Below are 112,889 nucleotides of genomic sequence, written 5' to 3' on the forward strand. Positions count from 1 at the left end.
CATCCGACTTGGCGGGCGCGACCGTGTTCCTCGCCTCGTCGGCGTCGGACTACGTCTCGGGCATCACCCTGCCCGTCGACGGCGGGTGGCTCGGACGATGACCGGCATCCCTCCCGCGATCGCGGAGATCGAGCGGATCGGCATCGTGCCGGTCGTCGTCCTCGACGACGCCGCGCGCGGCCGGGACCTCGCCGAGGCACTGCGGGACGGCGGCATCGCGTGCGCCGAGTTCGCGCTGCGCACTCCCGCAGCGCTCGGCGCGCTCGAGGCGGCCGCGGGGGTCGACGGGTTCCTCGCCGGCGCCGGGACCGTGCTCACGGATGAGCAGGCGGATGCCGCGGCCTCGGCCGGTGCCGCCTTCGCGGTGACGCCCGGCTACGACGCCGACGTCGCCGCCCGACTCGCGGCGAACGGGGTGCCGCTGATCCCCGGGATCGCGACGCCCACCGAAGCGATGCGGGCTCTCGCCGACGGGTTCGCCCACGTCAAGGTCTTCCCTGCGGGCCACCTCGGCGGTCCCGCGTACCTCGACGCCCTCCACGGACCCCTCCCCGGCCTGCGCTTCCTGCCGAGCGGCGGCGTCGACCGCGCGACGCTGGCCGACTACCTCGCCCGGCCGCACGTGTTCGCGGCGAGTGGCAGCTGGATGGTCCCGCGCGACCTCATCGCACGCGGCGAGTTCGCCGCGATCGCCGACGCCGCGCGCGAGTGCGCGCGCGTGCGCGATGCGGTGCGGAGCCGGCCGTGAGCCGCGTCGTCACGCTCGGCGAGAGCATGGGGCTCATCCGCGGCGACGGCATCGGCGGCTGGGAGCACCTGGCCTCCGGGCGCATCGACACCGGCGGCGCGGAGGGCAACACCGCGATCGGCCTGGCTCGCCTCGGCACGCCCGTCACCTGGCTCGGACGCGTTGGCGACGACGCCCTCGGCCGTCGCGTCGCCGGCGACCTCCGCTCTGAAGGCGTGCAGGTGGAGGCGGTCGTGGATCCTCAGGCGCCGACCGGCGTGATGCTGAAGTCGGCCCCGCGCGCCGGCTCGACCGTCGTGGACTACTACCGGCGCGGCAGCGCGGGCAGCCGCCTGGATCCCCGCGACCTCGACCGTCTGGACTTCGCCGGGTGCGGCATCCTGCACGTGACGGGTGTCACCCTCGCGCTGTCGGAGTCCGCGCGCGCGACCGTGCACGACGCCGTCAGCCGTGCGAAGGCCGCGGGTGCGCTCATATCGTTCGCGGTCAACCACCGCGCGAAGCTCTGGCCCGCCGACGAGGCGCGCGCCTCGTACGAGCGCGTGATCGCCACCGCCGACATCGTCTTCGCGAGCGACGAGGAGGCACGGATGCTGCGCCCCGGCGCCGATGCCGAGTCGCTGGCCGCCGCGCTCGCCGACGCGGGTCCGGGCGAGGTCGTCGTGACCCTCGGCGCCGACGGCGCCGTCGCGTCGATCGACGGGGAGATCCATCGCGTGATGGCGGAGCCGATCACGCCCGTGGACACCGTCGGCGCCGGCGACGCCTTCGCGGCCGGCTACCTCGCCGAGCGTCTCGCCGGCGAAACCCCCGTCCGCCGCCTGCGCACGGCCGCCCTGGCCGGAGCCTTCGCCTGCCTGCATCCGGGCGACTGGCAGGGCGCCCCCCGCCGCGCCGAGCTCGACCGACGACCATCGGGCGACCCGGTCGCCCGATGACCCACGACCCCATCGAAGGAGAACCCATGACATTCGGACGCCTCGGCGCCTCCGGCAGCGAGATCCCCATCGTCCGCCGGGATGGGCGCACGTATGACCTGCGACCCCTCACCGCCGACATCGACGGCGCCTTCCTCGCAGCGGACGGCCTCGCCCGCGCCTTTGCCGCGATCGACGAGGGCCGCCTCGACGAGCTGGAACGCACGGATGAGCTCCGTGTGGGCCCGCCCATCGCGACGCCCGGCAAGATCGTGTGCATCGGCCTGAACTACCACGACCACGCGGCCGAGACCGGCGCCGCGGTGCCGTCGGAACCCGTCGTGTTCATGAAGGACCCGTCGACGATCGTCGGACCGTTCGATGACGTGCTCATCCCGCGGCGTTCGGTGAAGACCGACTGGGAGGTCGAGCTCGGCGTCGTGATCGGCACCGAGGCGCGCTACCTGGACTCGCCGGACGACGCGCTCGCGCACGTCGCCGGCTACGTCCTCTCGCACGACGTGTCCGAACGCGAGTTCCAGCTGGAGCGCGGCGGGCAGTGGGACAAGGGCAAGAGCTGTGAGACGTTCAACCCCCTCGGGCCCGACCTGGTTCCGGCATCCGCGGTGAGCGACCCCCAGGCGCTCGGCCTTCGCCTGTGGGTGAACGGCGAGTTGCGCCAGGACGGGTCTACCGGGTCGCAGATCTTCCCCGTCGCGCACGTGATCTGGTACCTGTCGCAGTTCATGGTGCTGCGCCCCGGCGACCTCATCAACACCGGCACTCCCGCGGGGGTCGCGCTCGGCATCCCGGGCAAGCCCTACCTGCGGGAGGGCGACGTCGTGGAGCTCGAGATCGACGGCCTCGGCCGCGCCCGCCAGCGCATGGTGCAGGCATGAGCGCCGCGGAGTTCGACGGCCTCGTCGTCGTCGTCACAGGCGGGGCGTCGGGCATCGGCCTCGCCACCGCGCAGACGTTCGCCGGCCGCGGCGCGACCGTCGCGGTGCTCGACATCTCCGTCGACGGCCTCGAGGACGGCCTCTCCGGCTTCCGCGCCGACGTCACCGACCGCACGTCGGTGGATGCCGCGACCGCGGCCGTCGCGCAGGCGTTCGGTGGCATCGACATCGTGATCAACAGCGCGGGCGTCAGCTCGGTGGGCACCGTCGAGGAGGCCACCGAGGAGGACTGGGAGCGGGTGCTCGACATCAACGTGCGGGGCACGGCGCGCGTGTGCGCGTCCGCCCTCCCCTATCTGCGCGCGTCAGAGCACGCGGCGATCGTCAACGTCTGCTCGATCGCGGCCCTCAACGGCCTCCCGCAGCGCGCGGTGTACTCGGCGTCGAAGGGCGCGATCCTCGCCCTCACGTTCGCGATGGCCACCGACCACGTGGCCGAGGGCGTGCGCGTCAACTGCGTGAGCCCCGGCACCGTCTCCACCCCGTTCGTGGACCGGATGCTGCAGGGCTTCGCGGATCCGGTCAAGGAGCGGGCAGCGCTGGACGCCCGTCAGGCCACGGGCCGCATGGTGACCCCCGAGGAGGTCGCCGGCGCGATCGCGTACCTCGCGAGCCCGGACTCCGGCTCGACGACCGGCATCTCGCTCGACGTCGACGGCGGCGTCACGCACCTCCGGGTGCGCCCGCGCGCCTGATCTCGGCGGTCCCGTGACCCTCCGGGGGTTCCGTGACCCTCCGCGGGTTCCGTGACCCTCCGGGGGTTCCGTTTGTGTGGGCGAATGCGCGCGCCACGATCTCGTCAGGCGCGTCTTCGCCCGCACAAACGGAAGGATGACCGAGGCCCGTGGGCCGGCCGCTGGGAGTCGCCTAGAAGCCGCCCCGCAGGTCGCTCGGCGGCTGCGGGACGAACCGGATGTCGTCGAAGACCGCTCGGCAGCTCTCTCCCGTCGGCGCCTGCGCGAGGAAGCCCGCGTGAACCGGACCGTCCCACTCCAGGCGGAAGAGCCGCACGAAGTCCCAGCGGGTCCCTTCCCCCGACGAATGGAAGGCCCACGTCCGCCGATCCAGCCGCGACAGGCGAAGATGCACGGACGGGCCCTCAACGACGGTCGAGTTGCAGTCGTCGGACCACCCGTTGGTCACGACCGACACCACCATCGACTCGCCGAGCGGCGACCGCTCGAAGCAGAGCTTCGCCCAGTGGTCCGCATCACCCCAGATCGCGAGGACTCCGGCGTCGAAGGTCGTGCGCGGCTCCTCGACGAGGACCCGCGCCGAGAGCGCGAACGCCTCCGGCGCGACGAAGCCGAGCGCCGCCCGATGCTGCTGCGCGCCGCCCATGGCGTCGTTCGTCCAGTCCGTCCCCGAGGCGGCCGTGATCTGCAGCCGACCTCCGGGGAGCACCTCCGTCGCGTCGCCGTTCACGATCCACTCGAGGTCTGGAAGGCCTTCCACCTGGATCATCGCACTGCTTCCTGTCGTGGGCGGTGCGCGTGCCAGGCGCTGCGGACCATCTCATCGAGGCTGTGGCGGTTCGCCCAGTCGAGATCCCTGGCCGCGAGCGCGCCCGTCGCCACGATCCGGTCGGGATCCCCCGCGCGCCGGGGCCCGATCTCGGGCGTGAAGTCGATGCCGGTCAGCCGCGCGATGGCCTGCATGATCTCCCGGACGGAGGCGCCGTTGTGCGCGCCCAGGTTGTAGCGCGCCTCGATCGGCTCGCCCGAGGACAGCCGGTGCGCAGCGGCGACGTGGGCCGCAGCGACATCCGAGACGTGGACGTAGTCACGCACGTTCGTGCCGTCGGGAGTCGCGTAGTCGTCGCCGTTGATGCGGGGCACCTCGCCCGCCTGCAGCGCGGCGAAGACCGTGGGGAACAGGTTGTGCGGACTCGTGTCCGGCACCTCGGGATCCCCGGATCCGACGACGTTGAAGTAGCGCAGCGACGTGTGCCGCAGCGGGAACGGCCCGCCGGCCGTCGCAGCGGCCTGGTCGCGGATGAGCCACTCGCCGACGAGCTTCGACTCGCCGTAGGGGGAGGTCGGGCGGGTCGGGAGCTCCTCGGTGACGAGTTCGACATCGGGTGCGCCGTACACGGCGGCCGACGACGAGAACACCAGCTTGTCGACCTCCGCCGATTCCATCGCCTCCAGCAGCACCCGCGTGGCCTCGACGTTCTGCTGGTACGTGTGCAGCGGCCGCCTCACCGAGACGCCCGCGTACTTGAAGCCGGCGACGTGGATGACTCCGGCGACGCGATGTCCGCGCAGGGTCGCCTCCACGAGGTGGCCGTCGAGCAGGGTTCCCCGCACGAGCGGCACGCCGTCCGGCACGAACGAGGCGTACCCGCTGGACAGGTCGTCGAGGACGACCGCCCCGATCCCCTCGCCCTGGAGGGCACGCACGATGTGCGCCCCGATGTATCCGGCTCCGCCGGTCACCAGCCACGTCACGCTCACTCCTCCGTCGGGCCCAGCTCTGGTCCGGCGACGAATCGCGCTGCCGGTGTCGAGATATCCTCCAGCTCCACCACCACGATCCGGTTCTCGCCGACGCGCGTCACGGGCGCCGGCACATACATCGTCCGCTGCGGACCGTTGGCCCAATAGCGGCCGAGGAAGAATCCGTTGACGTAGGCGAAGCCCTTGCCCCACCCGCGCGTATCGAGGAAGAGATCGGTCTGCGCCTCCAGTGCGAACTCGCCGCGCAGGGCCACCGGCCCGGCGTGCCGACCGCCGGCCGATCCGTCGGCCGTCGCCTTGAGCTCGGCGCACGCCGCCGCGCGGGCGACGGCGCCGAGATCGACGGGGCGCGCGGTCCAGTCCGGGATTGGCAGGCCCCCGATCGTCGGGCTCCCGATGAGCCCTTTCAGCTCGCCGATGTGCCCGTCGTAGTTGACCCGGCCCTGCTCCTCGACCAGGATGCGGACCCTGCCGCCCCGCGGGATGGCGAGCGCGTGCTGATGGTGGGAGCGCGAGAGGGTGCCCACCCGGCGGCCGTCGACGCTGACCCAGGCCCGGTCGCGCACTTCGCCGACCTCCAGCACCTGCGGCTCGCCGTCCGCGAACGCGTCGGCCGGGAGCTCGGCCTCGTAGATGACGAGCGCCCCGTCGTGGCTGATCTCCTCGAAGCTCGGCGGCTGGGCGAACACGCGCCCGTCACCCTGCGCGCTCCACTGCCAGTCACCGGTGCCCACGAGCGGGACATCGAACTGAGGAGCAGCGGATGCCTCGGCGGGTGCCTCGTCGGGAAGGTCGACGTACTTCGCGATCACGTCCCGCATCGCCCAGTACTTCTCGGTCGGATTGCCGGCCTCGTCGAGGGGCGCGTCGTAGTCGTACGAGGTCACGATGGGGAGGTATCTCCCCTTGTGGTTCGCGCCGTTGGTGAGCCCGTAGTTCGTCCCCCCGTGGAACATGTAGATGTTCACCGAGGCACCCGCGGCGAGCAGGGCGTCCAGCTCGCGCGCGGTCGTGTGCGGATCGGTCGTGTGGTGCGAGCCGCCCCACCAGTCGAACCACCCGTCCCAGAACTCCGCGCACATGAGCGGGCCCGTGGGCTGGTGACTGCGCAGGGTCTCGAGACGCTCGCCCGCGCGCGAGCCGAAGGACCCGGTGGCGTGCACTCCCGGGGTCATCCCGTTCTCGAGATAGTCGTGCACCGGCTGATCGACAGTGGTCAGCGGGACGGTGATCCCCGCGTCGCGGGTGAGTTCGACGAGCTCACGCAGGTAGGCGGCATCCGATCCGTACGCGCCGTACTCGTTCTCGATCTGCGCCAGGACGACGTTTCCGCCGCGGTCGATCTGGCGCGGCGCCACGATCTCGTAGACCCGCTCGAGGTAGCGCGTGACCTCGGCCATGTAGACCGGGTCGGACGTGCGCAGGCGGATGCCGCGGATGCTCGTGAGCCACACCGGGAAGCCGCCGTTGTGCCATTCCGCGCAGATGTAGGGCCCCGGGCGGACGATCGCGTGCATGCCTTCCGCCGCCACCGCGTCGAGGAACCGGCCCAGGTCGTTCCACCCCGTCGCATCCCACTCGCCACGTCGCGGCTCGTGAGCGTTCCACGCCACATAGGTCTCGATGGTGTTCAAACCCATCAATCGCGCCTTGCGGATCCGGTCCGCCCACTGGTCGGGGTGCACACGGAAGTAGTGGATCGCGCCGGAGATCACGCGGTGCGGTCGGCCATCGAGAAGGAAATCCTTCTCACCGATCGAGAAGACTGCCACGGAGGATGCTGCTTTCTGGTCAGGGAGGGGTGGCCGACGGGGGCATCGGCCACCCCTCCCGATCACGGGGGGACTTACTTGTTGACAGCGAAGCCCTGCGAGTTGCCGTACTCGACGAGGGAGTCCTGCCACGCGATCAGACCGTCGTTGAGGTCGGTCTTGTTCTCGTAGGACTGGCCGACGGTGTCACCGAAGATGCTGTTTCCGTAGACCTGGAACGGCAGGTACTGCCAGTCGGGCACGACCGAGTCGGCAGCGGCAGCGAGGACCTCGTTGATCTTCTGACCGCCGAAGTACTCGGGCTCGGCTCCGAGGAACTCGGGGGAGCTCAGCTGTGCCGTCGTCGAGGGGAACCCGCCGCCGGCCAGGAAGGTGTCGATGGACTCCTCGCTGTTGTTGAGCCACCACAGGAAGCCGGCTGCGAGCTCCGGGTTCTCGCTCTGCTCGGTCACGGCCTGGCCGCCGCCGCCGTTCTCGGCGGATGCGGGCTGGCCGTCGTAGGACGGCATGGGCGCGACGCGCCAGTCGCCGGCCGCGTCGGGCGCTCCCGACTCGAGGTTGCCGGGCATCCAGGCGCCGATCACCAGCGTCGCCAGGCTGCCGTTGCCGAGGGCCTGGAACCACTCGTCGCTCCAGCTGCCGTACGGGGCGACGAGTTCGTTCTCGACGAGCTGGTTCCACGTGTCGGCCCACTTCTGCGAGCCCTCGTCCTGGAGGTCGATCGTGACGTCCGTGCCGCTGGACTGGAACGGCTGACCACCGGCCTGCCAGATCATGCTCGTGGTGAAGCCGGCGTCGCCGATGTCGTTCGTGATGTACTTCGTCGGGTCGGCGGCGTGGAGGGCCTCGGCCGCGGCGATGTACTCGTCCCACGTGGTCGGGATGTCGATCCCGAACTCGTCGAAGACCGCCTTGTTGTAGAACAGCGCCATCGGGCCGGAGTCCTGCGGGAGGCCGTAAATGGCGTCGTCGACGGTGACCGAGCCCCACGTGGAGGCGGTGTAGTCGTCCTCGAGGTCGCTGAAGCCGTAGGGCGCCAGGTCGAGGAGCGACTCGGTGAGGGCGAACTGCGGGAACGCGTAGTACTCGATCTGCACGACGTCGGGCGCGCCGGAGCCGGCCTTGATGGCGTTCTGCAGCTTGGTGTACTGGTCGTTGCCGGTGCCGGCGTTGACCAGGTTGACGGTGACGTTCGGGTAGGCCTCTTCGAACGCCGCCACCTGGGCCTCGGCCTGGGGAGTCCAGGTCCAGTAGGTGATCTCGCCACCCTCTTCGAGTGCGGCCTCGACGGCAGCGAATCCGTCGGTCGCGGCGTCGCTGGGCGAACCGCTGCCTGCGGATCCGGCGCACCCCGCGAGCGTGAGGGCGGCGACCGCGCTCAGACCCGCAGCCGCGACAAGCCGGCGACGGGCTCCTGACATGTGCTTCATTGCTGTGTCCTTTCGGGTATTCCCGGTTCGCTCGTGCGAACCGGCCGGGTGGGTCCGTGTCAGATGCAGTTCCCGGTCACTGCTTGACGCTTCCGGCGCTCAGCCCCGACTGCCAGAACCGCTGCAGCAGGAGGAAGGCGACGATGATGGGGATGATCGTGAGGAGCGAGCCCATGATCACGAGGTTGTAGATCGGCTCGGAGCCCGCGCCGATCGACTGCGCGCTCCACTGGTTGAGCCCGACCGTCAGCGGGTACCACGCGGGGTCGCTGAGCATGATGAGGGGAAGGAAGTAGTTGTTCCAGGTGGCGACCACCGTGAACAGCAGGACGGTCACGATGCCGGGGATCAGGAGGCGCATCGAGATCGTGAAGAAGGTGCGGAACTCGCCCGCGCCGTCCATGCGCGCCGCTTCGAGCAGCTCGGTGGGCACCGCGTCGGAGGCGTAGACCCAGATCAGGTAGAGGCCGAACGGGCTCACCAGCGACGGGATGATCACCGCCCACGGAGTGTTGGTGAGACCGAGCTCGCTGAACAGCAGGAACGTCGGAACCGCCAGAGCCGTGCCGGGGACCGCAACGGCGCCGAGGACGATCGCGAAGACCGCGCGGCGGCCGGGGAACCCGTACTTCGCCATGCCGTAGCCGGCGAGGGTGGCGAGGAAGGTCGCGCCTCCCGCGCCCAGCGCGACGTAGAGGAGGGTGTTGCCCAGCCAGCGCAGGAAGATGCCGTCCTGGTAGGTGAGCGTCGCGACCAGATTGTCGACGAACGCGAAGTCCCCCGCGAACCAGAGTCCGAAGCTCGAGAACAGTCCCGCCTGGGTCTTGGTCGAGTTGATCAGCAGCCACGCGAGCGGAACCAGCGTGTAGATGCCGTACAGCACCATCACCAGCAGGAGGACTTTGGAATTGCGCGGTCGCATGGGATCGCGCCGGAGGAGAGCCGGAGCGGCCATCAGCGCACCTCCGCTCTCGAGCCGCGGAGTTGGACGACGTAGGCGATGACCGCCGTGATGAGGCCCATGATGATCGCGACGGTGGCCGCGTAGTTGAACTGCTGCCCCGCGAAGGAGAGGTTGTACGCGTACATGTTCGGCGTGTAGTAGGTCGTGATCACGTTCGGGGCGAGCGGTCGCAGGATGTTGGGCTCGTTGAAGAGCTGGAAGCTTCCGATGATCGAGAAGATCGTCGCGATGACGATCGCGCCGCGAAGGGCCGGGATCTTGATCGAGAAGACCGTCCGCCACGGTCCCGCGCCGTCGAGCGCGGCGGCCTCGTAGAGATCACCGGGGATCGTCTTGAGCGCCGAGTAGAAGATCAGCATGTTGTAGCCGACGAACTCCCACGTCACGATGTTGCCGATGGCGATCAGCATCCATTCGCGGGCGAACGGGGTGAGGAACTCGAAGCCGAGCCAGCCGTTGATGTCGGCCGTGAGCCCGAACTGATCGCCGTAGATGAACCCCCACATGAGCACCGCGACCACCGCCGGCACCGCGTAGGGAAGGAACAGCGTGATGCGGAAGAAGGAGGACCCGCGCAGCCGCGCGCTGTCGATGGCGAGCGCGGCGCCGAGCGCGAGGGTGAGCATGATCGGCACCTGCACGATCAGGAACACGAACACGCGCCCGAACGCCTCCCAGAACTGCGGGTCGGTCAACGCCCGCCCGTAATTCTCGAGACCGACGAACACCGAGCCGCCGACCATCTGGTCGCGGAAGAGGCTCAGGTAGAGCGCGTAGGCCAGAGGAGCGAGGAACACGACGGCGAAGACGACCATGAACGGTCCGACGAAGCCCCAGCCGCGCCAATCGCGGCGATCGCGCCGGGTCGGCGCGGCAGGGACGGAAGTGGTCGACATTGACGGACTCTCTTGGATCGAATGTGAAACTGTTTACGCAAACACTAACTCGGGTCGGCGTAGAATGTCAACGCAAACATTGGAGATGGATCCATGCCTGACGAGTTGATGACGACGACGCCGCGACGCGATCCGTCCATGGCCGACGTCGCCCTCGCGGCAGGGGTGTCCGCGCAGACCGTGTCACGCGTCGCGACAGGCAAGGGCGTGGTCAAGGAGTCCACCCGGCAGCGTGTGGTCGATGCGATGCAGGAACTCGGCTACCGCCCCAACGGCGCTGCGCGGGCCTTGAAGTTCGGGCGTTACCGCAGCATCGGCGTCATCATGTTCTCGCTCTCGTCGTACGGCAATATGCGCACGCTCGACGCCATCGCCAGCGAAGCCTCGCACGCCGGGTACTCCCTCAACCTCATCCCCCTTCGCACGGCGACCCGGTCCAGCGTCTCCGGGGCGTTCGCGCATCTGAATGAGGAAGCCGTCGACGGCATCATCATCGTCATCGAGGCGCATCGCCTCACCGACTCCGACATCGACCTGCCGCCGGGGCTTCCCATTGTGGTGATCGACTCCGACGACCGCTACCACTACCCGGTCGTCGACACGGATCAGGCCCAGGGGGCGCGCCTGGCCACCGAGCACCTCCTGCAGCTCGGACACCAGACCGTCTGGCACATCGCCGGGCCCGAGGAGTCGTACTCCGCCCACCGACGCCGCCTCTCGTGGGAGGAGACGCTCCGCGACCACGGCGCAGAAGTGCCGATCGTGCTCAGTGGCGACTGGAGCGCCCGATCCGGTCACCGGGCCGGCATGCGGCTCGCGGCGATGCCCGACGTGACGGCGATCTTCGCGGCGAACGACCAGATGGCTCTCGGCGCCCTCAACGCGCTGCACTCGATGGGCCGGCGCGTGCCGGAGGACGTGAGCGTCGTCGGGTTCGACGACACCGCGGAGTCGGCCGAGTACTGGCCTCCGCTCACGACGATCCGTCAGCACTTCGACGAGGTCGGCGCCCTCGCGCTGAAGTCGCTGGTGGCGACGATCGAGCGCCGGCAGCCGCTGCAGACCGACCTGGTGTCGACCGAACTCATCGTCCGGGCGAGCACCGCCGCGCCAAGCCGCTGACCCTCCGGGGGTTCCGTGACCCTCCGGGGCTTCCGTGACCCTCCGGGGGTTCCGTTTGTGCGGGCGAATACGCGCGTCGCGGTCTCGTCAGGCGCGTATTCGCCCGCACAAACGGATGGATGGCTGAGGCCGGCGGGCTGTCGCGCCCCCGCACACCCACCCAACCGTCGAGTCGCCAAGACACGCCGACCCCGCGCGTGCGAGCCGGCGTGTCTTGGCGACTCGGGCTCGCGTACGTCAGGGGGCGGCGAGGACGAGGATGCCGTCGACCCGGCGCGGGATGCCGCGATACGCGTCGCGCAGCTCCTCGGGCAGCACGTGCGACGGCGCGTCCTGGAAGGCCACCGGCCGCAGGAACCGGCGGATCGCGGTCACTCCCACGGAGGTGTGCAGCGTGTTCGTGGCCGGCCAGGGTCCGCCGTGGTGCTGCGCCCAGGCCACCCGCACGCCGGTCGGGTAGCCGTTGTAGACGACGCGTCCCACGCGCGGCAGCAGTTCCCGGGTGAGCTCCTGAGTGAGCGACTCCTCGGACGCCTCGGAGTGGATCGTCGCCGTGAGCGAGTCGGGCACCGCCGCGAGCGCCCGGACGATGTCGGCCGTGTCGCGGTAGCGGGCCACCACGATCAGCGGCCCGAACGCCTCCTCGGCCACCTCGGCGGTGACGTCGCCGGCATCGAGCTCGAGCACCGTGGGCATCGCGCGGAATCCGGGGTCCGCGGCATCCGACCCCCCACCGGCGATGCGGGCGCGGCCGGCATCCACCAGCCTGGCGCGGATCTCGCCGAACGACTCGGCGATGCGCTGGTTGAGCAGCACACCGGCCGGGGCGGCTTCGGCGCGCGTGACCAGCTCGGCGACGAGCGCGTCACCGTCCTCGCCCGCGGGGACGAAGGCGAAACCCGGCTTCGTGCAGAACTGGCCGGAGCCCAGGGTGAACGAGCCGAACAGTCCCTCGGCGATCGCGTCGCCGCGCGCCGCGACGGCGGCCGGGGTCACGACGAGCGGATTGAGACTGCTGAGCTCGCCGTAGAACGGGATCGGCTCGTCGCGCTCCTCGATGATGCGCAGGAGGGCACGGCCGCCGCCGAGCGAGCCCGTGAATCCGACGGCGCGCAGCTCGGGTGCCGCGACGAGGGCACGACCGGCGCCGGTGCCGAACACGATGCCGAGCGTGCCGTCGGGCGCGCCGTGCCTGCGGGCGGCCCCGGCGAGCGCGGCGAACGTCGCAGCCGACGTCTCGGGGTGCGAGCCGTGCGCCTTGACGACTACCGGATTGCCCGCGGCGAGCGCCGAGGCGACGTCTCCGCCGGCGACCGAGAACGCGAACGGGAAGTTGCTCGAGCCGAACACCCCGACGGGGCCGATCGGCACGAGGATGCGGCGGATGTCGGGGCCCGGCCCGATCGGCGTCTCGCCGGCGTGGTCGATGGCCGCCTCGAGATAGCCGCCCTCGCGCACGGCCTCGGCGAAGAGCCGCAGCTGGAAAGCACTGCGGCCGACCTCGCCGGTGAGCCGCACAGCGCCGAGCCCGGTCTCGCGGTCGGCGAGCGCGACCAGCGCCTCTCGCTCGGCCTCGAGCGCGCCGGCCAGCGCGTCGAGCAGGTCCGCGCGCCACGCGCGGTCCGTCGCGGCGAAGGCGGGGAACGCGGATGCCGCGGCCCGGACGATCTCGGCGACGGCGGCGTCGTCGGTCGCGGCGATGCCGGTGTCGCGGGATTCCCCCGTGCGCGGGTCGGTGGTGGTCAGAACGGTCATGACAGCGATCCTCGTCGAGAGAGATTCTCCAGGAGCGCGCCGATGCCGAAGGTCCAGGGCTCGACCCGGTCGGTGGCGCGCACGCGGTTGGTCAGGGCGCCGAGCCGGGGTTCGGCGATGCGGACGACGTCGTCGTCGTGGTGCGTGAAGCCACGACCCGGCGCGCCGCGATCCTCCACCGGCGCGAACAGCGTGCCGAGGTAGAGCACGAAGCCGTCCGGATACTGATGGTGGTCCCCGACGACTTGCGCGACCAGGTCGAGCGGGTCGCGGGAGATGGCCGAGAGCGGGCTCGCTGCGGCGAGCGCGAAGCCGTCGGCGCCGTCGACCGTGAGCGTGACGACCGCGGTTCGCACGTCGTCGATGCCGTACGTCGCGTCGAACAGGCGCACGAACGGGCCCACGGCTGCCGAGGCGTTGTTGTCCTTGGCCTTGCCCAGCAGCAGCGCCGAGCGACCCTCCACATCGCGGAGGTTGACGTCGTTGCCGAGGGTCGCGCCGACGACCTCGCCGCGCGAGGACACCACGAGCACGAGCTCCGGCTCGGGGTTGTTCCACTCCGATCCCGGGTGGACTCCGACGTCGACGCCGGTGCCGACCGTCGCGAGCACGGGAGCCTTGGTGAACACCTCGGCGTCGGGCCCGATGCCCACCTCGAGGTACTGGCTCCACAGCCCCCGCTCGATGAGAGCCGCCTTGAGCCGCATCGCCTCGGGCGACCCGGGCACGAGGGTGTCGAGCTCGCCGCCGAGGACCGCCGTGATCTGGCTGCGGATGTCGAGCGCGGCATCCTTCTCCCCGCGGGCGCGCTCCTCGATGATCCGCTCGAGCATCGACACCGGGAACGTCACGCCCGCGGCCTTGACGACGTGCAGATCGATCGGCGACAGCAGCCACGGACGGGCTGGGTCGCGGACGTCGGGGTCGCTGTTGGCGAGCAGCTCCTCGATCGAGCCGAGCACCGGGCCGGTCGCGGCCGCGACGGCACCGGCGGGGTCGGCGTGCTCGGTGAGCGCACGCATGGTCGGGAAGCGGGCGCTCAGATCGACGACGCCGTCGGCGCGGACGGCGACGACGCTCGGGCCTGCGACGGCCGGATCCCAGACGCGGCCGACGAGCGTGCCGGCGGTGCCGTCGTCGGGAAGGACGGCGCGGACGTCGGTGAGGGTGGCGGTCATGCGGTCCTTCGTTCGGCGGTGTCGGTCAGCGGCGGCGGAAGACGCCGGCGCGCTTCTCGGCGAACGCCGCGCGGCCCTCGTCGGCATCTTCCGTCGCGAAGGTCACCGTCTGCAAGTCGCGCTCGTAGCGGATCGCGGCATCCTGGGGCATGTTCGCCGCCGCCTGCAGGTTGGCCTTGGCGGTCTCGGCGGCGATCGGCGGGCGCGACGCGATGATCTCGGCGAGCTCGCGCGCCCGCGGCAGCAGCTGCTCCGGCGGCACGACCTCGCTCACCAGCCCCCACCGCAGCGCGGTGTCGGCGTCCACGGGCTGCCCGGTCATGATCATGACGGCGGTGTTGCTCGGACCGATCGATGCGCGCAGGAACGCCGTCATCCCGCCTCCGCCGATCCATCCCAGCGTGATCTCCGGGGCGGCGAAGCTGGCCGTCGCCGAGGCGATGCGGATGTCGCAGCTCAGCGCCGTCTCGAGCCCGCCGCCGAACGCATAGCCGTTCACGGCGGCGATGACGGGCTTGCGGCACGCGCGGATGGCGTCGCAGTAGTCGGTGCGATTGCGGAAGTCCCACGGCGTCGCGTACTTCTCGAGCGTTCGGATGTCGCTTCCCGCGCTGAACGCCCGCGCGCCGGCGCCGGTCAGCACGACCACGCGCACGACCGGATCGTCGTTCAGGGTCTCGATCACCTCGACGAGGAGGTCGGACATCTCCTGCGTCACGGCGTTGAGCTTCGCCGGCCGATCGATGGTCACGACGGCCACGGCCCCGTCGACCTCGCAGCCGATCCCCCCGTCGGTCATCGCACCGTCTCCTCGAGGGCGGCCGCCGCGCCCGTGGACACCATCGCGTCGACGGCGGCCTCGTCGTAGCCCACCTCGGCGAGCACCTCGCGCGTGTGCTCCCCGACGCGGGGTGCCCCGCGCTCCACGCGCGCCGGCGTGCGGCTGAAGCGGTACGGGAAGCCCGGCGTCTTCACGCGCCCCTCGGTGGGATGGTCGTACTCGATGAACGTGCCGTTGTGCACGATCTGCGGGTCGCGCACGAGCTCCTCGTAGCCGTAGACGGGCCCGACCCACATGCCGGCGCCGCCAAGGACCTCCAGCCAGTGCTCCGTCGTGTGCTCGAGGAGCCGCGCCTGCAGCAGGGATGCGAGCTCGTCGCGGCGCGTCCAGCCCTCGACCTCGCCCGTCCACCCTTCGAACGCGGGCTCGCCGATCAGCAGGCCGAGCTGCGCGGGATCGGCGAAGGCGAGCGCGAGGAACCCGTCCGACGTGCGGAAGACGCCGTACGGCGCGCGGATGTACACGTGCGCGTGCGGCTCGTCGCTGCGCTGCTGCGCCTTGCGCCCGACCGTGAAGACCGACAGTTCCTGCATCTGCAGTGTCGTGACGGCGTCGAGCATGTTGACGGTGACGAGCTGCCCTTCGCCCGTGCGCTCACGGTGGAGCAGGGCGGCCAGGACACCCTCGAAGGCCGTCGACGCGGTGACCGCGTCGGCCAGGTACTGGCCCGCCGGAGCAGGCGCATCGCCCGCGCGACCCGCCGAGAGCATCGCGCCCGACATCGCCTGCACGAGCAGGTCCTGTCCGGGCCGGTCCCGGTACGGGCCATCCTCGCCGTAGCCCGAGATCGACACGTAGACGATCGACGGGTTCACCGCGCGCAGTGACTCGTAGTCGACGCCCAGTCGCGCGGCCACGCCGGGTCGGTAGTTCTGCAGGAACACATCCGCCGTGCGCACGAGGTCCAGCAGCGCCGCCCGGCCATCGGCGCTCTTGAGGTCGAGGGCCACGGAGCGCTTGTTGCGGTTCAGCGACAGGAACGAGACGTTGATCTCGTTGCCCGTCGCGCCGCCCGCTGCGGCGAAGCGCTGCCATTCACCCGCGGTGGGCTCGACCTTGATCACGTCGGCGCCCAGATCGCCGAGGCGCTGGGTGGCGAAGGGCCCTGCCATCGCGATCGAGCAATCGATCACGCGATAGCCGGACAGGACCGCGGGGGTGTCGCTCACGGGGTTCCTTCCGAGAGGGAGCGGATGTCGATGGTGGCGCCGTTCGCGGCGCTCGATCGCAGCAGCCCGTCGATGAGTTCGACGGAGCGGGCGGCGACGCGGGCGTCGGAGTTGTTCTCGGTGCTCGTGCCCGCGACGAGGTCGATGAAGCGGTTCGGGGGCACGATGCACTCGTAGGCACCCGAGCCCGCCGGGATCTCGAGCTCCTCGCGTGCGCCGTCGTAGCGGTGCACCCACATGCGCTCGCGCTCGGTGTCGAGCATCAGCACGCCCTCGGAGCCGAACAGGCGGATGTCGACCTGATACGGCTCGTCGTCGGGCAGCGTCGCCGCGCCGGAGAGGGCGGCGATGGCGCCGCCCTCGAAGGTGATGACGCCCGCGTCGAACAGATCCACGGCCGCGCCCGCGCGCGAGATGCGGCCGGCGACGGTCGCGGCGCGCAGGCCCGTCAGCCAGAACAGCAGCGCGCTCGAATGGGTGATCTGACCGTGGGCGTAGCCGCCGCCTCGCGCGGGCGACTGCCAGGTCGAGGCATCCGGTCCGCCCGTCTCGGAGTCCCACAGCTGCAGGATGTCGGAGGGATCGCCGGCGAACAGGCCGCGCGTCGGCGACGCCATGTGGCACAGCACGTGCTGGACGTCCCCGATCCGGCCGTCGGCGAGGATGCCGCGCGCGGCCACCGTGAAGGGCTTGTAGTTCCAGCCGTAGGGCACGACGAAGTGCACGCCGGCCCGCTCCACGCGGTCGACGAGGTCCCACGCCGCGTGGGCATCGAGTGTGGTCGGCTTCTCGACGAGCACGTGGAGGCCGCGGTCGATCGCGGCGACCGCGTTGGCGTAGTGCAGGTCGTGCGGGGTGGTGATGACGACGGCGTCGAGGTCCTGCCCGAGCAGCTCGTCGTAATCCTCGGTCGCCATGCCGAAGCCGAACTGATCGCGCACGGTCCCGAGCTCGGGCCCCTTTCCGCAGACCCCGACGAGCTCGACGTCGTCGCGGCCCGCGAAGATCGGGAAGTGGTTGCTCGTCGCCCACCATCCCGCGCCCACGGCGCCCAGTCTGACCCGGCTCATGCCGTGGACGTCCATCGACGCCGGCCCGCGGCATCCGTCGCACTGCGCACGACTCCCTGCTGCTCGAGCCGCTCCAGGTTGCCCGTGACGGGGAAGACCGCGTAGTCCAGCGCGTCCGGGCCCCACGGGCCCAGGGCGGAGCCGGCCGCGCGCACCAGTTCGAGCGTCGTGCGGGGTGCGGTCGCCTCGGCGAGGACGTCGGTGATGACCTCATCGATGCGACGCGTGTAGGCCTCGCTCTCGTCGAGGAAGGCGGCCGCGGCCGCGCCCTCGTAGACCGGGTAGTGCGCGGTGAGCACCAGCTCGGGCGACAGCGAGCGGAACAGCGCGATGGAGTCGACGTACGGTCCGACGTCGCGATAGGTCGGCGGGAAGGCGGCGCGTCCGTCGGCGAACGGCACGGTGGTGCCCAGCGTCGCGTCACCGATGGCGAGCGCGCGGTTCGACGGATCGTGCACGGCGACGTGGCCCGGTGAGTGGCCGGGCACGTGCAGGACCCGTACCGACCGCCCGCCGAGGTCGAACTCCTCGCCGCCGGCGAGGACGCGGTCCACCGGCACGAGGTCTGTCACCGAGCGCAGGTACGCCGTCGTCTCGGGCGGATCGTCGAAGCCGTCGGTGTCGCGGAACTCGCCGTAGCGCTCGTCGATGAGGCGCTGCACGTCCTCGGTGAGGCCCTGATCGAGGCGGTGCGCGAGGATCTGCACGCCCGGCAGCGCGCTCTTGAGTGCGCCGTTGCCGCCGGTGTGGTCGAAGTCGCAGTGCGTGTTGACGGCCCAGCGCACGATCGCAGGGTCGATCCCGGCGCGGGAGAGATACGGCAGGAACGTCTCCGTGATCGACTCGCGGATGCCGGTGTCGACCAGCAGCGCGGAGTGGTCGCCGACGAAGAGGTGCAGCGCCACGAAGCGCTCCCCCAGCGGTGCGACGATCCGGTGGAGGCCGGGGCGGATCTCCATCAGCGCTCCACACCGTCCAGCACGACGCGCAGGCCGGCGCGCTGCGGCCGGTGGTGCGGGCCGGCGGGATTGCGCCATCCGTCGCCCGTCGAGGCGCGCTCGATCGCGGACTCGTCGATGCGGATGCCTCCGCCGGGCTCGTCCCCGAGGACGATGCCGCCGTCGGCGAACTCGTGGTCCACGACCACGCCGGGCGCGAACTCGAGCGCCTGCACCTCGGTGGTGAGGTGATTGGGCACGGCGGTCATGACCGCGGCGACGGCCGGGTTGGCGTTGTACCCGACCGGGCTGATCGGCAGGTCGCGGGCGGCGGCGACGTGCGCGAGGCGCAGCACGTGCGTCACGCCCCAGATCGCACCCGCCTGCACGATGTCGGGCGCCCCCGCGTCGAACAGGGGCCGGAACTGCTCCACGCCGGTGAGGTTCTCGCCGGTGGCGATCGCCGAGCGGACGCCGGCGCTCAGACGCGCATGCCCCACGGCATCCCACCGTCGCAGCGGCTCCTCGACCCACAGCAGGTCGACGTGCTCTTCGAGGGCGGAGACGTACCGCACGGCCTGCTTCACCTGCCACGACTCGTTCGCGTCGAGCATGAGTCCGGGTCGCGTGGTGTTGCGGGCGAGCACCTCCTCGATCACCCGCAGGCGGCGGAGATCGGCATCCGGATCGAGTCCGCCCTTGAGCTTCGCCGCGACGTAGCCGCGGTCGGCGAACTCGCCGTAGAAGCCCGCGATCTCGTCGTCGCTCAGCGCGATGTCCAGGCCCGACGCGTAGCCGGGGACGAAGCGGTCGCGCCCGCCCAGCAGGCGCCACAGGGGTTCGCCCGCGAGCTTCGCCTTGAGGTCCCAGAGCGCGGCGTCGATGGTCGCGAGGCCCCCGTAGGTCGCGCCCGAGTGACTCGACTTGAACACCGCCGCGAGCATGCGGTCGAACAGCGCCGAGACGGCGCGCGGATCCTCGCCGAGGACAGCGGTGAAGAGCCGGTCGAGGTCGGCGTGCGAGCCGATTCCGACGCCCTCGATGCCCTCGTCGGTCTCGATGATGAGGATGGGCACGTCGGTGACGGCATCCTCGATGTGCCCGTTGACGTCGCCGACCGCGCGGCGCCAGTGGTGCCGCGACGAGAGGGTGCGATAGCCGGTGATCTTCATTCCTTCGTGCCTCCGGCGGTCATGCCCTCCACCAGGAAGCGCTGGGCGAACAGGAAGATCAGCAGGATCGGCGCGACCGAGAGCAGCGTCGCCAGCGCCAGGGTCGGCAGCTGGATCACGATGCTCGAGGCGGTCGTCGGGTTGAATGCGGGCACATTCGAGAGCAGGTTCGCCAGACCCACCTGCACGGGGATCTTGGTCCCGCCGACGACGAGGAACGGGAGGAAGTAGTTGTTCCAGTTCCCGACGAAGCTGAAGAACCCGACGAGCGCGATGACGGGAGTCGCCAGCGGCATCGCCACGCTCGTAAACACCCGCACCTCGCCGGCCCCGTCGATGCGCGCCGCGTTGAGCAGGTCCTTCGAGACGGCCGTCGAGAAGTAGATGTACGTGAGGTACACGCCGAAGGGGAAGAAGGAGAAGGGCAGGATGACCGCGAGCGGGTTCCCGATGAGGCGCAGGGCGCTCAGCTCGAGGAAGATCGGCAGGACGAGCGCCGTGTTCGGGATCAGCATCACGACGAGGGTCGTGATGAGCAGCACCCGGCGACCGCGGAACTGGATCAGCGCCAGCGCATAGCCTGCGGGGATGCTGATGATCAGCGTGAGCGCCAGGGCCGCGAACGAGTAGAACGTCGAGTTGCCGAGCCACGTCGTGAAGATGCCGTCGCCGAAGGCGAACAGCTCGTTCCAGTTGGCGCCGAGCTGGTCGAGGGAGCCGAACGAGAACGGTCCGTCGAGGAGGAGCTGGGTGTTCGACTTCGTCGGGGCGAGCACCAGCCAGACGATCGGCAGGATGAAGAACGCCGCGAAGAACAGCAGCAGGATCGTGACGAGCGCGCGGCTGAGCCACTGACCCGGCGACGCCGAGCGCGCGCGGCGGGGGCGCATCGTGTCAGTCATTCTCGAACAGCCTTCCGCGGAAGATGAAGATCGTGGACAGGCCGAGCGCGACGACCAGGAGCATCAGCGAGATCGCCGCCGAGCCGGAGAAGTCGTTCTGCCGGAACGCGTAGAGGTACGCCAGCTGGTTCAGCGAGTAGTCCTCGGGGACGACGTTCTTCGTCGCCTGCGCGAGGACCTTCGGCTCGACGAACAGCTGCGTGCCGGCGGCCAGCGACATGATCGCCATGTAGCTGATCCACTTCGCGAGCATGGGCAGCTGGATGTACCACGCGGTCTTGATGCCGTTCGCACCGTCGATGCGGGCGGCTTCCATGACCTCGGTGGGGACGTTGTTGAGCGCGCCGAACATGATGACGATCCATCCGCCGGCGCCCGCCCAGAAGGCGATGACCGTGAAGACGATCGGCAGGTTGTCGACGGCGACGACGTTGACGAGCTTCTCGAAGCCCATCGCGTGCAGGAGTCCGGAGACGGGGCTCACGGTCGGGTCGAGCACGAACAGCCACAGCAGGACGCTGGATGCTCCGGCGATGGCGCCGGGGATGTAGTAGAGGAAGCGCGCGCTGCCGCTGATCCACCGGACCTTGACGGCATGCACCACCAGGGCCAGCAGCACCACGAAGATGAGGAGGCTGATGAGCCAGAAGAACACGTACAGCGCCACGTGCCACACCGCGGGGGCGAAGCGGTAGTCGCCGATGACCTTCGCGAAGTTGTCGAAGCCGGCGAACTGGCCGTTCTTGGTGAACGCCAGGAACACCGCGTAGAGCGTCGGGATGATGCCGAAGGCGAGCAGGAAGAGCGTGTACGCCCCGACGAAGATGTAGCCGAATCGCGCCTGGTGGCGGCCGGCCGCTCTGCGGGGGGCCGCCCCGGCGCGCCGGCGCCGACCACTGGGGTCGGCGCCGGCGGCCGTGACGATGGTGACCGTGTCGGACACTATTCGACCGTGTACCCGTTCACGGTCGCTTCGTTCTCGAGCTCGGTCTGCCACGCGGGCAGCAGCGAGACGACGCTCTCGCCGGACGCGATGCCCGGGATGACGACCTTCGCCCACGCGGTCTCCGGGCTCCAGCTGGTGACATTCCAGCCGTCCCACACCGAGGCAGCGGCATCCGTCATGACCTGCTCGAAGTCCTCGTTCACGAAGTAGCCGGTGTCGGCGAGCTTCGCGAGCCAGCCCTCGGCGGCGGACGCGTAGGCGGGGTAGCCGCTGGAGAGCTCGACCTGGAACTCGTCGGAGCTGGTGACGAACTCGAGGAACGTCTTGACGGCCTCGAGGTTCTCGGAATGGCTCGACGCGTACCAGACACCGCCGCCGACGTTGCCCGCTGCGGGCTCGCCGCCGTCCCACGCGAGGGGGGCGCTCACGCCGATCTCACCGGCGGGAACGGCCAGGCCGCCCTGGAAGATGGCACCGGTGTACCACACCGGGCCGGGAACGCCGACGAGCTTGTCGGCGTACTTCTCGGCGAACTCCGCGCTGAAGAAGCTGTCCTGCACCAGCGTGCCGTTGGCGAGCATCCCGTCGATGATCTCGGAGATCTTCTGCGAGTTCTCGGCCTCGGTGTCGGAGTGGAACACTCCGGCGGACGGCGACTGGAAGACCGGCGACTCGGAGCCGCCGTAGTAGACGTACGTCATGAACGAGTCGCCCATGCTGCCGAGGATGTAGCCGGGGTGCTCGGCCGCGAGCGAGTCGCCGAGCTCGGCGTACTCCTCCCACGTGGTGGGCACGTCGTAGCCGAACTCCTCGAGGAGCGTCTCGTTGTAGTAGAAGACCGTCTGCGCCAGGTCATTGCGCAGACCGTACTGGACGTCGTCGATCGTGGTGATGTCGTTCGCGCCGGGCACGAATCCATCGAGGAAGTCCTGGTCGAGCAGTCCCTTGTTCAGCGGGGCGGCGAAGCCCTGCGTGCCACCGGCTGCCGGCTTGGACGCCCAGATGGCATCGTTCTGCTGGGTGGAGAACACCACGTCCGGCCAGCCGTCGCCCGCCTGGTCCATGAGGGTGATCTTGCTCTGGAACGAGCCGCTGCCGCCGGCATTGCCGTCGTACGTCTCGAACTCGATCTCGACGTCGGGGTGGGCCTCCTTGAAGGCGGTGACCGCGGGCTCACGAGCGGCGTCGACCCACACCGTGATGGGGCTGTCGGGCACCTGCTCGGCGGTCTCGAACCCGTACTCGCTGGTGTTCTCTTCGCCTCCGCCGGAGTCTGCGGGGGAGCAGGCGCTGAGGGCCAGGAGGCCGGCGGCGGCGATCGCCGCGACCGAGAGTGCCCTGGTGGGACGGAAAGCGGACGATTGCTGTGCCATGTCGCATCCTTACTGATCGGCATCTTCGACGACAGTCATGTCGGGTGGTAGGCATTACATCACACGTATGATGTCATACGCAATCGTTTGACTGGATTCGATCCGTCCCCGGAATGGACGAGACTAGGGTCTGCAGAGGGAGGTTGGCCATGAGCAACGGAACACCGGCGTTCGCTGTCCGTGCGAAGTCTCCGCGGTTGGGGGTCACCGTCGTCGCCGAGCTCGTCGACGCGATCGTGCGCGGGGACCTCGCTCCGGGGACGAGCCTGCCCCCCGAGGCCGTGCTGTGCGAGCAGTTCGGCGTGAGCCGCACCGTGATCCGCGAGTCGGTGAAGCGGGTCGAGGAGAAGGGGCTCGTCACCGTCACGCAGGGACGCGGGACGCAGGTCTCCCCGCCCTCGTCGTGGAAGATGGTCGACGACACCGTGCTGTCGGCGCTCGTCGACAACGATGCGACGCTCGGCACCCTGGACGATCTGAGCGTCGTGCGTGCGGCACTCGAAGCGGTGATCGCACGGGATGCCGCAGCATCCGTCTCCCCCGAACAGCTGGAGCGGCTGGCGGCCGCGCTGCAGTCGATGCGCGACACCGTGCAGGACGAGCCGTCGTTCGCGAAGGCCGACGTCGTGTTCCACTCGATCGTCGGAGAGATGTCGACCAACCGCCTGGCCGACTCGATCGTGAAGACGCTGTTCCGGCAGGCGCTCGCGAGCAGCCGCTACTCCCTGCGCAGCCAGCTCGAGATCACCCTCGCCGAGCACGAGGCGGTGTACGCGGCCATCGCGCAGCGCGATCCCGACGCCGCGGAGCAGGCGATGCGCACGCACATCCTCGACGCGTGGGAGCGCCGCCGCCCCGGTCGCGCCGCCGCCGCGGAGGAAGCGGCCGCCGTAACCTGAACCGGTTCCTTCGGTGCCGGTGGTCGCGGGACGGGCCGGCCGTCGCGGACGTGAGGCGTCCGCGGTGACCGGTAGGGTCGCCGCATGGGCGCGCTCGATGACGGCGAGAAAGTGGAGGCTGCGGATGCCGCGGCCTGGCGTGACTGGCTGGAGCGCAATCACCGCTCATCCACGGGCGCGTGGCTGGTGCGCGCGCGTCCTGGGTCGGGTCTGACGTTCGTCGAGTACGAGGACGCGATCCGGCACGCGCTGTGCTTCGGCTGGATCGACGGCCCGGTGCGCACGTTCGACGAGGCACGGGGCGGCCTGTGGTTCGCTCCGCGGCGGTCGTCCAGCGGCTGGGCGGCCACCAACAAGGCGCGCCTCATCGAGCTCGAGGCGGCCGGGCTCATGACGGAGGCGGGAACTCGAGCGGTCGAGGTCGCCCGGGCCAACGGCGCGTGGACCGTGCTCGACAACGCCGAGGCCGGGATCGAGCCCGACGACCTCGCAGCCGCGCTCAACGCGGATCCCGCAGCGCGCGCGGCGTGGGACGCGTTCCCGCCGTCGGCGAAGAAGCTCGGGGTCTCCCTCGTCGACATGGCGCGACGGCCAGAGACGCGGGCGGCCCGGATCGCGAAGATCGTGGCGGATGCCGCGGAGGGGAGGCGTCCGGCATGACCGAGTTCGAGCAGAATCTGCTGTTCGCTGCGACGGCGATCGTGCTCGTGGGCACGCTCATCGTGTTGGTGTGGCAGTGGCGGCGCAATCGCGGAGACGACCGCGACTGATGGAGCGCCGCGAAGGACGAATGATGTCGACCAAGCCCGTGCTCGTCACCGGAGCATCCGGCTTCATCGCGAAGCACATCGTGAGAGAGCTGCTCGAATCCGATCGGACGGTGCGTGCGGCGGTCCGCTCGCCTGCTCGGCGAGCGCAGCTCGAGGCGCTGTTCCCCGGTGCGCCCGTGGAGTTCGTGAACCTCGACCTCACGGCCGACGAGGGATGGGATGCCGCCGTGACCGGGGTGGATGCCCTCATCCACACGGCCTCGCCGTTCCCGAGCGCTCCGCCGAAGGACCCGCAGGACGTGATCCGCCCGGCAGTGGACGGCACGGTGCGGGCGCTGCGCGCCGCGCAGTCGGCCGGCGTGACGCGAGTCGTCATGACGTCCACGTGCGGGGCGATCTACAAACCCGCCGATCAGGAGTGGTCGCGCGTCAAGACGCGTGAGGACTGGACCGATCCGATGGGCCCGAAGACGACCCCCTACGAGGCGTCCAAGACTCTCGCCGAAAAGGCTGCCTGGCGCTTCGTCGCCGAGCACCCCGAGATGCGGCTGACGACGATCAATCCCGGGATGGTCTTCGGACCGGCGATGGACGAGCACTACGGCACGTCGCTGAAGCTCGTCGAGCAGCTGGTCACCGGTCGGATGCCGATGTATCCCCGACTGCACATGCCGGTGGTCGACGTCCGCGATGTCGCCCGCATGCACGTGCGGGCACTTGCGCACGAGAGCGCGGTGGGCCAGCGCTTCCCCGGCAACGCGGGAGCGCTGTCCGTTCCCGAGATGGCCGGCATCCTCGCGGGCGCGTACCCGGAAGCCGGCCTCAGCGGGCGGGTCGCGCCGGACTGGCTGATCCGCGCGATGGCGACTTTCGTGCCTTTGCTGAGGACTGCCGCGGAGGGTCTCGGGCTCAACGCGGACGTCGACGGGGCGGACGCCCCGCGTCAGTTCGGATTCGACTACATCCCTTCTCGGGACGCTCTCCTCGCCTCTGCCGAGTTCGTTCGCGCGGGCGCGCGCTCGACGAAGCCGACCCGATAGCCGCCGGCGCGGGCGGGCGCGGCGCGCTGGGGCGGCGCTGGGCCGCCCGCTGCATGCCCGGCCGCACAGGGCCGCGCCCCGGGCCGCTTGGGCGCCGGCTGCAAAAAACGGAGGAGAAACGCCGCATGACGCCTGCCGGACGGGCGCCCACCCCGGCGTTTCTCCTCCGTTTTTGACGACAGGCCGGCGTGGCTACTGGGGGGCGAGGCCCAGGTCGTCGAGGTCGATGGCGGCCAGCCACTGCAGGCCCTCGGCCTCGACCGCGGCCTGCGCACCGGTCTTGCGGTCGACGATCACCGCGACGGCGATCGGCTCGGCGCCTTCGCGCCGCAGAGCCTCGACGGCCTTGAGGGCTGACTGACCGGTGGTCGAGGTGTCTTCGAGGACGACGACCCGCTTGCCCGCGACATCCGCCCCTTCGACCTGACGCCCGCGACCGTGGTCCTTCGGCTCCTTGCGCACGACGAACGCGTCGAGGGGGCGCGGGGTGCGCGCGGATTCGTGCATCACCGAGTTCGCGATGGGGTCGGCGCCGAGGGTGAGCCCGCCGACCGCGACGATGCCGTCGACATCGCGGATCAGGTCGAGCATGATCCGGCCGATCGCGGGAGCTGCACGGTGGTCCAGGGTGAGCTTGCGCATGTCGACGTAGTAGGTCGCCTTCTTGCCGCTCGAGAGGGTGAAGTCGCCGTGGAAGACGGCCTCGTCCTGGATCAGCGCGATGAGGTACTGGCGGTCGGCTTCGAGCTCGGCAGTGGAGGCGGCGGTCATGGGTCCGATTCTACGGATGCCGCGGCGCACCCGAGGGCCGGTGCGATCTGGTCGCACCGGCCCTCGGCGTACTCGCTCAGCGCGGCCGCTACGGGAGCAGGTCGCCGAACTCGGCGTAGATCCAGTCGAGGTCGTCGGCGCGGTCGACGCGGTACACGCCGCCCGTTCCGGCGCACGCGCTGTTGAGCCCGAAGGACGTGACGCCGGCGATGACGTTGGTGTCGCCGATGAAGTTCGGACCTCCGGAGTCACCGGAGCAGGTGCCTCCGGTGTGGGCGTTGTTCGACAGCAGCAGCGACGCGTCGCCCGTGAACCCCGTGTTGATCTGGTTCAGCTTGGGCGTGGACACCATGCGCGTCTTGTACGCCTGGTCCTTCCACGATGCGGCATCGGGGAAGCTCTTCTGCAGCCCGTACCCGACCGCGGTGAACCACGCGTTCTTCTTTGCCTGCTTGGTGTACCCGTCGAGCTGATTCAGAGCCGGCAGCTCGCCGTACTCGGCGACGACCACGGGCTCGTCGAGCACCACGATGCCCAGGTCGTACAGATAGAAGGCGGCGTCGTCGTACTGCGGGTGTGTGTAGGGCGTTCCGCTCACCTGTCCGGTGAAGGGATAGCCCAACGCCGCGGGAGTGGGCTCGAGGTCGCTCTGGAACCAGATCTCGACATGCTCCGCACCGAAGGTGCAGTGACCGGCCGTGATGTACACCGTCGGCGAGATCAGCGTGCCGCTGCATCTCCACAGCGGGGTGCCGTCCTCGGTCTGGGCCACCATGAGCCCGACATTCGGGTGGCCGTCGCCGTCTGGGACGCCGTCCGTGATCGCCTGGGCCGGCGCGGAGCCGAGCCCGATCAGAAGGAGGGCCGCAGCGGCGGCGACGAGCGCTTTGTGGCGCATGAGTGTTCCCCTCTCGGTGGGTGTGACGCTGAGCCTGCCACCGCGACCGCCGCGCGACAAGCACCTGGCTCGCCGCCCTCCTCGCCCTACGTCGCGAACCGATCGACGAGTCGGATCAAGGTGGGAAGTCCGCGCGAGGTCGCCGGCCGGCCGGTGAGACGCTCGACCACCGGCGTCGCGTTCGATTCGCGGTCGCGCTCGTTTGCCGTGACCGCCCATCCGTCGCCAGCCTCGACGAAGCGGCACCGCCGGTGCGCCGCCTCGTCGATGACGGCGGGATCGTCGATGTCGATGACACCTCCGGCGTGGAGGGTGAGTTCGCGGTGCGCGGCATCCGGTGCGGCGGCGTGCGCATCAACGAGCGCGGCGACCCGAGGCAGCGGCATCGCGAAGACCTCACGATCGACGCCGGATCGTGCGGTCAGCGCCGCCCGCACGTCCGGCAGCACGCCGGCGGCGTCGTGGGAGGTGAAGACGACGGTGCCGTTGCTCTGGAAAGCGACGGCGCCGGTGCATCCGGCGTCGGCGAAGGCCGCCAGCAGGCCCGAGGTGGACGGATGCCCGCGTTGACCCTGATTCACATTGCGGAAGAACGCGACGTGCTCCACCGGGGATCCGGCCTCCCCTCTGCCCCCGCTCACTCGGGCTCGCCCCGCAGCTCGCGCAGACGCTGCATCTGCCAGCGGTGAATGTCGGGCAGCCAGTCCAGCGGCGCGCCCGGGCCCACGCGCGGATCGTCGGGCTCGTCGCCGTCACGCAGAGCTCGCACGTACGCGAGGTCGAGATCGATCCGGGCATGCAGCTCAGCGGCGTCGCCGACCGAACCGTGACCGGGGATGACAGCATCCGCTCGGTCCGCCACGCTCTCGAACAGCTGCAAAGCCGAGAGGTAGTCCTCGATCGGGTGGTGCGCCTGCAGATCGAGGAACGGCATCAGGATGTCGGACAGCATGTCGCCCACGACCAGCACTCGACTGTCCTCGATCAGCAGAGCCGCGTGGCCCTCGGAGTGACCCCGGTGCTCGAGCACGCTGACTCTCGGGCCGTCCCACGGGATCTCGTTCGCTTCCGGCGGGAGCCCGCTGATGAGACCGAGCAGCTCCATCGGGATCTCATCGGCGTGCTCAGGAGGAAGGCCCTCCGCGATGTCGTCTGCCCACCCCGGCTGCGAGAGGAACGCCGCCATGGTGGCGGCGCCGACGGCCGTGCCGTAGCGGGGCACGTCGCCGAAGTCCGGGTGCCAGAGCACGTGGTCCCAATGCGGGTGGGTCGAGAAGCCGGCGACGACGCGCTGTCCGAGATGCCGCAGGTCTGCGGCGATGTCGTCCAGCTCCACGGTCGTGATGCCGGGGTCGATGAGCAGCACTCCGTCTCGCCCCTGCACGATGACCGTGTTGCTCTTGAGGAAATCGCTCTCGTGGACCCACACGCCGGCCGCGATCTGCTGCAGCATGAGAACCTCCGTCCGCGACCGGATGCCGCTCGAGGCGACGCTACTCCGTCGGACAGACATTCGTCATTGTTATCCACAGTCTGGCCATTGTCTCCACTCTTTTGTCGTACCTATGTTCTACGCTCATCGTATGAGATTTGATCAGGCGGATGGGTGGGATGCCGCGGATGCGCCGCCCGACCCTGACGCGTGCTGGCTTCCGCCGATGCCTGATGACGCGGAGGCGGCCGAGTGGTTTCCGCCTGTTCCGGATGATGTGGAGTTGGTGACCGAGGTCGCCGGGATGATGGCGGTGTTCGCGGCGGAGCAGTTCGCACGTGTGGACGCGCTGCGACAGAACGCGCTGGCGGATGCCGCCCGGTATGGCGGTGGGGTGGCGGCGATCGTGGAGCGGTCGCTGCGGCTCGAGCTCGCGGCGGCGCTGCGGGTGACCGAGCATGCGACGGGGATGCTGCTCGCCCGCGCCGAAGCGCTCGTCCACCGGTACCCGTCCGCGCTCGACTCCCTCGGCCGAGCGCGGATCACCGAACGTCATGCGCAGGTCCTCGTCGAGCTGCTCGACGCGACCACCGCCGAAGTGCGGGACCGTGTGACGGGGCGGGCGGTGGCTCTCGCCGAGGAGCTTCCGGTGGGGTCGTTCCGGCGGGCATTGCGGCGGATTCTCGAGACCGAGGAGTCCGCGACCCTCACCGAACGGCACGAGCACGCCGTGGCCCAGCGGCGGATCCTCGTCGAACCGGCCGCCGACGGGATGGCGTGGCTGCACGCGCTCGTGCCTGCGGTGGAAGCGCACGCGATCCACTCCCGGATCTCTGCGATCGCCAAAGCCCTCACCGGACGAGCCCCCGACACCGAGGGAGGTCCCGGCTCCGACGACGCCCACGGCGCCGATGACGTCCGGACGCTGGATCAGACTCGCGCCGACGTGCTCTGCGACCTCCTCATCGACGGGGACTGCACGGAGCACCCCGCCGATGCTCGCGGGATCCGGGCGACCGTCACGGTCACCGTCCCCGCTCTCGCCCTCCTCGCCGAGGACGACGCCGACCGACACACGCGCGCGCTCGCCCCGGCGACGGTGGAGGGCATCGGACCCATCCCTCTCGGGACAGCGCGGGAGCTGTGCGGTGGGGAGGAGTCCTGGATGCGGGTCCTCACCCACCCCGAGACCGGCATGATCCTCTCCGTCGGCCGCACCCGATACCGACCCCCTCCCGGACTGCGGAAGCTCGTCCGGTGGCGGGCGGACCGGTGCATGGCCCCCGGGTGCGGCATCCCCGCCTCCCGATGCGAGATCGACCACACCATCGCGTGGGAGCACGGCGGGCACACCGCTCTCACCAACCACGCCCCGCTCTGCACCGGACACCACACCGTCAAGCACCATGGCGGCTGGACCGTCGAGCAGATCCCGGGCACCGGAGGCGCGCTCCTGTGGACCTCGCCCACCGGCAGACATTATCGCGTCGACCCCGAACGACCCATCCCCCACTTCCGACCGTCGGCCGGGGGAACAGCCCACGCACCCTTCTGACCGACCCCTCCGCTGAGCGCGGCGTCGATTCCGGGCGTGCGAAATCGGTCGGTGCGTCTCCCGGGCGGCGAACTCGGTCGGTGCGTCTCCCGAGAGGGTTCGACCTTCAGCGGTGCGACTCCCCGGAGGGTGCGACCTCCAGCGGTGCGACTCCCGGGGGGCGAACTCGGTCGGTGCGACTCCCGGGAGGGTGCGACCTCCAGCGGTGCGACTCCCCCGGAGGGGTGCGACCTCCAGCGGTCCGACTCCCCCGGAGGGGTGCGACCTCCAGCGGTCCGACTCCCCCGGAGGGGTGCGACCTCCAGCGGTCCGACTCCCCGGCAAGGGGTCCGCGGCGTCCGAGCCCCCGCCTAGGCTGGACTCCATGCGCCTGGCCACGTGGAACGTCAACTCCATCCGTGCGCGGGTCGACCGCATCGTCGACTTCGCGGTGCGCGAGCACATCGACGTGCTCGCGATGCAGGAGATCAAGTGCAAGGTCGAGCAGTTCCCCTTCGACCGCTTCGAAGAGGCCGGCTACCACGTCGAGGCCCACGGCTTCTCGCAGTGGAACGGCGTCGCGATCGCCAGTCGTGAGCCCCTCACCGACGTGCGCACGGCGTTCCCCGCAATGCCGGGATTCGAGAAGGGCCACAACGGGCCGGACGCCCCGCACGAGGCCCGCGCCATCGCCGCGACCGTCGGCGGTGTCGAGGTGTGGAGCCTGTACGTCCCCAACGGACGATCGCTCGGCGACCCGCACTACTTCTACAAGCTCGAGTGGCTCGCCGCCCTCGAGCAGTACACGCGGGCGTCCCTCGCAGCGAATCCCGACCTCGCTCTCGCGCTCGTCGGCGACTTCAACATCGCTCCGACGGATGCCGACAACGGCGACCCCACGGTGGTCCAGGGCTTCGCGACCCACGTCTCCCCGCCCGAGCGCGAGGCGTTCGCGGCGCTCGAGGCGGCCGGCCTGCACGACGTGGTGCGTCCGCTCGTCCCGACCGGCTTCACCTACTGGGACTACAAGCAGCTCCGCTTCCCCCGCAACGAGGGCATGCGCATCGACTTCATCCTCGGCTCCCACGCCCTCGCCGATGCCGTCGCGGGAGCGCGCATCCACCGCGACGAGCGCAAGGGCGAGGCACCGAGCGATCACGTGCCCGTCGTCGTGGATCTCGACCTCGACGGGCCCGACGACGACGACCGCCCGATGATCTTCTAGGTCGCGGCGTGGTCGTCGTCACGACGTCACGGGGTCAGCCGAAGTCGACCACCGACATGTCACCCGTCGTCGGCTGACCGTTCGGGCCATAGCGGAGCAGAACTGCGCCCTTCGGCCCGGTCAGCGGCGGGGCGAGGAGCTTCAGATTCGCCGGCGCCGCGCCATCGGGGAACACCTTCTTCCCCTGCCCGAGCACAAGCGGATACACCCACAGGGCGAGTTCGTCGTACGCCTCGGCCGCCAGCAGCGACTGCACGAAGTCGATGCTGCCGATGACGTGGATCTCGTCGTGCCTGTCGCGGAGGGCGGCGACGTCGGCCGCGGCATCCGGCCCCAGCTGCATGGCACCCTGCCACGCGAGGTCGATCGTCCCGCGTGAGGCGACGTACTTGGGGATCGCGTCGAACTTTCGCCCGATCACCCCGGCACCCTCGCCCTCCGTGTGATTCGGCCAGTAGTCCGCGAAGATGTCGTACGTCCGGCGGCCGAGCACGAGCGCGTCCATGCGTTCGATCCCGGCCATGATGACCTCGCCCACCAGGTCGTCGTCGACAGGAGCCTGCCATCCCCCGTACGGGAATCCGTGCGAGGGGTCCTCGTCGGGTCCGCCCGGCGCCTGCGCGACGCCGTCGAGAGTGGTGAAGAGGTCGATGGTGATACGTCCGGTCATGGCCGGTCCTTTCAGGCGGCGACCACCGCGGTCGCGTCGATCTTGAAGACGTCGGCGAAACGCTCGAGGAGGGTCTCATCGCCGGAGACGACGGCGAGCACCTCGAGGTCGATCGCCTCCGCGGGCGTCAGTTCTCCCGAGATGAGCCGGCGGATGCCCGGGCCCGCCGCGAAGACAAGCTCGGGCTCCCCCGCGGGAACGCCCTGCCCCACGGGGCTCCGCCCCACACCCCCGGCTTGCTGACGCGCGCGCCCGACCGGTGGGGCCGACGGTGCGAGCTGGACGATGCGCAGGTCCGAGCCGTCCACCTGCACGCGCAGTGCGACATCGGCGACATGCACCTCGTAGTCGGCGGGCGGGACGGATGCTGCGACCTCCGGCCGGAACGCGGTGCGCAGCGCCATCGTCAGAGAGTCGGCGGTGACGACGTCGCCCGGCCCCGGCTCGCCCATCTGAACGAATCCCCATCGTCCGAGGGCGAGCACGATGGGCTCGAGCTCGCGCCCGTAGCGCGTGAGCTCGTACACGAGCCCGCAGTTCGCGAGCGGCACACGGCGCACCACCCCACCCTCCTGCAGCTCCTTGAGCCGGGTGGAGAGGATGTTCGTGGGGATTCGCGGCAGCCCCTGCCTGAGGTCGGTGTACCGACGCGGGCCGACGAGCAGATCGCGGACGATGAGCAGCGCCCACCGCTCCCCGATCAGCTCGACGGCGGTCGTGACCCCGCAGTACTGCCCGTAGCTGCGGGAGGCCACCTACGCCTGCGCCTGCTCCGCCACGTAGGCGTCGGGACCCTGCTCCGCCGCCTGCGGCTCCATGAACAGGAAGGCCAGGCCGTTGCCGTCCGGGTCGTCGAGATCGCGGCTGTACATGAACCCGTAGTCCTGCGCGGGACGGGGCTCGGACCCGCCGTTGGCCAGTCCCGCCTCGAGCACGCGATCGACCTCTTCGCGGGACTCGCGGCTGAACCCGATCTGCACCTGGGCGTGCGTGCGCGGGTCGATGATCGGCTTGTCGGTGAACGTGCCCAGGTACTCCGTCGTGAGCACCATCATCTGGATGTTGTCGGCCCAGACGATGCACGCCGCGTTCTCGTCGGTGAACAGCGGGTTGATCTCGGCGCCGAGCGCCGTGTAGAACGCCTTCGACCTCTCGAGGTCGTTCGTCGGAACGTTGACGAAGATGTGCGTCATTGCCCTGCTCCTTGCCGGTCGCTGCGCCGGGGCCGCCCCGGCGATGACCCGATACTTGCAAAAAGCAATCACGCTTGTCAATAGCAAGCAGGGTCTCCGTCATACGGGGGATGCCGCGCCACCGCGCTCCCCCGTAGCGTGGAGGGATGTCCGACACCCCGTCCGCCCGCCGCCGCGACCCGGCGACCGCCGCCGGGCTGCGCAACGACATGTGGCTCGCCGCGGGACTGCTCCTCGGGGCGATCCTCAGTGCGGCGCTCGGCTCCGTCGCCGGCGTCTACGGCACCGACTCCGCGCAGGGGATGCAGTGGGGCCTTCTGTATTCGTTCGGCCTCACGGCGCCGCTGGCGCTGCGCCGCCGCTTCCCCGAGGTCGTCGCCGTCGTCGTCGCGATCGTGTTCATCGTCGGTGTGTCGCTGCGCATCCCCGAGATCTACGTGGGGAACATCGCCCTCTTCATCGCGATCTACACGGTCGGCGCGTGGGTCGACGACCGGCGCCGGGCGCTGTACGTGAGGGTCGCGATCATCATCGCCATGTTCGTGTGGCTGCTCATCACCACGTTCCAGTCGGCGACCGCGCCGACCGAAGAGGGTCTGTCCCGCGAAGGCCTCTTCTCGCCCTTCGTCGCGTTCATGCTGATCCAGTTCCTCGTGAATGCCGCGTTCTTCGGCGGCGCGTACTACATGGGCGACCGCGCCTACGCATCCGCGCTCGAGCGCGCCGCGCTCCAGGACCGCACGCGCGAGCTCGAGGCCGAACGCGAGGTGACGGCCGCACAGGCGGTTGCCCTGGACCGCGTCCGCATCGCACGGGAGCTGCACGACGTCGTCGCCCACCACGTCTCGGCGATGGGCGTGCAGGCCGGCGCGGCGCGCGCCGTGATGGACCGCGACCCCGACGCCGCGCGGGCCGCGCTCACCGGCATCGAGCAGTCCGCGCGCTCCGCACTGGATGAGCTGCGGCACCTGCTCGAGACGCTGCGCACACCCCACGGCGACGCGCCGAACGCCTCGACCGTCCGCCTCGCGGGACTCCCCGCCCTGGTCGAGCACGCCACCGAGAACGGCCTGCCCACGACGCTCACCATCGTGGGGGACGAAGTGCCCCTCTCCGACGTCGCGCAGGTCAACATCTACCGCGTCGCGCAGGAGGCGCTCACCAACGCGCGGCGACACGGCGGAGCGGATGCCTCGGCCGACGTGCGCCTGCGGTACGGCGCCGACGCGGTCGAGCTCGAGATCACCAACACCGGGCGCTCCGCCTTTCCGGTCCGTCCGGGTCTGGGCATCGTCGGCATGCGCGAGCGCGCCGCGGCGTCGGGCGGCACCCTCGAGGCGGCACCGCGGGCTCGCGGCGGCTTCCTGGTGCGCCTGCGCGTCCCGCGCCACGAGCGGGTCGTCGCGTGACCGCGCCGGCGATCCGGGTGCTGCTCGTCGACGACCACGCCGTCATGCGCGCGGGGTTCCGCATGATCCTCGAGGCGGCCGACGACATCGTCGTGGTGGGCGAGGCGGCGACCGGCGTCGAGGGCGTGGCGGCGGCATCCGCTCTGCACCCCGATGTCGTGTGCATGGACGTGCAGATGCCCGACATGGACGGGCTCGAGGCGACGCGGCTCATCGTGGCCGACCGGACGGTGTCCGCGGCGGTCGTGATCGTGACGACCTTCGACCGCGACGACTACCTGTTCGCGTCGCTCTCGGCGGGGGCGAGCGGATTCCTGCTCAAGAACGCCGGTCCCGAGGAGCTGGTGAACGCCGTGCGGGTCGCCGCTGCCGGCGACGCGCTGCTCGCTCCCGAGGTCACCCGGCGCGTGATCGCGCGGTTCGCGGAGACCCCGGTCACGGTCCCGCCCTCCGCGAGCCCGGCGGCCGACACCCCCGCGGCCTCACCCGCCGCGTCGCCGGCCGGGCCCCCGATAGTCGAGCTCACCGACCGCGAGGACGAGGTGCTGCGGCTCGTGGCGCAGGCGCTCAGCAACGCCGAGATCGCCCAGCGCCTGTACATCGGCGAGGCGACGGTCAAGACGCACGTGTCGAACGTGCTGCAGAAGCTCGGCGCGCGCGATCGTGTCGCGGCCGTCGTCTACGCGCACCGCCACGGCCTGGCCTGAACCGCCCCCGTACGTGCGAGTCGCCAAGACACGCCGATCCTGGGGGCAGCCGGTCGGCGTGTCTTGGCGACTCGAAGAGGACGGGGCGCGTCAGGCGGCGACGGGCACCTGGGCGTAGCGGTCGACCAGCGCGCCGAACGCCTCGAGGTAGCCGACGAGGAACTCGGCGGTCTGGTCGTTGGTGACCTCGCCGGAGTCGGTGAACAGGCCGGGAGTCGACTGCACGTAGCCCTCGGGCTGACCGAGCGTCGGCGCGTTGTAGTGGCTGAGTACGGCCTTGAGGTGCTGCTGCGCGGCGGCGGTGGCGATCGGTCCGCCCGAGGTGCCGATGACGGCCGTGGGCTTGCCGTTGAACGAGCCCTGGCCCCACGGGCGCGCGGCCCAGTCGAGCGCGTTCTTCAGAACGCCGGGGATCGAGCGGCTGTACTCGGGAGTCACGATGATGACGCCGTCGACGTCGTCGATCGCCTGCTTGAAGTCACGCGCGACCTGCGGGTAGTCGGCGTCGAAGTCGGGCGAGTAGAAGGGGAGGTCCTTGATCGGGATCTCGACGAGGGTGGTGCCCTCGGGCGCGAGCCGCTCGAGCGCCTTCGCCAGGCGACGGTTGATCGAGGTCGACGAGATGCTGCCGACGATGTAGCCGATAGTCCGCTCGGACATGGGATGTTCCTCCGTAAACAGAAAGGGGCCCCCGGCGGGGACCACCGTGGACGTTCCACCCACCTCCAAGGACCGCTCATCCCGATCTATTCCCGTGCATGGAATTCCACGTGTCGTGCTCCTCCGACGGGCGGGCGTGCCATCTCCGCCTCATGGGGGATGCCGCGGGCTCTCCCGATCCGTAGCGTGAGCTTCGTGAGGACGACGACGAGGAGGAGCGCATGCTGCAGCTGAGAGGGATCGCGAAGAGCTACGCAGGGAGGCGAGCGCTCGACGACGTCTCGTTCGACGTCCGCCCGGGACGCCTGACCGGCTTCGTCGGCGGGAACGGCGCCGGCAAGACCACCACGATGCGCATCGTGCTCGGCGTGCTCGGCAAAGACGGCGGGACGGTGACGCTCGACGGCACCGAGGTGACGGCATCCGATCGCCGCCGGTTCGGCTACATGCCGGAGGAGCGCGGGCTCTACCCGAAGATGAAGGTGCTCGAGCACATCGCGTATCTCGCGCGCCTGCACGGCTTCTCGAAGACGGATGCCACGGCCCGCGCGACCGCGCTCCTCGAGCAGCTCGGACTCGGCGAACGACTGAACGACAACGTCGAGACGCTCTCGCTCGGAAACCAGCAGCGCGCCCAGATCGCGGCCGCGCTCGTCCATGACCCGAGCGTGCTGATCCTCGACGAGCCGTTCTCGGGTCTCGACCCGCTCGCGGTCGACGTCGTGGCCGCCGTGCTGCAGGAACGCGCCGCGGCCGGTGCCGCGGTGCTGTTCTCGTCACACCAGCTCGACGTCGTCGAGCGCCTGTGCGACGACCTCGTGATCATCGCGAACGGCACGATCCGCGCAGCCGGAGCCCGCGACGACCTGCGCGCTGCGCACTCCACCCGACGGTTCGAGCTGGTCTCGGCGGGCGACGCCGGCTGGCTGCGGTCCGAGCCGGGCGTCGAGGTCCTCGACTTCGACGGCGGCTACGCCGTGTTCGACGTCGACAGCGACGAGACCGCGCAGCGGGTGCTGCGTCAAGCCGTCGGCCAGGGCGATGTCGCGAGCTTCGCGCCGCAGCATCCGACCCTCGCCCAGATCTTCAAGGAGGTCATCCAATGAGCACCCCCACCCGCACCACGACCGGCCGCGGCTTGAGCACTCCCCAGGGCGTCTGGCTGGTGGCCGAGCGCGAGATCGGCTCGAAACTGCGCAGCAAGGCGTTCGTCATCTCGACCGCGATCCTGCTGCTCGGAGCCCTGGCCATCGTCATCTGGGGCGGGTTCGCCGCCTCCAGCAACAGCGGCACCCCCGTGGCGGTGACGCCGGATGCCGCGTCCGCCGTCGCGGAGGCGGAGGGCCTGGACATCACCGAGGTCGCCGACCGCGCCGAGGCCGAAGCCCTCGTCGAGAGCGGTGACGTCGACGCCGCCATCGTGGCCGATCCGGAGTCGCCGGTGGGCCTGGCCGTGATCGCCGAGTCCAGCCCGCCGACGCAGCTGCTGCTGCAGCTCGCGCAGACGCCGACCGTCGAGCTGCTCGACCCCGACGCGGCAGCCGGCGCGCTCGGCTACGTGGTCGCCATCGGCTTCGGCATCGTGTTCCTCTTCGCCGCGTCGATGTTCGGCGGCACGATCGCACAGAGCGTCGTCGAGGAGAAGCAGACGCGCGTCGTCGAGCTGCTCATCTCGGCGATCCCGGTGCGCTCGCTCCTGGCCGGCAAGGTCATCGGCAACACGATCCTCGCGATGGGTCAGATCCTCCTCCTCGCCGCCATCGCCGTCGTCGGCCTCACCATCACCGACCAGACGGCGCTGCTGCAGGGCCTGGGCGGACCCATCGCCTGGTTCGCGGTGTTCTTCCTGTTCGGCTTCATCCTGCTCGCGTCGCTGTTCGCGGCGGCGGCGTCCATGGTCTCGCGCATGGAGGACATCGGGTCGACCACGACCCCGCTGACCATGCTCATCATGGCGCCGTACTTCCTCGTGATCTTCTTCTTCGACAACCCGGTCGTGCTGGGGATCATGTCGTACGTGCCGTTCTCGGCGCCCGTGGGCATGCCGATGCGACTGTTCCTCGGCGAAGCGCTGTGGTGGGAGCCGCTGCTCTCGCTCGCGATCCTCATCGCGACCTGCGTCGCCGCGATCGTGATCGGCGCGCGGATCTACGAGAACTCGCTCCTGCGCATGGGCGGACGCGTCAAGCTCTCCGAAGCGCTCGCGCGCTGACGACGGTTTCCGGATGCCCCGGCCGCGCGCACCTGTGCGGCCGGGGCATCCGTCCCTGACCTAGCTCGCCTCCACCACCGCGAGGACGTTGCCCGACGGGTCGAGGAACCACGCGATCGCAGGACCCATGTCACGCGAGATGCCCTTCGCATCGGTCGGGAAGTCGGCGTCGTCGTAGATCTTGGTCGCGATGCCGCGGTCGTTGAGGTCGTCGACGGCCGCCTCGACGTCGTCGACGTCGAAATTCATGATCGTGAACACGGCCGGCACGTGATCGGGCTTGGGATAGACCATCACCTTCGCTCCCGAGCCGAGGGTGAGTTCGAGCAGGCCCATGTCCAGCTCCTGGACGGGGATTCCCAGCGTGTCGCCGTAGAAGGCCTTGGCCTCGCCGAGGTCCTTGACGGCGAAGCCGCTGAACGCGCGGTCGGGTGTGAACATGCTCTCTCCCTGGGTCGTGACGGTCGCGGTGCCGCCCAGCCTCCGCCCTCGGCGGCGCCGTGTCCAGGGGGTCGACCGGATGCGGGCGCTCAGAGTCTTTCGACCACGGTCGCCACGCCCATGCCGCCGCCGATGCACAGCGTCGCGAGACCGTGGCGGCCCCCGGTGCGCTCGAGCTCGTCCACGAGGGTGCCGAGGATCATCGCGCCGGTCGCGCCGAGCGGGTGGCCCATCGCGATGGCGCCGCCGTTCACGTTCGTGCGCTCGTGGGGAAAGTCGTCGAGGTCGCGCATGAGCTTGAGAGCGACCGACGCGAAGGCCTCGTTGATCTCGACGAGGTCGATGTCGTGGATCGAGAGCCGGGCGCGCTCGAGCGCCAGGCGCGAGGCGGGTCCGGGACCGGTGAGCATGATGGTCGGCTCGGTGCTCACGACGGCGGCGGAGAGGATGCGTGCCCTCGGCGTGAGCCCGTGGCGCACCCCCGCCGCCTCACTGCCCACCAGGACGAGCGCGGCGCCGTCGACGATGCCGGACGAGTTGCCGGCGTGGTGCACGTGATCGATCGCCCCGGCCTCGGAGTACTTCCGCAGGGCCAGCTCGTCGAAGCCGGAGCGACCGAGGTCGGCGAAAGCGGGCGGCAGTGCGGCCAGGGTCTCGACGGTCGTTCCCGGCCGGATCGTCTCGTCGCGGTCCAGCAGCAGGCCGCCCTCGGCATCCGTCACCGGCACCACGGAGCGGTCGAAGCGCCCCTCCTCCCACGCCCGCGCGGCGCGTGCGTGGGATTCGGCGGCGAATCGGTCGACGTCCTCTCGCGTGTACCCCTCGAGCGTCGCGATGAGATCGGCGCTGATCCCCTGCGGGACGGAGTCCGGGGCGACCGCGGCGGCGGCATCCTTCGAGAAGGGGCTCCCGTCGCTGCCCATGCGCACGCGGCTCATCGATTCGACGCCCCCCGCGAGGAAGAGGTCCTCCCAGCCCGAGCGCACCCTCGCGGCGGCCTGATTGACCGCCTCGAGGCCCGACCCGCAGAAGCGGTTGAGCTGCACCCCGGGCACGGAGTCGGGCAGGCCGGCGGCGAGCGCGGCGATCTTCGCGATGTCGGAGCCCTGATCGCCGATCGGCGTGACACAGCCGAGCACGAGGTCGTCGATGCCGGCGGGGTCGAGGCCTGGATGCCGGTCCCGCAGTGCGTCGATGAGGCCGACGACGAGCTCATGCGGCGCGACGCCGTGCAACGAGCCGGTCGCCTTCCCGCGGCCGCGCGGCGTGCGGACGGCGTCGTAGACGAAGGCCTCGGTCATCGCGTCTCCCTCGATCGCACCTGGATCCATCGTGCCACCGCGCGCGTCGACCCGGGCGCGCGCGGCGTGGTCGCGCCATCTCCTCCGCTCGTTCCGCTCGCTAGGAGGTGCAGCGCTCGACGAGCACGCCATCGGCGTCGGCCCACACGTGGCGGCCGGGGGCGAACACGACCCCGCCGATCTCGACGGGGACATCGACCTCGCCGACGCCGTCCTTGGCGCTCTTGCGCGGATTGGAGCCGAGCGCCTTGACGCCGAGCGGCAGCGCGGCGATCGCCTCACGATCGCGGACGGCGCCGTGCACGATCAGTCCCGCCCAGCCGTTCTCGACCGCCGACGCCGCGATGAGGTCGCCGACGAGGGCCGATTCGAGTGATCCGCCGCCGTCGATCACGAGCACGGCACCACCGCCGTCCGTGGCGAGCACGGCCTTCACGAGCGCGTTGTCGCGGTGACAGCGCACCGTGCGGACCGGCCCGTCGAAGGCCGTGCGCCCGCCGAGATCGAGCAGCTGGAGCCCTAGCGAGTCGAGGGCGTCGCCGCGCTCGTCGTACAGGTCGGCCGTCGCGATCGTCATGACGCCACGGTATGCCGCACTCCGCGGCGAGCGGCCCGGTCGGCGGCGGGAAGAACCACCGGATTTCACCCGGCGCGAAACCGGCCTACGTCTGGACCGGTCCTCGCGGGTTGAGGTCGGGATGGAAGGCCGTGAAGACCGAGTACGTCTCGCCGTCGGCATCGTCCTCCCGCTCCTTGAACTCCACGAGGAGCTCGTGCAGCCGGCGCTGGAACTCCTCCCTGTGCGCGTCGTTGAGCTTGAGTCCGAGCCAGGAGGTGTCGAGGTCGCCGGGGTCGACGCGTTCGATCTGCTGCAGGAAGACCTCGACGAGCACGCGGCTGCGGTCGGGCATCGGCATCCGCCACGACAGCCCCGTCGCGCGGTACGGCACCTCGCGCGCTCCCTGCGCCCCCGAACGTGCCGGCTCGGCCCGGAGGAAACCGGTCTGCGCCAGGGTGCGCACGTGATGCAGCATCGTGCCCGGGTTGACTCCGAGGAGCCCCGCCAGCTCCTTGTTGGTGCGCGACTCGAACGCGCACAGCCGCAGCACCCGCAGACGCAGCGGCGAGCTGATCGCGCGCAGGCGCGCCTCGTCCTCGGGATTGCCGGGAGTGAGCTCGATGCGATCGTCCACAGCCTCAGGCTAGAGGACTGATTGACAACTCTCAATCGGTCGCTCAGACTGATTGACATGTCCCAATCACTTCCCGCCGACGATGCCGTCGAGGTCGACGCCGACGTTCTCTCAGAGGCGCGGGCCGAAGCATCCGGTGCGTCCGTCGCGTCGAGAGCGGATGCCGCGGCAGACGCCGCCGCGCCCGACGGCACTAGCGCTGCGGACCAGGCCGCGCCCAGGGGGTCGCTGTGGCGCGACCGCAACTTCCTCACCATGTGGGGCGGGCAGACGCTCGCGCAGTTCGGTGCGCAGATCAGCGAGCTCGCGTTCCCCGTCCTCGCCGTGCTCCTGCTCAATGCGACCGAGTTCGAGGTCGGCGTGCTCACCGCGGCCAACGTCGCCGCCTTCCTGATCGTGGGCCTCCCCGCCGGTGCGTGGATCGATCGAATGCGCAAGCGGCACGTGATGATCGCCGCCGACGTGGTGCGCGCCCTCGCCCTGGCGATGGTTCCGGTGCTGTGGGCCCTCGGCACACTCCAGATCTGGCATCTCGTCGCGATCGCGCTGGTGCTCGGCGTGGCCACGGTCTTCTTCGACGTGTCGTACCAGAGCATCATCCCGTCACTGGTGAGGCCGGCGCAGATCGGCGAGGCCAACGGCAAGCTGCAGTCGACCTACGAACTGGCCAACATCGCGGGGCCGGGGTTCGCGGGATGGCTCATCGGCGTGATCAGCGCACCGTTCGCGATGCTGGCGACGTCGGGCACCTACCTCGTCTCGGCGATCGCGCTCGCGCTGACGAAGGACCATGAGGAGCGTCGACCGCGCGAAGACCATGGACCGCTGCTGCGCGAGATCTGGGAGGGACTGCACTTCGTCTTCACCGAGAAGCTGCTGCGCCGCATCGTCGGCACGACCGGGGTGTCCAACTTCTTCAGCACGATGTCCTGGACTCTGATCCCGATCTTCCTGCTGCGCGAACTGGGCTTCTCTCCCACCTCGATGGGCGTCATCCTCTCCCTCGGCGCCATCGGTGGCCTGCTCGGCGCGATCGCGACGCCGCGGATCATCGCGCGCATCGGCGAGGCGCGGGCGATCCCGGTCAGCGCGCTCGGCTTCAGCGTGATCGCCCTGCTGCTGCCGGTGGCCGCCGCGGTGCCCGCGGTGGCGTTCCCGCTGATGGTCGCCCAGTTCTTCGTGAGCAGCTTCACCGTGCTGCTCTACAACATCACGCAGGTCACGTTCCGTCAGCGCATCACGCCGCCGCGGCTGCTCGGGCGCATGAACGCCTCCGTGCGGTTCGTCGTGTGGGGTGTCATGCCGATCTCGGCGCTGCTCGCCGGCGGCCTGGGCACCTGGCTCGGTGTCGTGCCGACGATGTGGATCGCCGCCATCGGTCAGCTGCTCTCCGCCGCCTTCGTGGTGTTCGGTCCGTTCTGGAGAATGCGCGAGCTTCCCGACTCCCACACGAACGCCTGAGCGTCACGCCGGGGAAGCCGCCCGGCGGGACCGGGCGATGCCCATGATCGCGGTGATGAACGCGGCCAGGTACGCCAGGCCGATCACCCCTGCGGCGAGCGCGAAGAGCGCCGCGGACGTCTCGGCCGAGATGCCGAACCACGCCATGAAGACGGTGTCGAGCGAGCCGCTGTCGCCGGCGTCGGGCACCGTCATGCCGCCGATCAGGAACCCGAGCCACAGCACCGCGGATGCGATGTCGTACCAGAGCCGCGTCGCGCGCTCGCGCCGCACCTCGCGGTCGAACAGCGTCAGCGCGGGTGGCACCAGCAGCACCGCGACCACGATGACCCCGTACACGATGCCGAAGAATCCCAGCCATCCGACCTCGGCTCCGACGTTGCCGCGGCCGACGAAGAAGAACACCGGCAGGAGCACGGCGACCGGCCACTGGGCGTAGAAGACGAACCGGCCGGTGCCCTCGATGTGCATGACTCGACCGTAGTGCGCAAGGCGGCCCCATCAGGGCCCCGGTCGTGCTTAGGTGTGAGCATGAGCGCGCGCATCGTGTCTATCGGAACGGCGGTGCCGCCGACGTGCGTGCCGCAGGAGCGCGCGCGGGCGATCTTCGCCGGCCAGCCTGGCGCGGACCGGCTGACGCAGCGCCTGATCCACGCCGCGTTCGAGGCTTCGGCGATCGAGCGGCGCCACACGGTGCTCACGGAGTTCGGCGACGACCTCTCCTCGCACGAGGTCGTGCCCGAGGGCCGTGCGCGCTTCGCAGACGACCAGGGTCGGATGCTGCGCCCCACCACCGGCGCGCGCAACGACCTCTACCTCGCCGCCGCGCCCGAGCTCAACGCCCGTGCGGCGCGCGCCGCGCTGACGGATGCCGGGATCGAGGCATCCGCCATCACCCACGTGGTGACCGTCTCGTGCACCGGATTCTTCGCCCCCGGCCCCGACTACCGACTGGTCCGCGACCTGGGCCTCGATCCGACAGTGGAGCGCTATCACCTGGGCTTCATCGGCTGCGCGGCCGCGATGCCCGGGCTGCGGCTCGCCGCGCGCATCACCGCCGCCCAGCCGGACGCGGTCGTGCTCGTCGTCTGCCTGGAGCTGTGCACGCTGCACATCCGACCGTCGGCCGATCCGCAGCAGATCGTCGCGGCATCCGTGTTCGCCGACGGCGCGGCCGCCGCGATCGTCACGGCCGACGCGTCGGTCGGGCGCGCGGGCGGCCTCGAGCTCGACCGCTTCTCGACGGCCCTCACGTCCGAAGGAGAGGCCGACATGGTGTGGACGATCGGCGACCACGGGTTCGAGATGACCCTCTCCGCCGAGGTCCCCCGCATCGTCGGACGCGAGATCCGCGGGGCCGTGGATTCGTTCCTCTCGGGGGAGGGGATGCCCGACGCGTGGGCGGTGCACCCCGGTGGCCGCAGCGTGCTCGACCGCGTCGAGGCCGGGCTGGAGCTGGCTCCGAGCGCGCTCGACACCTCGCGCGAGGTGCTGCGTGACTACGGCAACATGTCGAGCGCGACGATCCTCTTCATCCTGCGGCGGCTACTGCACGACGACCGCCTCGCCGACGGGGCGCGGCTCGGCACGCTCGCGTTCGGCCCGGGACTCACGGTCGAGTCGGCGATGCTCGTCAAGCGCGGCGCGACGGCGTCCGCTGTGGACGCGGCGCCCATCGAGGCCGTCGTCGGCGCATGAGCCTGAGCGTCCGCGACGCCGAGCTCGAGGAGCTCATGGACGACCCGGCGTGCGACCCCCGGCGGCTGAAGGCCACCCTCCGGCGGTTCGGGACGATCAACCGGCTCTTCTCGGGATGGGGCACCACGTATCGCGACCGCCTGCGACCGGCGCTCGCGGCGCTCGGCCGGCCGGCGCGCGTGCTTGACCTCGGATCGGGCGGCGGCGATCTCGTCGTTCGTCTGGCCGCCCTGGCCCGGCAGGACGGCCTCAACGTGTCGTGGATCGGCGCGGACCCCGACCACCGATCGCTCGAGATCGCCGGGGAGCGCGCGGCGCCCGGCATCGAGTTCCGGGTGACGGATGCCGCCTCCCTGCGACGCGAGGGCGAGACGTTCGACGCCGTGGTGTCCAACCACGTGCTCCACCACCTGAGCTCGGCCGAGCTGGCGGCGTTCGCCGAGGACTCGCTGGCCCTGAGCACCGGGCCGGTGATCCACTCCGACATCCGGCGCAGCAGCGCGGCCTACGGGCTGTACGCGATCGCGATCACGCCGTTCGCCCCGGGAACGTTCCTGCGCACCGACGGCCTGCGCTCGATCCGCCGCAGCTACCTGCCCGACGAGCTCGGCGGCGCGCTCGGCGGACGCTGGCGGGTGGAGACAGGGTCGCCGTTCCGCGTGCTGGCGCTGGCGCACGCGGATGCCTGACGTCATCGTCGTGGGAGCGGGCCCGGTGGGCACGCTGCTGTCGTCGGAGCTCGCACGACGCGGCGTGGAGGTGACCGTCCTCGAGCGCCGCGCCGAGCCCGGCGGTGGTTCCCGTGCGATCGGCGTCCACTCCCCCGTGCTGGCCGCGCTGGAGGCATCCGGCATCACCGACCGACTGCTCGCGAGCGCGGTGCGGGTCTCGCGCGGCGAGGCGCGGTCGGGCGGTCGCACGCTCGGGGTGGTCCGCTTCGATCGACTCGACCGCCGATTCCCGTTCGTGGCCACCCTCCCGCAGCACGAGACCGAGGCCGCGCTGGCCGAAGGCGCCCCCGTTCCCCGCCGCGGCGCGGCCGTGACGGGCGTGCGGCCCGAGGGACGCGGCATCCGCGTGTCCGTCCACGAGGACGAGGACGTCGTGGCCCCCCTCGTGATCGTCGCCGGGGGCTGGCGGGCGCGCGAGCTCGTCTACCGTCCGGGCGGCGTGCGCGTGCGCCCGTACGCCGACCGGTACCTGATGGCCGATGTCGCGACTGGCCGCGACGACGACCTCGCGGTGATCGGCATCGATCGCGGCGGCGTGCTGGAATCCTTCCCGCTCCCGGGCGGACGCCGGCGGTATGTCACGTGGGACGCCGGCTCTCCCGAGGCGGACCGCGGCGAGCGGCTGCGCGCCGCGCTGCGCGCCCGCGGCGAGCATGCGGCGGCCGCCGGGGTCGAGACCGCGACCGCCTTCGAGGTGCGTCGTGCCATCGCGCCGGCGCTGCGCCGCGACAGGTTGTTCGTGATCGGCGACACCGCCCACGAGGTCAGCCCGATCGGCGGGCAGGGGATGAACCTCGGGCTGCTGGATGCCGCGACCCTGGCCCCGCTGCTCGCGGAATGGGTGCGCACCGGAGCGGCCCCCGACGCCGGCCTGGCGCGGTGGGAGCGGCGGCGTCTCGCCTCGGCGCGGAACGCCGCCCGCCTCGCGAGCCTGAACACCTCTCTCGGCCGGCCGCTCGGCCCGGTCGCGAACGCGGTGAGACGGGAGGGTCTGCGGCTCGCGCTCCTGCCCCCCGGCGCGCGGATGCTGGCCCACGCGTACTCGATGGGGTTCGACCGCGACGCGTGACGGGTCGGAACGGTTTGGGGCGCATTCCGGGCATTCGGGGCGCGTGTAGTGCGCCCCGAGGTACGAATCACGCCCCAAACCCGCGAGAGGCGAGCCCGCGAGAGTCAGCCCGTGATCGCATGCCGCGACGAGGGACCACTCTCACCGGCGTCGAGAACGGAGGAGAATCGCGCGCGACAGAGCGCCGTCGGATCACCTCGGCGGCGTGTCTCCTCGATTCTCGGCACCCCGCAGACGGCGGTCCGTACCCGACCGGCTAGGTGGCGATCGCACCGCCCGTGGCGACGAGCTGCGCGGCGAGGAGGAGCCCGGCAAGCATCACGAGCCGGAAGAGCGCGCGGGAGGGCGGCCGCACGAGGGCGAGCACGGCGGTCGCGACGGCGACGATGACGACGGCGGCGAAGAACACCCAGCCGATCACGGTCACCGCGGCGAGGGCGCCTCCGGCAGAGCCGACGAGCACCGCCACCGCGCCGACCACGATCCCCGCCGCCGCGACGATCGCGGACGCCCGGGCGCCGATCCGATGCGGTAGGCCGCGCACCCCCGTCGCGCGGTCGTCGTCCAGGTCGGGGAGCACGTTGGTCAGGTGCACCGCCGCGCCGAGCGCGGCGCCCGCGATCCAGGCCCAGGGTGCGGCGAGACGAGGATCGGGCGCGGCGAGTGTCGCCAGCGACGGGAAGATGCCGAAGCTCACGATGAACGGCACGATCGAGAACGGCGTGGACTTCAGGCCCGCGTTGTACGCCCACGCCGACGCCAGGAAGATCGCGTGGGCTGCGAGCATCCCGAATCCCAACGGAGCCGAGAGCACCAGCGCGGCGACGAGCGCGACGAGCGCCGCCGCCCAGGCCGCGCGCTCGGAGACGTCGCCGCGAGCGATCGGCTTGTCGGTGCGTCCGACGGCCCGATCACGGGGCGCGTCGATCGCGTCGTTGGAGATGCCGATCGACACCTGTCCCGCGAAGACCGCGAGCACGAGCAGCACAAGACGCCACGGCTCGAGCCCGACCGCGAGGCCGAGCGCGAGCGCGAGTCCGGTCACGACGAGGGTCGGGCCGGGATGCGTCGACCCCCACAGCGAGCGGATCACGTGATCGCGGGCCCTTCGCTGGTGAGCGACAGACCGGATCCGTCGGCCGCGACATCCACCCGCACCACGTCACCGTCGTGCGCGCCGCCGCCCAGGATCGCCATCGCAAGGCGGTCCTGGATCTCGGACTGGATGAGACGGCGCAGCGGACGCGCACCGAACACCGGGTCGTAGCCGCGCTCGGCGAGCCACGTGCGCGCCTCGGGGGTGACGGCGAGCGTGAGCCGGCGGTCGCGCAGCCGGCGCTGCAGCGCGTCGACGGCGAGCTCGACGATCTGCGCGAGGTCGTCCTGCGTGAGCGCCTGGAAGATCACGATGTCGTCGAGGCGGTTCACGAACTCCGGCTTGAAGGCCTGGCGGACCAGTCCCTGGACCTGCTCGCGCTTCTGCTCGATCGACAGCGTCGGATCGATCAGGATCGGCGAGCCGAGGTTCGACGTCAGGATCAGGATCACGTTCTTGAAGTCGACGGTGCGCCCCTGACCGTCGGTGAGGCGCCCGTCGTCCATGACCTGCAGGAGGACGTCGAAGACCTCGGGATGCGCCTTCTCGACCTCGTCCAGCAACACGACCGAGTAGGGGCGGCGACGCACCGCCTCGGTGAGCTGGCCACCCTGCTCGTAGCCGATGTAGCCGGGAGGGGCCCCGACCAGTCGCGACACCGAGTGCTTCTCGCCGTACTCCGACATGTCGATGCGCACCATGGCGTGCTCGTCGTCGAAGAGGAACTGGGCCAGCGCCTTGGCGAGCTCGGTCTTGCCCACGCCGGTGGGCCCGAGGAACAGGAACGATCCCGTCGGACGGTCCGGGTCGCTGATACCTGCGCGCGAGCGCCGCACGGCGTCGGACACGGCCTTGACGGCCTCCTTCTGACCGATCAGGCGCTTGCCGAGCTCGGACTCGAGGTGCAGCAGCTTCTCGGTCTCACCCTGCAGCAGACGCCCGACCGGGATGCCCGTCCACGCGGCGATGACCGCCGCGATGTCTTCGTCGGTGACCTGGTCGTTGACCATGCGGTCGCCGGCCGGCTCGTCGCGCTCCGCCTCGATCAGCTGCCGCTCGAGCGCGGGGATCTCGGCGTACAGCAGACGGGACGCCTTCTCGAGGTTGCCCTCGCGCTGCGCGCGCTCGGCGTCCATGCGTGCCGCATCGAGCTTGGTCTTGAGGTCGCCGACGCGGTTCAGCGAGGCGCGCTCGCGCTCCCACCGGCCCTGCAGGTCGGCGAGCCTGGCCTGCTCGACGGCGAGCGTCTCGCGCAGCGTCGCCAGGCGCTCCTTCGACGGGTCGTCCTTCTCCTTCTTGAGCGCGAGCTCCTCGAGCTTGAGGCGATCGACGTGGCGACGCAGCTCGTCGATCTCGAGCGGCGCCGAGTCGATCTCCATGCGCAGACGCGACGCGGCCTCGTCGATGAGGTCGATGGCCTTGTCGGGCAGCTGACGGCTCGGGATGTAGCGGTGGCTGAGGGATGCCGCGGCCACCAGTGCCGCGTCGGCGATGGCCACCTTGTGGTGGGCCTCGTAGCGCTCCTTGAGCCCGCGCAGGATCGCGACGGTGTCCTCGACGCTCGGCTCGCCGACGTAGACCTGCTGGAAGCGGCGCTCGAGCGCGGCATCCTTCTCGATGAACTCGCGGTACTCGTTGAGCGTCGTGGCACCGATGAGCCGGAGCTCGCCGCGTGCCAGCATGGGCTTGAGCATGTTGGATGCCGCGACCGACCCCTCGCCGCCGCCGGCACCCATCAGCACGTGCAGCTCGTCGATGAACGTGATGATGCGGCCGTCGGATTCGGTGATCTCCTTGAGGACGCTCTTGAGGCGCTCCTCGAACTGGCCGCGGTACATCGCGCCGGCGACCAGCGCCGAGATGTCGAGCGTGACGAGCTCCTTGTCCTTGAGCGATTCGGCGACGTCCCCCGCGACGATGCGCTGGGCGAGCCCCTCGACGACGGCGGTCTTGCCGACGCCGGGCTCGCCGATGAGCACGGGGTTGTTCTTGGTGCGTCGCGTGAGCACCTGGCTGACGCGCCGGATCTCGCTGTCGCGCCCGATCACCGGGTCGAGCTTTCCCTGGCGGGCGCGGTCGGTGAGGTTTATGCCGAACTGCTCGAGTGCGCTCTGCGCGTCCTCCTGCCCGGGGTTCTGGGTGGCGTTCATGTGTCTCCTGAAATCTGTGGTCCGGCAAAAGTTGAGCCATGACGACTCAAGTTTAGCATCGGCGTTTGAGACGGGCAAGCGACCGGACGCGACGCGGTCCGTGCCCGTCCTCAGCCGCGCGCGATCTCGTCCTGCGCGTCGGCGTACGCGCGGCGCAGGGCCTCGCCGATCCACTCCGTGCCCTTGTAGACGTTGCCGGCGCCGATGTCGGCGGTGAGGCCGCCCGCGTCGAGCTGCGCGATCACCCGCTCCTCGGTCGCCACCACCTTGAGCGACGAGCCGACCTCACCCAGCTGCTCGGCGAAGCGGCGCAGCACGTCCACGAGCGACAACCCGATCTGGTCGGTGCCGCGCAGGCGGACGATCACCACCGATCCCCCGGAGTCCGCCTCGACCTCGGGCAGCTGCCGCTGGAACACCGGCGCGCTCGCGAAGAACAGGCTGCCGTAGGGCTGCAGCACCAAGACGCCCCCGCCGGGAACGACGGCGGGCGGATCCGTCTCGCGGATGCGGCCGTCCGGCACGATCTCCAGGCGCCGCACCCGCACCCGGTTCGACTGCTCCGCCACGTACAGGATCACGCCGAGCCCGACCCCGACCAGCACGGCGAACTGCAGCGGGATCAGGAGCGTGAGCCCGAACGTCACCGCCATGATCGCGGTCGGCAGCGGCCCCGTCTTGATCACCGAGTACACACGGCTGGGCTTCACCGCCCGCCAGCCGACGACCATCAGCAGGCCGGCCAGCGCCGGCATCGCGACGAAAGAGACGAGGTCGGACGCGACGAACAGCAGGGCCGCCATGACCGCACCCGCGATGAACATCGCGAGCCGCGAGCGCGCACCCGCCTGGACGATGAGGGACGAGCCCGACATCGAGCCGCCGACCGGCATCCCCTGGAAGATCCCGGACACGAGATTTCCGACGCCCTGCCCGATGAAGTCCCGGTTCGCGTCGGCGGGGCGCCCGTCCTTCGTGGGAATGCCGGCGCTCACCGCCGCACCCTGCACGAGGCCGATGAAGGCGAGCGAGAGCGCGGGGATGATCAGCGCGGGCATGTCGGCGATGCTCGGCAGCATGGGAGCCGGCAGGCCACGCGGCACCTCGACGATGTCCCGCAGCAGCACGACCGGATCGGCGACCCACAGGTTGAGCACCACCGCGACGACCGAGCCGCTCACGACCGCGACGACGAGCCCCATGCTCCCGAGGCGGGTGGGAAGGAGCACCACGATGATGAGGATCGCGATCGTTCCGACCACGACGGAGGCGATGCTCCACTGGCCGATGTGCAGGAAGACGTCGACGGTCTTCAGCAGCCGATTCGGTCCGCGTGCCTGGTAGCCGGTGAAGTTCGACAGCTGACCGAGCACGATGTTGACGCCGATCGCTGTCACGAACCCGGTCATGACCGCCGTCGGCACGAAGCTCACCAGGCGGCCACCGCGCAGCAGGCCCGCGAGCGCCATCACGACCCCGGTGAGCACCGCGAGAGTGAACAGCGCGCGATCGGGGTCCGGGAAGCCGCCGAGCCCGGCATCCGACACCACCAGCGCCATCGCGCTCGTGGCCTGCACCGCCATGAAGGCGCTGCTCGTCGCGAGCGCCGCGCCGACCATGCCGAACAGGTACGCGTACAGCCCTGCGAGCGGGTTCACGCCCGCGAGCAGCCCCGCGGCCAGCCCGTCGGGGACAGCCTCGATCCCCAGCACGAGGCCGGCCGCAGCATCCTTCCCCAGGGTCTTGCGGGAGAACCACCGCCTCGGATCGATGCGCACGCGGTCACCCTATCGACGCACGCGCCCCCGCACGTCCCCTCCCGCGGGTGGTCCGCCGCCGAGTCCGTTCCCCAGTCCGTTCGTGCGGGCGAATGCACGCCCCGCGACCGGCCGACGCGCGCACACGCCCGCACAAACGGAAGACGTCGTCACGCGACGGGTTCGAGCACCCCCGCCTCGACCCGCCGGTCGACGCCGGCGGCCTCTCGCGCCTCGCGCGTGCAGCAGAACCGGGCCCGGTACGCGGTCGGAGTGGTGTCGAGCACGCGCGCGAAATTCTGGCGCAGCACGGCGGCCGAGCCGAACCCGCTCTCGTACGCGATGCGGTCCAGACCCAGATCGGTCTTCTCGAGCAGGCGCTGCGCGTGGATGATGCGCTGGCGCGCGACCCACGCCGCCGGCGTCGCGCCGAAGTCGGCCTTGAACCGCCGTGCGAACGTCCGAGGCGACATGTGCGCCTTCGCAGCGAGCTGGTCGACGGTGAGATCGAGGCGCAGGTTCTCGAGCATCCAGTCGGTGACCGGCGCGAGCGAGAGCGAGGCCACCTCGGGGAGCGGCTTGTCGATGAACTGCGCCTGGCCGCCGTCGCGCTGCGGGGGCACGACCATGCGGCGCGCGATCTTGTTGGTGAGCTCGGCGCCCAGCTCCTGGCGCAGCAGGTGCAGGCACGCGTCGAGTCCTGCGGCGGTGCCGGCGCTCGTGATGATGCGGCCGTCCTGCACGTAGAGCACATCGGGATCGACGTCGACCTCGGGATACAGCGCGGCCATCTCGTCGGCGTACATCCAGTGGGTGGTGGCCTTGCGGCCGTCGAGGACACCGGATGCCGCGACCACGAACGATCCGCTGCAGACGCTGAGCACCCAGGCGTTGCGGGCGACGGCACGGCGGATCACGTCGAGCACGCGCTCGTCGGAGGCGCTGCGCGCCCAGAACTGGCGCGGAGTCGGCGACACGACCACGAGGTCGGCCTCGTACGCGAACGACAGGTCGAGGTCGACGTGGATCGAGAAGCCCATCTTCGACGCCACCGCACCCGGGTCGGGTGTCACGATGCGGAAGTCGAAGTTCGGGATCCCGTCGTCGGTGCGGTCGAGGCCGAACGCCTCGCAGGCGACTCCGAATTCGAACGGCGCGAAGCCGTCCTGGACGATCACGGCGACGCTGTGCATGTCGAACCTCAGCTCATCGAGGGGAGTGGCAGATATCCTGCGTTGTGTGTCCATCCTGCCACTGTTGGCAGTGATGACGCAAGCGTAGCGTTTCTGCCATGTTCATGGTGATTCTTCTCGCAGCACTGTCCGCTGTCGCGATCGCCTCGTCGATCACGGCACTCCGCAACGACGGCTACCACCGTCTCCCCACCGATCCGACCCGACTCCCCTGACGCCCGTCTTTTCCGTTCGTGCGGGCGAATCCTCGCCTGGGCCACCGCGCACACGGCGATTCGCCCGCACAAACGGAGCAGTCTCAGGACGCGATGACCCGCTCGTAGATCTCGATCATCGCGGCCGTGCGGGAGGACTGACGGAACCGCTCGCGGATCGTCGGATCGACCTCGACGGGCTCTCCCGCCTCGATATCGGCCGCCGCCGCGCGCAGAGCCTCTGCGAGCGCGGCGGTCGAGGCCGCGGCCTCGGCATCCGCCCCGACCGGCCAGAAACCCGAGCCCAGCTCGGCCGCCAGATCGGGGTCGCTCACGATCGACGGCGTGCCGAGGGATGCCGCCTCGAAGATCGTCATACCCTGCGTCTCGAAGCCGATCGAGGTCTGCACGACGGCGTCGGCGGCCGCGATGCGCTCGAGCACGCGCGCGTACGGGAGCTTGCCGACGAAGGCGACCGAGGCGGCCGGCCCCAGCTTCTCGACGAGGCGCTGCGCCGCACGCAGCTGCCCGCCGCCGCCGATCACCTCGACCTCGGCGCGGACGCCCGACGCGGCGAGAGCCTCGAGGAACGGCAGGAGGCGCTTCTCGGGACTCATGCGTCCCAGCCAGACGAAGCGCGCGGGCCCGGGACGTCGCGGGGATCCCGCCGAGGCCAGCACCGACTCGAGGACGCCGTCGTCGATGCCGTTCCACACCACGTCGACCCGCGGCACCGCATCGCGCGGCACCACGCCGTGCGCCTCGAGCCGCCGGGCGAAATGCGTCGACGGTGCCGTGACGGCGTCGGACTTCGCGGCCAGCCCGCGCAAATACGCCCAGCCGTCGCGGCGCGTCCCGTGTGGGCCGAGCGCCCACGACTGCCAGCCGTTCAGCACGCGCAGCACGGTCTTCGGGAACGGCGTCGTCGCCTCGATGCCGACGTCGACGCGATTGTGCATCGTGTGGACGACGGGCAGCCGATGCCGTGCCGCGAACCGGTGCCCGATGAACGCGCCCCAGAAGTCGGCCTGCACGTGGACGACGTCGACGGGCGGGCGGGCGGCGAGCGCGGCATCCACCCACCGATCGGTCCGGCGGCCCGGCCACGCCATCGAGTACTCGCGGTCGGGGGTGATCGGGACGGACGGGATGTCGAGGTAGGCGGCATCCGGAGCGATCGACCGTCCCCGCGCCCCGTGGACGCGAGGCGCCACGACGGTCACGGTGTGGCCGGCCTTCTCGAGGAATCGGCGCTGCAGGCGCATCGAGACCTGGGCCCCGCCGAGAGTCTCGACGTGCTGGTCGCCGAACATCACGACGTGCACGGTGCGCTACTCCGGCAGCGGTTCGTCGCGATAGAGCGCCTCGAACGTGTCGAGCGTGCGCTTCATGTCGTGCACCTTGACGCCCTCGAGCGATGCCTGCTGCATGCGCAGGCGCTCCTCGGGGCTCTGGGTGAGCACGGTCGTGAGCTTCGCGACGAGGTCGTCGACGTTCCCGGGCTCGAAGAGGTAGCCGTTTTCACCGTCGTGCACGAGGTGCGGGAGCGCGACGGCGTCGGCGGCGACGATCGGCAGACCCGACGCCATGGCCTCCATCGTCGCGATCGACTGCAGCTCGGCGATCGACGCGATCACGAACAGCGAGGCGTTGGTGAGCAGCGAGCGCAGTTCCTCGTCGGTGGTGTGGCCGTGGAACTGGACGCGGTCCGACAGGCCGAGCTGGAGCATGAGCTCCTCGAGGTTGCGGCGCTGGTCGCCCTTGCCGACGATGTCGAACCGCACATCGAGCGCCGGATCGAGACGCGCGACCGCGCGCAGCACGACGTGGATCTGCTTCTCGGTGGTGAGGCGGCCGACGAAGACCAGCCGGTGCGCGTCGCGGGGGGTGAGATCGGCGGTGTAGTGGGATGCCTCGATCCCGCAGCTCACCGGGATCACGTTGTCGATCTCGATCGTGCGCTCGAGGAATTCGGCCGCCTTGCGCGTGGGCGTGGTGACGGCCCGGGTCAGATCGAACGTGCGCTTGGCGTCCTCCCACGCGAGCTTGATCGCGTACCGGGTCCACGAGGCGGGAAGCACCGTGAAGTCGAGGACGTTCTCGGCCATCACGTGGTTGGTGGCGACGATGGGGATGCCGCGCTGCGTCGCGATGCGGGAGAGGCCCCGCCCGATGACGATGTGCGACTGGATGTGCACGATGTCGGGCTGCACCTCGGAGAGCACCCGACGCGAGTAGTACTTCGCACGGAACGGCATCACGAACGTCAGCCAGTCGTGCGGGTACCAGCGCCACGACGCGATGCGGTGCATCGTCATCGGCTGCCCCTCGATCACCTCGGTGAAGCGGCCGTGCTTGCGGTGGGTATCGCTCGGGGCCATCACGTGCACCTCGTGACCGCGGGCGACCAGGCCCGCGGCGAGACGCTCGGCGAAGCGGGCGGCCCCGTTGACGTGCGGGAGGAAGGTGTCTGCGCCGATGAGGATCTTCAGGGGCGCCTTCGCGGCGGCGGGCCGCGCCTCGGCGGAATGGTCGTCGGGCGTCGCGGACTCGGTCACGGGGATCGGGGGCCTGTCTGTGCGGCGGACGCGCGGCGGAAGAGGAGGGTGCGCGCGCCCTCCACTGTACCCGAGCGCCCTTCGACGCCCCCGTACGCTGGAGGCATGCCTCGACTTCAGGCGGACGCCGACGCCACCCTCTGGGTGCCGGTGACCGAGTCCCTCGGCTTCACGGGTCGTCGCCACCGCAAGGCGGCGATCCGGATGCTGCTGTCCCAGGCGAACACCGCGATGGGATCCGCCGAGCGCCCCGGCAGCGGGGTCGCCGCGTGGGCGATGAGCCAGGCCGCGCCGTTCCTCATGCGGCGCGCCGCCGGGCGCGTCCTGGTGTGGGTGTGGAAGGCGGATGCCGAGCTCGTGGTCGTGATGGCGCAGGTGCAGGAGGCGACGTCGCAGCTGCGCGCCGCCCGCGCGATGATGCCGATGGAGTACGACGACACCGAGAGCTTCCGCAGCCCGCACCTCGGCGTCGGCGAGAAGCTCGAGATGTCCCTGCCGGCCGACCCGCGCACCCCGCCGTTCGCGACCTACACCTGGGACACGGGAACGCATTTCGTCACCGTGACGGCGGTGTGCTCCGACCGCGAGCGATTCGGGACCGTGATCGGGTCCGTCGACGACCTCGCCCGCACCGTCCGCGTGACCGACGACCTCGAAGTGGGCGAGTCTCCGGGCGTGCTGCGCATCGAACCCGGCGGAGGACCGCGGTGACCGGGCCCGGCTCCGGCGCGGAGTCGCGGCATCCGGCATCGCATCGCCGGGTCAGGATCGGCGTGCAGCTCGCCCCGCAGCACGGGTCGTATGCGGCCTACCGCGACGCCGTGCTGAGGGCGGAGGACCTCGGCGTGGACGCGATCTTCAACTGGGACCACTTCTTCCCGCTCACCGAGCCGTTCGCCGCCGAGCACTTCGAAGCCTGGACGGTGCTCGCGGCGATCGCCGAGCAGACCGAGCGCGTCGAGTTCGGTCCGCTCGTCAACTGCAGCTCGTACCGCAATCCCGATCTCCAGGCCGACATGGCGCGGACGATCGACCACATCAGCGCGCACCGCTCGGGCACCGGCCGGCTCATCTTCGGAACGGGCTCGGGCTGGGCGGAGCAGGACTACGCCGAGTACGGCTACGAGTTCGGCACGGTCGGCTCCCGCCTCGACGCGCTCGCCGCGGACCTCCCGCGCATCCGTTCGAGATGGGACGGCCTGAACCCTGCGCCGACCCGGAGGATCCCGATCCTGATCGGCGGGCAGGGTGAGCGGAAGACGCTTCGGCTGGTGGCCCAGCACGCCGACATCTGGCACACCTTCACGAAGCTCGACGACCTCCCGCGCAAGATCGGCGTTTTGCACGAGTGGTGCGCGCGAGAGGGCCGCGACCCCTCCGAGATCGAGCTGTCGACCGGGTACACGATCCGCGGATTCGGCCCCCTGCTCGAATCGGACGCGCCCACGCGCCTCCACGAACTCGGGTTCCGGCTGATCATCCCGGCCATCGACGGACCGGACTACGACCTCTCGCCGCTCACGCCGCTGCTCGCGTGGCGCGACCGTGTGAACGGATTCTGAACGGAATCATCCCCCGCGGGTGACGGCACCGGAGGGCCGTCTGCCCCAACCTGGCAGAGTCCGATTCCCCCCGTGGGCAGGAAGGATGCCGTGTCCGCGCACGTTGTCGAAGTCGTCATCACCGGCCATCTCGGGCCCACTCTCTCCTGCGCGCTCGATCGCTACGATGTGGCGGACCGGGACGACGGAACCACGAGCATCACGGGACTCCTCGAGGACCGCTCCGAGCTGCGAGGCCTGCTCGGAGTCCTGGACGACCTCGACATCGAAGTCGTCTCCGTCAACCGCGTCACCCCCGCCTGAAAGAGGAACGAATGTTCAGCATGCTCGACGCGGGACCCATCTGGCCCATCGTGGTCGTCGTCGTCATCGTCATCGACCTCATCGCCCTGATGGTGATCCCGCGGGGCCGCAAGCCCACGGCGGCGATGGCGTGGCTGCTGCTGATCTTCCTGCTGCCGTTCATCGGCATCCTGCTGTTCCTCCTCATCGGCAGCTTCCGCCTGCCCGAGAAGCGCCGCGCCGAGCAGACGCGCATCGACGGCCTCATCCGCAGCGGCGTGGACCGTGGCGGGCTGCGTACCGAGGAGCCGGATTGGCCGCGCTGGTTCCAGCGCGTGATCCAGCAGAACGAGAACCTGACGGCGCTCCCCGCCAGCGAGGGGAACGAGGCATCCCTCTACCCCGACTATCAGGGATCCATCGACGCGATGGCCGAGGCGATCGACACCGCGGAGCACTTCGTGCACGTCGAGTTCTTCATCGTCGGGTGGGACGACACCACGCGGGGGTTCTTCGCGGCGATGGAGCGCGCCGTTGCCCGCGGGGTCACCGTGCGCCTGCTCGCGGACTACGTCGCGACGCGGCGGCTGGGCAACTCCAAAGCGACCCTCGCGGAGCTCGACCGCATCGGTGTGAAATGGGCATGGATGCTGCCGGTGATGCCCCTCAAGGGCAAGTACCAGCGCCCCGATCTGCGCAACCACCGCAAGATCGTCGTCGTCGACGGCCGCATCGGCTTCATGGGCTCGCAGAACCTCATCGACCGCAGCTACGACTCCCCCAAGAACCTCAAGCGCGGCCTCAAGTGGCAAGAGCTCATGACCAGCCTGACGGGCCCGGTCGTGTCTGCGGTGAACGTCGTGTTCATGTCGGACTGGCTCATCGAGACCGGCGAGGACCTCACCACGACAGAGCACGTTCCCGCAACGGCGGTCGAGCGGTCGACGTCTCCCGACGCCCTGCTGTGCCAGGTCGTGCCCAGCGGGCCGGGCTACCCGACCGAGAACAACCTGCGGCTGTTCCTGTCGCTCATCTACGGAGCGACCGAGAAGGTCATCCTCACCTCGCCGTACTTCGTGCCCGACGAGGCGATGGTCTACGCGATCACGACGGCCTGCCAGCGGGGGCTCGAGGTGCAGCTGTTCGTGTCGGAGATCGGCGACCAGGGCCTGGTGTACCACGCGCAGCGCTCCTACTACTCGGCGCTGCTCGAGGCGGGAGTGCGGATCTTCCTCTACCCCGCGCCGTTCATCCTGCACTCCAAGCACTTCTCCATCGACGACGACATCGCCGTCATCGGGTCGAGCAACATGGACATCCGCTCGTTCAGCCTCAACATGGAGGTGTCCCTCCTCGTGCGCGGCGCATCCTTCGTCGCCGGGATGCGCGAGGTCGAGCAGGCCTACCGCGACGCCGGCCGCGAGCTCACCCTCGAGGAGTGGAGGAACCAGCCCGGCAAGGCGACGTTCCTCGACGGCCTCGCCCGCCTCACCTCCGCCCTGAACTGAGCCCGCGCGGCCCCCATCGGTCGGTTGTGCGGGCGTCTGCACGCAACACGCACCTCGGACGCGCGCATTCTCCCGCACAAACGGCCCGAAGCGGGGGCGGAGCCCGGGGGGCGGGCGCGGTGCGCCCGGGTCAGACCTTGAGGTCCTGCTTCGGCACGACGACCTCGCGGATGATGAGCAGGATCGATGCCATCACGGGCAGCGCCACCAGCACGCCGATCACGCCCATCAGCGCTCCGCCGACCATCGCCCCGATCAGCACCAGCGCCGCCGGGATGGCGATGGCCTTGTTCATGACGCGGGGGCTGATGACGTAGGACTCCAGCTGGATGTAGATGAGGTACGCGATCGCGAAGATCAGGGCTTGGGTCGGACTCGTGAAGAGCGCCACGCCGGTGCCGAGGACGAGGAAGATCACCGAGCCGAACAGCGGGATGAGGGTGATCACGAAGGCGATGACGGCCATGAGCGCGGGGAACGGCAGACCGATGAAGATGTGCAGCAGGAACACCGTGGCGGCGTTGAGCGACGAGAGGGTCACCGACCCGATCAGCGCGCCGCCGACCGATGCGGTGATGCGCTCGGTGAGGTCTTCGAGACGCGCACGGTTGCGGGCGGGCGCCAGGGCGTAGAACGCCTGCTTCATCGACGAGAGCGATGACAGGAAGTAGAGCGTCAGCGCGACGACGATGAACGACGCGGAGATGCCGCTCACGAACGCGACGCCCACGGCCAGGATGCCGCCGCCCAGCGCGCCCAGCGTCGCGGGACTGGAGACCCACTGCGCGAGCTCCTCGAGCGCGGCGAGGATCGCGACCTGCGTGTCGCCGTCCAGCGACTGGAACCACGGGGTCTCCGGCACGCCCGCGATCGTGGCCGGGATCGCGACGAGGAACTCGCCGATCTGGGCGATGACCGGCGGCAGGACCCAGATGAGGAACGCCGCGAACAGGAGGGCGAACGCGCCGAACACGATCGCGATCGCCCCGCCTCGCTTGACCCGGTGGCGCTCCAGCATCCGCACGATCGGATCGAGACCCACCGCGAGGAACATCGCCAGCACGATGTAGACGAGGATCGTCGAGATCGACCCGAGAGCGCTCCCCAGAATGAGAGCGCCGAGCACGCCCAGAGTGGTCACGAATCCGAGCACCAGCGGCCGGTCCAGCGCGGCCAGCACCCCGGTGAACCGCTTGGGACGCTCCGGCGCGGCCAGCACGTCGGTCAGCGCCGGGTCGTCGTGATCGTGCGGTTCGTCGACGGGGTCGACCGCGCTCGGGGGGTTCGCGTCCATGCGCACATCATGGCGGCGCGCACGGGCGTCGTCGTCATCCCACGCGGGCGATCTCGCGGGAGTCGATCAGCCCGAGTTCGACGGCCCGCTCGATCGCGGCATCCCGTCCCGAGACCCCCAGCTTGCGGTAGATGTGCCCGAGGTGCGTCTTGATCGTGTTCGTCGACACGAAGCAGCGCGCCGCGATGTCGGCGATCGTGAGCCGGCTCGGCAGGAACGCGAGCAGCTCGAGCTCCCGCGGCGTGAGGTCGTCGGCCAACGCGCGACGACTGCCGCCGCTCACCGTGCGCGCACGCGAGATCACCGCCCGGATGAAGTCGGTCTTGGCGGGGAACAGCTCCTCGAGCAGCTCGACGACCGGCGGCCCGACGCGGATGAAGGGGTCGACGAGCCACTCGGGCTCAGCGAGCGCGATCGCCGTGGACAGTCGCTCGCGCGCCTGCGGGCGGCGGCCCTCGAGAGCACGCGTCCAGGCCTGGAGCAGGTCGAACTCGACGTCCGCCAGCGGCACGAGCGGGTCGGACTCGAACCGCAGCTGGGCGAGCCGGCCGTGCGCTGTCGCGGACTGCCCGTCCGCGAGCAGGCCCGCCACCTCTTCGAACGCGATCGACGACCACGCGCTCACCGGTGACATCGGAGCTGTCGGCGCACCCTGCGCGCGCGCACGCCGCATCCCGACGGCTACGAGCACCTGCCGCACCAGCGGCGGCGGCGGCCCCGGAGGCTCGGTTCCGGAGAGCTGCTGGTCGGACGGGCCGATGAGCATCCCGGCGGCGTAGGCGACCCACATGAGCTGGGTGCGCTGATTGGATGCCGCGCGGATGCCGCCCTCGGCGAGTGCGAGAGCGCCGACCTCCGGCTCGCCCCGCTGGATCGCGACGACCGCGCGTGCCACATAGGCGTCACCGGGCGCCGGGTGCGACAGCAGGCCGAACTCGCGAGCGGCGGCGAGCGCTTCGTCGGCCTGCTCTGCGGCCGTGACGAGGTTGCCCACGAGCGCATTGAGAAGGGCGAGCGAGCCGAGGAGGTGGATCCGGTAGGGCGCGTACGCGAAGCCGGGGCTGTCGATCACGGCCTCGATCGCGCGGCGAGCAAGGGCGAGCTCGCCGAGGAAGAGGTAGGCGCGCCCGAGCGACCCCTGCGCGAGGAAGCGCAGCAGAGGCCGTGTGGTCAGGCCCAGCAGATCGGGCAGCGGCGCATCCGGGTGCGCATCCAGGAGGGCGAGGGCTTCGCGTCCGGCGTCGACGAAGAACTCGGGGTGGGGGTGGAACTGCACCGCCGCTGCGAGATAGGCGAGCGCGATCTGCCGCTGCCCCACCGTGAGCCGATCGGTGGCGAGCAGCCCCCGCAGGGCGTCGACGGCGACGAGGCCGCGTCCGGTCATGCCTTCGGAGATCGCGAACAGGAGCTCGGCGTCGATGTGCTCGGCGCGCACCTCGGCGGGGACCCGTCGCAGCCAGCTCGAGATCGTCGCCGTGCGGACGTCCTCGAACACATCCCGACCGCTCGCGAGGACCCGCTCGAGCACTCTTTCCCATCGGCGGGCGCGCAGGAGGTACTCGACGGCGATCTCGACCCCACCCTGCGTGAGGTGCCAGTCCGCGGCGGTCTCCTGCAGCTGCGCCTCGGCAAGGCCGTCCTGGGCGCGAAGGCGGTAGAGGAGCAGGTCGCGGAAGAGCCGGTGGAAGCGGAACCACCCGGCGCGCCCGGCGACCGGCACGATGAACATGGAGTCGCGCTCGAGGTCGGCGAGGAAGCGCGCACCGTCGACCTCGGCCAGAGCCTCGACCAGGCCGGCGCTGACCTCGTCGACGACGGCGATCCGCATGAGCGCGTCACGGCGCTCCGGCTCCAGGGCGTCGAGGACCTCCTCGGTGAGGTAGTCGACCACCAGCCGGTCGGTGTCGGCGAGCTCGTCGACGACCCTCTCGGGGTCGTCCGAGAACCGCAGGCTCAGCGCCGTCATCTGCACACCCACGGCCCAGCCCTCCGTGCGCGCGGTCACCGCTGCGACGGCCTCGTCGGAGACGGTCTTGCCGGCGATGCGCGCGAGCACGCGCGCGGTCGTCGCGTCGTCGAAGGCGAGCTGGCGCTGGCGGATCTCGATGAGGCCGTGCTCGAGCCGGTGCCGGCTCCAGCCGAGTTGCAGATCGACGCGCGAGGAGAAGACGGCGTGCGCATTGGAGGGCAGCAGGTCGACCATGCGCCAGAGATCCGCGAGGATCGCGCTGCCCGAGAGCCGGTCGAGGTCATCGAAGACCAGCACGATGTCCCCGGCATCGGCGAGCGTGCCGGTGAAGTCTTCGAGGAACGCCTCGCCGAGTCGGTCCTCGGATGTCTCGACCGGCGCCGCGGGCACGGTCAGACCGGGCGCGACCGCGGTGATGCCCTCGATGAGCCGTCGGGCGAATCCGGCCGGGGCCCGGTCGGCGGCGGAGATGTCGAACCAGGCGACCGCGATGTCGGGACGCGAGTGCGACCACTGCGACAGGAGCACCGTCTTGCCGGCGCCCGCGGGCGCGACGATGAGGGACAGCGGTGCGCTCACCCCGGCGTCGAGCTGTCGTCTCAATGCAGGCCGATCGACGGCATGCGCCGGGATCCGGCGTATTTCGGTCACGAGCATTGCCTCCCCTGGCGAGCGGCCGCGTAGCTCGGGGGAATCATCCCACACGGGTGACGTCGGCGCGACTCGGCGGACCGCACAATGACTCCCGTGACGACGAGCGGCGGCCGTACCGGCCCCGCCCCCCGCCAGGAGGCCCGATGACCGGATCACAGGTGGTGGAGATCGTCGTGCGAGGAAGGCTCGGCCACGACCTCGTCGCCGCGCTGGACGACTTCGCCGTGGAGGAGGCGCCGGAGGGCTGCACGCGGGTCGTCGGCACCATCCCGGACCAGGCGCGGCTGATCGGCCTGCTCGAGATGCTCGACCAGCTCCACATCGAGGTCGTCTCGGTCAATCCGGTGCCTGCGCGCGAAGCGCTCTGATTCTCACCCCGCGCGGGTGACGACCGGTCCTGCGGGCGAACGTAGTTTTCGGAGTGCGGCGAGCGCATCGGTTCGCCCATGGACGATTGGCTGTGCAAATGGATCTCTGGAGCCTGGTTCTCTGGTTCTTCTGGGTCTTCGTGTTCGTGGCGTACCTGATGGTGCTCTTCTCGATCCTGGGCGATCTCTTCCGCGATAGCACCCTCAGCGGGTGGTGGAAGGCGGTCTGGATCATCTTCCTGATCTTCGTGCCGTTCCTCACGGCGCTGATCTACCTGATCGCGCGCGGCCAGGGTATGACGAAGCGCTCGATCGCACAGGCCCAGGAGCTGCGCTCGCAGCAGGATGCCTACATCCGCGCGACCGCCGGAGGCTCCAGCGCCGCAGACGACATCGCGAAGGCGAAGGCGCTGCTCGACTCCGGCGCGATCTCGCAGGCCGAGTTCGATTCGCTCAAGGCGAAGGCACTCGCGGGCTGAGTCCCGCAAGAGGAGGATGACATCATGACGACTTTCGATTACGGCCCCATCGAGTTCTACGCGATCGCGTTCGACGGTGACAAGCCCGGTCCCGGAGTGCTGCAGGCGATCGACGACCTCGTCGCCGCCGGCACCGTGAACGTGCTCGACCTGGTCTACGCGACCCGTTCGCCCGAGGGAGAGCTCACCGTGGTGGAGCTCTCCGACACGACCGACGACGCCGGAGTGCCGGCGCTCGACCTCGCCGGCCTCGCAGGCCTCGAAGACATCGAGGCGCTCGCCGCAGAGGTGCCTCCGGGTGCCTCCGCCGCGATCCTCGTGGTCGAGCTGCTGTGGGCGAAGGCCTTCGCCGCCGCCCTGTTCGACGCCGGTGGCGCGGTGATCGCCCGTGAGGGCATTCCCGCGCCGATCGTCAACGCGTTCCTCTCTGAGAACGTCGAGTAAGGAGAACTGTCATGATGCGCAGAGTGGGCCGTCCCGGCCTCGTCGGAATGGCGGCACGCACGGCCGTAGTCGCGGGCACCGCGACCGCGGTCTCGGGAAGCGTGGCACGTCACCAGCAGAACAAGGCCAACGAGCAGTACCAGGATCAGGCGGCCGCGGCCCAGCAGCAGCAGGCCGCGATGGATGCGGCAGCGGCTCAGGCCGTCGCGAACGCCCAGGCGGCCGCGGCACCGGCACCGGCAGCGCCCGCCGCCGGTGACGACATGATGGCCAAGCTCCAGCAGCTGGCCACCCTGCACACGCAGGGCATCCTGTCGGACGAGGAGTTCTCGGCCGCGAAGGCCAAGCTCCTGACCTGATCGGACCAGCAGGAAGAAGGGCCGCACCCCTCAGGGTGCGGCCCTTCTTCCTGCTTCCGTCGGGGGCGCGGAGTCAGTCCGGGCCGTCGTCCGGGCCCCCGTCCACGTCTTCCGGGCGTCTCCCGCCGAGCGCGTCGACCTTCGCCAGCAGCTGTCGCATCTGGGCGCGGGTCGCCGGCTCGGCGTCGTCGTTGTTCCGCGCCGCCCGCTCCAGGATCCACGAGGCCAGAGCCGCCGTGATGATGCCCGCGAGTGCGACACCGCTGAACATCACCGCGACGCCGATCAGGCGCCCGGGTGCCGTCACCGGGTAGAAGTCGCCGTACCCCGTCGTGGTGATCGTCACGCACGCCCACCACAGCGCCTCGAAGAAGGTCTCGATGTTGCCGTCGGGTGCCCGCCGCTCGACCTCGAGAACGGCGAGGGAAGACACGTAGATGAGCAGGATGCCGGCACCGATGCCGTAGACCATGATCTGCGTACGCAGCCGCGTGCCCGCGGAGGGGCGCATGCCGGGAACGTGCGTGAGCGCCTGCAGCAGCAGCACGAGGCGGAACACCGGGATCACCGCGATGGCGAGCGTGCCCAGATGCGAGCGGAACCACGCCGAGCGATTGCGCGCGAGCGAGAGTCGCACCAGGTAGTCGACGATGAAGACCGCCCACGTCGCGCCGATCACCAGGGTCACGACCACGTTCGCGGTTCCGGTGAGACCGCCGATCACGCGCCACGAATAAGCGACGAGGTAGACGAGCGACGCCACCATGAGGAGCACCTGAGTACGGCGATGCCACGTGTTCTCATCCACACGCGCATCATCCCGCAGCCGCGGGACGGCGACGGTCAGGCGCTCCGGGCGTCCTGCTCCAGGGCCGCCGCGTTGCGGATGAACAGGATGATCCAGGTGAAGACGAGGATGCCGGCGACGAGCTCGACCGCCGTGAGCGTGTAGTAGCCGATGAAGAAGAATCCCGCGAGCACGAGGGTCACGCCGAGGAACAGCCAGCCGAGGAGGACGAAGGGGCGCGGCATCCCGGGAATCCACCGCGACAGTCCGATGACGAGAACGCCGTAGGCCACCACCATCCCCGAGGCGACGCCGGTGTGGAGAGCGAAGAACAGGTTCACCGGGAAGAGGCCCACCAGGGCGAGGAAGACGCCGACGACGATCAGGCACACCCGCACCCGGCCGACTCCGACCGGGTTGGACGTCGGGATGCCGCGCGTGGCGTAGCGGGCGAGAGTGGTCACGAGGAACCCGGCGACGATGAGGGTGAGGTTGAAGGCGAGCGCCGACACGTTCGTCGTCATGCCGAGGGCGCTCAGGTTGTCCTTCCACCAGTTCGGGTCGCTCGCGGTGAGCATGCTCGAGAGCACGCCGAGCACGAGGAACACCGCCAGCACCATGGCGAGGAGCTGCAGGTCCATGTGGGTCGCGGAGTAGAACGCGATGTAGGCGGTCATCCCCGCCGCGGCACCGGCGAGGAGCAGCACGGGGAGCGCGAAGACCTCCGCGCCGATGAACGCCTGCTCGAGGATCACGGCCATCAGCGTCCACCCGAGAAGGGCGATGACGGCGTGCGCGATCGCGAGCGCGAAGATGTCGACGTGGTCGAGCACGTGGAGGCGGCCGTGGGAGCCCCGCTCGTGGATGAGGTAGCGGCCGCCCAGCACGGCGGCGAAGGCCACGACCGCTGATGCGATCGCCGCGAACTGACCGACCGAGCCCGGGCCGGCGATCGGCGCCGACTGGAAGCCGAAGGCGACGAGCGCGACGAGGGCCACCAGCACGAAGGCGACCGCGGCGATACCGAGGGCGAGCGTCTCGAGCGAGCGCTCGCTGCCTCCTTCCGTGATGCGGGCGAGGGCACGCTCGCGGCGCGTCCCGAGGTCTGCGGGCGCGGTCTGGGTCATGGACGTCTCCTGGGGGGCGAGGGGGAGGGGTCTGGCGGCGGCACGGCGGTGCGATCGCCCGAGAGCCATCGCAGCCAGTGGCCGTTCGGATCGCCTTCGAGCACGAGCGTGCGCACGAACAGCGTGAGCGGGATCGACAGGATCGCGCCGAGCGGCCCGATCACGAACGTCCAGAAGATGACCGAGAAGAAGCTCAGCGTGAGGCTCAGATCCACCGCGTCGCTGACGAACTTCGGCTGCACGAGCACCTGCAGCACGACGTTGACGACGCAGTAGATCGCGATCACCGCGAGCAGCATCGGCCATCCCCCGACGACGAAAGCGAGAACGGCAGGCGGGATCAAGCCCAGGATGAAGCCGATGTTGGGCACGAAGTTCGTGACGAACGCGAGGATCGCCCACACCAGCGGCGCGGGCACGCCGAGCCACAGCAGCGCGAACCCGTCGATGATCGCGACGATCGCTCCGAATGACGCGTTGACGACGTAGTAGCGGCGGACGCCGGAGTTGAGATGCCGGATGCGGGTCAGCACGGGCTTCTTCGACGGACCGAAGACGCGTCCGGCGTCGCGGTAGCGCCCGGCATCCGCGGCCATGAAGATGATGTACGCGAAGACGAAGAACAGGGCGGTGGCGATGCCCAGGAGCGCGCCGCCGAGGCTCGAGGCCAGACCGAGCAGCGTCTGCGGATCGAGGACGGATGCCGCGGCATCCGCTGCCTGATCGTCCAGGCCCACCGAGGTCAGCCACGAGAGCACGCCCTGCGCGCTGTCCTGCAGGTCGTCGGCGAACTCGCCGACCAGCTTCGCGAACTGCGTGCCGGCGAGCCACAGCAGTGCCCCCATCACGACCAGCACGAGGTAGGCGAGCACGATGACGGCCGTCGTCCCGGTCCAGCGCGGCCAGCCGCGTCGCTCGAAGGGTCGGCGCACCGGTTCGCAGATCACGACCAGCACGATCGCGAGCGCGAGCGGACCGACGAGCTCCCGGGCGAAGTACACCCCGGCGAGCACGACGACCGCCGCGGCGAGCGTGAGCAGGGTCCGCATGCTCGGCGACAGCGCGGGAGCGGCGGGCGGCGGTGCGGCTCGGGTCACGCCGCAAGGCTACCGACGGCTGGGCCGCGGCCAGGGATTTCACCCCGCTTGTCACCCCCGCGCGCCGCCGCCCGGTGCCACACTGGGCCCATGTCAACGACTGACGTCAGCCCACTGGCGGATTCCTGGTCGGCACCGCCCAGCCTGGAGGACCACCTCGAGGACGGGAGGGCAGCGCGCTCGTTCGCGCCGCGCGAAGACCTCGCGATCCTCCCCGACGGCGAGCGCGATCCGATGGGAATCCTCGACCGCCAGGATTCCGTGCGCGTGCCGGAGCTCGTGCCGATCCGCACGCAGCGCATGGCCCAGAGTGCCTTCGCGTTCTATCGGGGCACGGCCGCGCTGATGGCCGCCGACCTCGCGCGGTCTCCCACCAGCGGGCTGTCGGTGGGGTCGTGCGGCGACGCGCACGTCTCGAACTTCGGCCTGTTCGCGTCCCCGCAGCGCACGCTCGTCTTCGACCTCAACGACTTCGACGAGTCGGCCTGGGCGCCGTGGGAGTGGGACGTCAAGCGCCTCGTCACGAGCATCGTGATCGCCGGCCAGTCGACGGGCCGCGACGAGGGCGTGGTGAAGGATGCCGCGCTCGGCGCCGTGCGCACGTACGCGCGGGCTCTCTTGAGCGGAGCGAAGCGCAGCCCGCTCAAGCGGTACTACGACCACTTCGATGCCGAAGCAGCCGAGGACGCGCTCGACGCCGAATCCGCGCAGGCGCTCCGCCAGGCGGTCAAGGATGCGGAGAAGCGCACCGCGAGCCGCGCGGTGCGCAAGCTCACCACGCGGGAGGACTCCGGCCGGCTCGTGTTCACCGAGCTGCCCCCGACGATGACGCACGTCGGCGCTGCCATCGAGGAGCGGGTCAACGAGTACGTCGACGTCTATGTGCAGTCGGCGAACATCGACATCCGCGTGCTGCTGCAGAAGTACCACGTGTCCGACGTCGCCCGTCGCGTGGTCGGCGTCGGCAGCGTCGGCACCCGCTGCTACCTCATCGCGCTGACCGACGGAGACGACAACGCGCTGCTGCTGCAGGCGAAGGAGGCCGGCCAGAGCGTGCTCATCGAGTACGGCGGCGTGGAGCAGCCCGAGTCGGTCGCGCGCTACATCGAGCGGGAGGGCGAAGGAGGCCGCGTCGTTGCCATGCAGCGCATCCTGCAGGCGGTGTCCGACCCCTTCCTCGGCCACCTCACCGGGCAGCCCGTGGAGGGCGGACCCGATCGCTCCTTCTACGTGCGGCAGTTCCACGACAAGAAGGGCGGGTTCGACATGGACACGCTCGAGGACTCCGCATTCCGGTGGTACGCGGACGCCTGTGCTTCGACTCTCGCGCGGGCGCACGGACAGTCGCCGAATGCCGCGGTCGTCGCCGGATACATCGGGGGCGGGCGCGTGGCGGGCGAGGCGATCCTGGAGTGGTCCTACGCGTACGCCGACCTGTCGCGCGCCGACTGGCAGCTGTTCCGCCGCCACCGCGGGGTGGACGAGGCGGGCTGAAGCCCTCAGCTCGCGCGGGTGCGCTCCCGCTGGCGGTGCAGGGAGTCGATGAGCATCTCGAGTCCGAGATCTGAGCATCCGTCCCACCAGCGGGGTTCGGGGCGCCGATCCGGCGTGCCACTCCCCCGCGCGCGGCGCGTCGCGGCGGTTCGATGCCCCGAACCCAGGACTGGTCGCCTCGGGTCAGAGAGGCTCGGCGGAGAACGTGAACGCGCGGCCCTCGCGGAAGGGCTCGACGAGCTCGAAGTTCTCGAACGCGATGCCGCCGGGGATGGGCGCCTCGCTCATCCAGTAGGTGTGACGGCCGTTCACCTGCGCGACCAGGCCGGGATCGGGGTCGGACGCCCGCCAGGTCTGGACGCCGCGAACGCCCACGTAGAACCAATGCTCCTTCGTGCCGGGCGCATGCTCGGCGAGGTGCGGCTCGAGCTCGTCCGGCACGGCCGACACGACGATCCCGTCGCCCTCGCGCCGAAGCTCGTCCACGGGGAACGACGCGTGATCGGCGAAGTGGATGTCGCGATACTCGGGCCACAGCTCCCCGGCGGTCACGCGACGGTCCGCGAGCTCGAGTGCCCGCAGCCGTGCCCAGTTGCCCATCGTGGCCGTCAGCACGCACGCGGCCAGTTCCACGGAGCCTTCTCGCCGGTGCGTCGCGACCGAGATCTCATGCGGCCGGTCCTGGCGGAACTCGGCGCGCACCCAGACGGCGGCGCCGTTGGCGAAGGACTCCACGGCGATGTCGACGATCAGCCGCTCGACGCCGTCGACCACCGCGATCGTGCCCCGTGCCGGGTGTCGGGGATCGCGGGGCTCCGCCTCGGCGGGGTCGTCCGTCGCCCACATCCGCAGCCCAGGCCCGTCGTCGAACCTGCTGCGCTCCAGCTCGGAGTAGCCGCGCTCGGACGCACCGGCCGGGATCGGCTCCACGGCGATGAAGTTGAGCAGACGGTCGCGCGGCTGGCCGAGGTACGGCGTGAACAGCCGCAGGAGTCCCCGCGGCCCGGACAGCGGATGAAGGCCGAGCTGCATTCCGTCCGGATGCCCCCAGCGCGGCTCGCGCGGACCGGAGACGTCGGCCGGTCGCAGCCAGCCGTCCTCGACGACGGCCTCGGTCCACTCGTGGCCCTCGCTGTCCACCGCCATCGCCGACTCCGTCAGAGACCCTGGACGCGGCCGACGAGGTTGACCTTGATGCCGATGCGGTCGAACATCGCCGCCTTGGCAAGGAGTGCCTTATCGGCGGTCTCGGCGTCGGGCGCGTAGACCAGCTGCGCGTGGTTCGCCTTGTGCCGGGCCATGAACTGGTCGCGCGACACGTCGTGCAGCACCACGTGGGCGATCGGCCATTCGGGGTTGGTCGCGTCCTTGCGGCGCTGGGTCTCCGCGGCCGGAAGCTCTACGACCGTGCCCCGGAAGATGTCGGCCTGCAGGATCCCGTCGGCGATGAACACGCGCGACAGCACGATCTCTCCCGGCTTCGAGACGCCGTTGATCGTCGAGCCGCCCGCCGGGAAGAACACGTGTCCCTGCCGCCAGCCCTCGGCCTTGTCCCACCCGCCGAGGTGCGACGCGGGCACCGAGCCCGAGATCTCGTACACCCACACGAACTGGCCATCGTGCTCCTCGCCCCAGCGCACGTCGTGCAGGGTGTTGTCGGGCACGAGTCCCATCGCCGTCCACACGCGGTCGGTCACGAGGGCGTCCACCGCGACTCCCTCGTCGGCCTCGTTGAAGTGCGGGAACGCCCGCCCCGCGAACAGCTCGCGCGCGCCGTCGCGCGAGAGCACCGGCGGCCGCTCCGTGGAATTCAGGATGCCTTCGGCGAGGTCGGACGCGGGGACGAGGTCCTTGAGGCCCTGCTGGTACTGGATGCCCACGGCGTCCAGTCCGAAGTCGTCGGCGATGCGCAGCGCCGCGATGTACATCTTCAGCTGCCACTGCACCTGGCCGCGGGTGAGCTCGGTGGCCTCGTCCTCGCCGTACTTGAAGGTCATGCCGCGATCGGTCAGCCACGCGTACGCGGCGTCGGCCTCGGCATCCGTCACGTTCAGCATCTCGGCATAGAGCGCGGACTGCGACAGGCGCTCCTTGTAGATGCCGGTCCGGTTGAGCAGCTCGTCGTCGAAGATCGCGTTGTACATGCCCATGCAGCCCTCGTCGAACACGCCGATGATCGCCTTGTCCGCCAGGAGCTCATCGCCCAGTGCGCGACCGAGCTCGACCTCGGGGTTGTCGGGCAGGGACGGAAGCGGCCGCACGTGAGACGCGTCGTGCGAGATTCGGCCGGTCTGCGTCCACTCCTTCAAGCCGTCCCGGAACCAGTCGTCGGTGAAGTCGACCGACCAGATCGTGGCGTACTCCTTGCCCATCTTCGTCATGCCCGCGTTGAGCCCGAGCAGGCCGACCAGGCCGGGCCAGTCGCCGGCGAAGTTCGCCACGGTGAGGATCGGGCCCTCGTGGGTGCGCAGTCCCGCGAGCACGTGGTGGGAGTACTGCCACACGGCCTCGGCCACGATGAGCGGCGCGTCGACGGGGATCGTCTTGAAGACCTCGAGGCCCATGCGCTGGCTGGAGATGAAGCCATGCCCCGTCTCGGGGTCGACGCCGTTGGCGCGCACGACCTCCCAGCCGAGCTCGTCGAGCACGCGCGTGACAGCCGCCTCGAGCTCGACCTGCGTCGGCCATCCCGCCGCGTTCGCGGACTCGCGCAGGTCACCCGACGCGATGAGATAGGCGGTGTTCGCGGGGGCCGCGGTGCGACGCCTGGCGGTGGGAAGGGTGTAGCCGGTCATGGGATCTCCTGTTGTGCTGGGTCGGGGACGCTCGCGGCGGAGCGTACGGTGGCGCTCTGCCCTGCTGTCAGGTGAAGGGGGGCGGGAATGTCGAGCGCGCTGCCGCGCAGCACGAGGGCGTCGAGCGTCAGCGTGCCGCCGTCGACGCGGAGGGTGATTTCGTCGCCGTCCACCTCGACGCGCCCCCACGCGTCGCCCGCGGTGAACAGCGCGCGCAAGGGCGTGTGGCCGACCGGATCGAACGAGAGCGTTCGAGACGGGGCATCCCACTGCGCGCCGCTGTAGGCCAGCAGCAGCGCCCATGAGGCGAGCGAGCGGGCGTAGTGGTTGCCGCATTCGATCTCGTTCCAGGGGTTGCGGGTCTCGCCGTCGTAGCGGGCGCGCAGGGTGCGCTCCACGAGCAGCGCCTCGTCGGCCAGGCCCGCATAGACGAGGGATGCCGCGACCTGGTGCTCGATGCCCGTCCACACTTCGTCGGAATAGACGAAGGGGATCGCCGGACGTCCGCCGCGCGGCCACGACGCGAGCAGCAGGCCTCCCTCGCCGTTCAGCGCGTACACCCTCTGCGTGCTCTCGTGCGTGGTCAGGTCGGTCCGGTGGTTGTGGGTGACGATCGCCGAGAGTGCGCTGCGCAGGCGCTCGCGCGGCAGCAGGTCGCCGAGACCGTTGACCCACGCGTGGAACTGGCCGAGCAGCTGGTCCGACAGCACGCCCTCGCCGTACTGGTAGCGGTGAGCGTCGACGTCGTCGATCACCTGGCGGTAGTACTCGCCGTTCCACAGCACGTCATCCATGCCGCGCGCCGTGCGCTCAGCGCGGTCGAGCCACTGCGCCGCCCGCGCGTTCTCGCCCAGATGCGCGGCCATGCGCGCGCCGGCGCGCAGCGCGGCGGCGAACACGCCGTTCGCGAGCGGGTCGATGCCGTGGAACTCGATGTCGTAGGTGTTGTGCAGCTCGCCGTCGAGCAGGCCGTCGCCGTCGCGGTCCCAGTCGCGGATCGCGTGCTCGAGGGTGCGCACCGCCGCCGGCCACAGCTCACGAAGGAAGTCGTCATCGCCCGAGAACCGCCACTCGCGGTACAGGCGGACAAAGGTGCCGAGCTGGCCGTCCACCGCGGGGCCCATGAACCACGAGGCACCCCCGAAGACCCGGTTGCTGCGGAATTTCTGGGCGCCGTCGCCGTCGGTCTCGAGCAGGAACTCGACGCGACGCGCGCTGCGCTCGAGCGACGGGAACAGCCACGCGACGGTCTGGGCGTACGACCACACGTGCGTGCACGTGCCCTCGCACGAGCCGCCGTGGTCGAACGACCCCTCCCATGCGGCGAACACCGGGCCTTCGCCCAGCTCGGAGTTCGGCGATTCCACGACGAACGCCGTGGTCGAGCGCACCGCGGCGACGTTGGCGCCGACGGCGTCGGCCACGACCGGGTCGAGCGATCCGCCGTAGAGCGCCTCGACGAATGCGCCGGTGGCGGCTTCGAGGGTCGGCAGCTCGCGATGGAGATGGGATGCCGCCGCCCACGCGTCGGGCCACAGGGTCGCGTAGTGATTGCGGACGGCCCCTTCGTCGGCCCGCTCGTCGGCCACGATGTGTCCGCGCCACGAGCGATGCCGGTTCGGGAAGCTCCATGCCAGCACGAACTCGAAGTCGCGGCTCTCGCCCGGGGCGAGCTGGTGCACGATCCCGAGAGAACCGGTGCGCAGGCGCGGGAGCCTCTCGAAGAGCTCCTCCTCGCTCATGGCGCCGCCGCCGTCCGAATCGGCGAACAGCCCGCGCGGGCGGTCCTCGAGAGTGAGGCGGGGCTCGGGGTCGAGCAGGCCGTCGTCGGCGAGATCGTTCCAGAACAGCCGCGGACCGTCGGGCCAGAAGCCGGTGACCCACTGGGGCTTGGCCGTGGTCGAGGCATCCGTCGTGGTGAGGCTCAGCGTGCCGTAGCCCAGGTCGTCCTCGGGAAGGCCGATGCCGAAGTCGAGCCCGCGCACGGCTCCGTCCTCGCGCCAGCGCACCGTCTGCTGCGCCCGCATGCCGAACGGGCCGTCGCCGCGACCGGCCGTGTGGCTCACGGAACCGGCGACGGTCACGCGCACGCCCCGGTCGCCGGGGTTGGTCACCCGGTACCGCAGGACGGCCGCCGGGATGCCGGAGGCATCGGGGTCCAGCGGTACCAGCGGGGTGAATGCGCGGAGCGAGACATCGACCGGCAGCACGTCGTCGTCGAAGTCGATGTCGACGACGGGGTACTCACCGTGCATCGTCGCGCCCCGGAGGCGCGGGAGCCCGGCCTGCCGCTCGAACGGGAACCCGGCGTCGAGATCGCGGCGGCCGGTGATCTGCGCCTCGAGCACGCGCGTCACCGGCTCCTCCCCCTCAGGCGCCGCGTGGATGGCGAAGAACGAGTACGGGTTCGCGCGGCCCTTGTCGGGAAGATTCTCGAGCTCCCAGTCGCGCAGCTCCCCGCGCGCGCCCAGCGACACGTTGCCCGTGCCGATGCCGCCGAGCGGGAACGCGGCGCGCTCGGCGGTGTGCGGGATGCCGCGGGCACGGCGGCTCATGCGCGCACCTCTTGCGGCTCGTGCTCACGCTGCCCCGCGGCGAGGTCGTGGACGAGGCCCCGCGTCGATGCGTAGAGGTCGAGATAGCGCTCGAACAGCTCGTCGTACAACGGCGCGAGCGCGCGGTCGGGGGAGACGCGCGCGGTCATGGGGTTCCACTCCTCGATGCGCGGCTTCTGCGAGCTGACAGCGGCGGCGGCGAGGAACGCCGCGCCGTAACTCGCGCCGATCGTGGTGGCGGGCACCTCCTGCACGAGGCCGGTCACGTCCGAGACGATCTGCAGCCACAGCGCCCCCTGGGTGCCGCCCCCCACGGCGACGATGCGCCGGATGTCGGCGCCCGCGGCGCGCATGGTCTCGACGTTGTGCCGCACGCCCATCGCGGTGGCCTCGAGCGCTGCGCGGTAGAGGTCGCCGCGGCCGTGGCCGAGGGTGAGGCCCGCGATCACGCCGCGCGCGTCGGGGTCGAGGATCGGCGTGCGCTCCCCCGCGAAGTACGGCAGCATCACGAGGCCGCGCGCGCCGGGTTCGGAGGCTTCCGCCTCGGCCAGGAGCGTGGGATAGCCCGCGCCGGTGAGGTCCTTCAGCCAGGCGGTGAGGGCGCCGGACGTCGCCAGTCCGCCGGCGAGATTGCGCGTACCGGGGAAGGCTCCGACCGTCGTCCACATCGACGGCGTGCGCAGCGTCTCGGTGCCCGTCGCGACGAGGAACATGGTCGTGCCGTACATGAGCATGAGGTCGCCCGGCTCGTGCGCGCCCACGCTGACCGCCTCGGTCCACGCGTCGATCGTGCCGGCGATGACCGGGGTTCCCGCCGGGATGCCGGTCTCAGCAGCCGCGGCATCCGTCACCGTTCCTGCGATGTCGCCCGCCCACAGCAGCGCGGGAGCCTCGATGCCCGGCGCGAAGCGCCGCCACCACGGGTCGTGCCAGGCCGCCGCGTCGACGTCGTAGAGCGGCGAGGTCTGGCTGGCGGACTGGTGGTCGAGGACGTAGGCGCCGGTGAGCCGCCGGGCGAGCCAGGATGCGGGCATGAAGAGCCGGCGAGCGCGGGCGTACGCCTCGGGCTCCTCGTCGGCGATCCACGCGATCTTGGGGCCGGCCGCCTGCGACGAGAGGTGCGAGCCGCCGATGCGCACGATCTCCGCCGTCCCGAGCTCCTCGGTCAGGCGCTCGACCTGAGCGGCGGCCCGGGTGTCGACGCCGTAGAGGATCGCGGCCCGCACGGGCTCGTCGTTCTCGTCCGTCAGCAGCACGCAGGGGCCCATGCCGCTCACGCCGACCGCGACGACCTCGGGCTCGAGTCCGTCGCTGCGGGCCGAGACGAGCATCTCGGTCGCGAGAGCGACGAACTCGCTCCACCACACGTGCGCGTCCATCTCCACCCAGCCCGCCCGAGGACGCGAGACGTCGTGCGCGAGCGTCGCCGTGGCGACGATGCGCCCGCCCTCGTCGACGAGGACGCCCTTGCTGCTCGAGGTGCCGATGTCGACACCGAGCGTGCACTGAAGGGGCATCGCATCCTCCTTGATCGCGACGGTGGGCGGTGTAGCGCGTTCACTCTAGACGAAATCGATTTCATGATCAACCGCGTGAAATCGATCACGGCGTGAAACCGGGCGTGCGCGGGAGGTCAGCCGCCGGCGCCGCTGCGGGCGGGCTGCACCTCGTTGCGCAGCACCACCGTCCGCGACGGCTGGTCGTCGCCGTTGATGCGTTCGAGGAGCATCTTCGCCGCCGTGACCCCCATGTGCCGGGCCGGGAGCCGCACGACGGTCACGGCACTGGGCGAGAGTGTCGTGAAGGGCAACGAGCCGACGACGGCCACCCCGATCTTGGGTGGGGTCAGGCCATGCTCGGTGAGCACCTGGATCGCACCGACCCCCAGCAGGTTGTTGCCCGCGACGACGGCGTCCGGCGGGTGGGGAAGGGCCAGGAGCTCCTCCATCGCCTCGCGCCCGCCGTCGACGCGGAAGGTCGAATGGCGCAGCAGCTCCTCGGCGTCGCTGTCGGGGAAGTGGCGCGCGAGCACGGCGCGCCAGCCCTGCGCGCGCTCGTAGGCCGTCTCGATCTGCTGCGGTCCGGTGATGCACGCGATGCGCCGGTATCCCGCCTGCACCAGGTTCTCGGTCGCCGCTTGGCCCGCCATGCGATTGGCCATCACGACGCCGTCGATGTCGTAGCCGGTGCCGCGGTCCACGGCGACCACCGGCCGGCCGGTCGCGATGACGTCGTCGAGATTGGTGTGATCGGATGCTGCGGCGAGGATCACGCCGGCCATCTGCTCCGACATCGCGATCTGGAGGTAGGTGGCCTCCTTCTCGATCTGCCCATCGGTGTTGCAGAGCACGACGGAGTATCCGGCCTGGGACGCGACATCCTCGACGCCGCGTGCCATCTCCGTGAAGTAGGGGTTCTCGATGTCGGGAATCACCAGCGCGATCACCTCGGATGCCTGGCGGCGCAGCGAGCGCGCCATGCGATTCGGCGTGAAGTTGAGCTGGCGCGCGGCATCGCGCACGGCGACCGTCTTCTCGTCGGACACGCCGATGCCGTTGAAGACCCGCGACACGGTCGCCGGGGACACTCCTGCGAGCTTCGCGACCTCATAGATCGTGGCCATGCGTCCTCGCCCACCCCGCGCCGGTCCGCGTTGACATTGCCGGTGCGCCAACAATACAGTGTTGAAATCGATTCCAGAAGCTCGCTGATATTCGGCGCGCCGACACGAGGATGTGCCGAACGATGAACGCACCACAGCTCCCCTCCCCCGACCTCTCGTCGATCGCCGGAATGCGGCGCCTGCAGACGCGGTCGATCTCGCCGGAGAACTTCGACGGCGCGGTCGGCGGAGGCGGTCGGGCCACCGATGGCACCGGCGCCTCCTGCGCCCGCGACCTCGGTCCCGGCTGGAAGATCTCGCCGAGCGTCGACATCAAGGCGGGCGAGACGTTCGACCTCGCGAACATCGAGGGTGCCGGCAAGATCACCCACATCTGGATCACGACGCACACCGACAACTGGCGCACGCTGCTCCTGCGGGCCTACTGGGACGGTGCCGAGGAGCCCGCAGTCGAGGTGCCGTATGGAGACTTCTTCTGCAACGGCTGGGGCGTGTTCGCGCAGGTCAACTCGCAGCCCATCGCCGCGAACCCTCACGGCGGCTTCAACTCGTACTGGCCGATGCCGTTCCGCGACGGCGCCCGGCTCACGATCGAGAACACGTCCGTCGTCGACGTGCGCGTCTATTACCAGATCACCTATGAGATCGGCGGGGACTACTCGAACGACGGGTACTTCCACGCCCAGTGGCGTCGCTCCCACCCGCTCGAGGAGCTCGTACCGCACACGATCCTCGAGGGAATCGAGGGCCAGGGTCAGTACGTCGGCACCTATCTCGCGTGGGGCGTGAACTCCAACGGGTGGTGGGGCGAGGGCGAGATCAAGTTCTACCTCGACGACGACACCGACTACCCCACGATCTGCGGCACCGGAACCGAGGACTACTTCGGCGGCGCCTGGAACTTCGACATCCCCGGCAAGGGCTATACGGAGTTCTCGACGCCCTACCTGGGGATGCCGCAGGTGATCCGTCCCGACGGCCTGTACGTCAGCCAGCAGCGATTCGGCATGTACCGCTGGCACCTGCTCGATCCGATCTTCTTCGCCACCGGCATCCCGAAGGTCGACATCCAGGCGCTCGGCTGGCGCAGCGGATGGCGCTACCTGCCGCTGCGTGACGACATCGCCTCGACCGCGCTCTTCTACCTGGACCGCCCGACGGCGCGGCGCCCGAAGACCCCGTCGGCCGACGATCTGGAGGTCCACCTAGGGACCGCCCCGGTCCCCGACATCGGCGCCATGCCCCCGCGGGCGCCGCAGGACTGACCGTTGCTCGCCCTCCCGCCTGCGAGACGGACGGCGGCCGCCGTGCTCGCGGCATCCGCTCTCGCGCTCGTCGCCTGCGCGGGGCCGAGCGTCCCGCCGGACGTCGACTTCGACGACCCGCTCCCCGGCGCCGCACTCGCCGCAGCCGTCGACGATGCCGTGACCGCGGTCGGAGTGTCCGACGGCGATCTGTGGCCGAGCTGCTGGTCCGACGACGACGCGCTGTACGCCGCGAACGGCGACGGGGCGGGGTTCGGCAACGAATTCTTCGACATCGCGGTCAACCGCATCACCGGGTCGCCGACGGCCGAGGACGGCCTCGAGGGCGAGGTGCTCGCGGGCGGCGACGCGATCGGACAGGTGTGGTCTGGCGAGGGATTCACCCGCAAGCCGACCGGGATGCTGTGCACCGGCGGGTCGCTATACCTCGCCGTGCAGGACCTCCGGCTCGACTTCAACGAGGCCCCCGCCGCGACGATCGCCCGCAGCGACGACCACGGCGCGACCTGGACATGGGACACCTCGGCGCCGATGTTCGACGACGGCGTGTTCACGACCGTGTGGTTCGCCGACTACGGCAAAGAGGGCGAGCACGCGCCCGATCCGGGCTACGCCTACGCGTACGGCCTGGACGGCAACTGGCGAGACTCCTTCGATGACTCCGCACCCGATCCCACCGAGCTGTTCCTCGCGCGGGTGCCCGTGGACTCGGTTCAGGATGCTTCGACCTGGGAGTTCTACGCGGGGGAGCCCGGCGACGCCGAGCCGACGTGGACCGGCGACATCTCGGCGAAGCGTCCCGTGCTCGTCGACGAGCGCGTCGTGCATCCGGGCGACGGGGCCGGCGAGGACGGGCAGACCGTCGGCGCGCAGAACCTGACCGTGATCTCCCAGGGCGGGGTGACCTACCTGCCGAAGCTCGACCGGTACGTCTACACCTCGTGGACCGAGCTCACGTTCGAGTTCTACGAGTCGCCGACTCCGTGGGGCCCGTGGACCCTCTTCCTGTCCGAGGACTTCGGCCCGTACCCATGGACAGACGAGCGCTTCGGCGGCTACGGCACGACGATCCCGTCGAAGTTCCTCTCGGACGACAACCGCTCGATGTGGGTGCAGTCCAACGTCTGCCCGTGCGCGCCGGCGGGCATGTCGTCCTACTGGTTCGGGCTGCGCCCCCTCTATCTCGCGCCGGTGGACTGATGCCGGCATCCCGCCCCTCGCAACCGCGGAACCCGACCGCACCCCGATGACGCGCCCGCCGAACGAGCGGGCTCGAACGAAGGAGAGAGTGCAATGACGCCTCTGAAGAGGATCACGGCCGCCGCCGCGGCCACCGGCCTCGCGGTCGCCGGAACGCTCGGGCTCGGTGCCGTGCCCGCGTTCGCCGGGGACGGCCCGACGCCGGTCACGGTCGTCGAGAAGCTGACCGGTCCCGACGCCCCCAACAACACGTGGGGCCGATGGGACATCAAGGCGACCGACCTCGGCATCATGTGGGACGACGGTGACGGCCGTGTGCTGACGGCGTTCGGCGACACATTCGGCAACGCCTGGACCGGCCCCGGCGGCGGTGCGCCGCCCAACGGCAACTGGCGCAGCAACGTCCTGGTGCGCTCGAGTGACACGAACCTGGCCGACGGCATGCTCTTCGAGAGCGCCGCGCAGTCGCCGCAGGGGATCGCGAAGGAGATCATCCCGTCCAAGAAGGTCAACGGCGACGAGATGACGACGATCCCGACCGCCGGCATCTCGGTGGGCGACCGTCAGTACCTGGGATTCATGTCGGTCAGGCAGTGGGGCGAGCCCGGCTACTGGGACACGAACTACGCCGGCCTGGCCTACTCCGACGACGACGGCGAGAACTGGACCGTCTCACCCGTGAAGTGGGAGAACGACGCCGACGGCGAGAACCCGTTCCAGATGCAGGCGTTCGTGAAGAAGGGCAACGACGTCTTCGTGTTCGGCACGCCCAACGGCCGGCACGGCGCCGTGCACGTGGCGAAGGTGCCCGCCAAGAAGATGCTCGACGAGTCCGCCTACCGGTACTGGGACGGCAAGCGCTGGTCGAAGGACGAAGGGGCGGCCGCACCGGTCATCGAGGCGCCGGCGAGCGAGCTGTCGGTCTTCTACGACTCCTTCAGCAAGCGGTACCTGCTGATGACCCTGTCGGGGCCTGACATCGTGATGCGCACCGCGACCTCGCCGACGGGACCCTGGACGGATCCCCAGCTGGTGGCCAGCTCGGCCGACTACCCCGGGCTGTACGGCGGGTACTTCCACCCGTGGAGCGAGGACGGCGAGCTCTATTTCGCGATGTCGCAGTGGAGCCCGTACAACACGTATCTGATGCGGATGCAGATCGACCGCACGGGCACGATCGTGAACCCGAACCTCGTGGCGAACGCGAGCTTCGAGCGCGGCACCACCATGGGCGACGGCACGAACGGCACGTGGGGGTGCAACCCCAACTGCGGCATCGACACCGCGCCGCCTCAGTCGTTCACGGGTGACCGCAACGCCTTCGTCCGCTTCAACAGCGGGTGGCGCAACATCTGGCAGGACGTCGACGTGAAGCCCGGAACCAGTTACCGGCTCACCGGCTTCGTGCGCACGTCCGTCAACAGCGACAACGGATACTTCGGCGCCCGCACGCTGGGCGGCACCGTGATCGGCGAGGCCCACTTCGTCTCGGTCGGCGCGTGGACGAAGTTCACCGTCGACTTCGACAGCGGCGCGAACGAGACCGTGCAGGTGTTCGCCGGCGTGTGGACCAACAGCGGCGACATCTGGCTGCAGCTGGACGACGTCGCCGTCATCCAGCGCTGACCCCCGCCGGGGTCGCCGTCACGGCGGCGGCCCCGGCGTATTCCGGAGGAAGCATGAACCCGCGGAGCTGGCCGATCGTCGATGGGGCGCCGGTGAATCCGGATGCGTGGCCTCTGGTGTCGCGGACGAGCGACGGACGCACCGAGGTGCTCAACGACGGACGGCGCGACCTGGTCGAGGACTCCGGTCGCGGCCCCGGCGGGTCCGCGGAAGTATGGGGCTACGAGTGGCCGGCGCCGCGCTGGTTCGATCGCGTCGTGTACGTCCCGGGCCGCCAGGACTCGCTCGGCGGATGGTTCGCCGACGGTCCCCGCGTCGAGGTGCGCGTGGACGGCGCGTGGCGGGAGGTCGGGGCATCCCTCGCCCCCGCGTACCCGAACGACCACACCGCGCTCGAGGCCGACGAGTACGTGTTCGACTTCACAGCGGTGTGCGCGGACGGGGTGCGGATCACCGGCACCGCCGGCGGACCGTTCCGCTACACCTCCATCGCGGAGCTCGAGGTCTGGCACCGGGGGGCCGCGGGATGATCGACCTCCTCGTCGTCGGCGCGGGGTTCGGCCGCGACTTCCTCCACCTCTACCAGCTGCACCCGGGCGTCGGCGCCGTCGGACTCGTCGAGCCCGACGCCGGGCGCCTGTCCGAGGCGGTGGACGCCTACGGGCTCGACGGCGGATACGCCACGCTGGACGAAGCGCTGAGATCCGGCCGGTGGGACGCCGTGCACCTGCTGTCGCCGGTGCGCTTCCACGTCGCGCAGACGCTGGCCGTGCTGGCGTCGGGACGCTCGTGCGCGAGCGCCGTGCCGATGGCGACCTCGCTCGACGACATCGAACGGGTGATGGATGCCGCGGCCGCGGCATCCGGTCGCTACATGATGATGGAGACCGCGCTCTACCAGCGCGAGTACCTGCACGCCGTGCGTCTGCGCGACACGGGAGCGCTCGGCAGGCTGACGTACCTGCGCGGTTCGCACATGCAGGATCTCGACGGCTTCCCGCCCTACTGGATGGGGTACGCGCCGATGCAGTACGCGACGCACATCGTCGCGCCGCTGCTGGGTCTCGCCGAGGCACGCGCCGCGTCCGTGGTGTGCTTCGGATCGGGAGAGCTGCTCCCTGCGCACCGGGGCGACGGGAGCAATCCCTTCCCGCTCGAATCCGCGCTCTTCCGGCTCGACACCCCCGCTCCCCTCACCGCCCAGGTGACGCTGTCGTTCTTCGAGAACGCGCGGTCGTACACCGAGGGGTTCGACGTCTACGGCGATCTCGGAGCGATCGAGTGGCCGTCCGTCGAGGGCGCGGCATCCGTCGTCCATCTCGCCGGACCGCAGGACGGCGCGCACCGCGGGCGGCCGATCGAGCGGCGCGAGGTCGAGGTGCCCGATCGTGCCGAGGTCCTGCCCGGTCCGCTGCGTCCGTACACGCGTCCCGGTCGCTACCGGCCGCCGGGCGGCAGGCCCGCGCTCGAGGTGCACGCGTGGCACGGCGGCTCGCATCCTCACCTCGTGCACGAGTTCATCTCGGCCGTCGTCGCGGACCGCGAACCCGCCGTGGGACCGGCGCGGGCGGCCGCGATCACCGCCCCCGGGATCGTCGCCCATGAGTCCGCGCTGCAGGGCGGCCGGATGCTCGACGTCCCCCGCTACTGACGCCGAGGCTCCCCCGCCTACTTCATGCCCGCGAGGCGCACCCCGTTGACGATGTAGCGCTGGAAGATGAGCACGAGGAGGATCGTCGGCAGCGCGGCGAGCGCCGACCCGGCCATCAGCAGGCCCCATTCGTTTCCGCGGTCGGAGCGGAAGTTCGCGAGGTACTGCATGATCTGCTGCAGACCGGGGTCCTGGATCGTGAGGATCGGCCAGACATAGGCGTTCCAGTAGGCGAGGAACGAGCCGACCCCGACGACCACGAACGGTCCCTGCGACTGCGGGAGGAAGATCGTCCAGAAGATCTTCCAGCGGCTCGCGCCGTCGATGAGCGCCGCCTCCTCGATCGCGACGGGGGTGTTCAGGTAGAACTGCCGGATGAAGAACATCTGGGCGGCCGAGGCGATGCCGGGGATGATCAGCACCGCGAGGGTGTTCAGCATGCCCAGGTTCGACACGACGACGAACGACGTGAGCAGGATCGCCATGCCCGGCACGAACATCGGCGTGATGCAGTAGGCCCACCACAGCCTCTTGCCGCGGAAGTCCAGCCGCGCGAACGCGTAGGCGGCGAACGAGTTCACCGTGAGGCTCAGCACCGTGAAGATCAGGGCGCCGATGAACGTGATGAACATCGCCTGCAGGAAGGCGGGGTCGTTCAGGATCTGCGCGTAGTTCTCCCAGATCCAGATGTCGGGGAAGAACTGGAAGGGCGTGCGCAGCACTTCGTTCTTGCCCTTGAAGCCCGCGATGATCATCCACGCGAGCGGAAGCATCGTGCTGACCACGATCAGGGCGCCGAGGCCCCACTTGACGGCACGACTGCCGATCGACTCTCTCATGACTCCGGTTCCTGGTCTTTCTAGCCGTCGATCGCCTTGTCGGAGTTGATGAGCCTGAAGATCAGCACGCTCACCGTCCCGAGGACGAAGAAGAGGATCAGCGCGGCGGTGAGCGAGAAGCTCGTCGCGTAGGGCGTCGGATCCTTGAAGGTGTTGAAGATGAAGAGGTTGGGCGTCATCGTCGCGTTCGTCGGACCGCCGCCCGTCATGATGAGCGGCAGTTCGAACTGCTGGAGAGCGCCGATGGTGGAGGTGACGAGCAGGAAGACGATCACGTTCTTCATGAGGGGGATGGTGATGTAGAACGTGCGCTGGAAGAAGTTGGCGCCCTCGAGCTGCGCAGCCTCGTAGTAGCTCTCCGGGATGTCGTACATCCCCGCCAGCATGATGAGCGTGGTGACGCCGAAGGCGAGCCAGATGCCCGGAATCGAGATCGCGGGCAGGGCGAGGTTGGGGTCGGACAGGAACGCGTACGGTCCGAGACCCACGAAGCTCAGGAGCCAGTTCACGATGCCGCCGTCCGAGCGGTACATGAACACGAAGATGATCGAGGCGACGACGGCCGACACCACGGTCGGGATGTACACGGTGGTCTTGAGCAGACCGGCCAGCCTGATCCCGCACGTGCGGATCAGGCTCGCGATGAGGAACGCCATGATCAGCATGGCCGGCACGACGTAGAGGGCGTACTGCGCGCCGATCCAAATCGAGTGCCAGAACTTCGGGTCCTCGAGAACGTAGCGGTAGAACTGCAGGCCGACGAAGACGGGGTCGGCGTAGAAGCTGATCTCGAAGGTCGACAGGTAGAAGGAGTACGCCAGCGGCCAGAAGACGAAGATGCCCAGGAGGATCACCATCGGCGCGATCATCAGATACGCCGTGCGGTTGTCCATCAGATGCTTGGCGACACGCACGCGCTCTTTGCGACCGCGACGACCCTTTTTCGTCTCGGGCTCGCTCTGAAGAGCGAGGTCCGCGACCTGGCTCAGGTGCGCCGTGTTCTGCGGCGACATGGTCATGGGGATCTCCTTCGGCGTGTGCGGTGACAGAGTACGTCGGGTGGGCGCCGCAGCGGCGCCCACCCGACGCGGCTCACTCGCCGGTGCCCATACCTGCGAGCTTCTGCTTCTCGATGATGTCGGTGATCGCCGCCTGAGCCTCGTCGAACGAGGCCTCGATGTCACCACCGCGCATGGCCTTCTCGAGTGCGGTCGCGAACGCGAGGCTCACGTCCCACGGGTAGGCCGGCTCGCCCTTGGCGTGCGCGACGATCTGCTCGGAGATGATCGCCATATAAGGGTTCTCCGCGGCTTCGGGGTCCGCGGCGAGCGCTTCGTCGACACTGGTCGTCGCCGCGTACTTCGAGAAACCACTCGCAGCGAAGAACTCGACGAGGTTCTCGGGATTGTCGGCGAGCATGTACGAGACGAAGTCGGCCGCCTGCTGCTGGACCTTGGACTTCGAGTCGACCGTCAGCGTCCATCCGCCGAGCGTCGCGGTCGGCTTGGTGGCGTCGCCGTCCGACGACGGGAACGGCGCCACCGCGAAGTTCTCCTGCGTCGTGGTCCAGTCGGGGTTGCCGGCGATCTGGCCGAGCGCCCACGATCCGCAGGCGCTCATCGCGACAGTGCCTTCGCCGAAGAAGGAGCAGTCCGCGTAGCCGTACGTCGCCTCCTGCGGCATGAGCTTGTCCATGTAGAGCGTCTGGTAGAGGCTCGCGAGCTTCTCGTAGTTCGGGTCGGTCGCATGCGCCTCGGACCAGTCGCCGCGCAGGGGCAGCGCGCCGGCCGTGTTCCACTGGCCACCCCACGAGGACCAGCCGAGGTCGGGAGCAGTCTGCGCGACGTTCATGCCGTACACGCCATCCTTGGTGAGGGCGCGTGCGTCCTCGATGAGCTCTTCGTACGTCGTGGGCGGCGCGTCGATGCCGGCCGCTTCGAACAGGTCGGTGCGGTAGAACAGCACGGTCGAGGGCTCGACGAGCATCGGGTAGCCGTAGACGCCCTCGTCGACCGTCACGAAGTCGGCGACGTTCTCCTTGATGTCGGCGATCGCCTGGTCGTCCATCAGCGTGGTCAGGTCGGCGAGCTGGCCGTTGGCCTGCATCGGCTTGATGTTTCCGTAGTTCGTCGTCTTGACGTCGGGAGCCTTGCCGGCGGCCTGCGCGGCCTTGAGCTTCTGGTCCCAGGTGTCCGCCGGAACGACGGTGTACTCGATCTCGATCTCGTCCTGCGACTCGTTGAAGTCGGCGACCTGCTGCTTGAACCAGGCCTGCTGGTAGTCCTCGAACTTCTGCTGCCAGAAGATCACCTTGGCCTTGCCGTCCTCGGTCGTCGGCGTGCCGCCGCTGCCGGCGCAACCGGCGAGCAATGCGCCCGCCGAAGCGGCCGCCACGACGGCGAGCACCAGCCTGCTGTTTCTCTTGTGCATTGGTCCCTCCTCAGGAACTCGGCTCTTCGGTGAGCCGACGCTGTGGCCGGTCAGGAAGCCCGGTCGTGACGTCGATCGGCGCTTCGCGGCGGCGCCGCGGATCGTCACTGATCTCGTCTGGTGGCGAGATTATGCGAAATCGATTTCAAGTGCAAGAGCGGTTCACTCCCGTTCGCGTGCTGCCCGAGGCCACCGCAGGCGTCGGAAGGCCTGAAATCAGACCTGAATCCTCGTGCGGCAGCGCTGCAACGCCGCGGAACGCGGCTGTGGTGCTCTGTATCGATTTCACAACGACGCCCGTCTCCGCCCGGTCACGAGACCTTGTCGAGGTCCGCCGAGAACCAGAACACGTTGTACGGATCCCAGAGCGACATCGAGAAGTAGATGCGCTTGCCGTCGTCGGCGACATAGCGCGGGCTCATATACGGGGAGTACAACCCAGGGTAATCGGCGCTCGAGACGAGCTCGATCGGGTCGCCCCACGGTCCCCACGGAGTGATGCCCTCGCGGATGTAGGCGTTGCCCCCGTCGGAGTAGGTCATGACCCATCGCTCGAGATACGTGGACCACATCACCGACAGCTCGCCGATCGTGCCGTCCACGACGAGCTCCGCGGCATCCATATCCGACTCCCAGATCGGATCCGCCGAGTCATCGGTGCCGGCGAAGTACGTGTACGCGTCGGCATCCTCGACCGCGTCCTCGGTGGCGGGGACCCGCATCAGCGCGACGCCGCCGAAACGCCCGGCCGGGATCGTCCAGAAGTAGAGGTACTCCGTGCCCTCTTCCGTGACGTGGACGGGCGCGACCTGGATGAAGTTCGAGTCGCCCGGCCACTGCGGGCTGTCCAGGGCCGTCCAGGTCTCCCCCTGATCGGTCGACTTCGCCAGGCCCGCGTAGTTCGCATCCCATGCGCCCGGCTCGCCCCAGAACTTCACCGACATGTACGAGATGTACAGCGTCTCGCCGATCGCGAAGCCGTGGGTCGGGATCTTCGTGACCTCGCCCTCCCCGTTGTTCGCGTCGTGGTCGCCTTCGACGAGCGCCTCGGCCCAGCCGATGTCATCGGCAGGCGCCCAGCCGTCGAAGGTGATGCCGTCGGACGGGTCGTCGTCGGTCGTCCATGCTGAGACGTTGGACCGCCAGATGCCACCCTGCCCTCCGATGGAGTCGGGGTCGCGCTCCCCGAAGGTGTCCCCGAAGAAGAAGTAGGTGCGATCGCCGATCGTCGTCATCGAGCCGAGGTCGGTGCCGGCGACGGCAGCACTCTCGGTGTCGTTGATCGCGTCGGGTCCCGTGAGCTGTGCGATCTCGGTCAGTCCACTCACCCCTTCGAGGACGAAGGGCTTGTCCTGGTCGGTGCCGATCGGCACGGCGCCGGTGCCCGATGCCCCGCAGCCGCTCGTCAGAGCGATGGCCAGGAGGGCGAACGCCGCAAGAGCGGTTCGGTGGAGCGGGCGCGCGTTGTGAGCAGACATGATCCTCCTCGATCGTCGCGAGTCACGATACGAGGAGACGGCCGAAATGCGAAATCGATTTCAGCGATTCTCGGGCACTATTCGAGAGCGGCGGCGATCTCGTCGGCGGTCGGCATCGACTCCGCTGCGCCGTGACGGGTGAGCGAGACGGATGCCGGCGTCAGGCGTGGGCGTCGAGCCAGTCACGAGCGACGCGCCGGGGCGCCCGCAGCAGCCACGCGTCGGTCACGACCTCGCGGAGCTGTGCGACCTCGATCCGGTCGAGTCGCACGAGCACGGCCGGGTAGCCGTCGAAGTGCGGGATGGTGAAGAACGCGTCGGGGAACGTCTCCAGGAGCGCCTCCTTCTCATCGAGCCCGTCGGTGCGCACGCCGACCACGACGCCGTCCGGCCACGACCGGCCGAGCTTCTCGAGGGCGACGAGGTCGGCCTTGCCCGGACCCCGCTCCCAGACGAACGCACCGGCGTCGGTGCGCCACGTCGCTCCGCCGCGGTGGCCGTCGACGCGCTCGTGCACTCCGGGCAGCGCCAGCGCGAGCTCCCTCACCTGGTCGAGCGTCGCCATGCGTTCATCGTGGCGCGGGGGCGCGACATCCGCCACCCCCGCAGGGAGATCACCGGACCGGCCGACGGGTCTGCGCGCTAAGGCTCCCGCGCGTCGCCGGGCGCGGCATCCGCTTCGCCTTCGCCCTGCTCGAGCTGGTGGCGCGGCCGCCAGACGACGAGCTCGGTGGCGCGGCGCACGCGCGTTCCGCTGCGCAGTGTCACGACGGCGCCGGTCGCGCCGGCCGCGAAGACGCGGGCGCCCGGGCGTCGCTCGAGCTCGATGCGGACGCGGTCCTCGAGGTCGCGGACGCGGCCGTGGAGCTCTCGGACGCGATCTTCGAGCTCGAGGATGCGGACGATCGCCGGAAGGCCGATGCCTTCGGCCGACATACGTGCCACTTCGCGCAGCTGCGCGACATGGCGCAGCGAGTACCGGCGGGAGCCGCCCGGCGTGCGGGCGGGCACGACCAGCCCGAGGCGGTCGTACTGGCGGAGCGTCTGCGGGTGCATGCCCGAGAGCTCGGCGGCGACGGCGATCGCGAAGATCGGCGCGTCGTCGTCGATGTCGTGCTGCTCTGCCATCACCGTCGCCCCCTCTCGTTCACGAGGTCAGGAGATCTGGCCGTGCACAGGACGATTCGCGAGGAATCGTCCTGTTCTCGCCGGATCTCCTGTTCTGGGGAAGCATGTCAGCCGCGCGCCTTGCTCATCAGGTCGGCGCGCGGGTTCTCCTTGGGTTCGAGCTCGTGATAGCGCTCGAGCGCCTCGCGGGCGGCGTCGTCGAGGTGCGACGGCACCGCCACCTGCACCTCGGCGAGGAGATCGCCGGTGCCCTTGGCGGTCGCGACACCGCGCCCCTTCACCCGCAGGACGCGGCCGGACGGGGTTCCCGGGGCGACGCGGAGCTTGACGGGCTCGCCGCCCAGCGTGGGCACCTCGATCGTCGCGCCGAGTGCCGCCTCGGTGAAGGTCACGGGCACGGTGACCCGCAGGTTCGGGCCGTCGCGCGTGAAGACGGGGTGCGGCCGTACCGCGACCTGTACGACGATGTCGCCCGTCTCGCCGCCGTCGGGCGACGGGCGCCCGCGGCCGCGCAGCCGGATCTTCTGCCCGTCGGACACGCCGGCAGGGATCTTCACCTTGAAGGGGCGGCCGTCTTCGCCCTGCAGGGAGATCGTCTCGCCCTTGGTCGCGGTGACGAAGTCGATCGTCGTGCGCGCGGTGACGTCCGCGCCCTTCGTGGGGCCGCCGTACCCGCGGTAGCCGCCGGTCGACTGACCGAACCGGCCGGTGCCGAACCCGCCCCCCTGCTGCTGGTTGAACATCGAGAAGATGTCGTCGAAGTCCTCCGACTGGTATCGCGTGCCACCGCCACGGCCCTGGTTGAACATGCTGAAGACGTCTTCGAAGCCGCCGTTGCCGGCTTGCCCGCCCGAGGTGAAGCGAGCGCCGGAGCCCATCGCCCGGATCTGGTCGTACTCCTTGCGCTGCTCGGCGTCGGAGAGCACCGAGTACGCCTCGCTGACCTCCTTGAACTTCGCCTCCGCGGCCGCATCGCCGGCGTTGGAGTCCGGGTGGTAGGTGCGCGCGAGCTTGCGGTAGGTCTTCTTGAGATCGGCGTCGGCGACGTCCTTGGGCACGCCGAGGATCTTGTAGAAGTCCTTGTCGAACCAGTCCTGACTGGCCATGGATGCTCCTCCCCGGCCTATTCGGCCGGCACCGCGACGACGACCTTCGCGGGGCGGAGCTCGACGGAGCCGAGACGGTAGCCGGTCTCGACGACCTCGAGGATCGTCGGCGTCTCGACCCCGGCGGTCGGCGCCTGGAAGATCGCCTCGTGCTGCTGCGGGTCGAAGACCTCGCCGGCAGCGCCGTAGGTGACGAGGCCCATGCGCTCGGCCACGCCACGGAGCTTCTCGGCGATCGCCCAGAACGGCGTGCCCTCTTCGAGGTCGCCGTGCTTCTCGGCACGGTCGAGGTCGTCGAGCACGGGCAGGAGGCCCTTGGCCACCGCGCCCTTGGCGCGCTCGATCTCGATCTCCCGCTGCTCCTCGGTGCGGCGGCGGTAGTTCGCGTACTCGGCCTGCAGTCGCTTGAGGTCATTCAGCAGCTGCGACTCGAGGTCGGCGATGACGGCGTCCTCGGCGGCGGCATCCGGATTCTGTGCCGCGCCCAGGATGTCGTCGACCGTCAGCTCGTCGTCGGTGCCCTGCCCGTCCTGCGGGTCGGGGTCGGAGGCGTGCGCCTCCGACCCCTCGCCCGGACGGACCTCGTCGCCCTGCGGCTCTTCGAAGTCCTTGTCTGCCATGGTTACTTCTTCTCGTCCTCGTCGTCGATGACCTCGGCGTCGACGACATCCTCGTCGGAGTCGGTCGCACCGCTGTCGCCGGCGGGCTCGTCAGCGGGGGCGTCCGCCGCCTGCTGAGCGGCCTGGCTCGAGGCGTAGATCGCCTCGCCGAGCTTGCCCTGGCTCTGGTTGAGCTTGTCGAACGCGGTCTTCACAGCCTCGTCGTCCTCGCCGGCCAGTGCCGACTTGAGAGCGTCGACGTCGCCCTGCACCTCGGACTTGACGTCCTCGGGAAGCTTGTCGTCGTTCTCCTTGATGAGCTTCTCGATCGAGTACGACAGGGTCTCGGCCTGGTTGCGCACCTCGGCGGCCTCGCGACGCTTCTTGTCTTCAGCGGCGTGCTCCTCGGCCTCGCGCACCATGCGCTCGATGTCGTCCTTGGGCAGCGACGAGCCGCCCGTGATCGTCATCGACTGCTCCTTGCCGGTGCCCTTGTCCTTCGCCGAGACGTGGACGATGCCGTTCGCGTCGATGTCGAAGGTGACCTCGACCTGCGGGATGCCGCGCGGGGCCGGTGCGATGCCGGTGAGCTCGAACGTGCCCAGCGGCTTGTTGTCGCGCGTGAACTCGCGCTCGCCCTGGAAGACCTGGATCGCGACCGATGGCTGGTTGTCGTCGGCGGTCGTGAAGGTCTCGCTGCGCTTGGTCGGGATGGCGGTGTTGCGCTCGATGAGCTTCGTCATGATGCCGCCCTTGGTCTCGATTCCGAGGCTCAGGGGGGTCACGTCGATGAGCAGCACGTCCTTGCGCTCGCCCTTGAGGACGCCGGCCTGGAGGGCCGCGCCGACGGCGACGACCTCATCCGGGTTGACGCCCTTGTTGGGCTCCTTGCCGGCCTCGCGCTGCACGAGCTCGCTCACGGCGGGCATGCGGGTCGAGCCGCCGACGAGCACGACGTGGTCGATGTCGGCGACCTTGATGCCGGCCTCGCGGATGACGTCTTCGAACGGCTTCTTGGTGCGGTCGAGGAGGTCCTTGGTGAGGTCCTCGAACTTGGCGCGGGTGATCGTCTCGGAGAGCGAGACGGGGCCGGAGTCGGTGAGCGACAGGTACGGCAGGTTCACCGACGTGCTCGTCGACGAGGAGAGCTCCTTCTTCGCCTGCTCCGCGGCCTCCTTGAGGCGCTGCAGCGCGATCTTGTCGCCCGAGACGTCGACGCCGGTGGTGTCCTTGAACTGCTTGATGAAGTAGTCCACGAGACGCTGGTCCCAGTCGTCGCCGCCGAGGCGGTTGTCACCGGCGGTCGAGCGCACCTGGATGGTCGAGAAGTCATCGTCCTTGCCCACCTCGAGCAGCGAGACGTCGAACGTTCCGCCACCGAGGTCGAAGACGAGGATGAGCTCGTCCTCCTTGCCGCGGTCGAGGCCGTAGGCCAGTGCGGCCGCCGTGGGCTCGTTGATGATGCGCAGGACGTTGAGGCCGGCGATCTCGCCGGCCTCCTTGGTCGCCTGACGCTCGGCGTCGTTGAAGTACGCGGGGACCGTGATGACGGCATCCGTCACCGTGTCGCCCAGGTACTGCTCGGCGTCGCGCTTGAGCTTCTGGAGGATGCGCGCGGAGATCTCCTGCGGCGTCCACTTCTTGCCGTCGACCTCGAAGGTCCAGTCGGTGCCCATGTGGCGCTTGACCGACGAGACGGTGCGGTCGACGTTGGTGACGGCCTGGCGCTTCGCGGTCTCGCCGACGAGCACCTCGCCGTCCTTGGTGAACGCGACGACCGACGGGGTCGTGCGGAAGCCCTCGGCGTTGGCGATGACCTTGGGCTCGCCGCCCTCGAGGACGCTGACGACCGAGTTGGTCGTACCGAGATCGATTCCGACAGCACGTGCCATGTGTATCTCTCCTTCATCTGGCCGGGGACATCGCCTCGGCCCGTGGTTGTTGGGGGAAGTCGGGGAGCGGCATCCGCTCGACGTACGAGTTGAGCCGCGATGACTCAACCCTACTCCGGCCTCCGAAACGTGTCAAATGAAGTTGATATGACTTGACTCAAGTTTGGTGGGATTGCGGGCCGCGGGTGTGGTCGGAAAGTCAGGATCCTCTCGTTTCCGTATGTGAGTTGCGGGTCACGCACCCCCATGTGAGTTGCGGGTCACACACCCCCATGTGAGTTGCGGGTCACGCACCCCCATGTGAGTTGCGGGTCACGCACCCCCATGTGAGTTGCGGGTCACGCACCCCCATGTGAACGCGAACTCACCTGCGAAATCCGCAGAGGCTCGAAGAGCCGAGGGCGCGAAGAGCCGAGGGCGCGCCTGAGCGCCGAGGCGACCGTCAGCCGAGCAGCGTCTCCGACAACGAGGCCTTCGGGTCGGGCAGCCGCCGCATCCGGAGCCCGTTGAGCGCCCCCAGGGCGGCCGCGAGGATCGGGATCAGCAGCGCGACCTGGAGGGCGATGTGCCGAGCCTCGGTATTGATGCGGATCACCTCGGCGGAGGCCTCCGGCGGCTCGTCGGCCAGCAGCTGCTCCATACCGGAGTTCGACATGAGCTCCGCGTCCTCCTCCAGCACCGTGGACACCTGCTGCTGCTGCTCGGTGGTGAGCACCTCGCTCGAGTCGGCGAGCGAGGTGAACGACGCAGCGAGGGTCGCGAGCATGATGGCGCCCGCGAAGGCCAGACCGAACGAGAGCCCGAAAGACCCGGCCGCCGAGTTGACGCCCGCCGCTTCGCTGACGCGCTCGTCGGAGATCGGCGACAGCGTGTAGTTGTTGAGCTGGGAGACGAGAAGGCCCAGCCCGGATCCCGCCACGATCAACGGGAGCGTGAGGTACCAGCCGGAGTCGGCGATCGGCACCAGCGGCACGATCGCGAGCAGTCCGACGAAGGCGAGCACGAATCCGGTCAGGATCAGGTTCGCCGGGCGGCCCTTGGCCCGACGACCCGCCCAGATGGCCACGACGAACATGCTCAACGAGAGCGGCGCGATCGAGAGCCCGGCCTGGAGTGCGTTGTACTCGAGCACCATCTGCAGGTACAGCGGCAGCACGATCATCGTGCCGCCGAGCGCGATCTGCTGCAGGAGCTGTCCGCTCACGCCCGTGCGGAAGGGCTTGGACGCGAACAGTGCGGGGTCGAGCAGCACCGGCTTGCCCCGCTTCTTGCGCGAGTTCAGCCACCACGCGAGTCCGCCGAGAGCGACGACGCCGAGGCCGATGATGAGGCCGACATAGCCGCCGCCCTCCTGCCACACGAGGATGCCGAGCACGACGCCGCCCATGCCGACCACCGACAGGCCAGCGCCGACCAGGTCGATCGATCGGTCGCCCGTGTACTTGACATCCTTGACGAGACCCGCGCCCAGCAGCACCACCGCGATGATCACGGCCTCCAGCGCGAAGGCGACCCGGTACGACCAGAACGTCGTGATGAACCCGCCCAGGAGCGGGCCTACTGCCGCCGCGATCGCCGCCGACGCTCCGACGAGCGCGTAGACGCGCTTCTGGTGGGCGCCGGTGAAGTTGCCGTGGATCAGCGACTGCATCGAGGGCAGCAGGAGCGAGGCGCCGATCCCGCCGATGATCGCCCAGAAGATGATGACCGCCGTGAGGCTCTGCGCGAACGTCATGGCGACGGCGCCGATGGCGTAGCCGATCAGTCCGAGGATGTAGGCGAGCTTGCGGCCGATCAGGTCCCCCATCTTGCCGCCGATGAGGATGAAGGCCGCCGAGACGAGCGCCTCGAGCGCGATCGCGCCCTGCACGCCGCTCGCAGTGGTGCCGAGATCCTTCACCACCGCCGAGATCGACACGTTCATGATCGACGTGTCGACGACGAGCACGAACATCGCCATCGCAAGCAGGATGGCGAGGCGCCCGTTGAACGCGGTGGGCACGGCCTTCTTTTCGGTCATCAGCGAAGTGAAGCACAGCGGATGCCGCGGCATCCACAGTTCCGTCAGGAATCACCCCGTCGCGAGTGAGATCACGCGCGGCCGCGAACGCGTAGCCTGATCGCGCGGGGCGACGCTGCCCCGCGGCATCCGGAACCGCACTGTCGCCGCGCCGATGCACCGCATGTTCACCGAAGGGCTCTACCGTGACGAGCATGGGACCCGAACCTTCCGCCGAGGAGCCGATCTTCCGCACCCCGCCGCCGCCGGCAACGGCCAACACGGGAGCGATCCGGCCGTTCGCCGACGTGTTCCAGGAATCGGGCTCCGAGGAGCCGATCCCCCGCAAGCGGGTCTTCTCGTGGGCGCTGTGGGACTGGGCGACCCAGCCGTTCAACTCCGTCCTCCTCACCTTCGTCTGGGTGCCGAGCTTCCTCGTCTCGTCGTTCTTCCTCGACCCGGCGATCGCCGCCAGCGGCATCGTGAACGGTGAGGAGATCGACTGCGACACGACCGCGAACGCGCTGACGGAGTTCTGCCGCGCGCTCGGCGGGCTCGATGCGAATCTCGGCTGGGGCATCATGGTCGCCGGCATCCTCATCGCCCTGCTCGCGCCCGTGCTCGGTCAGCGAGCCGATGCGACCGGGCGCCGCAAGCTCATGCTCGGCATCTTCACCGGGCTGCTCATCCTCTGCCAGCTCGGAATGGCCTTCATCCCGGGCACGCCGTCGCTGTTCTGGTTCGGGGTCGCCATGATCGCGTTCGGCAGCGTCGTGGGCGAGATCGCCGGCGCCAACTACAACGCGCTCCTCGTCTCGGTCTCGACGCCCAAGACCGTCGGGCGCGTCTCGGGGCTCGGGTGGGGCTTCGGCTACATCGGCGGCATCGTCGCGCTGGTGATCGTCGTCGGACTCATCCTCAGCGGCGTCCTCGACGGCACGCAGGCGATCACGTTCCAGCTCATCGCCGCCGGGGCGACGGTATGGACGATCCTGTTCTCCATCCCGATCTTCCGCAACGTGCCCGAGCCGCCGCCCTCGCCCGCCGCCAAGCGCGTCGGCTTCTTCGCCGGCTACGCAGAGCTCGTCCGTTCGGTGGGGCGGCTGTGGCGCGAGCACCGTCCGACCCTGTGGTTCCTGCTGGCGTCTGCCGTCTACCGCGACGGACTGGCCGCCGTCTTCACGTTCGGCACCGTGATCGCCGCGCGCGTGTTCGGGTTCGGCTTCACCGATCTCGTGATCTTCGGTGTCGCCCTCAATCTGGTCGCCGGCATCTCGACGATCCTCGCCGGTCGCCTCGACGACCGGTTCGGCCCCAAAGCCGTGATCCTCATCGCGATCGGCGGGATCATCGCGTGCTGCCTCGCCGTCTTCATCGGCGCGGGTGCCGGGAAGGGACTGTTCTGGGCGGCCGGCATCGTCCTGGCCGCACTCGTGGGCCCCGCCCAGGCCGCGTCGCGGTCGTTCCTCGCCCGCGTCACTCCGGTCGGCCAGGAGGGAGAGATCTTCGGTCTCTATGCGACGACGGGGCGCGCCGCGAGCTGGATGGCACCGCTCCTATGGGGCCTCTTCATCGCGGTGTCCGGCAACCAGACGCTCTACGGCATCCTCGGCATCGCCGTCATTCTGGCGATCGGGTTCGTGCTGCTGCTGTTCGTGAAGGCACCGCCCCGCCACGCGGAGGTCTGATCTGCTCGCCCTCACTCCTCCAGTCACCCTCACCTCCAGTCGCCAAGACACGCCGGCGCGGTGACGCGCGGGCGGCGTGTCTTGGCAACTCGCTGAGGATCAGGCGCCCGGCCAGGCGTCGGCGAGCTTCGTCAGCAGCCGTGCGAGGTCGGCGCGCTCGACGTCGCTGAAGCTCGACAGGGCCGTGTCGATGGCCTCGCGCCGCTCCCCCCGGAATCCGCGGACCAGGGCGGCGCCGGCATCCGTCAGCGCCACGCGCGTGCGCCGCGCGTCGTCGGGGTCGGCCTCGCGCCGCACCAGGTCGAGCTGGAACGCCTGCTGCACCAGCCGGGAGGCGCGCGGCTGGTCGACGCCGACGGCGTCGGCGATCTCGCCCACGGACAGCGCCCGGCCCGCTGCGGCGAGCGCTTCGAGCAGTCTCATGCGCGCCGGGCCGCCGATGCGCGCTGCGCCGCCCCATCCGGGGCCGGGGCCGCGCCCGTGATGCCCGCCGCCCCTGCCCCACTGCTGGGCGGAGTGCCCGTGGTGCATCGGGCCGTGGCCGTGCGGACCCGGACCGCCCTCCCACGGCGGGCGGGGTCCGCGCCGGCCCCGCAGCCGGGCGAGCGCAGCGGCGATGACGTCGGCAGGATCGGTCGGTTTCTGCGGCATACCGCCAATTTACATGCGACTTGACATGCAATGCCAACCCATGTCACACTACATATGCATGTATGAGGACATGCACTTCGCGACCTCAGGTCGCCGGAAAGGACTTCTCATGAACAACGACTTCGAAAACCAAGACTCCGCCCCCGACGAGCAGGCCGGTGCGCAGCGCCCGCTGGGCTACTGGCTCCGCCTCGTCGACGGGCTCATCTCCCGCGAGTTCGCCGCCGCCTTCGAGGGCGAGGGCGTGACCCGCAGGGACTGGATGCTGCTCAACGCCCTCTCGGGCGACGTCGACGCACCCGGACTCGCCGAACGCCTCGCCCGCAAGGGCGGCAAGCGCCTGCGCCGACTCGACCAGCTCGGCTGGGCCGAGGAGCAGGGCGACGGCACATGGGCGGTCACCACTGCGGGCCGCGAGGCGAAGGACCGCCTCGGCGAGGCCGTGAGCGGCATCCGCTCGCGCGTCGCCGACGCGATCTCACCCGGGGACTACGCCACGATGACCGCCTCGCTCGAGGCCATCGCGCGGGGCCTCGGCTGGGACGAGACCCAGCCCTTCCCCCGCGGGCGCGGCTTCGGTCCCGGGCGCGGCTTCGGTCCCGGGCGCTTCGGCGGTCCGCAGCCGTTCCGCCCCGACATCCGCTTCGGCTTCGGGCCCAACCGGCACCGCGGCTTCGAGCCCGGCCACCACCCGGGACGCCCCGGATCCGATCCTCACCACGACGCGTCGTTCGACGACGCGTGGGGCGAGGATCCGCACGCGGGTGACGGATGCCGCGGCCACGCCATGCACGAGCAGTGGCACCACGGGCACGGGCGCGGCGGCTCGCTCCACGGCCAGGACTCTCACGGGCACCCGGGTCACGCGCCGCACCACGGGCACGAGCACGGTCATGCCGGCCACCGCCACGGCCACAAGGGCCACCGCGGGCACGGTGCCCGCAAGGCCGAGCGCGCGTACGAGCGCGGGTTCGCGGCCGGCGTCGCAGCGCAGACGGTCCCGGGCTCCCCCGCGGCCTGACCACCCAGCCCCCGTCAAAGCATGGGGAGCAATGCGGCTCCCGCGGCCGCGACCCCGACCGAACGGGGGATTCTCCCCCGTCGATTCACGGCGCCGCCCCCCGCGGCGGACTCGGCCGCCTGACCGGCAGCCGCCGCACAGAAGCGAGGAGACACGCCGGGCGGGCCGCGCGCACAGCGCCCCTGCTCGGCGTGTTTCCTCGTTTTCCGTCGGCGCGCGGCCATGACGGGCGTCACACGCCGGCCGCGCGACCAGGCCACAATGGACGCGATGACCACGCCCGCGCTCCTCGCGATCTCGCACGGCACCGCCTCGTCCGACGGGCGGGCAGCCGTCGCGGCGCTCGTCGCCGCGGTCGCCGAACGCCTGCCCGACATCACGGTGCGCCTCGGCCACGTCGACGTGCAGCAGCCGGACGTCGCGGCGTCGCTCGACGCCCTCCCGGCCGACCAGCCGGTGATCATCGTGCCGCTGCTGCTCTCGGCCGGCTACCACGTGCGGGTCGACCTGAAGGAGCAGACCGCCGGCCGCGCCGGCGTGACGATCGCGCCGGCGCTCGGACCCGACCCGCGGCTCGTCGATGCCCTGCTCGCACGACTCGGGCCGCTCGACGTGACGGCAGACGACGCCGTCGTCCTCGCCGTCGCCGGCTCGAGCGACGAGCGCGCGAACGAGGACTGCCGCCGGATCGGCGCGATGCTCGGCGAACGGCTCGGCCGCGCGATCACCGTGGGCTTCCTCGCCGCCACCGACCCGCGCCTCGGTGCCGCCGTGGCGGACGCTCGCGGGGGATCCTCCGATCGCGTGATCGTCGCGGACTACCTCCTGGCGCCTGGCTACTTCCACGACCTCGCCGTGCGCCTCGCCCACGGCTCCCCCGTCGCACGCCCGCTGCTCGACGACGACGAGCCCCCGGCATCCCTCGTCGACATCGTCATCGACCGGTACCGCGCCGCGCTCTCCTGACACTCCGGCTCAGGCGTTGGTGAACCGGGTCCGAATACCCGCGCCGCAACCTCTGTGACGCACCGTTACGCACGGTGACGCCCCTTGACGCTCGGATAGGCCGCGGCCCGCGCCGCTTCTACTCTCGCGGCATGGACTCGATAGGGTCCCCCGGGGACGCCCGGGTCATCCGGAGGCCACCCGTGACCATCAGCGACACCGACCCGCGCCCGGCGAAGCCGCACGAGGCGCGTGCCGCGGCACGTCCACCGCGCCCGTCGTCCAAGCCCAACGGGCAGTGGAAGATCGACGGCCTCGCGCCGCTCAACGGCAACGAGGAGTGGAAGCAGGTCGACAACGGCCTGAGCGTCCGCGGGCGCATCGAGGAGGTCTACTCGAAGGGCGGGTTCGCCTCGATCGATCCGACCGATCTGCACGGCCGCTTCCGCGTGTGGGGCCTCTACACGCAGCGCAAGCCCGGCATCGACGGCGGGCGCACCGCGACCCTCGAACCGCACGAACTCGAGGACGAGTTCTTCATGCTGCGCGTCCGCATCGACGGCGGCCAGCTCACGACCGACCAGCTGCGCGTGATCGCCGGCATCTCGGTCGAGTTCGGTCGTGACACCGCTGACCTCACCGACCGGCAGAACGTGCAGCTGCACTGGATCCGCGTCGAGGACGTCCCCGAGATCTGGCGTCGCCTCGAGGCCGTCGGCCTGCAGACGACCGAGGCCTGCGGCGACGTTCCGCGCGTCGTGCTCGGCTCGCCGGTCGCGGGCATCGCCGCCGATGAGCTGATCGATCCGACGCCGCAGATCGACGAGATCACGTCGCGATTCATCGGCGACGAGTCGCTCGCGAACCTCCCCCGCAAATTCAAGTCGGCCATCACCGGCCACCCCAGCCAGGATGTCGTGCACGAGATCAACGACGTCGCCTTCGTGGCCGTCGAGCACCCCGAGCTCGGTGTCGGCTACGACCTGTGGGTCGGCGGCGGCCTGTCCACCACCCCGCGCCTCGCCGAACGCCTGGGCGTCTTCATCTCGCCCGAGCGGGTGGCGGATGCCTGGCACGGGGTCGCCCAGATCTTCCGCGACTACGGCTACCGGCGGCTGCGCAACAAGGCGCGACTGAAGTTCCTTCTCGCCGAGTGGGGCGCCGAGAAGTTCCGGCAGGTGCTGCAGGACGAGTACCTCGGCTATGCGCTGCCCGACGGCCCGCCGGCGCCGAAGCCGCTCACTCAGGGCGACCACGTCGGCGTGCACCGTCAGAAGGACGGCCGCTTCTACATCGGCGCGACCCCGATCGTCGGGCGCGTGTCAGGCCCGAACCTCGCGAAGCTCGCCGAGCTCATCGAGGCACACGGGTCGACGCGGCTGCGCACGACGCCGCACCAGAAGGTCGTGATCCTCGACATCCCCGAGGACCGCGTCGAGTCGCTCATCGCCGGCCTCGACGAGCTCGGGCTCCAGGCGCGGCCGAGCCTCATCCGGCGCGGCACGATCGCGTGCACGGGCATCGAGTTCTGCAAGCTGGCCATCGTCGAGACGAAGGCCTTCGCGACCGCGGCGGTGCTCGACCTCGAAGCGCGTCTCGACCAGTTCGAGCTGCCGCATCCGATCTCCCTGCACGTGAACGGATGCCCCAACTCGTGCGCGCGCATCCAGACGGCCGACATCGGCCTGAAGGGCCAGCTGGTCACGATCGACGGCGAGCAGGTGCCGGGCTACCAGGTGCACCTCGGTGGCGGCCTCGCGAACGCCGACCGCGAGGACCCGGGCCTGGGCCGCACGGTGCGCGGCCTGAAGGTCGCGGCGGACGGCATCGCGGACTACACCGAGCGGGTCGTGAAGCGGTTCCTCGAGGACCGGGATGCCGCGGCCGACGAGACATTCGCGCAGTGGGCGCATCGCGCCGAAGAGGAGGCCCTGCAATGAGCGTCGCCCTCGCACCGCGCATCGTGGAGAAGCGCCCGGCCGAGGAGCTGCGGGCCCTCGCCGAGCGGGGAAACGCCGAGCTCGGCAGCCTGACCGACCACGAGGCATCCGCTGCCGACGTCGTCGCGTGGGTCGCGCGCAACTTCTCCATGGCCTCGGCGGCGGTGGCGTGCTCGATGGCCGATGCGGCGCTCCCCCACCTGGTGGCGGAGCAGCTGCCGGGCGTGGACGTGCTCTTCCTCGACACCGGCTACCACTTCACCGAGACCTACGCGACACGCGACGAGGTGCAGCGCGCGCTGGACGTGCGGATCGTGGACGTGCTCCCCGCGCAGACCGTCGCCGAGCAGGACACCGAGTTCGGCGCGAAGCTCCACGACCGCGACGCCGCCCTGTGCTGCGCACGACGCAAGGTCGCACCCCTGCAGGACGCGCTCGGCGGGTACGAGGTCTGGTTCACCGGAGTCCGGCGCGACGAGGCGCCCACGCGCACCGCGACGCCTCTCGTGACGTGGGACGAGCGCAACGGGCTCGTGAAGGTGAACCCCGTCGCCGCGTGGAGCTTCGACGACGTCCTCGCCCACGCGACGGCGCACAAGGCGCCGGTGAACCTCCTCGTCGGCTTCGGCTACCCGTCGATCGGCTGCGCGCCGTGCACCCAGCCGGTCGCCGCCGGCGAAGATCCCCGGTCCGGCCGCTGGGCCGGGCTCTCGAAGACGGAATGCGGGCTGCACGAATGACTCTCTCGGATACCCAGACGAGACGCGCCCAGTCTCTCAGCACGCTCGACCTGCTCGAGGCCGAGTCGATCCACGTGATCCGTGAGGTGGTCGCCGAGTTCGAGCGCCCGGTGCTGCTGTTCTCCGGCGGCAAGGACTCCGTCGTCGTGCTCCATCTCGCGGCGAAGGCGTTCGCACCCGGAAGGGTCCCGTTCCCCGTGCTGCACGTGGACACGGGCCACAACTTCCCCGAGGTGCTCGCGTTCCGCGACGAGACCGTCGAGCGACTCGGCATCCGCCTCGAAGTCGCCCGCGTGCAGGACTACATCGACGACGGCCGGCTCACCGAGCGGGCCGACGGCACGCGCAACCCGCTGCAGACACTGCCGCTGCTCGACGCGATCGCGGCGGGGCGTCACGACGCCGTGTTCGGCGGAGCGCGCCGCGACGAGGACAAGGCTCGCGCAAAGGAACGGATCATCTCGCTGCGCGACGAGTTCGGCCAGTGGGACCCGCGCAACCAGCGTCCCGAGCTGTGGAGTCTGTACAACGGCCGTCACACCCCCGGGCAGCACGTGCGCGCCTTCCCGATCTCGAACTGGACCGAGCTCGACGTCTGGCGCTACATCGAGCGCGAGGGGATCGCACTCCCTCCCCTGTACTTCGCCCACGAGCGCGCGGTGTATTCCCGCGACGGCATGTGGCGCCCGGTCGGCGAGTTCTCGCCACCGCGCGACGACGAGAACGTGGAGGTGCGCACGGTGCGCTATCGCACGGTCGGCGACATGAGCTGCACCGGTGCGGTGGAGTCGGATGCCGCGGACCTGACCGCGATCGTCGCCGAGGTCGCCCGCTCCACCCTGACGGAGCGCGGCGCCACACGCGCCGACGACCGGCTCAGCGAGGCCGCCATGGAGGACCGCAAGAAGGACGGGTACTTCTAAAATGACCGCGACGCTCACCTCCACCGGAACGCTGTTCCGCTTCGCCACGGCCGGCTCGGTCGACGACGGCAAGTCGACGCTCGTCGGACGGCTGCTGCACGACTCCAAGGCGATCCTCGCCGACCAGCTCGAGCAGGTGCAGCGCACGTCGGCCGAGCGCGGGTTCGCGCACGGCGATTTCGACTTCGCCCTCCTGACCGACGGCCTGCGCGCCGAGCGCGAGCAGGGCATCACGATCGACGTCGCCTACCGGTACTTCTCGACGGGCTCGCGGTCGTTCGTGCTCGCCGACTGCCCCGGGCATGTGCAGTACACGCGCAACATGGTCACCGGCGCCACGACCGCCGACGCCGTCGTGGTTCTCGTCGACGGGCGCAAGGGCGTGCTGGAGCAGACCCGCCGCCATCTCGCCGTCGTCGCACTGCTGCGCGTGCCGCACGTCATCGTGGCGGTGAACAAGATCGATCTGATCGGGTTCTCGGCGGATGCCTTCACCGCCGTCTCCGACCAGGCCCGCTCGGTCGCCGCCGAGCTCGGCATCCGGGATCTCCACGTGATCCCCGTGTCGGCCCTCGAGGGCGACAACATCGTCGAGCGCTCGGCCCGCACCCCGTGGTACGACGGGTCGCCGCTGCTCGAGCTGCTGGAGACGCTGCCCGGCGCCGACCTGCTCGAACAGGATCTCGAGCCGCTGCGGCTCCCGGTGCAGCTCGTGCTGCGGCCGCAGGGAGGACTCGCCCCCGACGTCGCAGCCGACCCTGCCGCCGCCGAGCGACTGCGCGACTACCGCGCCGTCGCCGGCCGCATCTCGTCGGGCACCGTGCGCGTGGGAGACCCGGTGGAGATCTTCCCGTCCGGCATCCAGACCACGGTCACCGGCATCCGCTCGGCCGGCTCCCCCGTCGACGAGGCCGTCGCACCGCAGTCCGTGTCGCTCGAGTTCGACGCCGACATCGACACCGCCCGAGGAGCTCTCGTGGTCGCGGCGGGCACGCTTCCGGCCGCGCGCCGCGAGGTGGCTGCCGAGCTGTTCCAGCTCGATGCACGGCCCCTCACCCCCGGCAGCCGGGTGCTCGTGAAGCACGGCACGACCACCGTCCAGGCGATCGTCGCCCAGATCGAGTCGCGCTACGACCTCGATCTGCTCACCCATGAGCCCGCCCAGACGCTCCAGACCAACGACATCGGCCGGGTGCGTCTGCGCCTCGCCGCCGACCTGCCGATCGAGTCCTACGAGTCCAGCCGTCACGGCGGCTCGTTCCTCGTCATCCATCCGTCCGACGGCGCCACCCTCGCCGCCGGCATCGCGCGCGACTGACGCGCACCGCACCACCCACCGAGAAACGCCGAACGAAGGAGGCGAACTGTGAACACCATCCGCACCGCGACGACGATCACCACACTGGGACTTGTGGCCGCCATGATGGCGGGCTGCGCCTCCGCCGCCGCCGGCACCCCCGACACCGCCGACGAGGTGACCGAGCTGCGCCTGGGCTACTTCGCGAACGTGACGCACGCGCCCGCGCTCGTCGGCCTCCAGGAGGGCCTGTTCGAGGATGCGCTGGGCGACGTCGACGTGACGACCTCGGTCTTCAACGCCGGTCCCGCCGCCATCGAGGCACTGACAGCCGGCGCGATCGACGCGACCTACATCGGCCCGAACCCGTCGATCAACACCTTCATCCAGTCCGGCGGCGCGTCCGCCCGGATCGTGGCGGGCGCCGCCACCGGGGGCGCGGCCCTCGTGGTCGCGGACGGGATCGACAGCCCGGACGACCTCGCCGGCACGACGCTCGCCTCGCCCCAGCTGGGCAACACCCAGGACGTCGCGCTGCGCGTGTGGCTGGCCGACCAGGGCTACGAGACCGACACCTCGGGCGGCGGGGATGTGGCGGTCACGCCGACCGAGAACGCGCAGACCCTCACGCTCTTCCAGGACGGTCAGCTCGACGGCGCGTGGGTCCCCGAACCCTGGGTCTCGCGCCTCGTGATCGACGAAGGAGCGCACGTGCTCGTCGACGAGGCCGAGCTGTGGCCCGACGGCGAGTTCCCCACGACCGTCCTCCTCGTGCGAGCCGAATTCCTCGAACAGCACCCCGACGTCGTCGAGCAGCTCCTCGAAGGCCACGTCGCCGCCGTGCAGTGGATCGCCGATCACCCCGACGAGACACCCGCGGTCATCAATGCCGCCCTGGAGGCCGAGACCGGGAAGACGCTGTCGGATGCCGTCATCCAGCGTGCCCTCGAACACGTGACGTTCTCGGCCGACCCGCACGCCGACACGTTCGAGACGCTCGTCGCCAACGGCCTCGAGGCCGGGACGCAGAAGGACGGCTCGATCGACGGCCTGTTCGACCTGCGCCTCCTCAACGGCCTGCTGGCGGCATCCGGAGCCGAGCCCGTCTCGGCCGCAGGGCTCGGAGAAGATTCGCCGTGACCACCACCCCCCGCCGCGCGACCGGCGTCGTGTCACCCTCGGGTGACGCGGCGCCGGGCCGCGGCGTCCCGAACCCGCTCGGCCCGAGCTTCGACGGCGTCGCACCGGTTCTCCGCCCGACCCCGGCTGCGGCCCCCGCGGTGCGGATCGACGGGGTCTCGAAGCGGTTCGGGGACGGCCCCCTCGTGCTCGACGACGTCGCGCTCGACATCGCGCCCGGCGAGTTCGTGTGCCTGCTGGGCGCCTCCGGCTGCGGCAAGTCGACCCTGCTCAATCTCATCGCGGGCCTCGATCGTCCGACCTCCGGCAGCATCGAGACGCCGGCCGCCGGCGCCGCGGTGATGTTCCAGGAGTCCGCGCTCATGCCGTGGCTCACCGCGCGGCGCAACGTCGAGCTCGCCCTGCGCCTGCGCGGCGTCGCCCGCCGCGAGCGCCGCGAGAAGGCGCTGGCGCTGCTGGATACGGTGAACCTCACGGATGCTGCGCAGAAGCGCCCGCACGAGCTCTCCGGCGGCATGCGCCAGCGCGTGGCCCTCGCCCGCGCCCTCGCCCAGGATCGCCCGGTCCTGCTCATGGACGAGCCGTTCGCCGCCCTCGACGCCATCACCCGCGACCTCCTGCACGAGGAGCTCGAGCGCGTGTGGCGCGCCACCGGCCGCACGATCGTGTTCGTCACGCACAACGTGCGCGAGGCCGCCCGGCTCGGCCAGCGCGTCGTGCTGCTCTCGAGCCGACCCGGCCGCGTGGCCGGCGAGTGGCGGATCTCGCAGACCGTGGGCCGCCGGATCGAGTCGCCCGAGGTCGCCGCCCTCTCGGTGGAGATCACCGAGCAGCTGCGGAAGGAGATCCGCCGCAATGCCGCCTGAGACCACCGCCGACGACGTCCGTACGCCGGGCGCGGCATCCGGTCCTGACGACCTCCGTTCCCTGGAGGCCGGACTCGACCGCCTGCAGACCGATGCCGCGCCCGCGCCCGGGCCCTGGCGCCGGTTCGCGTCGAGCGTCGTGCCGCCTCTCGTCTTCGTACTCCTGCTCATCGTCATCTGGCAGCTGTACGTCGTGATCGCGCAGCCGCGGCCCGACCGGGTGCCGAGCCCGGTCGACGTCTGGAACGCGCTCGGGCTCGCGTGGGAGGCCGGACGCCTGCAGGAGGCCGTCGCGACGAGCCTCGAGCGCGGCATCGTCGGATTCCTCATCGCGATCGCCGTCGGCACGCCGATCGGCCTGCTCCTGGCCGAGGTGCGTCCGATCCGTCGCGCGGTGGGCCCGATCATCTCGGGACTGCAGGTGCTGCCCTCGGTCGCGTGGGTGCCTGCGGCCATCATCTGGTTCGGCCTCTCCGACGCCACGGTGTACTTCGTGATCCTCATGGGCGCGATCCCGTCCATCGTCAACGGGCTCATCGCCGGCATCGACCAGGTGCCGCCCCAGCTGCGGCGGGTCGGCACGGTGCTCGGTGCCTCGCGCTGGCAGCTGGCCACCGCGGTGATCCTCCCCGCCGCGCTCCCCGGCTACCTCGCCGGGCTCAAGCAGGGCTGGGCGTTCTCCTGGCGCTCGCTCATGGCCGCCGAGATCATCGCGATGGGCGGCACCATCGGCTTCGGGCTCGGCTCGATGCTCCAGCAGTCCCGCGAGCTCGCCGACATGGCCGGGGTGCTCGGCACGATCATCGTCATCCTGGTGATCGGCGTGGTGATCGAGCTCGTCTTCTTCGGGCCCCTGGAGCGGCGGATGCTGCGACGCCGCGGCCTGCTCGTCTCAGGCGGTACCCGATGAGCCCCACTCGCCGAGAACGCACTCATGTCATCCCGGAGGGCGCCCAGGAGGACACCGGCGCGTTCTCGGCAAGTCGGAGCGGGGGGAAGGTGTGGCTTGTGGGGGCGGGTCCGGGCGACCCGGGCCTGCTCACCGTGCGCGGCCTGCGCGCGCTCGAGGGCGCCGACGTGATCGTGGCCGACCGTCTCGGCGCGCGTTCGGTGCTCGACGGTCTCGCCGCCGACGGCGTCGAGCTCACCGCCGAGATCGTCGACGTCGGCAAGCTGCCCGGACATCACGCGGTGCCGCAGGACGCGATCAACGCCCTGCTGGTGCAGCTCGCCCGCGACGGCAAGAACGTCGTGCGACTCAAGGGCGGCGACCCCTACGTGTTCGGCCGCGGAGGCGAGGAGCGCGCCGCGTGCCGGGCGGCCGGCATCGAGGTGGAGGTCGTGGCGGGCATCACGAGCGCGATCTCGGTCCCCGCGATCGCCGGCATCCCCCTCACCCACCGCGGCGTGGCGACGGCGTTCACCGTCGCGACCGGACACGACCAGATCCGCGACCTCGGCGGCGGACGCGACCACACGGTCGTGCTGCTCATGGGCGTCGGCACGCTCGCCAACTCCGCCCTCACGCTCGCGCGCGGCGATCGCGGCGCCGACTGCCCGGTCGCGATCGTCGAGGACGGCTTCGGGCCGGGCCAGCGGGTCACCGTGGGCACGCTCGCCACGATCGCGGAGCAGGCGGCCGTGCGCGGCATCCGCTCCCCCGCCGTCGTCGTCGTCGGGGACGTCGTGCGCCTCAGCCCCTACGCGCCCGACGCGCTCACCACCCTCGATCTCACCACCTTCGATCCGCTCGCGATCCCCGCCGAGCGCCCGACCGGAAAGACCCCCGCCACGTGACCTCCTCGACCCTCACCCACCTGCGCGTCGCCATCGTCGGCGCCGGACCCGCGGGCATCTACGCGGGCAATATCCTCGCGAACACGGTCGCCGCGGGCGGCGGCTCCGTGGCGATCGACCTCTTCGAGTCGCTGCCCGCGCCATACGGCCTCATCCGCTACGGCGTCGCTCCCGACCACCCCCGCATCAAGGGCATCGTCACGTCGCTGCACGAGATGCTCGCCGCCGGCACGATCCGCTTCATCGGCAACGTCGAGATCGGCCGCGACGTGGCGCTCGAGGAGCTCCAGGAGCGCTACGACGCTGTCATCCTCGCAACCGGGGCGATCCGCGACGCCGCACTCGACATCCCTGGCATCGACCTGCCCGGGTCGTACGGCGCGGCCGACTTCGTGGCCTGGTACGACGGTCATCCGGACGTTCCCACCGAGTGGCCGCTCGACGCGTCCGCGGTCGCCGTGATCGGCAACGGCAACGTCGCGCTCGACGTCGCGCGCGTACTCGCCAAGCACGCCGTCGACCTGCGCCCGACCGAGATCCCCGACAACGTGCTCTCCGGCCTCGAGGCCTCCGCCGTCACCGACGTGCACGTGTTCGGGCGCCGCGGCCCCGGCGACATCAAGTTCACCCCGATCGAACTGCGCGAGCTCGGCGAGGTGCCCGACGTCGACATCGTCGTGCACGACGAGGACTTCGCCGACGCGGACCCTGCGGCTGCGCCGAACAACCAGCTGAAGGTCATGCTGCGCATCCTCAACGGCTGGCGCACGCGCGAGTCGACGAGCGCCTCACGCCGGCTGCATCTGCACTTCTACCACTCGCCGGTCGAGGTCCTGGGCGACGGCCGGGTCGAGGGCGTGCTCTTCGAGCGCACCCGCCCCGTCGGCGACGGGACCGTGCAGGGCACCGGCGAGTTCCGCGAGATCGCCGTCCAGCAGGTCTACCGCGCGGTCGGCTACTACGGGACGCCCGTGGTCGATGCGCCCTTCGACGCGCGCGCCGGCGTCGTCTCGAACATCGAAGGACGGGTCGTGGATGCCGCGACGACGGGCGACGCGGACGCCCCGGTCGTGCGCGGGCTCTACGCCACGGGCTGGATCAAGCGCGGACCGGTCGGACTCATCGGCCACACGAAGTCGGACGCGATGGAGACGATCGCCCACCTCGTGGCGGATGCCGGCGCCGGCCTGCTCGGGGCGCCCACGGTCGACGTCGACGTGCTCGAGCTGCTCGACGAGCGCGACGTCGCGTACACGACGTGGGACGGATGGCTCGCGCTGGACGCCCACGAGCGGGAGCTCGGCGAGAACCACGTGCACTCCCGCGAGCGCGTCAAGGTCGTGCCGCGCGCCGAGCAGGTCGCGGTGTCGCGCGCGGGAGCCCTGATCGGATCGTGACGTACGTCATCGCGCTGCCTTGCGTGGATGTCAAGGACCGTGCCTGCATCGACGAGTGCCCGGTCGACTGCATCTACGAGGGCGAACGATCGCTGTACATCCATCCCGACGAGTGCGTCGACTGCGGCGCCTGCGAGCCGGACGACCTGCCCGACGAGTGGCAGGACTACTACAAAGCCAACGTCGAGTTCTTCGAGATTTCGACAGGCTCAATCCCGGCTGTCGGATCGCCCGGCGGCGCGGCCAAGATCGGCGTGATCCACATGGACCACCCCGTCATCGCCGAGCTCCCGCCTCAGGGAGAGGCGCATGACTGAATCGGCATACACACCGCCGACGCCGTCTGTGGAGGTCGACGTGGTGGTGATAGGCGGGGGACCGGCGGGGCTGTCGGCCGCACTCAACCTGGGTCGTGCGCGGACCTCGGTCGTCGTGGTGGACGCCGGGAGACCCCGCAATGCGGCCACCCTGCGATCCCACGGATTCCTCACCCGCGACGGTATTCCGCCGTTGGAGCTGCGCAAGCTCGCCCGTGCTGAGCTGGGAGCGTATCCCGCCGTCTCGGTGTACGACCGGGCGGTCGTCACGGGCCTGCTGCCGATCGATTCCGAGAACGGCATGCGATTCATCGCTCCGCTGCAGGGGCGTGCGGAGCGCACTCCCCCCGCCGTCGCCGCGCGGTCCGTCGTCATCGCCACCGGGCTGCGCGAGACGCTCCCGCGCGTGCCGAGCCTGCGCGCGTTCTACGGCATGACGATCTTCAGCTGCGCGGCGTGCGATGCGTGGGAGCTGCAGGATCGCCGGCTCGCCCTGATCGGGGAGACTCCCGATCTCGCCGCCCGCGCCCGGCTCATCGCGCGCTGGACCGACCGGCTCACGGTCTTCACGAACGGCGCCGACGTCGTCGACACCGTCGAGGAGGCCGAGCTCGCGGCATCCGGGATCGTCATCGAGCGTCGGGGGATCGACGACCTGGAAGGCGACCGCGGCGTCGTGTCGGCCGTCCGCCTGGCGGACGGCACCCGCATCGAGATCGACGGCGGGTTCGTGCGGCCGCAGTGGTCGCCGGCGCTGGACTTCCTGAGCGGGCTCGACCTCGCCCGCGACGCCGACGGCACCCTGGTCGTCGACCGGTCCGGGCGCACGTCCGTCCCCGGGGTCTACGCCGCCGGTGATGCCGCCTCCCCCGGTCCGCAGCAGCTCATCGTCGCCGCCGGCCAGGGCGCGCGTGCCGCTGCGGTGCTCGTGCACGACCTCGTGGGCGTGAGCACCGCGCACTGAGGCACGTCTACCGCCGGGTCTGCTCCGAGCCCGACAGCCGCTGCGCGAGATAGATGGGGATGATCGACACCAGCACCAGCACGACGGCGATGACCGAGACGATGGGCGCCTGGTTGGGCCGGAACATGTTGTTGAGGATGTAGATCGGCAGCGTCGTCACGCCGGAGCCGGCGGTGAAGGTCGTGACGATGATCTCGTCGAAACTCAGCGCGAAGGCCAGCATGCCGCCGGCGAGAAGGGCGGAGCGCAGCTGCGGGAAAGTCACCAGGCGGAAAGTGGTCCAGACCCCGGCGCCGAGGTCGGCCGAGGCCTCTTCGAGGTTCGTGCCGGTGCGACGCAACCGGGCGATGACGTTGTTGAAGACGGTCACGATGCAGAACGTGGCGTGGGCGATCACGACGGTCCAGATCGACAGCGGGACGCCCATGATCGTGCGGAAGAAGTTGTTCAGCGCGATGCCCGTGATGATGCCGGGGAGGGCGATCGGCAGGATGATCAGCAGCGAGATCGACTCGCGCCCGAAGAACTCGAACCGCTGGAGGGCGAACGAGATGAGCGTGCCGAGCAGCAGAGCGATCACGGTGGAGATGATCGCGACCTGCACGCTCGTGAGCACCGCCTCGAGTGCTCCGGCGCTCTGGAAGGCCTTGCCCCACCACTCCAGGGTGAAGCCGGGCGGCGGCCAGGTGAGTGACGTCGACGTGGAGAACGAGTTCACCAGCACGACGAACAGCGGCAGGTAGACGGCGAACAGGATCACGCCCGTCACGATCGCGAGGATCGCCCGCGCCGGCCTTGAGAGTCGCATGCCCCGTCCTAGAGGTTGTTCAGGGCGCCCGTGCGCCGCACGAGGGCCAGATAGCCGAAGATGATGACGATCGGGATCAGGGCGATCGCCGCGGCCAGCGGCAGGTTGCCCGCCGCGCCGATGTTGGCGTAGATGAGGTTGCCGAGCATCTGGTTCGCCCCGCCCACGATGTTGACGGTGATGTAGTCGCCGAGCGACAGCGCGAACGCGAAGATCGTGCCCGCGATGATCGCCGGGAACGCGAGCGGGAGGACGACGCTGCCGAGCGTGCGCCACGTCCTGCCGCCGAGATCAGCCGACGCCTCGAGCAGCGAGTCCGGCACGCGCTCGAGCCCCGCGTAGATCGGCAGGATCACATAGGGGAGCCACAGGTAGGACAGCGTGATGACCGTCGCCGGCAGACCGTACCCCGGCGTGTGCAGACCGAAGGGTGCCAGCATCCATTCCAGGATCCCCTCCTGCGACAGCACCGAACGCCAGGCGTACGCCTTCACGAGATAGCTCGCCCACAGCGGCATGAGCACGGCGATCACCAGGATGCGCTGCATCCGCGGAGTCGCCACCTTCGCCATGTAGAACGCGATCGGCAGCGCGATCGCCACGTCGATCAGCGTGACGAGGAGTGCCACGCCCACCGTCCGCAGCGTCACGGTCTGATACAGCGTGCCCGTGACGACCGTGATGATGTTGTCGAGGGTCCAGTCGATGACGATCTCGTTGGTGAACGGGTCCACACGCCAGAACGCCGTCACCAGCAGCAGCACGAGCGCCACGATGTACACCACGACGAGCCAGAACAACGGCGCCGCCAGCAGCAGCGAGAGCCGCGTGCGCGGATGCGTCGTGAGGAACGACGAGACCCCGCGCGTCCACGGGCGCTTCGGCGTCGGCGGCTCCGGCGTGCGCGCGGGCTGCGCGGAGGGGATGGTGTCGGTCGTCACGGGTTCCTCATCGTGTCGGGAAGACCGGGGACGGCGCGGCTTCGCGTCGCCGCCCCCGGGTCGGTCGGGCGTCAGCCCTTGATCTCGGTCCAGGCCTCGGTCCACTTCGAGTAGTCGACGCACTCGACGTCGGTGCGACCGTCGACGCAGTCCGCGATGGGTGTGGTCCAGTACCAGATCTGCGACGCGTACTCCTCGTCACCGGCGTGGTAGGCCTCGCAGTCGTCGCGGTAGTCGCATGCCTCCTGGCTCGACGGCGCCTCGCCGAAGTAGGCCGTCGCCTGGGCGTTGACCTCGGGGCTGGCGATCCAGTCGAGCCACGCGTATGCGCAGTTCGGGCTCTTCGCCTCGGACGCGATCATCCAGGTGTCCGACCAACCGGTCGCACCCTCCTCGGGCAGCACGACCTCGGTGGTCGCGTCGCTCCCCGCGAGCACGTTCTGGATGACCTGCCACGTCGTGCCGGCGACGGAGTCACCGGTCTCGAACGCCTGGATCTCCTTGAGGTAGTCCGACCAGTACTCGCCCACGTGCTCGCGCTGGGCCTTGAGCAGGTCGACCGCCGCGGTGAACTGCTCCTCGTCGAGGGCGTACGGGTTCTGGATGCCGAGCTCCGGCTGGTGCGCCATGAGGTACACCGCGGCATCCGCGATGTAGATCGGCGAGTCGTACGCCGTGATCTTGCCCGAGTACTCGCTCGCACCGTCGAACACGATGTCCCATGAGGTGGGCGCCGGGGAGACGACATCCGTGTTGTACAGGAGAAGGTTGGCGCCGTAGCCGTGCGGCACGCCGTACGACTGTCCGTCGACCGAGTTCCACTCCTTCTCCTTGAGGAAGTCGTAGATGCCCGCATAGCTCGGGATGAGGTCGGTGTTGACGGGGGCGACGTCACCGGCGGCGATCAGGCGAAGTGTCGCGTCGCCCGACGCGGCGATCACGTCATAGTCGCCCGTCTTCATGAGGTTGACCGCCTCGTCGGAGGTGCCGTAGGTCTTCGAGGCGACCTCGCAGCCGGTCTCCTCCTCGAATCCGGTGACCCAGTCCACGGCCGGGTCGTTGCTGCCGTCCTCGACGTAGCCGGGCCACGCCAGGATCGAGACCGAGCCCTCGTACTCGCCGAGCTCTTCAGCCTCCTCGGACGGTGCGGCGCTGCCGCCGCCCGACGTGCCGCAGCCCGCCAGGACGGCGATCGCTCCGATCGCCAGCGCGGTGCCGGCGAAGCGGCGACCGCGTGATGAGTGCATCATGGGTGTTCCTCTCTCGGTGCGGGAATTGCTGTGTTCTCCGGGGGCGGCGCCCCGCGGTCTGTGCCGGCTCACGTGCCGGGCGGAATCAGCGACACGACGTCGGAGTCGTGCCAGGTCACGTGCACGCGGTCACCGCGGTCGTCGGGGGTCCGCGAGCGGTCGTTGGGCTCGAGTACCGTCACGCGCATCCCGGCATCGAGGTCGATGACACGACGGATGCCGGTGCCGATGTAGATCGACTCGACGAGCGTGCCGGGGGCGGAGCGCTCGCCCTCGCCCGTCGCCGCCTGCGCGCGCAGCGTGAGCTTCTCGGGGCGGATCGAGTGCTCGCCGGCCCGCCCGATGAGCGAGGTCGAACGGTCGTGGTCGAAGAGGTTGGACGTGCCGACGAAGTCGGCCACGAACCGCGAGGCGGGCTCCTCGTACAGCTCCCACGGCGTGCCGAGCTGCTCGATGCGGCCGTCGTGGAACACCGCGACACGGTCGGAGAGCGTGAGCGCCTCCTCCTGGTCGTGGGTGACGAAGATGAAGGTGATCCCGAGGTCGCGCTGGATCTGCTTGAGTTCGACCTGCATCTGCTCGCGAAGCTTGAGGTCGAGCGCGCCCAGCGGCTCGTCCAGCAGCAGCACCTTCGGCTGCACGACGGTGGCTCGTGCGAGGGCGACCCGCTGTCGCTGTCCGCCTGACAGCTGCGCGGGCTTTCGCGAGGCCATCTGCTCCA

At 70.3% G+C, this 112,889-nt stretch carries 107 protein-coding genes (2 of these 107 cut by a window edge); 47 read left to right on the plus strand and 60 right to left on the minus strand.

From position 1 onward, the window contains the following. The 5 genes in view from ASD93_RS12350 to ASD93_RS12370 are tightly spaced (at most 26 nt apart) and all read left to right on the plus strand, a layout consistent with a single transcriptional unit that may run on beyond the window. Window positions 1-101, plus strand: partial view of an SDR family oxidoreductase gene (locus tag ASD93_RS12350; RefSeq protein WP_056122950.1) — the final stretch only. The gene continues 658 nt to the left of window position 1, outside the view; only the last 101 of its 759 coding nucleotides appear in the window; the start codon falls outside the window, past its left edge; its stop codon occupies window positions 99-101. Next, window positions 98-748 (plus strand): bifunctional 4-hydroxy-2-oxoglutarate aldolase/2-dehydro-3-deoxy-phosphogluconate aldolase, encoded by a 651-nt coding sequence (locus ASD93_RS12355; RefSeq protein ID WP_056122952.1) that lies wholly within the window; start codon window positions 98-100, stop codon window positions 746-748. Before ASD93_RS12350 ends, ASD93_RS12355 begins: the two co-directional genes overlap by 4 nt. Then, window positions 745-1,686 (plus strand): sugar kinase, encoded by a 942-nt coding sequence (locus ASD93_RS12360; protein WP_157536950.1) that lies wholly within the window; start codon window positions 745-747, stop codon window positions 1,684-1,686. Before ASD93_RS12355 ends, ASD93_RS12360 begins: the two co-directional genes overlap by 4 nt. Window positions 1,687-1,712: 26 nt before the next feature. After that, entirely contained in the window at window positions 1,713-2,564 is an 852-nt protein-coding gene (locus ASD93_RS12365; RefSeq protein ID WP_056122957.1) for a fumarylacetoacetate hydrolase family protein, read from the plus strand. After that, a complete protein-coding gene (locus tag ASD93_RS12370) occupies window positions 2,561-3,319 on the plus strand; it encodes an SDR family NAD(P)-dependent oxidoreductase (RefSeq protein WP_056122960.1) in 759 nt (252 codons plus the stop codon). Before ASD93_RS12365 ends, ASD93_RS12370 begins: the two co-directional genes overlap by 4 nt. 172 nt (window positions 3,320-3,491) lie before the next feature. Here ASD93_RS12370 and ASD93_RS12375 read toward each other — a convergent pair whose 3' ends face one another. The 6 genes from ASD93_RS12375 to ASD93_RS12400 form a co-directional block, all read right to left on the minus strand. Further along, window positions 3,492-4,088, minus strand: a complete 597-nt coding sequence (locus ASD93_RS12375; RefSeq protein WP_056122963.1) for a DUF1349 domain-containing protein — start codon at window positions 4,086-4,088, stop codon at window positions 3,492-3,494. Then, on the minus strand, window positions 4,085-5,074 hold the full coding sequence (galE, locus tag ASD93_RS12380; RefSeq protein WP_056122965.1) for a UDP-glucose 4-epimerase GalE: 990 nt from the start codon (window positions 5,072-5,074) through the stop codon (window positions 4,085-4,087). Before galE ends, ASD93_RS12375 begins: the two co-directional genes overlap by 4 nt. A 2-nt stretch (window positions 5,075-5,076) precedes the next feature. Continuing rightward, on the minus strand, window positions 5,077-6,855 hold the full coding sequence (locus ASD93_RS12385) for a glycoside hydrolase family 35 protein (protein WP_056122967.1): 1,779 nt from the start codon (window positions 6,853-6,855) through the stop codon (window positions 5,077-5,079). Window positions 6,856-6,929: 74 nt separating this feature from the next. Beyond that, a complete protein-coding gene (locus ASD93_RS12390; RefSeq protein WP_414843713.1) occupies window positions 6,930-8,276 on the minus strand; it encodes an ABC transporter substrate-binding protein in 1,347 nt (448 codons plus the stop codon). Window positions 8,277-8,361: 85 nt separating this feature from the next. Further along, window positions 8,362-9,207: a carbohydrate ABC transporter permease gene (locus tag ASD93_RS12395; RefSeq protein ID WP_056124477.1), complete on the minus strand. Its 846-nt coding sequence runs from the start codon at window positions 9,205-9,207 to the stop codon at window positions 8,362-8,364. A 32-nt stretch (window positions 9,208-9,239) separates the two neighbouring features. After that, a complete protein-coding gene (locus ASD93_RS12400) occupies window positions 9,240-10,145 on the minus strand; it encodes a carbohydrate ABC transporter permease (protein ID WP_056122973.1) in 906 nt (301 codons plus the stop codon). A gap of 93 nt (window positions 10,146-10,238) precedes the next feature. On the opposite strand from ASD93_RS12400, the gene ASD93_RS12405 reads away from it, so the two are divergent. After that, a complete protein-coding gene (locus ASD93_RS12405) occupies window positions 10,239-11,267 on the plus strand; it encodes a LacI family DNA-binding transcriptional regulator (RefSeq protein WP_056122976.1) in 1,029 nt (342 codons plus the stop codon). 237 nt (window positions 11,268-11,504) lie between these two features. Here the strand turns inward: ASD93_RS12405 and ASD93_RS12410 are convergent, their stop codons facing one another. From ASD93_RS12410 to ASD93_RS12455, 10 genes are read right to left on the minus strand one after another with little or no spacing between them, the layout of a single operon-like run. After that, window positions 11,505-13,022 carry an aldehyde dehydrogenase (NADP(+)) gene (locus ASD93_RS12410; RefSeq protein ID WP_056122978.1) on the minus strand — a complete coding sequence of 506 codons (1,518 nt, stop codon included), beginning with the start codon at window positions 13,020-13,022 and terminating at the stop codon, window positions 11,505-11,507. Next, window positions 13,019-14,200 (minus strand): fumarylacetoacetate hydrolase family protein, encoded by a 1,182-nt coding sequence (locus ASD93_RS12415; RefSeq protein WP_056122981.1) that lies wholly within the window; start codon window positions 14,198-14,200, stop codon window positions 13,019-13,021. Before ASD93_RS12415 ends, ASD93_RS12410 begins: the two co-directional genes overlap by 4 nt. Before the next feature lie 25 nt (window positions 14,201-14,225). Continuing rightward, window positions 14,226-14,999 carry an enoyl-CoA hydratase/isomerase family protein gene (locus tag ASD93_RS12420; protein ID WP_056122984.1) on the minus strand — a complete coding sequence of 258 codons (774 nt, stop codon included), beginning with the start codon at window positions 14,997-14,999 and terminating at the stop codon, window positions 14,226-14,228. Further along, the gene (locus tag ASD93_RS12425; RefSeq protein ID WP_056122987.1) at window positions 14,996-16,210 is read right to left on the minus strand and encodes a CaiB/BaiF CoA transferase family protein; all 1,215 of its coding nucleotides are present in this window, start codon (window positions 16,208-16,210) and stop codon (window positions 14,996-14,998) included. The genes ASD93_RS12420 and ASD93_RS12425 overlap by 4 nt, the downstream gene beginning before the upstream one ends. Then, the gene (locus tag ASD93_RS12430) at window positions 16,207-17,280 is read right to left on the minus strand and encodes a Gfo/Idh/MocA family protein (RefSeq protein ID WP_162253395.1); all 1,074 of its coding nucleotides are present in this window, start codon (window positions 17,278-17,280) and stop codon (window positions 16,207-16,209) included. Before ASD93_RS12430 ends, ASD93_RS12425 begins: the two co-directional genes overlap by 4 nt. Continuing rightward, entirely contained in the window at window positions 17,277-18,239 is a 963-nt protein-coding gene (locus tag ASD93_RS12435) for an MBL fold metallo-hydrolase (protein ID WP_056122991.1), read from the minus strand. The genes ASD93_RS12430 and ASD93_RS12435 overlap by 4 nt, the downstream gene beginning before the upstream one ends. Continuing rightward, entirely contained in the window at window positions 18,239-19,390 is a 1,152-nt protein-coding gene (locus tag ASD93_RS12440) for a mandelate racemase/muconate lactonizing enzyme family protein (RefSeq protein WP_056122994.1), read from the minus strand. Before ASD93_RS12440 ends, ASD93_RS12435 begins: the two co-directional genes overlap by 1 nt. Beyond that, window positions 19,387-20,292, minus strand: coding sequence for a carbohydrate ABC transporter permease (locus ASD93_RS12445; RefSeq protein ID WP_056122997.1), 906 nt, complete (start codon window positions 20,290-20,292; stop codon window positions 19,387-19,389). The genes ASD93_RS12440 and ASD93_RS12445 overlap by 4 nt, the downstream gene beginning before the upstream one ends. Continuing rightward, window positions 20,285-21,235, minus strand: a complete 951-nt coding sequence (locus tag ASD93_RS12450; protein WP_235566952.1) for a carbohydrate ABC transporter permease — start codon at window positions 21,233-21,235, stop codon at window positions 20,285-20,287. Before ASD93_RS12450 ends, ASD93_RS12445 begins: the two co-directional genes overlap by 8 nt. Then, on the minus strand, window positions 21,235-22,611 hold the full coding sequence (locus ASD93_RS12455) for an ABC transporter substrate-binding protein (RefSeq protein ID WP_056123000.1): 1,377 nt from the start codon (window positions 22,609-22,611) through the stop codon (window positions 21,235-21,237). The genes ASD93_RS12450 and ASD93_RS12455 overlap by 1 nt, the downstream gene beginning before the upstream one ends. Before the next feature lie 149 nt (window positions 22,612-22,760). Between ASD93_RS12455 and ASD93_RS12460 the strand changes: the two genes are divergently transcribed. The 3 genes from ASD93_RS12460 (at window position 22,761) to ASD93_RS12470 (ending at window position 25,320) form a co-directional block, all read left to right on the plus strand. After that, the gene (locus tag ASD93_RS12460) at window positions 22,761-23,510 is read left to right on the plus strand and encodes a FadR/GntR family transcriptional regulator (RefSeq protein WP_056123003.1); all 750 of its coding nucleotides are present in this window, start codon (window positions 22,761-22,763) and stop codon (window positions 23,508-23,510) included. Between the two features lie 84 nt (window positions 23,511-23,594). Beyond that, window positions 23,595-24,170: a YdeI/OmpD-associated family protein gene (locus ASD93_RS12465; protein ID WP_056123006.1), complete on the plus strand. Its 576-nt coding sequence runs from the start codon at window positions 23,595-23,597 to the stop codon at window positions 24,168-24,170. A gap of 133 nt (window positions 24,171-24,303) precedes the next feature. Then, window positions 24,304-25,320, plus strand: a complete 1,017-nt coding sequence (locus ASD93_RS12470) for an SDR family oxidoreductase (RefSeq protein ID WP_162253396.1) — start codon at window positions 24,304-24,306, stop codon at window positions 25,318-25,320. A 192-nt stretch (window positions 25,321-25,512) separates the two neighbouring features. On the opposite strand, the gene pyrE is transcribed toward ASD93_RS12470, so the two are convergent. The 4 genes from pyrE to ASD93_RS12490 all read right to left on the minus strand — a co-directional run bounded on the left by pyrE (window position 25,513) and on the right by ASD93_RS12490 (window position 28,442). After that, the gene (gene pyrE, locus ASD93_RS12475; protein WP_056123012.1) at window positions 25,513-26,091 is read right to left on the minus strand and encodes an orotate phosphoribosyltransferase; all 579 of its coding nucleotides are present in this window, start codon (window positions 26,089-26,091) and stop codon (window positions 25,513-25,515) included. A gap of 88 nt (window positions 26,092-26,179) precedes the next feature. Beyond that, complete coding sequence (locus ASD93_RS12480) at window positions 26,180-26,989, minus strand: S1 family peptidase (RefSeq protein ID WP_056123015.1); 810 nt, start codon at window positions 26,987-26,989, stop codon at window positions 26,180-26,182. A gap of 86 nt (window positions 26,990-27,075) precedes the next feature. Beyond that, window positions 27,076-27,597 carry a DUF1697 domain-containing protein gene (locus ASD93_RS12485; protein WP_056123018.1) on the minus strand — a complete coding sequence of 174 codons (522 nt, stop codon included), beginning with the start codon at window positions 27,595-27,597 and terminating at the stop codon, window positions 27,076-27,078. Window positions 27,598-27,626: 29 nt separating this feature from the next. Continuing rightward, complete coding sequence (locus tag ASD93_RS12490) at window positions 27,627-28,442, minus strand: MBL fold metallo-hydrolase (RefSeq protein ID WP_056123020.1); 816 nt, start codon at window positions 28,440-28,442, stop codon at window positions 27,627-27,629. 130 nt (window positions 28,443-28,572) lie between these two features. Between ASD93_RS12490 and ASD93_RS12495 the strand changes: the two genes are divergently transcribed. Then, entirely contained in the window at window positions 28,573-29,976 is a 1,404-nt protein-coding gene (locus ASD93_RS12495) for an HNH endonuclease signature motif containing protein (RefSeq protein WP_235566953.1), read from the plus strand. Between the two features lie 364 nt (window positions 29,977-30,340). Beyond that, a complete protein-coding gene (locus tag ASD93_RS12500) occupies window positions 30,341-31,180 on the plus strand; it encodes an exodeoxyribonuclease III (protein ID WP_056123025.1) in 840 nt (279 codons plus the stop codon). Window positions 31,181-31,214: 34 nt separating this feature from the next. Here ASD93_RS12500 and ASD93_RS12505 read toward each other — a convergent pair whose 3' ends face one another. From ASD93_RS12505 to ASD93_RS12515, 3 genes are read right to left on the minus strand one after another with little or no spacing between them, the layout of a single operon-like run. After that, the gene (locus ASD93_RS12505; RefSeq protein ID WP_056123028.1) at window positions 31,215-31,850 is read right to left on the minus strand and encodes a dihydrofolate reductase family protein; all 636 of its coding nucleotides are present in this window, start codon (window positions 31,848-31,850) and stop codon (window positions 31,215-31,217) included. Between the two features lie 11 nt (window positions 31,851-31,861). Next, window positions 31,862-32,605 (minus strand): winged helix-turn-helix transcriptional regulator, encoded by a 744-nt coding sequence (locus ASD93_RS12510; RefSeq protein ID WP_056123031.1) that lies wholly within the window; start codon window positions 32,603-32,605, stop codon window positions 31,862-31,864. Next, the gene (locus ASD93_RS12515; protein WP_056123035.1) at window positions 32,606-33,043 is read right to left on the minus strand and encodes a VOC family protein; all 438 of its coding nucleotides are present in this window, start codon (window positions 33,041-33,043) and stop codon (window positions 32,606-32,608) included. 146 nt (window positions 33,044-33,189) lie between these two features. On the opposite strand from ASD93_RS12515, the gene ASD93_RS12520 reads away from it, so the two are divergent. Further along, window positions 33,190-34,452 carry a sensor histidine kinase gene (locus tag ASD93_RS12520; protein ID WP_056123038.1) on the plus strand — a complete coding sequence of 421 codons (1,263 nt, stop codon included), beginning with the start codon at window positions 33,190-33,192 and terminating at the stop codon, window positions 34,450-34,452. A 44-nt stretch (window positions 34,453-34,496) separates the two neighbouring features. Further along, on the plus strand, window positions 34,497-35,159 hold the full coding sequence (locus tag ASD93_RS12525; protein ID WP_056124483.1) for a response regulator: 663 nt from the start codon (window positions 34,497-34,499) through the stop codon (window positions 35,157-35,159). Between the two features lie 90 nt (window positions 35,160-35,249). Here ASD93_RS12525 and ASD93_RS12530 read toward each other — a convergent pair whose 3' ends face one another. Further along, on the minus strand, window positions 35,250-35,819 hold the full coding sequence (locus tag ASD93_RS12530; RefSeq protein ID WP_056123041.1) for an NADPH-dependent FMN reductase: 570 nt from the start codon (window positions 35,817-35,819) through the stop codon (window positions 35,250-35,252). Window positions 35,820-36,040: 221 nt separating this feature from the next. Between ASD93_RS12530 and ASD93_RS12535 the strand changes: the two genes are divergently transcribed. Then, window positions 36,041-36,925 (plus strand): ABC transporter ATP-binding protein, encoded by an 885-nt coding sequence (locus ASD93_RS12535; protein WP_056123044.1) that lies wholly within the window; start codon window positions 36,041-36,043, stop codon window positions 36,923-36,925. Continuing rightward, a complete protein-coding gene (locus tag ASD93_RS12540; RefSeq protein WP_056123046.1) occupies window positions 36,922-38,031 on the plus strand; it encodes an ABC transporter permease in 1,110 nt (369 codons plus the stop codon). The genes ASD93_RS12535 and ASD93_RS12540 overlap by 4 nt, the downstream gene beginning before the upstream one ends. A gap of 60 nt (window positions 38,032-38,091) precedes the next feature. Here the strand turns inward: ASD93_RS12540 and ASD93_RS12545 are convergent, their stop codons facing one another. From ASD93_RS12545 to ASD93_RS12560, 4 genes are all read right to left on the minus strand, one after another. Next, window positions 38,092-38,472, minus strand: a complete 381-nt coding sequence (locus tag ASD93_RS12545; protein ID WP_056123048.1) for a VOC family protein — start codon at window positions 38,470-38,472, stop codon at window positions 38,092-38,094. Between the two features lie 89 nt (window positions 38,473-38,561). Beyond that, window positions 38,562-39,773 (minus strand): acetyl-CoA C-acetyltransferase, encoded by a 1,212-nt coding sequence (locus ASD93_RS12550; protein WP_056124486.1) that lies wholly within the window; start codon window positions 39,771-39,773, stop codon window positions 38,562-38,564. Window positions 39,774-39,873: 100 nt separating this feature from the next. Then, window positions 39,874-40,350, minus strand: coding sequence for a ribonuclease E activity regulator RraA (gene rraA / locus ASD93_RS12555; RefSeq protein WP_056123051.1), 477 nt, complete (start codon window positions 40,348-40,350; stop codon window positions 39,874-39,876). 85 nt (window positions 40,351-40,435) lie between these two features. Beyond that, window positions 40,436-40,966, minus strand: a complete 531-nt coding sequence (locus ASD93_RS12560; RefSeq protein ID WP_056123053.1) for an ArsR/SmtB family transcription factor — start codon at window positions 40,964-40,966, stop codon at window positions 40,436-40,438. A gap of 57 nt (window positions 40,967-41,023) precedes the next feature. Here ASD93_RS12560 and ASD93_RS12565 point away from each other — a divergent pair, with 57 nt between their 5' ends. Continuing rightward, window positions 41,024-42,427 (plus strand): MFS transporter, encoded by a 1,404-nt coding sequence (locus ASD93_RS12565; protein ID WP_056123056.1) that lies wholly within the window; start codon window positions 41,024-41,026, stop codon window positions 42,425-42,427. A gap of 3 nt (window positions 42,428-42,430) precedes the next feature. Here the strand turns inward: ASD93_RS12565 and ASD93_RS12570 are convergent, their stop codons facing one another. Further along, window positions 42,431-42,898, minus strand: coding sequence for a hypothetical protein (locus tag ASD93_RS12570; protein WP_056123064.1), 468 nt, complete (start codon window positions 42,896-42,898; stop codon window positions 42,431-42,433). 60 nt (window positions 42,899-42,958) lie between these two features. Between ASD93_RS12570 and ASD93_RS12575 the strand changes: the two genes are divergently transcribed. From ASD93_RS12575 to ASD93_RS12585, 3 genes are read left to right on the plus strand one after another with little or no spacing between them, the layout of a single operon-like run. Further along, complete coding sequence (locus ASD93_RS12575; protein ID WP_056123067.1) at window positions 42,959-44,125, plus strand: type III polyketide synthase; 1,167 nt, start codon at window positions 42,959-42,961, stop codon at window positions 44,123-44,125. Further along, entirely contained in the window at window positions 44,122-44,814 is a 693-nt protein-coding gene (locus tag ASD93_RS12580; protein WP_056123077.1) for a methyltransferase domain-containing protein, read from the plus strand. Before ASD93_RS12575 ends, ASD93_RS12580 begins: the two co-directional genes overlap by 4 nt. Beyond that, on the plus strand, window positions 44,807-45,925 hold the full coding sequence (locus ASD93_RS12585) for an FAD-dependent oxidoreductase (RefSeq protein WP_056123080.1): 1,119 nt from the start codon (window positions 44,807-44,809) through the stop codon (window positions 45,923-45,925). Before ASD93_RS12580 ends, ASD93_RS12585 begins: the two co-directional genes overlap by 8 nt. 256 nt (window positions 45,926-46,181) lie before the next feature. On the opposite strand, the gene ASD93_RS12590 is transcribed toward ASD93_RS12585, so the two are convergent. The 6 genes from ASD93_RS12590 to ASD93_RS12615 form a co-directional block, all read right to left on the minus strand. Beyond that, window positions 46,182-47,018, minus strand: a complete 837-nt coding sequence (locus ASD93_RS12590; protein WP_056123083.1) for a UbiA family prenyltransferase — start codon at window positions 47,016-47,018, stop codon at window positions 46,182-46,184. Beyond that, the gene (locus ASD93_RS12595; RefSeq protein WP_082569311.1) at window positions 47,015-49,171 is read right to left on the minus strand and encodes an ATP-dependent Clp protease ATP-binding subunit; all 2,157 of its coding nucleotides are present in this window, start codon (window positions 49,169-49,171) and stop codon (window positions 47,015-47,017) included. Before ASD93_RS12595 ends, ASD93_RS12590 begins: the two co-directional genes overlap by 4 nt. Before the next feature lie 110 nt (window positions 49,172-49,281). Next, a complete protein-coding gene (locus tag ASD93_RS12600) occupies window positions 49,282-50,949 on the minus strand; it encodes a SulP family inorganic anion transporter (RefSeq protein WP_056123085.1) in 1,668 nt (555 codons plus the stop codon). A 149-nt stretch (window positions 50,950-51,098) separates the two neighbouring features. Beyond that, window positions 51,099-52,121: a GlxA family transcriptional regulator gene (locus ASD93_RS12605; RefSeq protein WP_056123087.1), complete on the minus strand. Its 1,023-nt coding sequence runs from the start codon at window positions 52,119-52,121 to the stop codon at window positions 51,099-51,101. A gap of 298 nt (window positions 52,122-52,419) precedes the next feature. Then, the gene (locus tag ASD93_RS12610; protein WP_056123090.1) at window positions 52,420-53,640 is read right to left on the minus strand and encodes a glycosyltransferase; all 1,221 of its coding nucleotides are present in this window, start codon (window positions 53,638-53,640) and stop codon (window positions 52,420-52,422) included. A gap of 6 nt (window positions 53,641-53,646) precedes the next feature. After that, a complete protein-coding gene (locus ASD93_RS12615) occupies window positions 53,647-54,873 on the minus strand; it encodes a glycosyltransferase (RefSeq protein WP_200950678.1) in 1,227 nt (408 codons plus the stop codon). A 105-nt stretch (window positions 54,874-54,978) separates the two neighbouring features. Between ASD93_RS12615 and ASD93_RS12620 the strand changes: the two genes are divergently transcribed. From ASD93_RS12620 to cls, 4 genes are all read left to right on the plus strand, one after another. Further along, window positions 54,979-55,584, plus strand: coding sequence for a hypothetical protein (locus ASD93_RS12620; protein ID WP_056124492.1), 606 nt, complete (start codon window positions 54,979-54,981; stop codon window positions 55,582-55,584). Further along, complete coding sequence (locus ASD93_RS12625) at window positions 55,581-56,435, plus strand: LLM class F420-dependent oxidoreductase (RefSeq protein ID WP_056123094.1); 855 nt, start codon at window positions 55,581-55,583, stop codon at window positions 56,433-56,435. The genes ASD93_RS12620 and ASD93_RS12625 overlap by 4 nt, the downstream gene beginning before the upstream one ends. A 90-nt stretch (window positions 56,436-56,525) precedes the next feature. Further along, a complete protein-coding gene (locus ASD93_RS12630) occupies window positions 56,526-56,738 on the plus strand; it encodes a hypothetical protein (RefSeq protein WP_056123098.1) in 213 nt (70 codons plus the stop codon). 20 nt (window positions 56,739-56,758) lie between these two features. Then, window positions 56,759-58,225, plus strand: a complete 1,467-nt coding sequence (cls, locus tag ASD93_RS12635; RefSeq protein WP_414843714.1) for a cardiolipin synthase — start codon at window positions 56,759-56,761, stop codon at window positions 58,223-58,225. 130 nt (window positions 58,226-58,355) lie between these two features. On the opposite strand, the gene ASD93_RS12640 is transcribed toward cls, so the two are convergent. After that, window positions 58,356-59,519, minus strand: coding sequence for an AI-2E family transporter (locus tag ASD93_RS12640; RefSeq protein ID WP_082569312.1), 1,164 nt, complete (start codon window positions 59,517-59,519; stop codon window positions 58,356-58,358). 34 nt (window positions 59,520-59,553) lie between these two features. Next, on the minus strand, window positions 59,554-62,139 hold the full coding sequence (locus ASD93_RS12645) for a LuxR C-terminal-related transcriptional regulator (protein ID WP_157536953.1): 2,586 nt from the start codon (window positions 62,137-62,139) through the stop codon (window positions 59,554-59,556). Between the two features lie 146 nt (window positions 62,140-62,285). On the opposite strand from ASD93_RS12645, the gene ASD93_RS12650 reads away from it, so the two are divergent. The 4 genes from ASD93_RS12650 (at window position 62,286) to ASD93_RS12665 (ending at window position 63,792) form a co-directional block, all read left to right on the plus strand. Beyond that, complete coding sequence (locus ASD93_RS12650; RefSeq protein WP_056123116.1) at window positions 62,286-62,510, plus strand: hypothetical protein; 225 nt, start codon at window positions 62,286-62,288, stop codon at window positions 62,508-62,510. Window positions 62,511-62,608: 98 nt separating this feature from the next. Continuing rightward, entirely contained in the window at window positions 62,609-62,989 is a 381-nt protein-coding gene (locus ASD93_RS12655; protein ID WP_082569314.1) for an SHOCT domain-containing protein, read from the plus strand. Window positions 62,990-63,013: 24 nt separating this feature from the next. After that, window positions 63,014-63,433: a DUF6325 family protein gene (locus ASD93_RS12660; RefSeq protein ID WP_056123122.1), complete on the plus strand. Its 420-nt coding sequence runs from the start codon at window positions 63,014-63,016 to the stop codon at window positions 63,431-63,433. A gap of 11 nt (window positions 63,434-63,444) precedes the next feature. Beyond that, on the plus strand, window positions 63,445-63,792 hold the full coding sequence (locus tag ASD93_RS12665; protein ID WP_056123125.1) for an SHOCT domain-containing protein: 348 nt from the start codon (window positions 63,445-63,447) through the stop codon (window positions 63,790-63,792). Between the two features lie 73 nt (window positions 63,793-63,865). Here ASD93_RS12665 and ASD93_RS12670 read toward each other — a convergent pair whose 3' ends face one another. Genes ASD93_RS12670 through ASD93_RS12680 form a run of 3 tightly spaced genes read right to left on the minus strand, consistent with a single transcriptional unit; the run spans window position 63,866 to window position 66,803 of the window. Continuing rightward, window positions 63,866-64,600 (minus strand): potassium channel family protein, encoded by a 735-nt coding sequence (locus tag ASD93_RS12670; RefSeq protein ID WP_056123127.1) that lies wholly within the window; start codon window positions 64,598-64,600, stop codon window positions 63,866-63,868. A gap of 35 nt (window positions 64,601-64,635) precedes the next feature. Further along, window positions 64,636-65,706 (minus strand): DUF998 domain-containing protein, encoded by a 1,071-nt coding sequence (locus ASD93_RS12675; protein ID WP_056123131.1) that lies wholly within the window; start codon window positions 65,704-65,706, stop codon window positions 64,636-64,638. Then, window positions 65,703-66,803 carry an AI-2E family transporter gene (locus tag ASD93_RS12680; protein ID WP_056123134.1) on the minus strand — a complete coding sequence of 367 codons (1,101 nt, stop codon included), beginning with the start codon at window positions 66,801-66,803 and terminating at the stop codon, window positions 65,703-65,705. The genes ASD93_RS12675 and ASD93_RS12680 overlap by 4 nt, the downstream gene beginning before the upstream one ends. Before the next feature lie 90 nt (window positions 66,804-66,893). Here ASD93_RS12680 and ASD93_RS12685 point away from each other — a divergent pair, with 90 nt between their 5' ends. Continuing rightward, window positions 66,894-68,297 carry a DUF2252 domain-containing protein gene (locus ASD93_RS12685; protein WP_056123136.1) on the plus strand — a complete coding sequence of 468 codons (1,404 nt, stop codon included), beginning with the start codon at window positions 66,894-66,896 and terminating at the stop codon, window positions 68,295-68,297. Window positions 68,298-68,480: 183 nt separating this feature from the next. On the opposite strand, the gene ASD93_RS12690 is transcribed toward ASD93_RS12685, so the two are convergent. The 5 genes from ASD93_RS12690 to ASD93_RS12710 form a co-directional block, all read right to left on the minus strand. Continuing rightward, window positions 68,481-69,443 carry a hypothetical protein gene (locus tag ASD93_RS12690; protein ID WP_056123138.1) on the minus strand — a complete coding sequence of 321 codons (963 nt, stop codon included), beginning with the start codon at window positions 69,441-69,443 and terminating at the stop codon, window positions 68,481-68,483. A gap of 11 nt (window positions 69,444-69,454) precedes the next feature. After that, window positions 69,455-71,092, minus strand: a complete 1,638-nt coding sequence (locus tag ASD93_RS12695; protein WP_056123141.1) for a fucose isomerase — start codon at window positions 71,090-71,092, stop codon at window positions 69,455-69,457. After that, window positions 71,089-73,647 (minus strand): GH116 family glycosyl-hydrolase, encoded by a 2,559-nt coding sequence (locus tag ASD93_RS12700; protein WP_056123143.1) that lies wholly within the window; start codon window positions 73,645-73,647, stop codon window positions 71,089-71,091. The genes ASD93_RS12695 and ASD93_RS12700 overlap by 4 nt, the downstream gene beginning before the upstream one ends. Then, window positions 73,644-75,164 carry an FGGY-family carbohydrate kinase gene (locus ASD93_RS12705; RefSeq protein ID WP_056123145.1) on the minus strand — a complete coding sequence of 507 codons (1,521 nt, stop codon included), beginning with the start codon at window positions 75,162-75,164 and terminating at the stop codon, window positions 73,644-73,646. Before ASD93_RS12705 ends, ASD93_RS12700 begins: the two co-directional genes overlap by 4 nt. A gap of 116 nt (window positions 75,165-75,280) precedes the next feature. After that, the gene (locus ASD93_RS12710) at window positions 75,281-76,270 is read right to left on the minus strand and encodes a LacI family DNA-binding transcriptional regulator (RefSeq protein ID WP_056123148.1); all 990 of its coding nucleotides are present in this window, start codon (window positions 76,268-76,270) and stop codon (window positions 75,281-75,283) included. 122 nt (window positions 76,271-76,392) lie between these two features. Between ASD93_RS12710 and ASD93_RS12715 the strand changes: the two genes are divergently transcribed. The 5 genes from ASD93_RS12715 to ASD93_RS12735 all read left to right on the plus strand — a co-directional run bounded on the left by ASD93_RS12715 (window position 76,393) and on the right by ASD93_RS12735 (window position 82,012). Beyond that, on the plus strand, window positions 76,393-77,535 hold the full coding sequence (locus tag ASD93_RS12715) for a glycoside hydrolase family 172 protein (protein ID WP_200950680.1): 1,143 nt from the start codon (window positions 76,393-76,395) through the stop codon (window positions 77,533-77,535). Between the two features lie 3 nt (window positions 77,536-77,538). Beyond that, window positions 77,539-78,735: a DUF4185 domain-containing protein gene (locus ASD93_RS12720; RefSeq protein ID WP_082569315.1), complete on the plus strand. Its 1,197-nt coding sequence runs from the start codon at window positions 77,539-77,541 to the stop codon at window positions 78,733-78,735. A gap of 93 nt (window positions 78,736-78,828) precedes the next feature. Continuing rightward, on the plus strand, window positions 78,829-80,361 hold the full coding sequence (locus tag ASD93_RS12725; protein ID WP_056123155.1) for a DUF4185 domain-containing protein: 1,533 nt from the start codon (window positions 78,829-78,831) through the stop codon (window positions 80,359-80,361). A gap of 53 nt (window positions 80,362-80,414) precedes the next feature. After that, a complete protein-coding gene (locus ASD93_RS16000) occupies window positions 80,415-80,891 on the plus strand; it encodes a hypothetical protein (protein WP_056123159.1) in 477 nt (158 codons plus the stop codon). Then, a complete protein-coding gene (locus ASD93_RS12735; protein ID WP_056123161.1) occupies window positions 80,888-82,012 on the plus strand; it encodes a Gfo/Idh/MocA family protein in 1,125 nt (374 codons plus the stop codon). The genes ASD93_RS16000 and ASD93_RS12735 overlap by 4 nt, the downstream gene beginning before the upstream one ends. A gap of 17 nt (window positions 82,013-82,029) precedes the next feature. Here ASD93_RS12735 and ASD93_RS12740 read toward each other — a convergent pair whose 3' ends face one another. The 10 genes from ASD93_RS12740 to ASD93_RS12785 all read right to left on the minus strand — a co-directional run bounded on the left by ASD93_RS12740 (window position 82,030) and on the right by ASD93_RS12785 (window position 93,504). Further along, window positions 82,030-82,851: a carbohydrate ABC transporter permease gene (locus tag ASD93_RS12740; RefSeq protein ID WP_056123164.1), complete on the minus strand. Its 822-nt coding sequence runs from the start codon at window positions 82,849-82,851 to the stop codon at window positions 82,030-82,032. A gap of 20 nt (window positions 82,852-82,871) precedes the next feature. Then, window positions 82,872-83,870 (minus strand): carbohydrate ABC transporter permease, encoded by a 999-nt coding sequence (locus tag ASD93_RS12745; RefSeq protein ID WP_056123167.1) that lies wholly within the window; start codon window positions 83,868-83,870, stop codon window positions 82,872-82,874. 73 nt (window positions 83,871-83,943) lie between these two features. Beyond that, a complete protein-coding gene (locus ASD93_RS12750; RefSeq protein ID WP_056123171.1) occupies window positions 83,944-85,281 on the minus strand; it encodes an ABC transporter substrate-binding protein in 1,338 nt (445 codons plus the stop codon). 311 nt (window positions 85,282-85,592) lie between these two features. Continuing rightward, on the minus strand, window positions 85,593-86,759 hold the full coding sequence (locus ASD93_RS12755) for a DUF4185 domain-containing protein (protein WP_056123173.1): 1,167 nt from the start codon (window positions 86,757-86,759) through the stop codon (window positions 85,593-85,595). 160 nt (window positions 86,760-86,919) lie between these two features. After that, window positions 86,920-87,324 carry an MmcQ/YjbR family DNA-binding protein gene (locus ASD93_RS12760; protein WP_056123176.1) on the minus strand — a complete coding sequence of 135 codons (405 nt, stop codon included), beginning with the start codon at window positions 87,322-87,324 and terminating at the stop codon, window positions 86,920-86,922. Window positions 87,325-87,401: 77 nt separating this feature from the next. After that, entirely contained in the window at window positions 87,402-87,887 is a 486-nt protein-coding gene (locus ASD93_RS12765) for a heat shock protein transcriptional repressor HspR (protein ID WP_056123178.1), read from the minus strand. A gap of 107 nt (window positions 87,888-87,994) precedes the next feature. Next, on the minus strand, window positions 87,995-88,993 hold the full coding sequence (locus ASD93_RS12770; RefSeq protein WP_056123181.1) for a DnaJ C-terminal domain-containing protein: 999 nt from the start codon (window positions 88,991-88,993) through the stop codon (window positions 87,995-87,997). Window positions 88,994-89,010: 17 nt separating this feature from the next. Beyond that, window positions 89,011-89,613 carry a nucleotide exchange factor GrpE gene (locus tag ASD93_RS12775; protein ID WP_056123184.1) on the minus strand — a complete coding sequence of 201 codons (603 nt, stop codon included), beginning with the start codon at window positions 89,611-89,613 and terminating at the stop codon, window positions 89,011-89,013. A gap of 2 nt (window positions 89,614-89,615) precedes the next feature. Beyond that, entirely contained in the window at window positions 89,616-91,484 is a 1,869-nt protein-coding gene (dnaK, locus tag ASD93_RS12780; protein WP_056123187.1) for a molecular chaperone DnaK, read from the minus strand. A gap of 442 nt (window positions 91,485-91,926) precedes the next feature. After that, window positions 91,927-93,504: an MFS transporter gene (locus tag ASD93_RS12785; protein ID WP_056124499.1), complete on the minus strand. Its 1,578-nt coding sequence runs from the start codon at window positions 93,502-93,504 to the stop codon at window positions 91,927-91,929. Between the two features lie 194 nt (window positions 93,505-93,698). On the opposite strand from ASD93_RS12785, the gene ASD93_RS12790 reads away from it, so the two are divergent. Next, on the plus strand, window positions 93,699-95,171 hold the full coding sequence (locus ASD93_RS12790) for an MFS transporter (protein WP_082569317.1): 1,473 nt from the start codon (window positions 93,699-93,701) through the stop codon (window positions 95,169-95,171). A gap of 99 nt (window positions 95,172-95,270) precedes the next feature. On the opposite strand, the gene ASD93_RS16180 is transcribed toward ASD93_RS12790, so the two are convergent. Further along, a complete protein-coding gene (locus tag ASD93_RS16180; RefSeq protein ID WP_235566954.1) occupies window positions 95,271-95,822 on the minus strand; it encodes a MarR family winged helix-turn-helix transcriptional regulator in 552 nt (183 codons plus the stop codon). A gap of 109 nt (window positions 95,823-95,931) precedes the next feature. On the opposite strand from ASD93_RS16180, the gene ASD93_RS12800 reads away from it, so the two are divergent. From ASD93_RS12800 to ASD93_RS12860, 13 genes are all read left to right on the plus strand, one after another. Next, complete coding sequence (locus tag ASD93_RS12800) at window positions 95,932-96,843, plus strand: hypothetical protein (RefSeq protein WP_056123190.1); 912 nt, start codon at window positions 95,932-95,934, stop codon at window positions 96,841-96,843. Between the two features lie 270 nt (window positions 96,844-97,113). Then, window positions 97,114-97,809, plus strand: a complete 696-nt coding sequence (locus tag ASD93_RS12805; RefSeq protein ID WP_056123192.1) for a sirohydrochlorin chelatase — start codon at window positions 97,114-97,116, stop codon at window positions 97,807-97,809. Between the two features lie 182 nt (window positions 97,810-97,991). Beyond that, window positions 97,992-99,728 (plus strand): nitrite/sulfite reductase, encoded by a 1,737-nt coding sequence (locus tag ASD93_RS12810; RefSeq protein WP_056123194.1) that lies wholly within the window; start codon window positions 97,992-97,994, stop codon window positions 99,726-99,728. Continuing rightward, window positions 99,725-100,468: a phosphoadenylyl-sulfate reductase gene (locus ASD93_RS12815; RefSeq protein WP_056123196.1), complete on the plus strand. Its 744-nt coding sequence runs from the start codon at window positions 99,725-99,727 to the stop codon at window positions 100,466-100,468. The genes ASD93_RS12810 and ASD93_RS12815 overlap by 4 nt, the downstream gene beginning before the upstream one ends. Beyond that, window positions 100,465-101,391 (plus strand): sulfate adenylyltransferase subunit CysD, encoded by a 927-nt coding sequence (cysD, locus tag ASD93_RS12820; RefSeq protein ID WP_056123198.1) that lies wholly within the window; start codon window positions 100,465-100,467, stop codon window positions 101,389-101,391. Before ASD93_RS12815 ends, cysD begins: the two co-directional genes overlap by 4 nt. A 1-nt stretch (window position 101,392) precedes the next feature. Beyond that, window positions 101,393-102,709, plus strand: coding sequence for a sulfate adenylyltransferase subunit 1 (locus ASD93_RS12825; protein ID WP_056123201.1), 1,317 nt, complete (start codon window positions 101,393-101,395; stop codon window positions 102,707-102,709). Between the two features lie 48 nt (window positions 102,710-102,757). Next, window positions 102,758-103,828: an ABC transporter substrate-binding protein gene (locus tag ASD93_RS12830; RefSeq protein ID WP_056123203.1), complete on the plus strand. Its 1,071-nt coding sequence runs from the start codon at window positions 102,758-102,760 to the stop codon at window positions 103,826-103,828. A gap of 146 nt (window positions 103,829-103,974) precedes the next feature. After that, window positions 103,975-104,694 (plus strand): ABC transporter ATP-binding protein, encoded by a 720-nt coding sequence (locus tag ASD93_RS12835; protein WP_414843715.1) that lies wholly within the window; start codon window positions 103,975-103,977, stop codon window positions 104,692-104,694. Then, window positions 104,684-105,604: an ABC transporter permease gene (locus ASD93_RS12840; RefSeq protein ID WP_056123211.1), complete on the plus strand. Its 921-nt coding sequence runs from the start codon at window positions 104,684-104,686 to the stop codon at window positions 105,602-105,604. The genes ASD93_RS12835 and ASD93_RS12840 overlap by 11 nt, the downstream gene beginning before the upstream one ends. Window positions 105,605-105,693: 89 nt before the next feature. Continuing rightward, entirely contained in the window at window positions 105,694-106,491 is a 798-nt protein-coding gene (gene cobA, locus ASD93_RS12845; RefSeq protein WP_414843716.1) for a uroporphyrinogen-III C-methyltransferase, read from the plus strand. Further along, entirely contained in the window at window positions 106,488-107,888 is a 1,401-nt protein-coding gene (locus ASD93_RS12850; protein WP_056123214.1) for an FAD-dependent oxidoreductase, read from the plus strand. The genes cobA and ASD93_RS12850 overlap by 4 nt, the downstream gene beginning before the upstream one ends. Then, entirely contained in the window at window positions 107,885-108,205 is a 321-nt protein-coding gene (gene fdxA / locus ASD93_RS12855; protein ID WP_056123217.1) for a ferredoxin, read from the plus strand. The genes ASD93_RS12850 and fdxA overlap by 4 nt, the downstream gene beginning before the upstream one ends. Beyond that, a complete protein-coding gene (locus tag ASD93_RS12860) occupies window positions 108,198-109,169 on the plus strand; it encodes an NAD(P)/FAD-dependent oxidoreductase (protein WP_056123220.1) in 972 nt (323 codons plus the stop codon). The genes fdxA and ASD93_RS12860 overlap by 8 nt, the downstream gene beginning before the upstream one ends. Window positions 109,170-109,176: 7 nt before the next feature. Here ASD93_RS12860 and ASD93_RS12865 read toward each other — a convergent pair whose 3' ends face one another. From ASD93_RS12865 to ASD93_RS12880, 4 genes are all read right to left on the minus strand, one after another. After that, on the minus strand, window positions 109,177-109,977 hold the full coding sequence (locus tag ASD93_RS12865) for an ABC transporter permease (protein ID WP_056123224.1): 801 nt from the start codon (window positions 109,975-109,977) through the stop codon (window positions 109,177-109,179). 8 nt (window positions 109,978-109,985) lie between these two features. After that, a complete protein-coding gene (locus ASD93_RS12870; RefSeq protein ID WP_235566956.1) occupies window positions 109,986-110,918 on the minus strand; it encodes an ABC transporter permease in 933 nt (310 codons plus the stop codon). A 71-nt stretch (window positions 110,919-110,989) separates the two neighbouring features. Further along, window positions 110,990-112,168: an ABC transporter substrate-binding protein gene (locus ASD93_RS12875; protein WP_056123227.1), complete on the minus strand. Its 1,179-nt coding sequence runs from the start codon at window positions 112,166-112,168 to the stop codon at window positions 110,990-110,992. A gap of 68 nt (window positions 112,169-112,236) precedes the next feature. Beyond that, window positions 112,237-112,889: the 3' portion of an ABC transporter ATP-binding protein gene (locus ASD93_RS12880; protein WP_056123230.1), read on the minus strand. 379 nt of this gene lie beyond the right edge of the window; 653 of the gene's 1,032 nt are visible here — the last part of the coding sequence; its start codon lies beyond the right edge, outside the window — the gene reads right to left on this strand; it ends in the stop codon at window positions 112,237-112,239.

The sequence above is a fragment of the Microbacterium sp. Root180 genome (assembly GCF_001428485.1).
Taxonomy (GTDB): domain Bacteria; phylum Actinomycetota; class Actinomycetes; order Actinomycetales; family Microbacteriaceae; genus Microbacterium.

Bases quoted from the DNA above. Each gene is read 5' to 3' on its own strand.
- ASD93_RS12355 (WP_056122952.1), top strand. From the start codon at position 98: ATGACCGGCATCCCTCCCGCGATCGCGGAGATCGAGCGGATCGGCATC.
- ASD93_RS12365 (WP_056122957.1), top strand. From the start codon at position 1,713: ATGACATTCGGACGCCTCGGCGCCTCCGGCAGCGAGATCCCCATCGTC.
- ASD93_RS12370 (WP_056122960.1), top strand. From the start codon at position 2,561: ATGAGCGCCGCGGAGTTCGACGGCCTCGTCGTCGTCGTCACAGGCGGG.
- ASD93_RS12375 (WP_056122963.1), bottom strand. From the start codon at position 4,088: ATGATCCAGGTGGAAGGCCTTCCAGACCTCGAGTGGATCGTGAACGGC.
- ASD93_RS12390 (WP_414843713.1), bottom strand. From the start codon at position 8,276: ATGTCAGGAGCCCGTCGCCGGCTTGTCGCGGCTGCGGGTCTGAGCGCG.
- ASD93_RS12395 (WP_056124477.1), bottom strand. From the start codon at position 9,207: ATGCGACCGCGCAATTCCAAAGTCCTCCTGCTGGTGATGGTGCTGTAC.
- ASD93_RS12400 (WP_056122973.1), bottom strand. From the start codon at position 10,145: ATGTCGACCACTTCCGTCCCTGCCGCGCCGACCCGGCGCGATCGCCGC.
- ASD93_RS12405 (WP_056122976.1), top strand. From the start codon at position 10,239: ATGCCTGACGAGTTGATGACGACGACGCCGCGACGCGATCCGTCCATG.
- ASD93_RS12410 (WP_056122978.1), bottom strand. From the start codon at position 13,022: ATGACCGTTCTGACCACCACCGACCCGCGCACGGGGGAATCCCGCGAC.
- ASD93_RS12415 (WP_056122981.1), bottom strand. From the start codon at position 14,200: ATGACCGCCACCCTCACCGACGTCCGCGCCGTCCTTCCCGACGACGGC.
- ASD93_RS12420 (WP_056122984.1), bottom strand. From the start codon at position 14,999: ATGACCGACGGGGGGATCGGCTGCGAGGTCGACGGGGCCGTGGCCGTC.
- ASD93_RS12430 (WP_162253395.1), bottom strand. From the start codon at position 17,280: ATGAGCCGGGTCAGACTGGGCGCCGTGGGCGCGGGATGGTGGGCGACG.
- ASD93_RS12435 (WP_056122991.1), bottom strand. From the start codon at position 18,239: ATGGAGATCCGCCCCGGCCTCCACCGGATCGTCGCACCGCTGGGGGAG.
- ASD93_RS12440 (WP_056122994.1), bottom strand. From the start codon at position 19,390: ATGAAGATCACCGGCTATCGCACCCTCTCGTCGCGGCACCACTGGCGC.
- ASD93_RS12445 (WP_056122997.1), bottom strand. From the start codon at position 20,292: ATGACTGACACGATGCGCCCCCGCCGCGCGCGCTCGGCGTCGCCGGGT.
- ASD93_RS12455 (WP_056123000.1), bottom strand. From the start codon at position 22,611: ATGGCACAGCAATCGTCCGCTTTCCGTCCCACCAGGGCACTCTCGGTC.
- ASD93_RS12460 (WP_056123003.1), top strand. From the start codon at position 22,761: ATGAGCAACGGAACACCGGCGTTCGCTGTCCGTGCGAAGTCTCCGCGG.
- ASD93_RS12465 (WP_056123006.1), top strand. From the start codon at position 23,595: ATGGGCGCGCTCGATGACGGCGAGAAAGTGGAGGCTGCGGATGCCGCG.
- ASD93_RS12470 (WP_162253396.1), top strand. From the start codon at position 24,304: ATGTCGACCAAGCCCGTGCTCGTCACCGGAGCATCCGGCTTCATCGCG.
- pyrE (WP_056123012.1), bottom strand. From the start codon at position 26,091: ATGACCGCCGCCTCCACTGCCGAGCTCGAAGCCGACCGCCAGTACCTC.
- ASD93_RS12480 (WP_056123015.1), bottom strand. From the start codon at position 26,989: ATGCGCCACAAAGCGCTCGTCGCCGCCGCTGCGGCCCTCCTTCTGATC.
- ASD93_RS12490 (WP_056123020.1), bottom strand. From the start codon at position 28,442: ATGCTGCAGCAGATCGCGGCCGGCGTGTGGGTCCACGAGAGCGATTTC.
- ASD93_RS12495 (WP_235566953.1), top strand. From the start codon at position 28,573: ATGAGATTTGATCAGGCGGATGGGTGGGATGCCGCGGATGCGCCGCCC.
- ASD93_RS12500 (WP_056123025.1), top strand. From the start codon at position 30,341: ATGCGCCTGGCCACGTGGAACGTCAACTCCATCCGTGCGCGGGTCGAC.
- ASD93_RS12505 (WP_056123028.1), bottom strand. From the start codon at position 31,850: ATGACCGGACGTATCACCATCGACCTCTTCACCACTCTCGACGGCGTC.
- ASD93_RS12515 (WP_056123035.1), bottom strand. From the start codon at position 33,043: ATGACGCACATCTTCGTCAACGTTCCGACGAACGACCTCGAGAGGTCG.
- ASD93_RS12520 (WP_056123038.1), top strand. From the start codon at position 33,190: ATGTCCGACACCCCGTCCGCCCGCCGCCGCGACCCGGCGACCGCCGCC.
- ASD93_RS12525 (WP_056124483.1), top strand. From the start codon at position 34,497: ATGCGCGCGGGGTTCCGCATGATCCTCGAGGCGGCCGACGACATCGTC.
- ASD93_RS12530 (WP_056123041.1), bottom strand. From the start codon at position 35,819: ATGTCCGAGCGGACTATCGGCTACATCGTCGGCAGCATCTCGTCGACC.
- ASD93_RS12535 (WP_056123044.1), top strand. From the start codon at position 36,041: ATGCTGCAGCTGAGAGGGATCGCGAAGAGCTACGCAGGGAGGCGAGCG.
- ASD93_RS12540 (WP_056123046.1), top strand. From the start codon at position 36,922: ATGAGCACCCCCACCCGCACCACGACCGGCCGCGGCTTGAGCACTCCC.
- ASD93_RS12545 (WP_056123048.1), bottom strand. From the start codon at position 38,472: ATGTTCACACCCGACCGCGCGTTCAGCGGCTTCGCCGTCAAGGACCTC.
- ASD93_RS12550 (WP_056124486.1), bottom strand. From the start codon at position 39,773: ATGACCGAGGCCTTCGTCTACGACGCCGTCCGCACGCCGCGCGGCCGC.
- rraA (WP_056123051.1), bottom strand. From the start codon at position 40,350: ATGACGATCGCGACGGCCGACCTGTACGACGAGCGCGGCGACGCCCTC.
- ASD93_RS12565 (WP_056123056.1), top strand. From the start codon at position 41,024: ATGTCCCAATCACTTCCCGCCGACGATGCCGTCGAGGTCGACGCCGAC.
- ASD93_RS12570 (WP_056123064.1), bottom strand. From the start codon at position 42,898: ATGCACATCGAGGGCACCGGCCGGTTCGTCTTCTACGCCCAGTGGCCG.
- ASD93_RS12575 (WP_056123067.1), top strand. From the start codon at position 42,959: ATGAGCGCGCGCATCGTGTCTATCGGAACGGCGGTGCCGCCGACGTGC.
- ASD93_RS12580 (WP_056123077.1), top strand. From the start codon at position 44,122: ATGAGCCTGAGCGTCCGCGACGCCGAGCTCGAGGAGCTCATGGACGAC.
- ASD93_RS12585 (WP_056123080.1), top strand. From the start codon at position 44,807: ATGCCTGACGTCATCGTCGTGGGAGCGGGCCCGGTGGGCACGCTGCTG.
- ASD93_RS12595 (WP_082569311.1), bottom strand. From the start codon at position 49,171: ATGAACGCCACCCAGAACCCCGGGCAGGAGGACGCGCAGAGCGCACTC.
- ASD93_RS12605 (WP_056123087.1), bottom strand. From the start codon at position 52,121: ATGCACAGCGTCGCCGTGATCGTCCAGGACGGCTTCGCGCCGTTCGAA.
- ASD93_RS12620 (WP_056124492.1), top strand. From the start codon at position 54,979: ATGCCTCGACTTCAGGCGGACGCCGACGCCACCCTCTGGGTGCCGGTG.
- cls (WP_414843714.1), top strand. From the start codon at position 56,759: ATGCTCGACGCGGGACCCATCTGGCCCATCGTGGTCGTCGTCGTCATC.
- ASD93_RS12640 (WP_082569312.1), bottom strand. From the start codon at position 59,519: ATGGACGCGAACCCCCCGAGCGCGGTCGACCCCGTCGACGAACCGCAC.
- ASD93_RS12650 (WP_056123116.1), top strand. From the start codon at position 62,286: ATGACCGGATCACAGGTGGTGGAGATCGTCGTGCGAGGAAGGCTCGGC.
- ASD93_RS12655 (WP_082569314.1), top strand. From the start codon at position 62,609: ATGGATCTCTGGAGCCTGGTTCTCTGGTTCTTCTGGGTCTTCGTGTTC.
- ASD93_RS12660 (WP_056123122.1), top strand. From the start codon at position 63,014: ATGACGACTTTCGATTACGGCCCCATCGAGTTCTACGCGATCGCGTTC.
- ASD93_RS12665 (WP_056123125.1), top strand. From the start codon at position 63,445: ATGATGCGCAGAGTGGGCCGTCCCGGCCTCGTCGGAATGGCGGCACGC.
- ASD93_RS12675 (WP_056123131.1), bottom strand. From the start codon at position 65,706: ATGACCCAGACCGCGCCCGCAGACCTCGGGACGCGCCGCGAGCGTGCC.
- ASD93_RS12685 (WP_056123136.1), top strand. From the start codon at position 66,894: ATGTCAACGACTGACGTCAGCCCACTGGCGGATTCCTGGTCGGCACCG.
- ASD93_RS12690 (WP_056123138.1), bottom strand. From the start codon at position 69,443: ATGGCGGTGGACAGCGAGGGCCACGAGTGGACCGAGGCCGTCGTCGAG.
- ASD93_RS12695 (WP_056123141.1), bottom strand. From the start codon at position 71,092: ATGACCGGCTACACCCTTCCCACCGCCAGGCGTCGCACCGCGGCCCCC.
- ASD93_RS12700 (WP_056123143.1), bottom strand. From the start codon at position 73,647: ATGAGCCGCCGTGCCCGCGGCATCCCGCACACCGCCGAGCGCGCCGCG.
- ASD93_RS12705 (WP_056123145.1), bottom strand. From the start codon at position 75,164: ATGCCCCTTCAGTGCACGCTCGGTGTCGACATCGGCACCTCGAGCAGC.
- ASD93_RS12710 (WP_056123148.1), bottom strand. From the start codon at position 76,270: ATGGCCACGATCTATGAGGTCGCGAAGCTCGCAGGAGTGTCCCCGGCG.
- ASD93_RS12715 (WP_200950680.1), top strand. From the start codon at position 76,393: ATGAACGCACCACAGCTCCCCTCCCCCGACCTCTCGTCGATCGCCGGA.
- ASD93_RS12725 (WP_056123155.1), top strand. From the start codon at position 78,829: ATGACGCCTCTGAAGAGGATCACGGCCGCCGCCGCGGCCACCGGCCTC.
- ASD93_RS16000 (WP_056123159.1), top strand. From the start codon at position 80,415: ATGAACCCGCGGAGCTGGCCGATCGTCGATGGGGCGCCGGTGAATCCG.
- ASD93_RS12735 (WP_056123161.1), top strand. From the start codon at position 80,888: ATGATCGACCTCCTCGTCGTCGGCGCGGGGTTCGGCCGCGACTTCCTC.
- ASD93_RS12740 (WP_056123164.1), bottom strand. From the start codon at position 82,851: ATGAGAGAGTCGATCGGCAGTCGTGCCGTCAAGTGGGGCCTCGGCGCC.
- ASD93_RS12745 (WP_056123167.1), bottom strand. From the start codon at position 83,870: ATGACCATGTCGCCGCAGAACACGGCGCACCTGAGCCAGGTCGCGGAC.
- ASD93_RS12750 (WP_056123171.1), bottom strand. From the start codon at position 85,281: ATGCACAAGAGAAACAGCAGGCTGGTGCTCGCCGTCGTGGCGGCCGCT.
- ASD93_RS12755 (WP_056123173.1), bottom strand. From the start codon at position 86,759: ATGTCTGCTCACAACGCGCGCCCGCTCCACCGAACCGCTCTTGCGGCG.
- ASD93_RS12760 (WP_056123176.1), bottom strand. From the start codon at position 87,324: ATGGCGACGCTCGACCAGGTGAGGGAGCTCGCGCTGGCGCTGCCCGGA.
- ASD93_RS12765 (WP_056123178.1), bottom strand. From the start codon at position 87,887: ATGGCAGAGCAGCACGACATCGACGACGACGCGCCGATCTTCGCGATC.
- ASD93_RS12770 (WP_056123181.1), bottom strand. From the start codon at position 88,993: ATGGCCAGTCAGGACTGGTTCGACAAGGACTTCTACAAGATCCTCGGC.
- ASD93_RS12775 (WP_056123184.1), bottom strand. From the start codon at position 89,613: ATGGCAGACAAGGACTTCGAAGAGCCGCAGGGCGACGAGGTCCGTCCG.
- dnaK (WP_056123187.1), bottom strand. From the start codon at position 91,484: ATGGCACGTGCTGTCGGAATCGATCTCGGTACGACCAACTCGGTCGTC.
- ASD93_RS12785 (WP_056124499.1), bottom strand. From the start codon at position 93,504: ATGACCGAAAAGAAGGCCGTGCCCACCGCGTTCAACGGGCGCCTCGCC.
- ASD93_RS12790 (WP_082569317.1), top strand. From the start codon at position 93,699: ATGGGACCCGAACCTTCCGCCGAGGAGCCGATCTTCCGCACCCCGCCG.
- ASD93_RS16180 (WP_235566954.1), bottom strand. From the start codon at position 95,822: ATGCCGCAGAAACCGACCGATCCTGCCGACGTCATCGCCGCTGCGCTC.
- ASD93_RS12800 (WP_056123190.1), top strand. From the start codon at position 95,932: ATGAACAACGACTTCGAAAACCAAGACTCCGCCCCCGACGAGCAGGCC.
- ASD93_RS12805 (WP_056123192.1), top strand. From the start codon at position 97,114: ATGACCACGCCCGCGCTCCTCGCGATCTCGCACGGCACCGCCTCGTCC.
- ASD93_RS12815 (WP_056123196.1), top strand. From the start codon at position 99,725: ATGAGCGTCGCCCTCGCACCGCGCATCGTGGAGAAGCGCCCGGCCGAG.
- cysD (WP_056123198.1), top strand. From the start codon at position 100,465: ATGACTCTCTCGGATACCCAGACGAGACGCGCCCAGTCTCTCAGCACG.
- ASD93_RS12825 (WP_056123201.1), top strand. From the start codon at position 101,393: ATGACCGCGACGCTCACCTCCACCGGAACGCTGTTCCGCTTCGCCACG.
- ASD93_RS12840 (WP_056123211.1), top strand. From the start codon at position 104,684: ATGCCGCCTGAGACCACCGCCGACGACGTCCGTACGCCGGGCGCGGCA.
- ASD93_RS12860 (WP_056123220.1), top strand. From the start codon at position 108,198: ATGACTGAATCGGCATACACACCGCCGACGCCGTCTGTGGAGGTCGAC.
- ASD93_RS12865 (WP_056123224.1), bottom strand. From the start codon at position 109,977: ATGCGACTCTCAAGGCCGGCGCGGGCGATCCTCGCGATCGTGACGGGC.
- ASD93_RS12875 (WP_056123227.1), bottom strand. From the start codon at position 112,168: ATGATGCACTCATCACGCGGTCGCCGCTTCGCCGGCACCGCGCTGGCG.